This window comes from Arthrobacter sp. DNA4, assembly GCF_024362385.1.
In the GTDB taxonomy this organism is placed as follows: domain Bacteria; phylum Actinomycetota; class Actinomycetes; order Actinomycetales; family Micrococcaceae; genus Arthrobacter.
On record NZ_CP101466.1, the window covers coordinates 1,472,649 to 1,587,345 of the forward strand.

102 protein-coding genes, 3 tRNA genes, 5 pseudogenes and 2 riboswitches (1 of these 112 running past the window's edge) are annotated in these 114,697 nt (G+C 67.3%); of the genes and pseudogenes, 78 read left to right on the top strand and 32 right to left on the bottom strand.

Features of this window, described 5'->3' with window-relative positions; genetic code table 11:
• The 6 genes and pseudogenes from NMQ03_RS06800 to NMQ03_RS06825 all read left to right on the top strand — a co-directional run.
• Positions 1-3,101, top strand: the 3' portion of a protein-coding gene (locus NMQ03_RS06800; RefSeq protein ID WP_255174949.1) for an FtsK/SpoIIIE domain-containing protein. Its footprint begins 1,345 nt before the window's first position; only the last 3,101 of its 4,446 coding nucleotides appear in the window; its start codon lies beyond the left edge, outside the window; its stop codon occupies positions 3,099-3,101.
• Positions 3,102-3,222: 121 nt separating this feature from the next.
• Positions 3,223-3,843, top strand: a complete 621-nt coding sequence (locus NMQ03_RS06805; RefSeq protein ID WP_255174950.1) for a hypothetical protein — start codon at positions 3,223-3,225, stop codon at positions 3,841-3,843.
• A gap of 132 nt (positions 3,844-3,975) precedes the next feature.
• Positions 3,976-6,262 (top strand): annotated as a pseudogene (gene ligA / locus NMQ03_RS06810) (NAD-dependent DNA ligase LigA).
• Positions 6,259-7,068, top strand: a complete 810-nt coding sequence (locus NMQ03_RS06815; protein ID WP_255174951.1) for an inositol monophosphatase family protein — start codon at positions 6,259-6,261, stop codon at positions 7,066-7,068. The pseudogene ligA and the gene NMQ03_RS06815 overlap by 4 nt, the downstream one beginning before the upstream one ends.
• A gap of 106 nt (positions 7,069-7,174) precedes the next feature.
• Complete coding sequence (locus NMQ03_RS06820) at positions 7,175-7,678, top strand: GNAT family N-acetyltransferase (protein ID WP_255174952.1); 504 nt, start codon at positions 7,175-7,177, stop codon at positions 7,676-7,678.
• A 47-nt stretch (positions 7,679-7,725) separates the two neighbouring features.
• Positions 7,726-8,106 carry a RidA family protein gene (locus NMQ03_RS06825; RefSeq protein ID WP_255174953.1) on the top strand — a complete coding sequence of 127 codons (381 nt, stop codon included), beginning with the start codon at positions 7,726-7,728 and terminating at the stop codon, positions 8,104-8,106.
• A 10-nt stretch (positions 8,107-8,116) separates the two neighbouring features.
• On the opposite strand, the gene NMQ03_RS06830 is transcribed toward NMQ03_RS06825, so the two are convergent.
• Together NMQ03_RS06830 and NMQ03_RS06835 are read right to left on the bottom strand one after the other, a co-directional pair.
• On the bottom strand, positions 8,117-8,779 hold the full coding sequence (locus NMQ03_RS06830; protein ID WP_159632435.1) for a response regulator: 663 nt from the start codon (positions 8,777-8,779) through the stop codon (positions 8,117-8,119).
• Complete coding sequence (locus NMQ03_RS06835; RefSeq protein WP_255174954.1) at positions 8,772-10,526, bottom strand: sensor histidine kinase; 1,755 nt, start codon at positions 10,524-10,526, stop codon at positions 8,772-8,774. Before NMQ03_RS06835 ends, NMQ03_RS06830 begins: the two co-directional genes overlap by 8 nt.
• Before the next feature lie 190 nt (positions 10,527-10,716).
• Between NMQ03_RS06835 and NMQ03_RS06840 the strand changes: the two genes are divergently transcribed.
• The 5 genes from NMQ03_RS06840 (at position 10,717) to NMQ03_RS06860 (ending at position 16,647) form a co-directional block, all read left to right on the top strand.
• Entirely contained in the window at positions 10,717-12,186 is a 1,470-nt protein-coding gene (locus NMQ03_RS06840; RefSeq protein WP_255174955.1) for a CitMHS family transporter, read from the top strand.
• Positions 12,187-12,331: 145 nt separating this feature from the next.
• Positions 12,332-12,628, top strand: coding sequence for an Asp-tRNA(Asn)/Glu-tRNA(Gln) amidotransferase subunit GatC (gene gatC / locus NMQ03_RS06845; RefSeq protein ID WP_043455998.1), 297 nt, complete (start codon positions 12,332-12,334; stop codon positions 12,626-12,628).
• Between the two features lie 2 nt (positions 12,629-12,630).
• Positions 12,631-14,196: an Asp-tRNA(Asn)/Glu-tRNA(Gln) amidotransferase subunit GatA gene (gatA, locus tag NMQ03_RS06850; protein ID WP_255174956.1), complete on the top strand. Its 1,566-nt coding sequence runs from the start codon at positions 12,631-12,633 to the stop codon at positions 14,194-14,196.
• Positions 14,196-15,704 carry an Asp-tRNA(Asn)/Glu-tRNA(Gln) amidotransferase subunit GatB gene (gene gatB, locus NMQ03_RS06855; protein ID WP_255174957.1) on the top strand — a complete coding sequence of 503 codons (1,509 nt, stop codon included), beginning with the start codon at positions 14,196-14,198 and terminating at the stop codon, positions 15,702-15,704. Before gatA ends, gatB begins: the two co-directional genes overlap by 1 nt.
• Positions 15,705-15,939: 235 nt before the next feature.
• Entirely contained in the window at positions 15,940-16,647 is a 708-nt protein-coding gene (locus tag NMQ03_RS06860) for a hypothetical protein (RefSeq protein ID WP_255174958.1), read from the top strand.
• A gap of 22 nt (positions 16,648-16,669) precedes the next feature.
• Here the strand turns inward: NMQ03_RS06860 and NMQ03_RS06865 are convergent.
• Positions 16,670-17,581 (bottom strand): annotated as a pseudogene (locus NMQ03_RS06865) (LysR family transcriptional regulator).
• A 126-nt stretch (positions 17,582-17,707) separates the two neighbouring features.
• Between NMQ03_RS06865 and tdh the strand changes: the two are divergent.
• From tdh to NMQ03_RS06895, 6 genes and pseudogenes are all read left to right on the top strand, one after another.
• Positions 17,708-18,754, top strand: a complete 1,047-nt coding sequence (tdh, locus tag NMQ03_RS06870) for an L-threonine 3-dehydrogenase (protein ID WP_159632428.1) — start codon at positions 17,708-17,710, stop codon at positions 18,752-18,754.
• A gap of 8 nt (positions 18,755-18,762) precedes the next feature.
• Positions 18,763-19,959 (top strand): glycine C-acetyltransferase, encoded by a 1,197-nt coding sequence (locus NMQ03_RS06875; RefSeq protein WP_255174959.1) that lies wholly within the window; start codon positions 18,763-18,765, stop codon positions 19,957-19,959.
• A gap of 55 nt (positions 19,960-20,014) precedes the next feature.
• Positions 20,015-21,143: pseudogene (locus NMQ03_RS06880) on the top strand (NAD(P)/FAD-dependent oxidoreductase).
• 11 nt (positions 21,144-21,154) lie between these two features.
• A complete protein-coding gene (gene hutI, locus NMQ03_RS06885) occupies positions 21,155-22,366 on the top strand; it encodes an imidazolonepropionase (protein WP_255174960.1) in 1,212 nt (403 codons plus the stop codon).
• A 99-nt stretch (positions 22,367-22,465) separates the two neighbouring features.
• Positions 22,466-23,254 (top strand): DeoR/GlpR family DNA-binding transcription regulator, encoded by a 789-nt coding sequence (locus NMQ03_RS06890; RefSeq protein WP_159632424.1) that lies wholly within the window; start codon positions 22,466-22,468, stop codon positions 23,252-23,254.
• A gap of 92 nt (positions 23,255-23,346) precedes the next feature.
• A complete protein-coding gene (locus tag NMQ03_RS06895) occupies positions 23,347-24,126 on the top strand; it encodes a CPBP family intramembrane glutamic endopeptidase (protein WP_255174961.1) in 780 nt (259 codons plus the stop codon).
• Positions 24,127-24,201: 75 nt separating this feature from the next.
• Here the strand turns inward: NMQ03_RS06895 and NMQ03_RS06900 are convergent, their stop codons facing one another.
• The 3 genes from NMQ03_RS06900 to NMQ03_RS06905 form a co-directional block, all read right to left on the bottom strand.
• Complete coding sequence (locus NMQ03_RS06900; RefSeq protein ID WP_369693206.1) at positions 24,202-25,695, bottom strand: DUF222 domain-containing protein; 1,494 nt, start codon at positions 25,693-25,695, stop codon at positions 24,202-24,204.
• A gap of 22 nt (positions 25,696-25,717) precedes the next feature.
• A complete protein-coding gene (locus NMQ03_RS21120; RefSeq protein ID WP_369693207.1) occupies positions 25,718-25,909 on the bottom strand; it encodes a hypothetical protein in 192 nt (63 codons plus the stop codon).
• 237 nt (positions 25,910-26,146) lie between these two features.
• Positions 26,147-26,785 (bottom strand): VOC family protein, encoded by a 639-nt coding sequence (locus tag NMQ03_RS06905; protein WP_175318149.1) that lies wholly within the window; start codon positions 26,783-26,785, stop codon positions 26,147-26,149.
• 161 nt (positions 26,786-26,946) lie between these two features.
• Positions 26,947-27,061, top strand: a riboswitch (SAM riboswitch).
• Positions 27,062-27,105: 44 nt separating this feature from the next.
• On the opposite strand from NMQ03_RS06905, the gene NMQ03_RS06910 reads away from it, so the two are divergent.
• From NMQ03_RS06910 to NMQ03_RS06925, 4 genes are all read left to right on the top strand, one after another.
• Positions 27,106-28,428 (top strand): bifunctional o-acetylhomoserine/o-acetylserine sulfhydrylase, encoded by a 1,323-nt coding sequence (locus NMQ03_RS06910; RefSeq protein ID WP_255174962.1) that lies wholly within the window; start codon positions 27,106-27,108, stop codon positions 28,426-28,428.
• Positions 28,429-28,523: 95 nt separating this feature from the next.
• A riboswitch (SAM riboswitch) is annotated at positions 28,524-28,639 on the top strand.
• Between the two features lie 12 nt (positions 28,640-28,651).
• On the top strand, positions 28,652-29,767 hold the full coding sequence (locus NMQ03_RS06915) for a homoserine O-acetyltransferase (RefSeq protein ID WP_255174963.1): 1,116 nt from the start codon (positions 28,652-28,654) through the stop codon (positions 29,765-29,767).
• 179 nt (positions 29,768-29,946) lie between these two features.
• A complete protein-coding gene (locus NMQ03_RS06920) occupies positions 29,947-31,329 on the top strand; it encodes an MFS transporter (RefSeq protein WP_255174964.1) in 1,383 nt (460 codons plus the stop codon).
• Between the two features lie 3 nt (positions 31,330-31,332).
• Positions 31,333-32,469 (top strand): zinc-binding dehydrogenase, encoded by a 1,137-nt coding sequence (locus NMQ03_RS06925; RefSeq protein WP_255174965.1) that lies wholly within the window; start codon positions 31,333-31,335, stop codon positions 32,467-32,469.
• 61 nt (positions 32,470-32,530) lie between these two features.
• Here NMQ03_RS06925 and NMQ03_RS06930 read toward each other — a convergent pair whose 3' ends face one another.
• Positions 32,531-33,463 carry a LysR family transcriptional regulator gene (locus NMQ03_RS06930; protein ID WP_255174966.1) on the bottom strand — a complete coding sequence of 311 codons (933 nt, stop codon included), beginning with the start codon at positions 33,461-33,463 and terminating at the stop codon, positions 32,531-32,533.
• 111 nt (positions 33,464-33,574) lie between these two features.
• Between NMQ03_RS06930 and mmsB the strand changes: the two genes are divergently transcribed.
• Entirely contained in the window at positions 33,575-34,492 is a 918-nt protein-coding gene (gene mmsB / locus NMQ03_RS06935; RefSeq protein ID WP_255174967.1) for a 3-hydroxyisobutyrate dehydrogenase, read from the top strand.
• Between the two features lie 51 nt (positions 34,493-34,543).
• On the top strand, positions 34,544-36,028 hold the full coding sequence (locus NMQ03_RS06940; protein ID WP_255174968.1) for a CoA-acylating methylmalonate-semialdehyde dehydrogenase: 1,485 nt from the start codon (positions 34,544-34,546) through the stop codon (positions 36,026-36,028).
• Positions 36,029-36,124: 96 nt separating this feature from the next.
• Here NMQ03_RS06940 and NMQ03_RS06945 read toward each other — a convergent pair whose 3' ends face one another.
• Positions 36,125-36,706: a hypothetical protein gene (locus tag NMQ03_RS06945; protein ID WP_255174969.1), complete on the bottom strand. Its 582-nt coding sequence runs from the start codon at positions 36,704-36,706 to the stop codon at positions 36,125-36,127.
• A 49-nt stretch (positions 36,707-36,755) separates the two neighbouring features.
• Positions 36,756-37,625, bottom strand: coding sequence for an SGNH/GDSL hydrolase family protein (locus tag NMQ03_RS06950; RefSeq protein WP_255174970.1), 870 nt, complete (start codon positions 37,623-37,625; stop codon positions 36,756-36,758).
• Between the two features lie 79 nt (positions 37,626-37,704).
• Here NMQ03_RS06950 and NMQ03_RS06955 point away from each other — a divergent pair, with 79 nt between their 5' ends.
• Positions 37,705-38,355, top strand: a complete 651-nt coding sequence (locus NMQ03_RS06955) for an alpha/beta hydrolase (protein WP_255174971.1) — start codon at positions 37,705-37,707, stop codon at positions 38,353-38,355.
• Positions 38,356-38,412: 57 nt separating this feature from the next.
• Here NMQ03_RS06955 and NMQ03_RS06960 read toward each other — a convergent pair whose 3' ends face one another.
• Positions 38,413-38,643 carry an RNA-binding S4 domain-containing protein gene (locus NMQ03_RS06960; RefSeq protein WP_255174972.1) on the bottom strand — a complete coding sequence of 77 codons (231 nt, stop codon included), beginning with the start codon at positions 38,641-38,643 and terminating at the stop codon, positions 38,413-38,415.
• A gap of 32 nt (positions 38,644-38,675) precedes the next feature.
• Between NMQ03_RS06960 and NMQ03_RS06965 the strand changes: the two are divergent.
• From NMQ03_RS06965 to NMQ03_RS06975, 3 genes and pseudogenes are all read left to right on the top strand, one after another.
• A pseudogene (locus NMQ03_RS06965) lies at positions 38,676-39,660 on the top strand (DMT family transporter).
• Positions 39,661-39,789: 129 nt separating this feature from the next.
• The gene (locus NMQ03_RS06970) at positions 39,790-41,175 is read left to right on the top strand and encodes a glycine--tRNA ligase (RefSeq protein ID WP_255174973.1); all 1,386 of its coding nucleotides are present in this window, start codon (positions 39,790-39,792) and stop codon (positions 41,173-41,175) included.
• Between the two features lie 2 nt (positions 41,176-41,177).
• Complete coding sequence (locus NMQ03_RS06975) at positions 41,178-42,221, top strand: GNAT family N-acetyltransferase (RefSeq protein ID WP_255174974.1); 1,044 nt, start codon at positions 41,178-41,180, stop codon at positions 42,219-42,221.
• Positions 42,222-42,291: 70 nt separating this feature from the next.
• Here the strand turns inward: NMQ03_RS06975 and NMQ03_RS06980 are convergent, their stop codons facing one another.
• Together NMQ03_RS06980 and NMQ03_RS06985 are read right to left on the bottom strand one after the other, a co-directional pair.
• Positions 42,292-43,116, bottom strand: coding sequence for a 1-acyl-sn-glycerol-3-phosphate acyltransferase (locus tag NMQ03_RS06980; RefSeq protein ID WP_255174975.1), 825 nt, complete (start codon positions 43,114-43,116; stop codon positions 42,292-42,294).
• A gap of 9 nt (positions 43,117-43,125) precedes the next feature.
• Entirely contained in the window at positions 43,126-43,944 is an 819-nt protein-coding gene (locus NMQ03_RS06985; protein WP_255174976.1) for an alpha/beta hydrolase, read from the bottom strand.
• Between the two features lie 140 nt (positions 43,945-44,084).
• Between NMQ03_RS06985 and NMQ03_RS06990 the strand changes: the two genes are divergently transcribed.
• Positions 44,085-45,554: a YibE/F family protein gene (locus NMQ03_RS06990; RefSeq protein ID WP_255174977.1), complete on the top strand. Its 1,470-nt coding sequence runs from the start codon at positions 44,085-44,087 to the stop codon at positions 45,552-45,554.
• 48 nt (positions 45,555-45,602) lie between these two features.
• Here the strand turns inward: NMQ03_RS06990 and NMQ03_RS06995 are convergent, their stop codons facing one another.
• Positions 45,603-46,814, bottom strand: a complete 1,212-nt coding sequence (locus NMQ03_RS06995) for a globin domain-containing protein (protein WP_255174978.1) — start codon at positions 46,812-46,814, stop codon at positions 45,603-45,605.
• 132 nt (positions 46,815-46,946) lie between these two features.
• On the opposite strand from NMQ03_RS06995, the gene dusB reads away from it, so the two are divergent.
• From dusB to NMQ03_RS07045, 10 genes are all read left to right on the top strand, one after another.
• The gene (gene dusB, locus NMQ03_RS07000; protein ID WP_255174979.1) at positions 46,947-48,125 is read left to right on the top strand and encodes a tRNA dihydrouridine synthase DusB; all 1,179 of its coding nucleotides are present in this window, start codon (positions 46,947-46,949) and stop codon (positions 48,123-48,125) included.
• A gap of 46 nt (positions 48,126-48,171) precedes the next feature.
• On the top strand, positions 48,172-49,437 hold the full coding sequence (locus NMQ03_RS07005) for a deoxyguanosinetriphosphate triphosphohydrolase (protein WP_255175551.1): 1,266 nt from the start codon (positions 48,172-48,174) through the stop codon (positions 49,435-49,437).
• 116 nt (positions 49,438-49,553) lie between these two features.
• The gene (locus tag NMQ03_RS07010) at positions 49,554-49,877 is read left to right on the top strand and encodes a hypothetical protein (protein WP_255174980.1); all 324 of its coding nucleotides are present in this window, start codon (positions 49,554-49,556) and stop codon (positions 49,875-49,877) included.
• 184 nt (positions 49,878-50,061) lie between these two features.
• Entirely contained in the window at positions 50,062-51,051 is a 990-nt protein-coding gene (locus NMQ03_RS07015; protein ID WP_255174981.1) for an FAD:protein FMN transferase, read from the top strand.
• Positions 51,044-51,601 (top strand): ferric reductase-like transmembrane domain-containing protein, encoded by a 558-nt coding sequence (locus tag NMQ03_RS07020; RefSeq protein WP_255174982.1) that lies wholly within the window; start codon positions 51,044-51,046, stop codon positions 51,599-51,601. Before NMQ03_RS07015 ends, NMQ03_RS07020 begins: the two co-directional genes overlap by 8 nt.
• On the top strand, positions 51,598-52,866 hold the full coding sequence (locus NMQ03_RS07025) for an NADH-ubiquinone oxidoreductase-F iron-sulfur binding region domain-containing protein (protein ID WP_255174983.1): 1,269 nt from the start codon (positions 51,598-51,600) through the stop codon (positions 52,864-52,866). Before NMQ03_RS07020 ends, NMQ03_RS07025 begins: the two co-directional genes overlap by 4 nt.
• The gene (locus NMQ03_RS07030) at positions 52,863-53,123 is read left to right on the top strand and encodes a ferredoxin (protein ID WP_255174984.1); all 261 of its coding nucleotides are present in this window, start codon (positions 52,863-52,865) and stop codon (positions 53,121-53,123) included. The genes NMQ03_RS07025 and NMQ03_RS07030 overlap by 4 nt, the downstream gene beginning before the upstream one ends.
• Before the next feature lie 29 nt (positions 53,124-53,152).
• Positions 53,153-55,084, top strand: a complete 1,932-nt coding sequence (dnaG, locus tag NMQ03_RS07035) for a DNA primase (protein WP_255174985.1) — start codon at positions 53,153-53,155, stop codon at positions 55,082-55,084.
• Between the two features lie 95 nt (positions 55,085-55,179).
• A tRNA-Asn gene (locus tag NMQ03_RS07040) sits at positions 55,180-55,252 on the top strand.
• Positions 55,253-55,374: 122 nt separating this feature from the next.
• Positions 55,375-55,447 (top strand) — tRNA-Asn (locus NMQ03_RS07045).
• Between the two features lie 71 nt (positions 55,448-55,518).
• Here NMQ03_RS07045 and NMQ03_RS07050 read toward each other — a convergent pair.
• From NMQ03_RS07050 to NMQ03_RS07060, 3 genes are all read right to left on the bottom strand, one after another.
• Positions 55,519-55,926 carry a hypothetical protein gene (locus tag NMQ03_RS07050; RefSeq protein WP_255174986.1) on the bottom strand — a complete coding sequence of 136 codons (408 nt, stop codon included), beginning with the start codon at positions 55,924-55,926 and terminating at the stop codon, positions 55,519-55,521.
• An 80-nt stretch (positions 55,927-56,006) separates the two neighbouring features.
• Positions 56,007-56,186 (bottom strand): glycine zipper 2TM domain-containing protein, encoded by a 180-nt coding sequence (locus NMQ03_RS07055; protein ID WP_255174987.1) that lies wholly within the window; start codon positions 56,184-56,186, stop codon positions 56,007-56,009.
• Between the two features lie 70 nt (positions 56,187-56,256).
• Positions 56,257-57,480 (bottom strand): multidrug effflux MFS transporter, encoded by a 1,224-nt coding sequence (locus NMQ03_RS07060; protein ID WP_255174988.1) that lies wholly within the window; start codon positions 57,478-57,480, stop codon positions 56,257-56,259.
• A 179-nt stretch (positions 57,481-57,659) separates the two neighbouring features.
• Between NMQ03_RS07060 and NMQ03_RS07065 the strand changes: the two genes are divergently transcribed.
• From NMQ03_RS07065 to NMQ03_RS07090, 6 genes are all read left to right on the top strand, one after another.
• A complete protein-coding gene (locus NMQ03_RS07065; RefSeq protein WP_159632396.1) occupies positions 57,660-58,511 on the top strand; it encodes a phage holin family protein in 852 nt (283 codons plus the stop codon).
• A gap of 102 nt (positions 58,512-58,613) precedes the next feature.
• The gene (locus tag NMQ03_RS07070; protein ID WP_255174989.1) at positions 58,614-59,237 is read left to right on the top strand and encodes a CDP-alcohol phosphatidyltransferase family protein; all 624 of its coding nucleotides are present in this window, start codon (positions 58,614-58,616) and stop codon (positions 59,235-59,237) included.
• Positions 59,237-60,145, top strand: coding sequence for a DMT family transporter (locus NMQ03_RS07075; protein WP_255174990.1), 909 nt, complete (start codon positions 59,237-59,239; stop codon positions 60,143-60,145). Before NMQ03_RS07070 ends, NMQ03_RS07075 begins: the two co-directional genes overlap by 1 nt.
• A gap of 111 nt (positions 60,146-60,256) precedes the next feature.
• Positions 60,257-61,453 carry a glycosyltransferase gene (locus tag NMQ03_RS07080; protein WP_255174991.1) on the top strand — a complete coding sequence of 399 codons (1,197 nt, stop codon included), beginning with the start codon at positions 60,257-60,259 and terminating at the stop codon, positions 61,451-61,453.
• A 75-nt stretch (positions 61,454-61,528) separates the two neighbouring features.
• Positions 61,529-61,602: transfer RNA gene (locus tag NMQ03_RS07085), tRNA-Ile, on the top strand.
• A gap of 137 nt (positions 61,603-61,739) precedes the next feature.
• The gene (locus NMQ03_RS07090; protein ID WP_255174992.1) at positions 61,740-62,930 is read left to right on the top strand and encodes an acyl-CoA dehydrogenase family protein; all 1,191 of its coding nucleotides are present in this window, start codon (positions 61,740-61,742) and stop codon (positions 62,928-62,930) included.
• 68 nt (positions 62,931-62,998) lie between these two features.
• Here the strand turns inward: NMQ03_RS07090 and NMQ03_RS07095 are convergent, their stop codons facing one another.
• Complete coding sequence (locus NMQ03_RS07095; RefSeq protein ID WP_255174993.1) at positions 62,999-63,625, bottom strand: M23 family metallopeptidase; 627 nt, start codon at positions 63,623-63,625, stop codon at positions 62,999-63,001.
• A 447-nt stretch (positions 63,626-64,072) separates the two neighbouring features.
• On the opposite strand from NMQ03_RS07095, the gene rpsB reads away from it, so the two are divergent.
• From rpsB to NMQ03_RS07125, 6 genes are all read left to right on the top strand, one after another.
• A complete protein-coding gene (rpsB, locus tag NMQ03_RS07100) occupies positions 64,073-64,936 on the top strand; it encodes a 30S ribosomal protein S2 (RefSeq protein WP_110544706.1) in 864 nt (287 codons plus the stop codon).
• Between the two features lie 128 nt (positions 64,937-65,064).
• Positions 65,065-65,901: a translation elongation factor Ts gene (tsf, locus tag NMQ03_RS07105; protein ID WP_141161028.1), complete on the top strand. Its 837-nt coding sequence runs from the start codon at positions 65,065-65,067 to the stop codon at positions 65,899-65,901.
• A 150-nt stretch (positions 65,902-66,051) separates the two neighbouring features.
• A complete protein-coding gene (gene pyrH, locus NMQ03_RS07110; protein ID WP_159632390.1) occupies positions 66,052-66,789 on the top strand; it encodes a UMP kinase in 738 nt (245 codons plus the stop codon).
• A 129-nt stretch (positions 66,790-66,918) separates the two neighbouring features.
• On the top strand, positions 66,919-67,476 hold the full coding sequence (frr, locus tag NMQ03_RS07115; RefSeq protein ID WP_255174994.1) for a ribosome recycling factor: 558 nt from the start codon (positions 66,919-66,921) through the stop codon (positions 67,474-67,476).
• Positions 67,476-68,396: a phosphatidate cytidylyltransferase gene (locus tag NMQ03_RS07120; protein ID WP_255174995.1), complete on the top strand. Its 921-nt coding sequence runs from the start codon at positions 67,476-67,478 to the stop codon at positions 68,394-68,396. The genes frr and NMQ03_RS07120 overlap by 1 nt, the downstream gene beginning before the upstream one ends.
• A gap of 120 nt (positions 68,397-68,516) precedes the next feature.
• Complete coding sequence (locus NMQ03_RS07125; RefSeq protein ID WP_255174996.1) at positions 68,517-69,101, top strand: DivIVA domain-containing protein; 585 nt, start codon at positions 68,517-68,519, stop codon at positions 69,099-69,101.
• Positions 69,102-69,123: 22 nt separating this feature from the next.
• Here NMQ03_RS07125 and NMQ03_RS07130 read toward each other — a convergent pair whose 3' ends face one another.
• The 5 genes from NMQ03_RS07130 to NMQ03_RS07150 are packed head-to-tail and all read right to left on the bottom strand — an operon-like array spanning position 69,124 to position 73,606.
• Entirely contained in the window at positions 69,124-69,813 is a 690-nt protein-coding gene (locus tag NMQ03_RS07130; protein WP_255174997.1) for a hypothetical protein, read from the bottom strand.
• Positions 69,814-69,832: 19 nt separating this feature from the next.
• A complete protein-coding gene (locus NMQ03_RS07135) occupies positions 69,833-71,299 on the bottom strand; it encodes a cation acetate symporter (RefSeq protein WP_255175552.1) in 1,467 nt (488 codons plus the stop codon).
• 7 nt (positions 71,300-71,306) lie between these two features.
• Complete coding sequence (locus NMQ03_RS07140; protein WP_255174998.1) at positions 71,307-71,678, bottom strand: hypothetical protein; 372 nt, start codon at positions 71,676-71,678, stop codon at positions 71,307-71,309.
• Entirely contained in the window at positions 71,675-72,391 is a 717-nt protein-coding gene (locus NMQ03_RS07145; RefSeq protein WP_255174999.1) for a LytTR family DNA-binding domain-containing protein, read from the bottom strand. The genes NMQ03_RS07140 and NMQ03_RS07145 overlap by 4 nt, the downstream gene beginning before the upstream one ends.
• Before the next feature lie 33 nt (positions 72,392-72,424).
• A complete protein-coding gene (locus NMQ03_RS07150; protein ID WP_255175000.1) occupies positions 72,425-73,606 on the bottom strand; it encodes a sensor histidine kinase in 1,182 nt (393 codons plus the stop codon).
• 214 nt (positions 73,607-73,820) lie between these two features.
• On the opposite strand from NMQ03_RS07150, the gene NMQ03_RS07155 reads away from it, so the two are divergent.
• Positions 73,821-74,201 (top strand): DUF485 domain-containing protein, encoded by a 381-nt coding sequence (locus NMQ03_RS07155; protein ID WP_255175001.1) that lies wholly within the window; start codon positions 73,821-73,823, stop codon positions 74,199-74,201.
• The gene (locus tag NMQ03_RS07160) at positions 74,198-75,814 is read left to right on the top strand and encodes a cation acetate symporter (protein WP_255175002.1); all 1,617 of its coding nucleotides are present in this window, start codon (positions 74,198-74,200) and stop codon (positions 75,812-75,814) included. Before NMQ03_RS07155 ends, NMQ03_RS07160 begins: the two co-directional genes overlap by 4 nt.
• A gap of 186 nt (positions 75,815-76,000) precedes the next feature.
• On the opposite strand, the gene NMQ03_RS07165 is transcribed toward NMQ03_RS07160, so the two are convergent.
• From NMQ03_RS07165 to NMQ03_RS07180, 4 genes are all read right to left on the bottom strand, one after another.
• Positions 76,001-76,627, bottom strand: a complete 627-nt coding sequence (locus NMQ03_RS07165) for a hypothetical protein (protein ID WP_255175003.1) — start codon at positions 76,625-76,627, stop codon at positions 76,001-76,003.
• A 16-nt stretch (positions 76,628-76,643) separates the two neighbouring features.
• A complete protein-coding gene (locus NMQ03_RS07170) occupies positions 76,644-77,048 on the bottom strand; it encodes a DUF4383 domain-containing protein (protein ID WP_159632381.1) in 405 nt (134 codons plus the stop codon).
• Positions 77,049-77,196: 148 nt separating this feature from the next.
• Positions 77,197-77,742 (bottom strand): hypothetical protein, encoded by a 546-nt coding sequence (locus NMQ03_RS07175; protein WP_255175004.1) that lies wholly within the window; start codon positions 77,740-77,742, stop codon positions 77,197-77,199.
• 142 nt (positions 77,743-77,884) lie between these two features.
• Complete coding sequence (locus NMQ03_RS07180; RefSeq protein ID WP_255175005.1) at positions 77,885-78,358, bottom strand: Lrp/AsnC family transcriptional regulator; 474 nt, start codon at positions 78,356-78,358, stop codon at positions 77,885-77,887.
• Between the two features lie 194 nt (positions 78,359-78,552).
• On the opposite strand from NMQ03_RS07180, the gene pdhA reads away from it, so the two are divergent.
• Genes pdhA through NMQ03_RS07195 form a run of 3 tightly spaced genes read left to right on the top strand, consistent with a single transcriptional unit; the run spans position 78,553 to position 82,120 of the window.
• Positions 78,553-79,722: a pyruvate dehydrogenase (acetyl-transferring) E1 component subunit alpha gene (pdhA, locus tag NMQ03_RS07185; RefSeq protein WP_255175006.1), complete on the top strand. Its 1,170-nt coding sequence runs from the start codon at positions 78,553-78,555 to the stop codon at positions 79,720-79,722.
• Positions 79,722-80,732, top strand: a complete 1,011-nt coding sequence (locus NMQ03_RS07190; RefSeq protein WP_255175007.1) for an alpha-ketoacid dehydrogenase subunit beta — start codon at positions 79,722-79,724, stop codon at positions 80,730-80,732. The genes pdhA and NMQ03_RS07190 overlap by 1 nt, the downstream gene beginning before the upstream one ends.
• Complete coding sequence (locus NMQ03_RS07195; RefSeq protein WP_255175008.1) at positions 80,729-82,120, top strand: dihydrolipoamide acetyltransferase family protein; 1,392 nt, start codon at positions 80,729-80,731, stop codon at positions 82,118-82,120. The genes NMQ03_RS07190 and NMQ03_RS07195 overlap by 4 nt, the downstream gene beginning before the upstream one ends.
• 107 nt (positions 82,121-82,227) lie before the next feature.
• Here the strand turns inward: NMQ03_RS07195 and NMQ03_RS07200 are convergent, their stop codons facing one another.
• Complete coding sequence (locus NMQ03_RS07200; RefSeq protein WP_255175009.1) at positions 82,228-82,896, bottom strand: TetR/AcrR family transcriptional regulator; 669 nt, start codon at positions 82,894-82,896, stop codon at positions 82,228-82,230.
• Between the two features lie 146 nt (positions 82,897-83,042).
• Between NMQ03_RS07200 and NMQ03_RS07205 the strand changes: the two genes are divergently transcribed.
• From NMQ03_RS07205 to NMQ03_RS07235, 7 genes are read left to right on the top strand one after another with little or no spacing between them, the layout of a single operon-like run.
• Positions 83,043-84,650, top strand: coding sequence for a carboxyl transferase domain-containing protein (locus NMQ03_RS07205; protein ID WP_255175010.1), 1,608 nt, complete (start codon positions 83,043-83,045; stop codon positions 84,648-84,650).
• Positions 84,651-84,681: 31 nt separating this feature from the next.
• Positions 84,682-86,853 carry a biotin carboxylase N-terminal domain-containing protein gene (locus NMQ03_RS07210; RefSeq protein WP_255175553.1) on the top strand — a complete coding sequence of 724 codons (2,172 nt, stop codon included), beginning with the start codon at positions 84,682-84,684 and terminating at the stop codon, positions 86,851-86,853.
• Between the two features lie 2 nt (positions 86,854-86,855).
• Positions 86,856-88,019, top strand: coding sequence for an acyl-CoA dehydrogenase family protein (locus tag NMQ03_RS07215; protein ID WP_255175011.1), 1,164 nt, complete (start codon positions 86,856-86,858; stop codon positions 88,017-88,019).
• 20 nt (positions 88,020-88,039) lie between these two features.
• Positions 88,040-88,804: a CoA transferase subunit A gene (locus NMQ03_RS07220; protein WP_224027299.1), complete on the top strand. Its 765-nt coding sequence runs from the start codon at positions 88,040-88,042 to the stop codon at positions 88,802-88,804.
• Positions 88,805-88,806: 2 nt separating this feature from the next.
• The gene (locus NMQ03_RS07225; protein WP_255175012.1) at positions 88,807-89,583 is read left to right on the top strand and encodes a CoA transferase subunit B; all 777 of its coding nucleotides are present in this window, start codon (positions 88,807-88,809) and stop codon (positions 89,581-89,583) included.
• Entirely contained in the window at positions 89,580-90,146 is a 567-nt protein-coding gene (locus NMQ03_RS07230) for a MaoC family dehydratase (RefSeq protein ID WP_255175013.1), read from the top strand. The genes NMQ03_RS07225 and NMQ03_RS07230 overlap by 4 nt, the downstream gene beginning before the upstream one ends.
• Positions 90,147-90,150: 4 nt before the next feature.
• A complete protein-coding gene (locus tag NMQ03_RS07235) occupies positions 90,151-90,990 on the top strand; it encodes a CoA ester lyase (protein ID WP_255175014.1) in 840 nt (279 codons plus the stop codon).
• On the opposite strand, the gene NMQ03_RS07240 is transcribed toward NMQ03_RS07235, so the two are convergent.
• Positions 90,991-92,460 carry a lipase maturation factor family protein gene (locus tag NMQ03_RS07240; RefSeq protein WP_255175554.1) on the bottom strand — a complete coding sequence of 490 codons (1,470 nt, stop codon included), beginning with the start codon at positions 92,458-92,460 and terminating at the stop codon, positions 90,991-90,993.
• Positions 92,461-92,569: 109 nt separating this feature from the next.
• On the opposite strand from NMQ03_RS07240, the pseudogene dxr reads away from it, so the two are divergent.
• From dxr to NMQ03_RS07295, 11 genes and pseudogenes are all read left to right on the top strand, one after another.
• Positions 92,570-93,754 (top strand): annotated as a pseudogene (dxr, locus tag NMQ03_RS07245) (1-deoxy-D-xylulose-5-phosphate reductoisomerase).
• A 17-nt stretch (positions 93,755-93,771) separates the two neighbouring features.
• Positions 93,772-95,103, top strand: a complete 1,332-nt coding sequence (locus NMQ03_RS07250) for an RIP metalloprotease (protein ID WP_255175015.1) — start codon at positions 93,772-93,774, stop codon at positions 95,101-95,103.
• A gap of 86 nt (positions 95,104-95,189) precedes the next feature.
• Positions 95,190-95,975 carry a MarR family transcriptional regulator gene (locus NMQ03_RS07255; RefSeq protein WP_369693208.1) on the top strand — a complete coding sequence of 262 codons (786 nt, stop codon included), beginning with the start codon at positions 95,190-95,192 and terminating at the stop codon, positions 95,973-95,975.
• A complete protein-coding gene (locus tag NMQ03_RS07260) occupies positions 95,972-96,577 on the top strand; it encodes a hypothetical protein (protein WP_255175017.1) in 606 nt (201 codons plus the stop codon). Before NMQ03_RS07255 ends, NMQ03_RS07260 begins: the two co-directional genes overlap by 4 nt.
• A gap of 97 nt (positions 96,578-96,674) precedes the next feature.
• Entirely contained in the window at positions 96,675-96,968 is a 294-nt protein-coding gene (locus NMQ03_RS07265) for a YciI family protein (RefSeq protein ID WP_224025578.1), read from the top strand.
• Positions 96,969-97,002: 34 nt separating this feature from the next.
• Positions 97,003-98,169 (top strand): flavodoxin-dependent (E)-4-hydroxy-3-methylbut-2-enyl-diphosphate synthase, encoded by a 1,167-nt coding sequence (ispG, locus tag NMQ03_RS07270; RefSeq protein WP_018771945.1) that lies wholly within the window; start codon positions 97,003-97,005, stop codon positions 98,167-98,169.
• The gene (locus NMQ03_RS07275) at positions 98,132-99,022 is read left to right on the top strand and encodes a GNAT family N-acetyltransferase (protein WP_255175555.1); all 891 of its coding nucleotides are present in this window, start codon (positions 98,132-98,134) and stop codon (positions 99,020-99,022) included. The genes ispG and NMQ03_RS07275 overlap by 38 nt, the downstream gene beginning before the upstream one ends.
• A gap of 39 nt (positions 99,023-99,061) precedes the next feature.
• A complete protein-coding gene (locus NMQ03_RS07280; protein ID WP_255175018.1) occupies positions 99,062-99,817 on the top strand; it encodes a hypothetical protein in 756 nt (251 codons plus the stop codon).
• A 363-nt stretch (positions 99,818-100,180) separates the two neighbouring features.
• Entirely contained in the window at positions 100,181-101,992 is a 1,812-nt protein-coding gene (locus NMQ03_RS07285; protein WP_255175019.1) for a proline--tRNA ligase, read from the top strand.
• On the top strand, positions 101,989-102,783 hold the full coding sequence (locus NMQ03_RS07290) for a TSUP family transporter (protein ID WP_255175020.1): 795 nt from the start codon (positions 101,989-101,991) through the stop codon (positions 102,781-102,783). The genes NMQ03_RS07285 and NMQ03_RS07290 overlap by 4 nt, the downstream gene beginning before the upstream one ends.
• 56 nt (positions 102,784-102,839) lie before the next feature.
• Positions 102,840-104,231, top strand: coding sequence for a pyridoxal-dependent decarboxylase (locus NMQ03_RS07295; protein WP_255175021.1), 1,392 nt, complete (start codon positions 102,840-102,842; stop codon positions 104,229-104,231).
• A gap of 42 nt (positions 104,232-104,273) precedes the next feature.
• On the opposite strand, the gene NMQ03_RS07300 is transcribed toward NMQ03_RS07295, so the two are convergent.
• From NMQ03_RS07300 to NMQ03_RS07310, 3 genes are all read right to left on the bottom strand, one after another.
• Positions 104,274-105,329 (bottom strand): aminoglycoside phosphotransferase family protein, encoded by a 1,056-nt coding sequence (locus NMQ03_RS07300; protein WP_255175556.1) that lies wholly within the window; start codon positions 105,327-105,329, stop codon positions 104,274-104,276.
• Positions 105,322-106,089: a VIT family protein gene (locus NMQ03_RS07305; RefSeq protein WP_255175022.1), complete on the bottom strand. Its 768-nt coding sequence runs from the start codon at positions 106,087-106,089 to the stop codon at positions 105,322-105,324. The genes NMQ03_RS07300 and NMQ03_RS07305 overlap by 8 nt, the downstream gene beginning before the upstream one ends.
• 101 nt (positions 106,090-106,190) lie before the next feature.
• Positions 106,191-107,387, bottom strand: a complete 1,197-nt coding sequence (locus tag NMQ03_RS07310; RefSeq protein ID WP_255175557.1) for a DUF4439 domain-containing protein — start codon at positions 107,385-107,387, stop codon at positions 106,191-106,193.
• Between the two features lie 107 nt (positions 107,388-107,494).
• Between NMQ03_RS07310 and rimP the strand changes: the two genes are divergently transcribed.
• The 5 genes from rimP (at position 107,495) to rbfA (ending at position 113,481) form a co-directional block, all read left to right on the top strand.
• On the top strand, positions 107,495-108,106 hold the full coding sequence (gene rimP / locus NMQ03_RS07315; RefSeq protein WP_255175023.1) for a ribosome maturation factor RimP: 612 nt from the start codon (positions 107,495-107,497) through the stop codon (positions 108,104-108,106).
• Positions 108,106-109,086 carry a transcription termination factor NusA gene (gene nusA / locus NMQ03_RS07320; RefSeq protein ID WP_159632360.1) on the top strand — a complete coding sequence of 327 codons (981 nt, stop codon included), beginning with the start codon at positions 108,106-108,108 and terminating at the stop codon, positions 109,084-109,086. Before rimP ends, nusA begins: the two co-directional genes overlap by 1 nt.
• Positions 109,087-109,265: 179 nt before the next feature.
• Positions 109,266-109,613, top strand: coding sequence for a YlxR family protein (locus NMQ03_RS07325; protein WP_159635606.1), 348 nt, complete (start codon positions 109,266-109,268; stop codon positions 109,611-109,613).
• Between the two features lie 152 nt (positions 109,614-109,765).
• A complete protein-coding gene (gene infB, locus NMQ03_RS07330) occupies positions 109,766-112,684 on the top strand; it encodes a translation initiation factor IF-2 (protein ID WP_255175024.1) in 2,919 nt (972 codons plus the stop codon).
• A 287-nt stretch (positions 112,685-112,971) separates the two neighbouring features.
• A complete protein-coding gene (rbfA, locus tag NMQ03_RS07335) occupies positions 112,972-113,481 on the top strand; it encodes a 30S ribosome-binding factor RbfA (protein ID WP_255175025.1) in 510 nt (169 codons plus the stop codon).
• An 84-nt stretch (positions 113,482-113,565) separates the two neighbouring features.
• Here rbfA and NMQ03_RS07340 read toward each other — a convergent pair whose 3' ends face one another.
• Complete coding sequence (locus NMQ03_RS07340) at positions 113,566-114,663, bottom strand: ScyD/ScyE family protein (protein WP_255175026.1); 1,098 nt, start codon at positions 114,661-114,663, stop codon at positions 113,566-113,568.
• Between the last annotated feature and the right edge of the window lie 34 nt (positions 114,664-114,697).

A 114,697-nucleotide genomic window follows, 5' to 3' on the forward strand; every position in this document is an offset into this window, starting at 1 on the left:
GCGAACGCTGGAACTGGCTGCAGTGGCTGCCGCACGTGGGCTCGGGGCACAGCCCGCTGGGCGGGGACCACCTGGCCGCCGGCTCGGCCGGCGGCTCCTCACTGCTGGCCCGGCTTGAGGACCTGGTGGATGCCCGGGAAGCGGCGGCCAAACGGACCGCCCCGGACCTGCGACCCGGCATCGACCCCGTCAAGCATGAACTCGAAGAGCCTGTCCTTCCGTCGGTGCTGGTCATCGTGGAAGACGACGCTCCCGTGGACCGCGGCCGTCTCACCCGGCTGGCGGAACGCGGGCCCGACTCCGGCGTCCACGTCCTGTGGGTGGCCACCGACATCCAGGCCCTCCCGGCCGCTTGCCGCGACTTCATGGTGGTGGATGGCGACCACGGCACCACCACCGGGCAGGTGCGCGTGGGCCGCCACACGTATCCCGTCAGCTGCGAGAGCGTGGACGCGGAGCTCGCCGCCCAGCTCGCCCGGATGCTGGCCCCCGTGGTTGACGTGGGCAAGCCCGTCAACGACGACTCCGACCTGCCGCGCGCAGTGTCCTATGCGACCCTGATCGGCAAGGACTTCCTGGACAACCCCCAGGCCGTGGCCGAGCGCTGGACGGAAAACAACTCCGTGCACGCCACCGCGGTGGCGAACCGCAAGGACAACGGCACGCTCCGGGCCCTGGTGGGGTCCAAGGGCATCGAGCCGCTGTACCTGGACCTGAAGAACGAGGGGCCGCACGCCCTGGTGGGCGGCACCACCGGCGCCGGCAAGTCCGAGTTCCTGCAGTCCTGGGTCATGGGCATGGCCGCGGCGTACAGCCCGGACCGCGTCAGCTTCCTGTTCGTGGATTACAAGGGCGGCGCCGCATTCGCGGACTGCATCAACCTGCCGCACACCGTGGGCCTTGTTACCGACCTTTCCCCGCACCTGGTGCGCCGCGCCCTGACGTCCCTGCGTGCGGAGCTGCATTACCGTGAGCAGCTGCTGAACCGGAAGAAGGCCAAGGACCTGCTGGCCCTGCAGCGCGAGGCAGACCCGGAAGCCCCGCCCTACCTGATCATCATCGTGGACGAGTTCGCCGCCCTGGCCAACGATGTTCCCGAGTTCGTCGACGGGGTGGTGGACGTGGCCGCCCGTGGCCGCTCCCTGGGCCTGCACCTGATCCTGGCCACCCAGCGGCCCGCCGGCGTCATCAAGGACAACCTCCGCGCCAACACCAACCTCCGGGTTGCGTTGCGCATGGCCGATGAGGACGACGCCACGGACATCCTGGGCGTCCCGGACGCCGCCTACTTCGACCCCGCCATTCCGGGCCGCGGCGCCGCCAAGACCGGGCCCGGCCGCATCCAGGGATTCCAGACCGGGTACGCCGGCGGCTGGACCACCGACAAACCACAACGGCCCCAGATCGACATCGTGGAAATGGCCTTCGGCTCCGGTCCCAGCTGGGAAGCTCCCGCCCCTGACAAGCCCGTTGCCCAGGAACCGGCCGTCCCCAACGACATCGCCCGGATGACCTCCACCATCGTGCACGCCGCGGACACCCTGGCCATCCAGCCGCCGCGCAAGCCATGGCTGGATGAACTGGCCAAGACCTACGACTTCTCCAAGCTGCCCAACCCCCGCACCGACGAACAGCTGCTCCTGGGCGTGGCCGACGATCCCGTGCACCAGGACCAGCCCACCGTGTTCTACGAACCGGACCGGGACGGCAACATGGCCATCTACGGAACGGGCGGTTCCGGCAAGTCCGCAGCCCTGCGCGGCATTGCCATTGCCGCCGCGGTCACCCCGCGCGGTGGCCCGGTCCACGTGTACGGCATCGATTGCGGTTCCTCCGGGCTGCGGATGCTGGAGGAGCTTCCGCACGTGGGCGAGATCATCAACGGCGACGACGTGGAACGGGTTGGGCGGCTCCTGCGCCTCCTGCGGGACATCGCCGAGCTGCGCTCCGCACAGTTCGCAGAGGTGCGGGCGTCCACCATCGTGGAGTACCGGAAGCTGGCCAACCGGCCGGACGAGAAGCGGATCTTCGTGCTGGTGGACGGCATGTCCGCGTTCCGGGAGGCATATGAGCACAGCAAGCTTTCCGGACTCTGGGACATCTTCCTGCAACTGGCCACCGACGGCCGCACCCTGGGCATCCACCTGGTGGTGACAGGGGACCGGCCCAACGCCGTCCCCGCGTCGCTGCTCGCCTCCATTCAGCGCCGGCTGGTGCTGCGGCTCTCCAATGAAGACGACTACATCTCGATGGACGTCCCCAGGGATGTCCTTACTGCCACGTCGCCCCCGGGACGCGGGCTGCTGGACGGACTTGAAGTGCAGCTCGCCGTCCTGGGCGGCAACTCCAACCTGGCCCTGCAGGCCCGGGAAGTCCATAAGCTCAGCGAAGCCATGCTGCGCCAGGGCCTCGACACCGCGCCGGGCATCGAACGGCTGCCCGAACAGGTGGACCTGGATGTCCTCCCCGCCGGCAGCCCGGACCTGCCGGTGATCGGTGTAGACGACGAGTCCCTGCAGCCGGCGGAGGTCATGGCGCGCGGCCCGCTGCTGCTGGCAGGCCCGCCGGGTGCCGGACGGACCGTGGCACTGGTGACCCTGGCCTACGCACTGCGCCGGTCCAACCCCGCCGTGGAGCTGATCTACCTCGGGTCGCGCCGGTCCGCCGTCGCCTCCCTCCCCATCTGGAACCGCTCGGTCGTGGGACCGGACGACCTCGCCGAGGTGGTGGAGGACCTGGTGGAGCACTCCACCGGGAATCCGGGAGCGGTGGCCTTCTTCATCGAGGGCCTGACGGAATTCACCGACACCATCGCCGAATCCGGCATGGCGCAGCTGGTGACCGCGTCGCTGAAGGCGGACCAGTGGGTGGTGGGCGAGTCCGAGTCCTCCACCTGGTCCAGCGCCTGGCAGCTTGCCCAGCCGTTCAAATCCGGGCGCCGGGGCCTGCTCCTCAACCCGGGGGACATCGAAGGCGACAGCCTGCTCAACACCTCGCTGGGCCGGGTGAGCCCGGACTTCATCCCGGGCCGCGGGTACGTGGTGGGACGCGGCAAAGCGCGGAAAATCCAGGTGGCGCTTCCACCGGAAAACCGGGACTGAGCAGGCCCGAAAAAGGCGGGGCCGCTGCTGCGGCGGATTTGCGGCCCCGCCCGGCGCTGTAGAAGACTACCGGGGACACCAGAAAGCCGTGGTGGGGGGCTGCGCGCATCGAAAGGTAGCAATGACCCCGTCCACCCCGGTCCGCCACGCTGTTTCGACGACGGCTTCCGCGGCTGTCCTGGCCCTGGCCTTTGGCTTCTTCCCAACAGGCCCGGCACTTGCTGCCACAGCCGAGCCCACGCCCGCCCCGGTGTCGGACACCCAGGCGCCAGCCGACTGCGGACTGATCTGCATGCCCCTCCTTGCCAGCAGCCCCGACTCCGGCCAGACCGGGCGCCCCCGCAAATCCAAGGATCCGGTGCCGCCGCCAGCCCAGCCGGCACCCCCGGCGGAGCTACTGCACCGACTGTCCAGCCCCAGCGCGCAGGGTGACGTCCCGCCCCCTGACCCGGTCCAGTTGCCGGCAACGGTGGCGCCGGTCCCCGACGATTCCGCCCCCGAAACCCCATCAGCGACTGCCGGTTACCGGCCGCCCACCGGCCCCTCCAGTGGACAGGACTGGAACAGTCCCGTTACCCGGAGCGCCGCCCCCACCAAGTTGGCCGCCCTTGCTCCCGCCGGTGGCGGGGGCCCGGACGGTCCGGCACTCGGGCCTATCGCCATCGGAACACTGCTGGTGGGCGCCTCCGCCGGAGCTTTCGCCTGGTGGAACCGCAACCGCAACCGGCTCCGGTCGCACTGAGCCTGGGTGCCTGCCGCGCCGCCCTGCCCAGTGGCTGTCGGAGGCGTAAGGCAAGATAGGTCTGTGAGCACAGGACCAGGACCCGCAGAACAGACCGCCACCCGGACCACGGCACCGCACGAGCCCGAAGCGATCCCCACCGAAGCCATCCGCGAGGAATACGACAACCTCGCGGACCTGGTCCGGAAGTACCGGTTCGCGTACTACCAGGAGGACGCGCCACTGGTATCGGACGCCGAGTTCGATGCCCTCTTCCGCCGCCTCGAGGAGATCGAGGCGCTGCACCCGGAACTGGTGGCCAACGATTCACCCACCCAGGAAGTGGGCGGCGAGGTGTCCGCCGCGTTTGCGCCGGTGGAACACCTTCAGCGGATGTACAGCCTCGAGGACGTCTTCTCCCTGGAGGAGCTCGAGGCATGGCTTAACCGGGCCGAGGCCGGCATCGAAAAGATCGGGGACGGCAGCGCAAAAGCTGCGTGGCTGACCGAACTGAAAATCGATGGCCTGGCTGTCAACCTCCTGTACCGCGACGGCAAGCTGGTGCGGGCTGCCACCCGCGGCGACGGCACCACGGGCGAGGACATTACCCACAACCTGCTCACCATCAAGGAAATCCCGCAGGAACTGCGCGGCAGCGGTTTCCCCGCCGAAATGGAAGTGCGCGGCGAGGTCTTCATCCCATCCAAGGCCTTCGCCGAGTTCAATGAGGCCCTGATTGAAGCCGGCAAGGCGCCGCTGGCCAATCCCCGCAACGCCGCGGCCGGGTCGCTGCGGCAGAAGGATCCGGCGGAGACGGCCAAGCGGCCACTGAAAATGTTTGTCCACGGCATCGGCGCCCGGGAGGGCCTGGCCGCGGGCAGCCAGTCGGAGACCTACGGCCTGTTGAATGAGTGGGGCCTGCCGGTGAGCCCGTACTTCGAGGTGCTGGAAGCCCGGGACGACGTCCTCGGGTTCATCAAGCGGTACGGGGACCAGCGCCACAAGCTGCTTCACGAAATCGACGGCATCGTCATCAAAGTCGATGATTTCGCCACCCAGCGGGCCCTGGGCAACACCACCCGTGTTCCCCGCTGGGCCGTGGCCTACAAGTACCCGCCGGAGGAAGTGCACACCAAACTGCTGGATATCCAGGTCAACGTGGGCCGCACGGGCCGCGTCACGCCCTACGGCGTCATGGAGCCGGTCAAGGTTGCGGGATCCACCGTGGAAATGGCCACCCTGCACAACCAGGACGTGGTCAAGGCCAAGGGCGTCAAGATCGGCGACATCGTCATCCTGCGGAAGGCGGGGGACGTCATCCCCGAAATCGTGGGCCCGGTCCTGTCCCTCCGGGACCAGCAGGACCCGCCGGTGCGCGACTTCGTGATGCCCACCGAGTGCCCTTCCTGCGGTACCCCGCTGGCACCTGCGAAGGAGGGGGACGTGGATGTCCGCTGCCCCAACGCGAGGTCCTGCCCGTCCCAGCTCCGGGAGCGGGTGTTCCACGTGGCCGGTCGAGGTGCCTTCGATATCGAAGCCCTGGGCTGGGAGGCGGCCATTGCACTGACCCAGCCTGCCGAACCGGACACCCCTCCGCTGACCTCCGAAGCCCGCTTGTTCGACCTCACCCCCGAGGACCTGGCCGGTGTCCGCATCCGGCGCGAAAAGAAGAGCAAAGGCGTCCCCACCGGCGAATACGAGCTGGTGCCGTACTTCTTCAGCAAGGGCACCGCCAAGTCGCCGTCCAAGGCCACCGCCACCACCCAGAAACTGTTCAAGGAACTTGAGAAGGCCAAGACCCAGCCGCTGTGGCGCGTCCTGGTGGCCCTGTCCATCCGCCACGTCGGGCCCCGCGCATCCCGGGCCCTGGCGCAGGCGTTCGGCAGCATGGACCGCATCCGCGCCGCGTCCGAGGAGGAACTTGCCCACGTGGACGGCGTTGGGCCCACTATCGCCGCCGCGCTGAAGGAATGGTTCGCCGAGGACTGGCACGTCGAGATCATCGACCGCTGGGCCGCTGCGGGGGTACGCATGGAGGACGAACGTGACGAGTCCATGCCGCGCACCCTTGAGGGACTGACCGTGGTGGTCACGGGCTCACTGCCCAACTTCAGCCGTGACGAGGCCAAGGAAGCCATCCTGCTCCGCGGCGGCAAGGCGGCTACTCCGTTTCCAAGAACACCAGTTACGTGGTGGCGGCGAAAGCGCCGGCAGCAAGCTGGACAAGGCAGAGCAGCTGGGCATCCGCGTCCTGGACGAGGACGGGTTCCGGCAACTGCTCGACGGCGGCCCGGCAGCCGTGGGGGATGCCCCGGCCACCGAACCGGCCCGGGACGGCGCAGAGGAAGCGACCGTACCGGCCACCGCCGGGGAGAACACCGCCGGGGAGAGCGCCGCCGGGGAGAGCGCCGTGCAGGACACCGTGGAGGAGAACGCATGACGTCCGCAACGGAACTGCTGGAGGTAGCCAAACAGGCCGCGGCGGCAGGCGCAAAAGTCCTGTCCGGCCGTGACGGCAACGCCCTGGACGCGAGCAACAAGGGAGCGGCCGGGGACTGGGTCACAGCCTTTGACCTGGCCGCGGAAAACGCCGTACGCCGCGTCATCACCGCTGCCCGCCCGGGCGACAGCATCACCGGCGAGGAACAGGGCACCACCCGGCCCGCCGACCCCACCGGTTACCGCTGGTCCATCGACCCCCTGGACGGCACCACCAACTTCATCCGCAACATCGTCTACTACGCCACCTCCGTGGCTGTTGCCGATGCCGACGGCGCTTGGCTGGCCGGCGTCGTCAATGCCCCTGCCCTGGGACGGGTGTACTACGCTGCCCGCGGCCAGGGTGCGTGGCTGGAGGAACGCGGCACTGTCACCAGGCTGGACGGACCGGTTCCGGGCCGGGCCGGGCAGATCCTGGCCACCGGGTTCAGCTACGAGCCCGATATCCGCGCCCAGCAGGCCGCTGCCTTCGGTACTTTGATGGACGGCTTCGCCGATGTCCGCCGGCTTGGTTCCGCTGCCCTGGACCTGTGCATGGTGGCGGACGGAACCCACGATGCCTACGGCGAGCGGGGGCTGAACGAGCATGACTTTTCAGCCGGCGCCCTGATCGCGGAGGAGGCCGGCTGCTGGGTGCGCAGGCCGCGCCTCACGAGCCCCCTCGACGGCGGCCCCACCGACGGTGAGCGCCTGGACGCCTGGACCTGTGCCGCCAGCCTGGAGCTGTCCGGAAAGTTTCCGCTCTGAGCGGGCAGGGGAGGCCATCATCGACAGAGCGGGGCCACCCGTTCTGATAGTTCTGTCACGGAAAGTGCCTTCCTGCCGCACGCCGGGTCGCCACTAGCATTGACGGGTGCAGCCGCAGATAACCATCCGTCCCGCCGTCGAGGCCGACTTCGCCGCCATTGCCCGCATCACCGGAGATTCGTATCTTTCGGCAGGCTACTTCGACGATGCAGCGCACCCCTACATGGCCAAGATCATGGATGTGGCATCCCGCGCGGAGCAGGCCACCATTTGGGTGGCGGAGCGGGACGGCGCTGTGGTCGGTTCGGTCACCCTGGCGCTGGCTGGGGAGCCGTACGCGGATATCGCCCTGCAGGATGAGCTGGAATTCCGGATGCTGGTGGTGGACCCTGCCGTCCAGCGCAGCGGCGCCGGCAAAGCCATGGTCGAGGCCATCATCGGCCATGCCAGGACGCTTCCCGGCATCCGTGCGGTGGCCCTCACCACCGGCCAAACCTGGGAAAGCGCCCACGGGCTGTACCGCAAGACCGGCTTCCAGCGGGTGCCTGAACGGGACTGGCTGGTCCCCGGAACCGACATAAAACTGCTGGTTTACCGGCGCGACCTGTAGCAGCCCTACAGTGGTGGCGACCCATTCCAGCTTTGAAAGGCCCACCCATGCGCAAAACCTTCGGCAGCGGATCCGTCTGGGAACAGACCCTCGGCTATTCCCGCGCCGTCCAGGTGGACAACACCCTCTACATCTCTGCCACCGCGGCCAGCGGTGACGACGGAATCGTGGGGGATGACTTCTACACGCAGACCCAGTACATCCTGCAGAAACTCGGCAAGGTCCTGGCCGACGCCGGCTTCGGCTACGGGGACGTGGTGCAGTCCAAGCTGTACCTGACGGACATCAGCAAATGGGAAGAGGCCGGCCGGGCCCACGGCGAAGTGTTCGGCGGGATCCGCCCCACCCTCTCCCTGGTCCACGTGCTCCCGTTCCTGGACCCGAAGATGCTCGTCGAGATCGAACTGGTCGCGCAGAAGAGCGAGTGATTTTCCGGCCCTACCGTGCCGGCAGGCCGTAGCGGTGCTCGGGCCTGCCGGTGGTGCCGTAGCGGAGCTGGATGTCCACCGCCCCGTCGTCCGCCAGCGAGGACAGGTACCGCTGGGCGGTGGCGCGGGAAACGCCAACCCGGGCGGCCACCTCGGCGGCAGAATACTGCTCGCCGGGGGCCAGTGATTCCAGCACCGCGGCCTCCGTCGCGGAGCGGGGTTTCGACGACGGCGTGACGTCCCCCGGAATCAGCGCACGTTTGGCGCGCTCCACGGCGTCCTGGTCCAGTGCCCCGGGCTGGCCCAGGAGGCGCCGGTACCGGGCATAGGAACGCAGCTGCTGGGACAATGACTCCGCCGTGAAGGGCTTGAGCAGGTATCCCAGCGCGCCGCGGCGGAACGCCACCCGGACCGACGCGGGATCGGATGCGGCGCTGAGGATGATCGTGTCCACATCCAGCTGCTGCAGCAGGTCCAGGCCGGAGGCGTCCGGAAGGTACACGTCCAGCAGCACCAGGTCCGGCCGCAGGCTGTGGATGGCCTGCAGTGCCAGCGACGCCGTACCGACAGGCGCCAGCGCCAGGAACCCCGCCACCGAATCCACGTAGGCGGCATGCAGCTTGGCCACGTGGAAGTCGTCGTCCACGATCAGGACCCGAAAATCGTCAGCCATTCTTATCCTTTCCGGCTTCCCCCGTGGTCTTTGCGGCAGCGCTTCCTGCCGTCGTGTGCGGAAGGGTGGCCATGAACACGGCACCCGGCCCGCCCCTGGCCCCGCGGTCGAGCACCTTCACGTCGCCGCCCCGGCGCCGGGCCAGCTGGCGGGCCAGCGCCAGTCCGAAGCCCTGACCGCCGCCGGCGCGGACCGGGCCGGAAGCGGTGGTGAAACCTTCGGCAAACACGGCCTCCGTGTCTGTGCCTTCTGCCAGCCCGTCACCGGAGTCCGCCACCACGACGTGCAGTGTGCCGCCGTCGTCGCCTGGCTCATCCAGCACCTCCAGCTCAACCCAGCGGTCCGCGGACGAGCCGGCCACGGCGGCGTTGATGGCGTTGTCGAGCAGGTTTCCCAGCACCGTGGTCACATCCTGGGCATCGGTCACCTGCCCGCGGACCAGGGTCTCCGGCCCGATGCGCAGCGAGACGCCCCGTTCGTCGGCCTCCACGCCCTTGGCGCCGACGAAGGCCTGCAGGTACGGGTCCTGCAGCAGCTCGGCCTGGTCCACCGGGAACTTCAGCGGGCCGGTGGCGGCGAGGCCGGCAAGGTAGTCGCGCGCTTCCTGGTGCTGGCCGATGCCCAGGAAACCGGCAAGGGTGTGCAGTTGGTTGGCGAACTCGTGCCGCTGGGCGCGCAGCGCGGTGGACATGGTGCCCACGGCGTCGAGTTGCCGCGTCAGCTCCTGCAGTTCCGTGCGGTCGCGCAGCATGACCACCCAGCCCAGGTCCTCCCGGCGGTGCAGCGCCTTGCGCGCATTCACCACCAGCACCCGGCCCCCGGCCACCAGTTCGAGGGCGTCCTGGTTTGATCCGCCGCTGGCTACCCCCGGGCCGGCAACCCTTGGGTCGGGGCGCGTGAGGGACTTCAGCTGTTCCGGGACGGGCGCGTCCTCCCAGCTCGACCCGGAAAGGTCCGGCAGGCCAAGCAGCCGCTGCGCGGCGGCGTTGAAGACGCTGACCCGGCCGTCGGCACTGACGCCGATCACGCCGTCGTCCACGCCCTGGAGCACCGCCACCTGGTCGTGCACCAGCGTGCTGATTTCCTCCGGCTCCAGGCCCAGGGTGAGGCGCTGCAGGCGGCGGCGCAGCAGGAAGGAGCCCAGGACCCCGGCCAGGAGGGCGCCCGCGGCGGTCAGTGCCACGGGGCCGATGTCGCGCGCCACGCTCTGGGCCACGGTTTCCATGGAGTAGCCCACGCTCACCTCGCCCACCACCGTGCTGGTGCCGGGTGCGTACACCGGAACCTTTGCGCCGGCCGACGGGCCAAGCGTTCCGGTGTTCCGGGTGGTGATCTCCTGCCCGGACAATGCTTCCGACGGGTCGGTGCTCACCTTTTCTCCCAGCCGCTGCGGATCCGGGTGGGCGAGCCTGATGCCCGTTTCGTCGGTAATCACCACGAACAGCGCCCCGGTCCGGGTCCGCGCTGCCTCCGCCGACGCCTGCAGCGGCCCGCCCAGGAGCTCGGCCGGCGGGGGAGTGCCGGGCTGGTCACTGATGGCCAGCACTTCGGCGCGGACCTCAGGGTCGGACGCAACAGTCCGGGCCAGCGTCAGTGCCTGGTTCTCAGCATCGCTGCCCACCCGGTCGTAGGTCAGCCAGGCGTGGACGGCGGTGCTCAGCAGCACCACCAGCAGCACCACGGCCAGTTGGAGCAGCAGCGTCTGGGTGGAAAACCGCAGCGGCCGCCGGGGCATGGAACGCTGCATTCATCCTCCTTGACGGGTGGTGGCGGCCCATGGTTTCAGCGCAAAAGCACAGTGAGCACAATGAGCAAAATGCTCCCAATAAGCAGTATGCCAATCAATTGAGCCAAAGGCACTGCCGTGACGTCCGCCACCCTACAGTCTGTAGCACGCGTCACACCGCTGTGCCGCTGTTCACAAGAAGGAGCCGGCTGTGCTGGTAATACTTGGATTCGCCATGATCGCGGTATTCATGGTGCTGATCATGACGAAGAAGTTGACGCCAGTGCTGGCGTTGATCATTGTCCCTACTGTTTTTGGCCTGTTCGCCGGCGCCGGCCTGGGCATCGGCGACATGGTGATGGACTCCATGAAGTCCATGACCTCCACCGCGGCCCTGCTGATGTTCGCCATCATCTACTTCGGCCTGATGATCGACGTCGGGCTCTTTGACCCGCTGGTGAAGTTCATCCTCCGCAAGCTGGGCAACGACCCCGCCAAGGTGGTCCTGGGCACCGCGATCCTGGCCGCCGCCGTGTCCCTGGACGGCGACGGGTCCACCACCTTCATCCTTACCACCGCAGCCATGCTGCCGGTCTACCTGCGCCTGAAGATGAGCCCCGTGGTCCTTACCTGCGTCGCTGGCCTGGCCAACGGCACCATGAACATCCTGCCGTGGGGCGGCCCCACGGCCCGCGCCGCCACCGCCCTGAAGATTGACGTCAACGACGTCTTCGTCCCCATGATCCCGTCCCTCGTGGCCGTCCTGGTGGTCGTCTTCGCCTTCTCCTGGCTGCTGGGCCTGCAGGAACGCAACCGCCTCCGCGCCACCGCCCCCGAGATCTGGGGCGTGCCGGACACTGCGGAAGAGTTCGACGGCGGCACCTCCGCAGGTGCCTCCGGAACCCCCGCTTCCGGAACCGGCCGCGGCCGCAAGGGCGGCAACCCCGGCGGAGCAGCCCCCGCCGGTGGTTCGGTTGCAGTCCTGGATCGCACCGAAACCCTGGTGGACGAGCACGACTCCGCCATGGCGGACACCGCGCTCGATCCCAACCGCAGCACCCTGCGCCCCAAGCTGTTCTGGTTCAACCTGGTCCTGACCGTCGCCGTCATGGTGGTGCTCGTCGCCAACGTCATCCCGCTGCCGTTCGTGTTCATGGTGGGCGCCGCGATCGCCCTGCTGGTCAACTTCCCCAAGGTCAAGGACCAGGGCGCCCAGCTGATTGCGCACGCACCGTCAATCGTGGCCGTGGTCAGCATGGTCATGGCGGCCGCCGTCCTCACCGGCGTCCTCAAGGGCACCGGCATGGTGGAAGCAATGTCCGCGTGGCTGGTCCAGATCATCCCCACCTCCATGGGCCCGTTCATGGCCGTCATCACCGGTGTGCTCAGCATCCCCATGACGTTCTTCATGAGCAATGACGCGTTCTACTTCGGCGTCCTGCCCGTCCTCAGCGAAACCGCGGCCCACTACGGTGTCGGCGCCGCTGACATGGCCCGGGCCTCCATCACCGGCCAGCCCTTCCACCTGCAGAGCCCGCTGGTTCCGGCCATCCTGCTGCTGGTCTCGCTGGCCAAGGTGGACCTGGGTGACCACCACAAAAAGGTCCTGTGGCGCACCGCCGTCATCTCCCTGGTAATGCTCGGAGTCGGCATGCTGACCGGAGCCATCGGAATCGGCTAGTCTGTAGCTGCCCGTGATCCTGTCCCCGAGGCAGGCCGGGTGTCGAAGGTGCCCGTCTGACGCCCGCTGGGGGATGTCAGACGGGCATCTGCGTTTCCGCACTAGACTGGATCGGAAAACAATCCGAACTTTGCAGGGGAGATCCATGGCTGCGATCAACCGTGACGACGTCGCGCATCTCGCGCGGCTCGCTCACATCGAGATGAGTGCCGAAGAGCTGGACAGGATGGCCGGCGAGCTCGCCGTCATCGTGGATTCGGTCAAGTCCGTCAGCGAGGCCGCGGGGGACGACGTCCCGGCCACCTCGCACCCCATTCCGCTCACCAACGTGTTCCGTGAGGACGTTGTGGGACACACCTTCACCGCGGAACAGGCACTCTCCGGCGCACCGGACTCCGATGACAACCGTTTCAAGGTCCCGGCCATCCTGGATGAGGCATAACCATGACTGAAAAGAACACCACCGCCGGCACCCTGATCCGGCTGTCCGCCGCGCAGCTCGCGGAGAAACTCCGTGCCGGCGAGGTCACCGCCGTCGAAGTTACCCAGGCCTACCTGGACCGCATCGCTGCCGTGGACGGCCTGGTCAACGCGTTCCTGCACGTCAACGCGGAGGAAGCGCTCGCCGTCGCCGCCGAGGTGGACGTCATCCGCGCCGCCGGCGGCGCTGAGGCCGAGGCCCTGCACGTGCTCGCCGGCGTCCCCATCGCCGTCAAGGACCTCATCGTCACCGTCGGACAGCCCACCACTGCAGGCTCGAAGATCCTCGAAGGCTGGCACAGCCCGTACGACGCCACCGTGGTGGAGCGCCTGCGTGCCGCAAAGATGCCCATCCTGGGCAAGACAAACCTGGACGAGTTCGCCATGGGCTCCTCCACCGAGCACTCCGCCTACGGCCCCACCCGCAACCCCTGGGACCTGGACCGGATCCCCGGCGGCTCGGGTGGTGGCTCCGCTGCCGCCGTCGCCGCTTTCGAGGCGCCCCTGGCCCTGGGTACGGACACCGGCGGCTCCATCCGCCAGCCCGGCGCCGTCACCGGAACCGTTGGTGTGAAGCCCACCTACGGCAGCGTCTCCCGCTACGGCGCCATCGCCATGGCATCCTCCCTGGACCAGATCGGCCCAGTCACCCGCACCGTCCTGGACTCCGCCCTCCTGCACCAGGTCATCGGCGGCCACGATCCCCGCGACTCCACCTCCCTGCCCGAACCCCTGGCGGACCTCGTTGCCGCTGCGAAGACCGGCAACGTCGAGGGCCTGCGGATCGGCATCATCAAGGAACTGCACGGCGAGGGCTACCAGGCCGGCGTCGAAAACCGCTTCAACGACGCCCTGGAGCTGCTCAAGGAAGCCGGCGCGGAGATCGTGGAGGTCTCCTGCCCCAACTTCCAGTACGCCCTGGGCGCCTACTACCTGATCATGCCGTCCGAGGCCTCTTCCAACCTGGCCAAGTTCGACGGCGTCCGGTACGGCCTGCGCGTCCTCCCCGAAGAGGGCCCCATGACCATCGAACGCGTGATGGGTGCCACCCGCGCCGCCGGCTTCGGTGACGAAGTCAAGCGCCGCATCATCCTGGGCACCTACGCCCTGTCCGCCGGGTACTACGACGCCTACTACGGCTCCGCCCAGAAGGTCCGCACCCTGGTGCAGCGGGACTTCGAGGCCGCTTTCGCGCAGGCTGACGTCCTGATCTCGCCCACCGCCCCCACGACGGCGTTCCCGCTTGGCGAAAAACTGGACGATCCGCTGGCCATGTACCTCAACGACGTCGCCACCATCCCCGCCAACCTTGCCGGCGTCCCCGGCCTGTCCCTGCCCGGCGGCCTGGCCGACGAGGACGGGCTGCCTGTCGGTATCCAGCTGCTGGCCCCGGCCCGCGAGGACGCCCGCCTGTACCGGGTGGGTGCAGTCCTTGAATCGCTGCTCGAAGCCAAGTGGGGCGGCCCGCTGCTGGCCCAGGCGCCTGACCTTGCCGTTGCCGGAACCCTCGAAACCCAGGAGGCAAAATAATGAGCACTGACGACATCCTGAGCTTCGACGAGGCCATGGAGAAGTACGATCCCGTCCTGGGGTTCGAGGTCCACGTGGAGCTGAACACCAAGACCAAGATGTTCTCCTCCGCCCCCAACGTCTTCGGCGACGAGCCCAACACCAACGTCAACGAGGTGGACCTGGGCATGCCCGGCGTCCTGCCCGTGGTGAACAAGACGGCCATCGAGTCCTCCATCAAGATCGGCCTGGCGCTGAACTGCAAGATCGCCGAATCCTGCCGCTTCGCCCGGAAGCAGTACTTCTACCCGGATACCCCCAAGAACTTCCAGACGTCCCAGTACGACGAGCCGATTGCGTACGACGGCTACCTGGACGTTGAGCTCGAGGACGGCACCGTGTTCCGCGTGGAGATCGAGCGCGCGCACATGGAGGAGGACGCCGGGAAGCTGACCCACATGGGTGGCGCCACCGGGCGGATCCAGGGCGCCGATTTCTCGCTGGTGGACTACAACCGTGCCGGTGTTCCGCTGGTGGAAATCGTCACCAAGCCCATCGAGGGAGCCGGGTCCCGCGCACCGGAACTGGCCAAGGCCTACGTCGCGGCCGTCCGGGAGATCGTGAAGAACCTGGGTGTGTCCGACGCGAAGATGGAACGTGGCAACGTCCGCTGCGATGCGAACGTGTCGCTCCGCCCGCACGGCCGTGAGCGGTTCGGCATCCGTTCCGAGACCAAGAACGTGAACTCGCTGCGCGCCGTGGAGCACGCCGTCCGCTACGAAATCCAGCGCCACGCTGCCGTCCTGGACTCGGGTGAACCGGTGATCCAGGAGACCCGCCACTGGCACGAGGACACCCGCACCACCACGTCCGGCCGCGCCAAGTCCGACGCAGACGACTACCGCTACTTCCCGGAACCGGACCTGGTTCCCGTGGTGGCCTCCCGCGAATGGGTGGAGGAACTGCGCGCCACCCTGCCTGAGCCGCCGGCCGAGCGCCGCAAGCGCCTCAAGGCTGACTGGGGCTACTCCGACCTCGAATTCCGCGACGTGGTCAACGCCGGCGTCCTGGACGAAATCGAGGAAACCATCGCCGCCGGCGCCACGGCTTCCGTGGCCCGCAAATGGTGGATGGGTGAGATCGTGGGCCGCGCCAAGGCCGCCGACGTGGACCCCGGCCAGCTGGGCGTTGAAGCTGCCACGGTGGTGGAGCTGAGCCGCATGGTTGAGGCGGGCAAGATCAACAACAAGATGGCCTCCCAGGTACTGGACGCCGTGCTCGCCGGTGAGGGCACCCCGGAGGAGATCGTGGAGAAGCGCGGCCTCGCCGTCGTATCCGACGACGGGCCCCTCCTGGAAGCCATCGACGCCGCACTCGCCGCGCAGCCCGACGTCGCGGACAAGATCCGTGGCGGCAAGGTGCAGGCCATCGGTGCGATCGTGGGCGGGGTCATGAAGGCCACCCGTGGACAGGCCGACGCCGGCCGCGTGAAGGAACTGATCCTGGAGAAGCTGGGCGTCACCGTCTAAGGCTCCTCCCGCTGTTTTCTCCCGGCCGGGCCGGGGTTGGCATCCTTGTGAAACCTCACATTGATGCCAACCCCGGCCCGGTTTCGCCTTAACTACCTGTTGGGTACTCAGGCGAAGGCCTGCGTAAGTACCCGTGGTTGGGCGGCCGTGGCGGACTTACACTTGAGCCCACAGGGCGCCGGTGCCCTGGCAGCGTGCGGGAGGAACAACCATGGTGGTCCGGGAACCTATGAGGATGCGCAAGACAATGCTCGCCGGGGCGGTGGCTCTGGCACTCAGCGGGACTGGGGCCGCCCTCGCCTGGTCGGCCACCGGAACGCCGGCACCTTCCCCCTCAACCCCCGGCCAGCAGGGAGCGCCCCAGCAGGGAGTGCCGGGCAAGGACGCTGCGCCTGGACAACAGAACAAGCAGGACAGGAAAGCCCAGCGCGGGCAACTCCTGCACGGCGAAGCCGTAGCCAGGAAGCCCGACGGAACCTACCAGACGGTCCTGGAACAGAACGGGACCGTGGAGTCGGTCAGCGATTCAGCCATCACCGTCAAAAGTGATGACGGCTTCTCCCACACCTACACCGTCAATGGCGACACGAAGATCATCAGGATTCCGGCAGCGCCGGTCAGTTCAGGATCCACAGACGGTCCGGAAGCAACCCCCAGCCCGGAAGCAACACCCACCCGGGGGGCAACGGGCGACGACGGCAAGCGGCTCAAACCGACGGACGGAACCATCGCGGACATCGCCGCCGGGGACACCGTGCGCATTACCGGCGTCAAGGACGGGGACAAAGCCACTGCCGCGCGGATCGTGAAGGGCGCCGGTAACGGGCCCGGCCTGGGGCTGGGGCGTGGGTTGGGACGCGGGCTGGGACATACGCCGGGACACAGCCCGGGCCTTGGACACAAGACGGGCAAGGGCAACCACCAGGACGGCGAGGACTCCTGAGTTCCGGGCCGCCGGCTCCGGCTCAGCCCTGTTTCACCAGCCCCGCCATGATGTCCTCCAGCGCCTCGCAGACCATCACTACGGAGCGGCGCTTAAGGTTCTCCGGCCGGGCCAGCAGGTCGATCCTGCGGCGGGTGCTGATTCCCTCCAGCGGACGCAGCACGATGTCCGGGTTCAGGACCGGGCCCGCGGTGTATCTGGGGAGCAGCCCCACCACGCCGCCGGCAGCCACGAGGGCCGCCACCGTGGAATAGTCGTTGATGCGGTGGACGATATTAGGCTCGCGGCTGGAGAGGGCAGCGACGGCGGACAGGACATCGGCGGGGGAGTAGCCGGGGTGGCTGGTCACCCAGGCCTCTGTGCCGACGTCGTCCGCCGTGACGGTCTCCTTTTGGGCCAGGGGATGGCCGGCGGGCAGCGCCACGTCCAGCGGCTCATGTGCCAGCGGGATCACGGCAACCCGCTCCGCTTACCAGCGGGGACTGTGGTCCATGCGGTGCGCCAGCACCAGGTCGTACCGGGCGGTGAGGGCCGGGAAGTCCTGTTGCGCGACGTCCTCGTCGGACAGCTCGATCCGCGGGTGCTCCGGCCGGTCCAGCATGCGGGCCAGCGGCGCGAACAGGGCCTGCCCCGCGCTGTGGAAGCCGCTGACGGTCACCCTTCCGGCGGGCGAGCCGTGGTAAGTACCGAGCGCGCCGCGGGCATCGGCCATGGCGCTGACGACGGCGGCGCCCGCGTCGGCGAGAACCTGGCCGGCCTCCGTCAGCACCAGGTTCCGGCCCTCCTTTCGCGTCAGCGGCACCTCCACGGTGCGCTGCAGGTGCGCCAGTTGCTGCGACACTGCCGACGGGGTGACCATGAGCGTATCGGCCACTGCCTTCACACTGCCCAGGGCGCCCAGTTCCCGCAGGATTTCAAGCTGATGAACCTCCATACATCCACTCTAATCATTAGCTACAGCTACATCGTCGATTGAGAAAATCCCTGTTGTGCTAAAGCATCGGCAGGGCTTCAATGGGGACGTACCCCGCAGATTGAATGCCAAGCAGTAAGGATGCCAATGAAGGCCCTGTATAAAGCCGGCCCCCACGCCGGATTCGAGCTCGTCGAACGGCCCGAACCCGCAGCAGGCCCGGCTGACGTGAAGATCCGGGTCATGACCACCGGAATCTGCGGCACGGATCTGCACATCCAGTCCTGGGACGCCTGGGCGCAGGGGATCATCGAAGCCCCCCTGATTGCCGGCCACGAGTTCTACGGCGAAGTGGTGGAAGTGGGCGAGGACGTCCGGGAGGTCAAGGTCGGGGACAGGGTCTCCGGCGAAGGCCACGTCGTGTGCGGCATCTGCCGGAACTGCCGCGCCGGACGCCGCCAGATGTGCATCCACACGGTCAGCGTGGGAGTCCAGCGCGATGGTGCCTTTGCCGAATACGTCGTGATCCCCGAAACCAACGTCTGGGTCCACCACGATCCCTCCGTCACGCCCGAACTCGGTGCCATCTTCGACCCCTTCGGAAATGCCGTCCACACAGCACTCAGCTTCCCGCTGGTGGGCGAGGACGTGCTCATCACCGGCGCAGGCCCCATCGGCCTCATGGCCATCGCCGTGGCCCGCCACGCCGGAGCGCGGAAGATCGTCATCACGGACGTTTCCCGGCCGCGGCTGGACCTGGCACGGCAGCTCGGAGCCGATCTTGCCATCGACGTCTCCACCACCCGGGTGCGCGACGCCCAACGTGAGCTGGGCATGCGCGAAGGGTTCGACGTCGGAATGGAAATGTCCGGCCACCCCTCGGCCCTGCCTGAGATGATCGACAACATGAACCACGGCGGCCGGATCGCCATGCTGGGCCTGCCCAGCCAGGAGATCACCATCGACTGGGGCAAGGTGGTTACCCACATGCTCACGCTCAAGGGCATCTACGGCCGTGAAATGTACGAAACCTGGTACGCCATGAGCGCCATGCTCTCCTCCAACCCGGTGCTGCACGCCGGCATCTCCGCCGTGGTGACGGACACGCTGCCCGCCACGGAATGGGAAAAAGGCTTCGAGATCGCCCGCAGCGGCGTGGGCGGCAAAGTTGTCCTCGACTGGACCCGACTGTAAGGAACCCCATGTACACCTCCATCAAGGACCAACTGCGCGAAGAACTGGACGGAATCCGCACTGCGGGACTGTACAAGACCGAACGCAGCATCAGCTCGCCGCAGTCCAGCCACATCACCGCCGGGCAGATCGGCGGCCCGGGAGCTGACGTGCTCAATTTCTGCGCCAACAACTACCTGGGCCTGGCCGACCACCCGGACATCATCAGCACGGCCAAGGCCGCCATGGATGAGCGCGGCTTCGGCATGGCCAGCGTCCGGTTCATCTGCGGCACCCAGGACCTGCACCTCGAGCTGGAAGCCAAGGTGTCCGCGTTCCTGGGCACCGAGGACACCATCCTGTTCTCCAGCTGCTTCGACGCCAACGGCGGCGTGTTCGAGTCCCTGCTGGGCCCGGACGACGCCGTGATTTCCGACGCGCTCAACCACGCCTCCATCATCGACGGCATCCGCCTCTGCAAGGCCCGCCGCTACCGCTACGCCAACCAGGACATGGCCGAACTCGAGGCCCGCCTGCAGGAGGCACAGGACGCCCGCCGGACACTGATTGTCACCGACGGCGTGTTCTCCATGGACGGCTACCTGGCCCCGCTTGAGGCCATCTGCGACCTTGCCGACAAGTACGGCGCCATGGTCATGGTGGACGACTCCCACGCGGTGGGCTTTATGGGCGCCACCGGTGCGGGCACTCCCGAGCACGCCGGCGTCTCTGACCGGGTGGACATCTACACCGGCACCTTCGGCAAGGCCTTGGGTGGAGCTTCCGGTGGCTACGTCTCCGGGCGCGGCGAGATTGTCGCGATGCTGCGCCAGAAGGCGCGGCCCTACCTGTTCTCCAATTCCCTGGCTCCCGCCATCGTTGCCGCCACCCTCAAGGCGCTGGACCTGGTGCAGAACTCGGCCGACCTTCGACGCCGCCTGTTCGAAAACGCCGGGCTGTTCCGCCGCCGCATGACCGAAGAGGGGTTCGACCTGCTTCCCGGCGAGCACGCGATCGTGCCGGTCATGTTCGGCGACGCCGTCATGGCGGCCAAAGTGGCGGACCGGATGCTGCAGCACGGCGTCTTCGTCACTGCCTTCAGTTTCCCCGTAGTTCCGCGCGGTGCCGCAAGGATCCGGGTGCAGCTCTCCGCCGCGCACTCAGCGGACGACGTCGAAGCGTGCGTAGGTGCCTTCGTCGCCAGCCGGGCCGAGGCGGCAGCCTGACGGGACTCCCCGACAGCGGGGTTTCAGTCCGCAGGAACTCTGTCAGGATGGACGAATGGCAGCACACTACGATGTCCTGATTGTGGGCGGCGGCATCGCCGCCTGTCCCTGGCGTCCGCCCTGGTAGCCGCTGCAGCGTTGCCCTGGTGGAGGCGGAGCAGGAACTGGCGTACCACACGTCCTCCCGCTCCGCCCGCCAGCTGATCCCCAGCTACGGGCCTCCCGTGGTGCAGGAGCTTACCGTCCGGACCCTTGAGCTGCTCGCAGCCCGCGACGCAGAATCGCCCGAACCCGTCCTGACGCCGCGAAGTTTTATGCTGGTGGGCTCTGCGGAGGATGTCGCCGCGGAGGCCAGCGGGCACATGCAGACCATTTCGGTGGACCGTGCCCTTGAGCTGTGCCCGGTGCTGAAGTCGGGAACCTTTGAAGCCGCCGGACTGGATAGCGGCTCCTTTGGCTGCAATGCGCCCCTGCTGGTGGAGGACCACCGCAAACGGGCGCTCGCCGCCGGCGCCGACATCATCACCGGCGCGCGCGTGCATTCCGCACAACGGCTGGGTTCCGGCTGGCAGGTGGGTGCCGGCGCAGAGGGTTTTGAGGCCACGGTAATGGTCAATGCCGCAGGTGCTTGGGCGGACGAGCTGGCGGTGCTCAGCGGAGTCGAGAAGCTGGGACTCCAGCCGTTCCGGCGCACCGCGGCGATTGCCGCCGTCGACCGTCCCTTGCGTGCCGCTACCCCCATGGTGGCGGCGGCGGACAACACGTTCTATTTCCGGCCGGACGGGCAGGACGTGCTGATTTCTCCCTCGGAGACTGTGCCCAGTGGGCCCGAAGATGCGCGCCCGCGCCCCGGCGATGTGGAACGCCTGGTGGAAAAGCTCAACGCGTTCACCAGCCTGGGGATCAGCGGCATCCGCCGGGCATGGACGGGCCTGCGAACGGAAGCTGCGGACGGGGTGCCGGTGGCCGGGTTCGACGCCGAGGCTGCCGGGTTCTACTGGCTGGCAGGGCAGGGCGGCTATGGCTTCCAGACTTCGGCCGCCATGGCCGAGCTGGCAGCGGGCCAGATTCTGTCCGCGCTGCACTCTTCCGGCGGTGCCGCCCTTGCCGAAGGGGCTATGGATGGTCCGGAATCCCGGACAGCGCAGGCCCTGGCAGCCACACGCTGGTCCATCCGACGCTGAAGAATGATTCCATGAGCACCTTGATCACCAACATCGCCGAGCTGATGACCCAGGACCTGGAACACCGGGTGTTGAAGGACGCGGCGGTGGTGGTCGAGGGCGAACGGATCTCCTGGATCGGGGCGGCGGCGGATGCTCCCGCAGCGGATGACGCCGTCGATGCCGGCGGCCGGGCCATGCTGCCGGGGTGGGTGGACTCGCACAGCCACCTGCTGTTCGCCGGGGACCGCACCGCAGAATTCGAGGCCCGGATGGCGGGGGAGGCCTACGCCGCCGGCGGCATCGCCGTCACCATGAACGCCACGCGTGCCACGTCCGATTTCGACCTCACCCGCCTGGCCATGGGGCGGGTGGCCGAGGCCGCATCCCAGGGCACCACCTACCTGGAAACCAAGACCGGCTATGGCTTGGACGTTGAGCATGAGGCCCGGAGCGCGCGCATTGCCTCCACTATCGCGGACCAGGTGACCTACCTCGGCGCGCACCTGGTGCCCGCCGGGCAGGATCCGGAGGCTTATACGGACCTGGTCTGCGGGCCGATGCTCGCCGCGGTCCGCCCGTACGTCCAGTGGGCTGACGTCTTCTGCGAGGAGGGCGCGTTCAACGCCGAGCAGTCACGCCGGGTGCTGGTGGCCTGCCGTGACGCCGGGCTGGGGCTGCGCGTGCACGGCAACCAGCTCGGAGAAGGCCCCGGCGTGCAGCTCGCTCTGGAGCTGGGCGCGGCCAGCGTTGACCACGTCAACTACCTTGCCGCGCAGGACGTCAAGGCCCTGGCTGCCTCCTGGTCCGGCTGGGATCCCGCCGCAGGAACAGGCGAGCGTGGCACTGTGGCCACCTGCCTCCCTGCCTGCGACCTTTCCACCCGCCAGCCGTTGGCCCCCGCCCGTGAGCTCCTGGATGCGGGTGTGCAGGTGGCACTGGCTTCCAACTGCAACCCCGGCACGTCGTACACCAGTTCCATGGCCTTTTGCGTGACAACGGCCGTCCTCCAGATGCGGCTGAGCGTGCACGAGGCTGTCCGTGCCGCCACCTACGGCGGCGCCCTGGCGTTGCACAAGGAAGCCGGTCGGGATGCCGACGGTGAACGCGCCGTGGGGTCGATCGCCGTCGGGCACCGGGCCGACCTGCACCTGCTGAACGCGCCGTCCGCCACGCATCTCGCTTACCGGCCGGGGATGCCGCTGACGTACGCTGTGTGGCGGGCCGGAACCCGGGAACGGTAATCAACGGAGGCGCTTTGATTGTTCCTGATTGTTTCCCTAAGGTTATAATCAGGAAACGTCATCAGGAGTGGTGGCTGATGCATCGAAAGGCCCGCTTGTATGACGCGTACCGACCGGCTGACGGCGATTCTCGACCTGCTGGCCAAGACCGGGCAGGTGGAGGTTGACGAGATCGTCAGCACCCTCAATGTTTCCCCTGCCACGGCCCGGCGTGACCTGGACAGCCTTGCCAAGCGACGCCTGCTGACGCGGACCCGTGGCGGCGCCACCACGGGCGCCCTCGCATACGACCTGCCCGGACGTTACAACCGCGACGACCACGCGGAAGCCAAGGAACAGATCGCGCAGTGCGCCTCGGCCTTGATCCGGCCGGGTGCGGTGATCGGTCTCTGCGGGGGCACCACCAGCACCGCCCTTGCGCAGATCCTGGCCACCCGCGAGGACCTGAACGCACCCTCCAACCAGCCGACGCTCACGGTGGTGACGAATGCCATTAACATCGCCGGTCAGCTTGCGGTCCGGCCCAATATCAAGGTGATGGTGACCGGCGGCATCCTGAACCCGCGTTCGTATGAACTCGTGGGGCCCTATACGGACATCATCATGCAGAAGGTGGTACTGGACATCGCCTTCATCGGTGTCAACGGCATCGATCCGGAGGTGGGACCCACCAACACAGGGGAAGGCGAAGCCTCTGTCAATGCCTTGCTGGCTTCCCGCGCCAGGGTGTCCTACGTCCTGGCTGATTCCTCCAAAGTTGGCGTGCGGGCATTTGCCACCATGGACGGCTATGACTTCACCCGGCTGATTACCGATTCCGGCATCTCTGCGCGCGACAAGGCAGCCTTCGAAGCCAACGGCACGGAAGTGATTGTCGCACCCGCCTAAATCCCTTGGGCTGTGCGCGGTCCGGGTACAGTGCTGCCCAACACCTGCCGCTCCATCAGGCCGGATCCAGAAACTGAAGGCAAGATGGGAACATGCTGGTTCCCTCCCGCCGTCGACTGCGGCTCGAAGTCTGGATCGTCCTGGGCCTGTCCCTGGGCCAGTCGGCCGTCTACTCCGTGGTGCAGCTGCTCGACAAGATGACCCGCGCCCCGCTGGCCGAGGGCACCTCCACCCTGAACCGGTCGCAGAGCACCCGCGAGTACTTCGACCTCACCTATCAGCTGCTGGATATCATCTTTGCGCTGGTTCCGGTGCTGCTGGTCTTCTACTTCCTCACCGACCAGCGGCAGGCGACACCGGGCGATGCCGGTAATCCCGGTTCAGCATTCCGGAAGCTTGGGTTCAACTTTGCCCGGCCCGGCAGGGACCTGCTGCAGGGCCTGGGGCTCGCGGCGCTGATTGGCATACCGTCCCTGGGGCTTTATGCCGCCGGCCGGGCCCTCGGCATCACCACCGCCATCATTCCCAGTGCACTGGATGCGTATTGGTGGACTGTTCCGGTCCTGATCCTGTCGGCGATGCGCCACGCGGTGCTCGAGGAAGTCATTGTGGTGGGCTACCTCCTGGACCGCTTCGGCAAGTTCGGGTGGAGCACGCCGCTCGCCATCGCCGTCAGCTCGCTGCTGCGCGGCAGCTACCACCTCTACCAGGGCTTTGGTCCCTTCATTGGAAACGCGGTGATGGGGGTGGTCTTCGCCTGGTTGTACACCCGCACCAAGCGCGTCATGCCCCTGGTCATCGCCCATGCGCTGCTGGATATCGTGGCTTTTGTTGGCTTCAGCCTCTTCGGCAAGGCCGTGGGGCTGGGGTAGCTGCGCAGGCGGCCCGGCGGCCCGGTGATGTTCCCAGGGCGGTATGGGTGCTGTGGCCCTAAACATCACGCAGGGTCAAATTTCCAACAACAGCAACTGCCAGTCCGACTGGGAGTCAGCGGGCAGGTCGTAGAACCTTGCATGGAACTCATCCCACAGGGGATCAGCAGGGCAAAGCTCGTTCCAATCCAGCACGTTGTCACCTGGCGGGTCCTCGACAGGCGGATCTGGCCACACCGGCATCCCCGCGAGGAACTCTTGCCACAACGGATCTTCGGATAGGTCCGGCCCGCGCCATGGTGGCGCCGTGACCAGCTGAGCGGTACCGGTAAGCCGAGCAGTGTCCTTAAGCCGAGCAGCGTCATCAAGTCCAGCCCTGGATCCGCGCGGAGTTGGCGCCTCAGTTTGTCCCACGACAGCATCCACCGGCAGAAATCCTGGTGGCCAGTGCGTTGGGTCGGCATCCTGGTGGTCGGGTTTGTAGTGCCTGCCTGTTGGTGAGGTCCAGCCGGGCGGATTGTTTTCGGTTGCTGTGCTGGGTGTCCATTGGCTGTGGTGCTTGAGCCGGTGGTGCTTGGGGCAGAGCTGTGCCAGGTTGCTGGCGTTGGTGGTGCCGTCGTGTTCCCAGGCGGTGAGGTGGTCGGTTTCGTTGTCGGGGGTGCGGTTGGTGCAGCCGGGGAAGGTGCATTTGGTGTCGCGCATCCTGATCCAGCGTTTGATGGTTTCGGTGAGCCGGTAGTTTTTGCGGCCGATTTCCAGTGGTGCCCCGTCGCGGGGGTCGACGAGGACCCGGTAGAAGGAGTCCGCCCCGTCGGCGACGAGTTTCCGTGCCATGGACGTCGGGATCGGCCCGAAACCATCCAGTACGGCGGGTTCATCGGTCTGGCCGAGGAGGGAGAGCACGGGCACGGTGACCAGGACATCGGCCCGCGGGGTGGGGACCTGTCCGACCTCCATGGGTTTCCCGGTCTGTGTGGTCTGGCCGTCGCCGAGGAGCAGGGAGGCGGCGATGTCGGGGCGGAGTTGGGTGAGGGTGCGCTCTTCGGTGGGGCCTTGGAGGCCGCGTGCGGTGGCGGTGGTGCGGTTCCAGATCGCGCACGCGGTGTCCCCGGGGAGGTAGAGCGAGACCCAGGCCATGCCATCCCGGTCGGGGGTGTATTCCATCCGCCGATCAGCCACACCCTTTGCATGGCGCTTCTCGATCGAGTCAGGGTGGTGGCGTTCCCGCCAGCTACGGACCTTGGCCCGGAACCGGGACGGGACGAGCTCACCGGGGGCCGCGCCGCGGGCGGGGTTGGGTGCATCGGGGTCGAAGAAGTGCGCCACCAGAGAGGCCGCGCCCTCGGAGGTGAGGCCTTCGGTTTCGTCGGCGATGATCTTCGCGTGCTGCCAGGACAACACGCCGGCGGCCAGTGCGTCCATGACGGGTGGCAGGGAACAGATCCGCCGCGACTGCTCCACCAAAGCGCCCGCGGCCGCGGAACTGATGGTCAGGACTCCCGCGATCTCCTCCACCACGGACATGTCCGCGTAAGCGCGGTCCTGGATTGAGGCGTCCGGCGGCGTCATCGCCTCCTGGAACTCCACTGCCTCAGCGGCGTCCCATGCCTTTCACCGCTGCAAGTTGTGCTTCCAGGCGGGACGCGGCTTCCAGGCGTTCCAGCCGGATCTCATACCGCCGCTGCAACACATCACCGGCACCGACATGAGCGCCGGAAGCCAGGAAAGCGTCCTCTTTCTCCAGGGCGCCCAGGGCAGCAACAGAGGCATGGATACCCTCCAAGCCACCGCAACACCACCGCTGATTCCCATAGCAACATCATCCGACGAGGCACTGACATTCAAAGTGTTGGCCGTTTTAGTTGACACCGCCCGGGACTCCCGACCCGGCAGCCACTTAAACGAATTCGGCCGCCATTGGGTGGTGACGCCGTTGTCACCACCCAATGGCGGCCGAAGCTTGCCTGGGCGCAACCCAGGAACCTCCCGGACAGGGCCGGAAAGGAGGGAGGGAGGAGCGTCAGATAGTGACGGCCCCGTTGGCGGTCTCAAAGGTGACCGAGAGGATGCCCGGCGTCCCGTGCGGGGCGACCCATTCGACCGCAACGTCCTCGAGCGGCTTCTCCACCGGCTCACCCAGCCACTCGGTGACGCGCGAGGCGGAACCGGCGATGGTCAGGCAGCTCATCTTGAGGTTGCTCTCGTACGCATTGGACGGGTGGAGCGAGGGATCGCCCTCCCACTTGAGCATGTACGGGACCTGGGGATCGGCGATGAGGCCCAGGATGCCAATCTGCTTCCAGACCAGCTCGCGGCCGTCCGGGAATTTGCGGTTGCCGTTCACGGCGGCGCGGCCCAGGCGTTCCTCGAAGGGGGCGAGGTCGTCCACTTCGACGCACCAGCCCATCCACCCGCCACCGGCAGCGGAACGGGCACGCACTGCCTGCCCGAAGGGTGCCTTGTCCGATGCCGGATGGTCCAGTACCTCGACAACTTCGAGGTACTTGTGCCCGGCGAGCGGAATGATCATATTTCGGGTTCCGAAGCGGGGGTGTACGCCACCCTTCACTGCCTCAACGCCGAGGGCAGTTGCAATACGTTCGGTAGTGGCCGCGAGGCCATCGTGTTCACAGGCGTAAGAGACGTGATCCATGCGCATGCGAACATCTTGGCACTTTGTGATCCGGCTCTCAGCTAAGGGTGCCCTTACTAGCATTTGTCGTGCGCGGCGCCCCGGTACCGGAGCCAACAGGGGCGCCGGAAGACCATGTTCGTCACAATGCTGTCCACAGCGGCTGTCCGGTTCCTAGACTGGGCCCAGGTCATGAGTGCCAGCGACAAGCCCCGGCTCGCTGGTAAGCAACCCTCCATCCGCGGTGGGGTGCCCCGGGTGAGGACCTGGCTCTCCGGCAACAGCCGGGAGCAAGCGCGGCCCGTACTGCCGGTGAGCATGCCGGGCCCATGTCAAAGGAGATTTGGATGTCCAACGGATGGTCCTTCGAAACCCGCCAGATCCATGCAGGCCAGACGGCGGACAGCGCCACGGGTGCCCGCGCCCTGCCCATCTACCAGACCACGTCATTCGTGTTCCCCAGCGCTGAAAGCGCTGCCAACCGTTTTGCCCTGGCTGAACTTGCGCCCATTTACACCCGCATTGGCAACCCAACCCAGGACGCCGTCGAGCAACGGATTGCCAGCCTCGAAGGAGGCCTGGCCGCGCTGCTGCTGAGCTCCGGGCAGGCCGCGGAAACCTTCGCTGTCCTGAACATCGCCGAGGCAGGAGACCACATCGTGGCCAGCCCCAGCCTTTACGGCGGAACCTACAACCTGTTCGCCCACACGCTGAAGAAGTTCGGCATCTCGGTGACCTTCGTGGCCGATCCGGACAACCTGGACCAGTGGCGCGATGCCGTCCAGCCCAACACCAAGCTCTTCTTCGGTGAAGTGGTCTCCAACCCGCGCCAGGACGTCCTGGACATCGAGGGCATCTCCCAGGTGGCCCACCAGGCGGGCGTGCCCCTGATCGTGGACAACACCCTTTCAACCCCCTACCTGATCCGCCCGCTGGAGTGGGGAGCAGACATTGTGATCCACTCGGCCACCAAATACCTTGGCGGCCACGGCTCCGCCATCGCCGGTGTCATCGTCGATTCCGGCAAGTTCGATTTCGGCAAGGATCCGGAACGGTTCCCCGGCTTCAACACCCCGGACCCCACGTACAACGGCCTGGTCTACGCACGCGACCTCGGCGAAGGCGGCGCGCTCGGCGCCAACCTCTCCTACATCCTCAAAGCCCGGGTGCAGTTGCTGCGCGACCTGGGCTCGGCCGTCTCGCCCTTCAACGCGTTCCTGATTTCCCAGGGCCTGGAGACGTTAAGCCTGCGGGTGGAGCGCCACGTTGCGAACGCCACGGAAGTGGCGCGCTGGCTGGAGGCAAGGGACGACGTCGAATCCGTCGCCTACGCGGGGCTTCCCTCCAGCCCCTGGTACGAGCGTGGCCGCAAGTACGGACCCAAGGGGACGGGCGCCGTCGTGGCCTTCAACCTGGCCGGCGGGGCAGAGGCGGGCAAGCGCTTCGTCGACGCCCTGGAGCTGCATTCCCACGTGGCCAACATCGGCGACGTCCGCTCCCTGGTCATCCACCCGGCGTCGACCACGCACAGCCAGCTTTCGCCGGAGCAGCAGGTTGTAGCCGGCGTTCACCCGGGCCTGGTCCGGCTTTCCGTCGGCCTGGAGCACATCGACGACATCCTCGCCGACCTGGAGGCAGGCTTCCGGGCCGCCAAGGGCGCCAACCAGTAGCCCCAAACACGAGGACGCAGCATGTGGCAAGCCGGGAAGTCACAACCAGTCATACTCTTGGCCTGGAGTGGGGGGTGTTTCGTACACTCGAACCAGGTCATGAGTGCCAGTGACAGCCCCGGCTTGCTGGTAAGCAACCCTCCATCCGCGGTGGGGTGCCCCGGGTGAGGACCTGGCCTGCCGGTCAGACGACGGCAGGCAAGCGCGTAGAAGAGGTCTTGCCATGACGGTTACCGTCGCCCGAACCACCATTCCCGAACATGGAATTGTCCGTTACGCCTCCATCGGGGGACTGGAACTCGAGGCCGGGGGATACCTCCCGGATGTCACCCTGGCCTATGAAACCTGGGGGACGCTCAACGCGGACGCCAGCAACGCCATCCTGATCGAGCACGCGCTGACCGGCAGCACCCACGTGACCCGCGGCGACACCGACGAAGAAGGCTGGTGGGAACAGCTGGTAAGCCCCGGCGCTCCCGTGGACACGGACCGCTTCTTCGTGGTGTCCATCAACATTGTCGGTGGCTGCTACGGATCCACTGGCCCGTCATCGCCCGCGCCTGACGGAAAGCCCTGGGGCTCCAGGTTTCCCCTCGTCACGCTGCGTGACAGCACTGTTGCTGAAGCCAGGCTGGCGGACCAGCTGGGCATCAAGAGCTGGTTCGCCGTCCTTGGCGGGTCGATGGGCGGCGCCCGCGCCCTGGAATGGGCGGTGACGTACCCGGAGAGGGTGCAGCGCTGCGCCGTGATCTCCGTGGGAGCCGCCAGCACTGCCGAACAGATTGCTTTCGCGCAGGCCCAGACTCTGGCCATCCGGCAGGACCCCAACTTCAACGGCGGGGACTACTACGGCGGTCCGTGTCCGGAAGACGGGCTGGCACTTGCCCGGCGCATCGCCCACATCACCTACCGGTCGGCCGCGGAACTGGAAGGCCGCTTTGGCCGGGCACCCCAGGCGCCCGAATCACCCCTGCAGGGGGAAATTCTCGCCTCCCGCGGCCGCTACCAGGTGGAAAGCTACCTGGACCACCAAGGGAACAAGCTGGTGAAGCGCTTCGACGCCAACAGCTATATCGCCCTGACCGAGGCGCTGATGAGCCACGATGTATGCCGGGGGCGGGGAACCTTGGCCGAAGCCCTGGCCACCTCCACGGCACGGTTCTTCGTGGCCGCGGTGGACTCGGACAGGCTCTATTTTCCGTCGCAGTCCCACGAACTGGCCCAGGCCCTGCCCGGCGACGTGGACGTCCATGTCATCCAGGCGCCGATCGGGCACGACGGGTTCCTCACCGAGATCGGGCAGTTGGGCGGCCGGCTGCGGAGCAGCTTCCTGGTCTAGGCGCCGCCTGGCGGACAACCGGCATTGTGCATTCCTGCAGATGCCTTCTGCACTAATCGGCGTTGAGGTTGCACCGCAGGCAGACCATACTCATCGAATCCGGCTTTCGTGGTGTGCATCACACCCGTCTGCCATTGACTGGTCCCCGTGGTGTCGACGACGACGCCGAAGGAGTTCGCATGAGTACGGAAAGCTCCGCCGCAAGGCGCACAGAGGAAACCGACGTCAAGGCCTCAGGCCTTAAGAAGGTGGTGACGGCTTCCATGGCCGGCACCGTCGTTGAATGGTATGAATTCTTCCTCTACGCATCGGCCGCCACCCTGGTGTTCGGGAAGGCCTTCTTCCCCAACGCCGGGACGGAACTGGACGGCATCATCGCCGCCTTCCTCACCTACGCCGTCGGTTTTGTCGCGCGCCCCATCGGCGGCATCGTCTTTGGCCACTTCGGCGATAAGTTCGGCCGCAAGCAGCTGCTGCAGCTGAGCATCATCCTGGTGGGCGTCTCCACCTTCCTGATGGGCTGCCTGCCCACCTTCGGACAGATCGGCTACTGGGCCCCCACGCTGCTGGTCTTCCTGCGGTTCGCCCAGGGCTTTGCCGTGGGCGGGGAGTGGGGCGGCGCCGTCCTCCTCGTCGCAGAGCACAGCCCCAGCAAGTCACGCGGTTTCTGGGCCAGTTGGCCGCAATCGGCAGTGCCCCTCGGCAACCTGCTGGCCACGGCCGTGCTGTTCGTCCTCTCCTCCACGCTGACGCAGGACGCGTTCCTGGGCTGGGGCTGGCGCGTGGCGTTCTGGCTCTCCGCCGTGATCGTCCTGATCGGCTACTACATCCGCACCAAGGTCAACGACGCCCCCATCTTCCTGGAGGCCCGCAAAGAGGTGGAGGCGGGCCACAAGGGTTACGGCGTGGCCGAGGTGTTCCGGCGCTACCCGCGCGGGGTCTTCACCGCCATGGGCCTGCGCTTCGCGGAAAACATCCTGTACTACCTGGTGGTCACGTTCTCCATCACCTACCTGAAGACCGTGGTGCAGGCTGACACCACGCGGATCCTGCTGCTGCTGCTCCTTGCGCACGCCGTCCACTTCGCGGTGGTTCCCATGGTGGGCAAGCTGTCGGACCGCTTCGGCCGCAAGCCCGTCTACATGGTAAGCGCCATCATGGGTGCCACCTGGGGTTTCTTTGCCTTCCCCATGATGGACACCAAGAACGATGTCATCATCCTGGCGGCCATCATGATCGGCCTGGTGTTCCACGCCTTCATGTATGCCGGGCAGCCCGCCATCATGGCGGAAATGTTCCCCACCCGGATGCGGTACTCCGGTGTCTCCCTGGGGTACCAGGTGACGTCCATCGTGGCGGGCTCGCTGGCGCCGATCATCGCAGCCTCCCTGCTGGGAACGTACAAGTCCTCCGTCCCGGTGGCGGTGTACCTGCTCATCGCATGTGCCATCACCGCCGTCGCGGTCTTCTTCCTGAAGGAAACCCGGGGCATCTCGCTGCACGACGTTGACGCGGCCGACGCCAAGGGCACGGCAGACCTGCTCGCTGCCAGCAAGAAGTAGGCCATGAAAGCCGCCGTCCTCTATTCCACCGTTCCCGCCCCGGCCGGCGCCGAGGGCAAACAGAGCTACGCCGAGTCCCGGCCCCTGCTGGTGCAGGAGCTGGATCAGCCGGAGCCGCGCGCCGGTGAGCTCGGAGTTTCCATCACCTACTCGAGCCTGTGCCATTCGGACCTTTCCGTGGTGGACGGGTCGCGCGTCCGGCCCCTTCCCATGGCCCTGGGACACGAGGCCGTGGGGCGGGTGGTGTCCGTTGGCGACGGCGTCTCCGACGTGTCCGTGGGCGACCATGTGGTTCTGGTCTTCGTGCCCAGCTGCGGCCAGTGCCGGGCCTGCCTTTCCGGCAGGCCCGCGCTCTGCCACCGGGCAGCTGAGGTGAATGGATCCGGAGACCTGCTCCATGGTCCGGCGCTCTTGCGGACGCCCGCGGGGGAGCGGATCAACCACCACCTGGGCGTTTCCGCCTTCGCTGATTACGCTGTGGTAGCGCGGGAATCAGTGGTGGTGATTGACGACGACGTCCCGGACACCGTCGCGGCGATGTTCGGTTGCGCCGTGCTCACCGGCATGGGATCGGTGTTCAACACCGCCGGAGTCGGCCCCGGCCAGTCCGTAGCAGTCTTCGGCCTGGGAGCGGTGGGCCTTTCCGCCGTGATGGCAGCCCGCCTCGCCGGGGCCGCCAGTGTGATCGCCATCGATCCCAACCGGGGGAAGCACCAGCTGGCCCGCGACGCCGGGGCCACCGCGGTGGGGACGCCGGAGGACGCAGGGCGGTTGATTGAGGAAGCAGCCGGCGACGGCGTTGACGTCGCCATCGAGGCGGTGGGCTCGGCCGGTGTGATCGCGTCCTGCCTGGAGCGGGTCACCAGGGGTGGCGCCGTGGTCTCCGTGGGCCTGCCCCACCCGTCCGCGGAGTTGACGGTACCGGCCCTGCAGTTCGCCGGGGCCGGCAAGCGGCTGCTGGGCTCCTACATGGGTGACGCCGTTCCAGCGCGGGACATCCCCAGGTACCTCGGGTACTGGCGGGAGGGCAAACTGCCGGTTGAGCTGCTGCACACCGACACCCGGCCACTCAGCGAGATCAATGAGGGCCTTGATGCGCTCGCAGCGGGGGAGGTAGTGCGGCGGCTCTTCCAGGCCTGAACTGTCGCGCCTGAATTTTCGGGCCTGAACCGTCAGGCCCGATTCTCCCCGTCCCGACTCCTCACCCGGCGAGCAGCAACGAGCGCTCCTTCACCTCGTCCTTCAGGGCCGCGATCACGGCCTGCACCCGAGCTGACCGAAGCGACTCCGGCCTTGCAACAGCCCAGATGGGCAGCTGGCGCTCAAAATCACCTGGCAGCACGGGGACGAAATCTTCACGGTCTCCCACCATGAAGTTCGGAAGCAGCCCAATTCCGGCGCCCTGGCGCACTGCCTCGACCTGGGCGAACACGCTCGTGGCCTGGAAGCTTGTCCTGGGCGTCGGAAGCTGCGATGACCAGCGGGGCCCAAGCTCCGCCACCTGGAGCGCAGACTCCACGTAAGAGACAAACGCGTGCTGCCCCACGTCGTCGAGCGTTTCCGGCAGCCCGTGCTGCGCCGCATAGGCGGGGCTGGCGTAGAGGCGCAGGTAGTAGTTGCTCAGGAAGATGGTCTGGGCTGTGCTGACGTCGGCCCGGCCCACTACGATCTCCAGGTCCACCCCTGACCGGTTCTGGCTGACTTTCCGGGTGGCACTCAGCATTTCAATATTCAGCTGCGGGTTCTGCTGCTGGAGCCGCACCAGCGACGGGGTGACGAACACGGCTCCCACTCCGTCGGTGGTGGCGACCCGGACCAGGCCGGCAAGGGCACTCTGGTCCTGGCTGATCAGGCCCGACAACGAGCCAAGCGTGCTTTCGATCGCCTCCGCCGCCTCCACCGCGGCCGCCCCAAGCTTCGTCAACTCCCAGCCGTGCGGGCTGCGCTCCAGGGTGCGCCCGCCCAACTGTTTGTCCAGGGCGAGGATCCGGCGGGAAATGGTGGTGTGGGTGGTTCCCAGGGTCTCGGCCACCGCATTGAACCGGCCCAGGCGCGCCACGGTCAGCAGGATGAGCAGGTCGTCGGGGCTGGGCAACCGTCTCGAATCCACGGGCGGCCTTCCTCTTGTGTGCATCAATGCACAGAGCGTCTGTAATTTTTCCCCTTGATTGCACTCTAGCAGGGTGTGATCGTAGACACAGACATGCCTGCAGTAACGCCGGACTGGAAGCAAAGGAGCTTACGCATGGCAGTTATCGGATGGATTGGCCTGGGCAACATGGGCGGCCACATGTCGGTGAACCTGGTGAAGGCCGGGCACGATGTGCGCGGCTTCGACCTCAACCCCGCGGCACTGGCAGCCGCCGAAGCAGGTGGCGTCAAGCGCGCAGCCAGCATCGCCGAAGCGGTGGACGGCGCTGACGCCGTGTTCACCATGCTGCCCAAGGGCGAACACGCCCGCGCCGTATACCTCGGGGAGGACGGCGTGCTGAAGCACGCGGATACCCGCACGCTGCTCATCGACTCCTCCACCATCGACATCGCCTCCGCGCAGGAACTGCACGACGCCGCTGCTGCCGCCGGCTTCCGCTTCGTGGACGCCCCGGTGTCCGGCGGAATGAGCGGCGCCGAGGCCGGAACCCTGACCTTCATGGTGGGCGGCGAAGAGGGTGCCGTCAAAGACGCCTCGGGCTACATCGGGCCCATGTCCGGAAACATCATTCCCACGGGTGGCCCCACCACGGGCCAGGCGGCCAAGATCTGCAACAACCTGATGCTTTTCATCAACCTCGCCTCCACCGCGGAGGGTGCGGTCCTGGCTGACCGGCTGGGCCTGGACAAGCAGGTTTTCTGGAACATCGCCTCGGTCTCGTCGGGGGATTCCTGGGCCCTGCGGACCTGGTATCCGGTGCCCGGGGTGGTTCCCACCGCGGCCTCCAACAACGACTTCGCACCCACGTTCACCACCGAACTCGCGAACAAGGACATCGGCCTGGCCATCAGCGCCGCCGAGGACACCGGCACGCCGCTGGAGATTGGCAAACACGTCCAGCAGCTCTTCCAGCGGCTCATCGACGCCGGTGACGCGGGCAAGGACTGCTCCATGATCATCAAGCTCGTGGACGGTTCCCTCCAGCCCGCCGACCGGATGCCGTCCAACTAACCACGCCGTCCAACCAACCACGCCGCACGCACCGCAGGAAAAGAGACACCCTTGGAAACCATTCCGCACTACATCAACGGCGCCCGCGTCACCGATGCCGACCGCTTCGGTCCGGTCTTCAACCCCGCCACCGGCCAGCAGGAAAAGCAGGTGGCGCTCGCCTCAACGGCACGGACAGAAGAAGCCATTGCCGCAGCCCGCGCCGCGCTGCCGGCGTGGCGGGCCACCAGCCTGGCCAAGCGCACCACCATCTTCTTCAAGGTCCGCGAGATCCTCACCGAACGAAAGTCCGAGCTCGCCGCCATCCTCACCAGCGAGCACGGCAAGGTCCTCTCCGACGCCGAAGGTGAAATTGCCCGCGGCCTGGAGAACATCGACTTCGCCACGGGCCTGTCCCACATGCTCAAGGGTGAGCGCTCGGAGCAGGTCTCCAGCGGCATCGACGTGCACTCCGTCCGCCAGCCGGTGGGCGTGGTGGCGTGCATTACCCCGTTCAACTTCCCGGCCATGGTGCCGTTGTGGATGATCGGCAGCGCCCTGGCGTGCGGCAACACGGTGCTCCTGAAGCCCAGCGAGAAGGATCCATCGGCGGCCGTCTTCATCGCAGAGGCCTTCGCCGAGGCGGGCTTGCCCGCCGGGGTCCTGAACGTGGTCCAGGGGGACAAGGAAGCCGTCGACGTCCTGCTGGAGCACCCTGACGTGAAGGCAGTCAGCTTCGTCGGCTCCACCCCCGTGGCCCAGTCCATCTACAAGCGGGCAGCTGAGCACGGCAAGCGGGTGCAGGCCCTGGGCGGCGCGAAGAACCACATGGTGGTGCTTCCCGACGCCGACCTGGACATGGCTGCCGACGCGGCGGTTTCCGCCGCCTACGGTTCCGCCGGTGAACGCTGCATGGCAGTGAGCGTCCTGGTGGCCGTGGGCAACATTGCCGACGACCTGGTGAAGGCGATATCCAGCCGCATGGCGGACCTGAAGATCGGTGCGGGAACCGACCCCGCCTCACAGATGGGCCCCTTGATCACCGCGGAGCACCGGGACCGGGTGGCATCCTACGTTTCAGGTGCCGAAGGCGAAGGGGCCACCGTGGTGGTGGACGGCCGCTCCCAGCAGTTCGATTCCAACGGGTTCTTTATCGGCGTCAGCCTGGTGGACCACGTCAAGCCGGGCATGAAGGTGTACGACGACGAGATCTTCGGCCCGGTCCTGTCCGTGGTCCGCGTCGACACCTACAGCGACGCGGTGCAGTTGGTCAATGACAACCAGTTCGGCAACGGAACGGCCATCTTCACCCGCGACGGCGGGGTGGCGAGGCAGTTCGAGTTCGACGTCGAGGCAGGCATGGTGGGCGTCAACGTCCCCATCCCGGTCCCGGTAGGAACGTTCTCGTTCGGCGGCTGGAAGAACTCGCTGTTCGGCGACACCCACATGTACGGTCCCGACAGCATCCGGTTCTACACCCGCGGCAAAGTAGTGACCACCCGCTGGCCGGACCCCTCAACCTCGGTGATCGACCTGGGCTTCCCGCAAGTGGACTAGGCACGACGACCAGGCACGTGGATAAAGCAACAACAGGCCGGGGACCGTCATTCGGTCCCCGGCCTGTTGTGTTGGGGCTGTTAAGTCCCAGGGTGGCTAGCCGTTCATGATGTCGCCGCGGCGCTTCATGTACTCCTCCATGGACAGCTCACCGTTGCTGTACTGCTGGTCCAGCTCCGCGAGTTTCCGCGCCCGGTATCCTTGCGGGCCTGACGGCGGCGGGGGAGTGGCGGGTCCGGAAGACTGCTCCGGTAGCTGCTGCTGGTACGGCGGTTGGTACGGCTGCTGGAAGGGCGGCTGCTGGGGCTGCTGCTGGAACGGCGGTTCCTGCGGAGCGCCGTAACGGGGGTCCGTCATGGGCGGCTGACCGTACTGGTTCGGGATGGGCGGCTCGCCCTGCTGGCCGTCCCGGCGGAAGCCGCCGGATAAGTAGTCCTGCTGGGTGTACCCGTCGCGCGGCTGGTTGCTCTGCGGCCCGGCGGAACCGGGGAATTGGCCATAGCCAGGAAACTGGTTGGAACCCGGGAACTGGTTCGAGCCGGGAAATTGGTTCGGACCCGGAAACTGGCCGGGCAGGCCCTGGTTCCGGTCCCGCCGCGCCATGGAACGCCGGTATGCCCGCATGGCCATGGGGACAACGAAGGACAGGATGATGATCCAGAAAAACAAGCTGCTCACGGTGGCGCGCCTCTCGTGTATTGTCCTTCCAGCCTAACCCCGGGAGGCCTTAGCGGCGGCTGGGCTCAGAAGTTCCGAGCGGACCCTCGCCGGAACCCAGCGGGACGCCCGGGCCAAAGATGGGACCCGGCGTCGGACGCTTGGCCATGACGCCGTCACCCGAGGACTGGCGCCGCAGCCGGCGCAGCACCCACGGGACAAAGTATTCGCGCGCCCACACGAAGTCCCCGCTCCGGGCCTCCCGCCACGTGCGCGGCGGCAGCGGCTTGGGCTGAAGCGGTTCCAGCGAATGCTGCACGTTCAGCGCGTCCAGCACCATGGCGGCAATGGTGTGGTGCCCCAAGGGGGAGAAGTGCAGGCGGTCCTGGTCCCACATTTGCGGGTCGCTCAGCTGCCGCAGCGACCACATGTCCGCGATGACTGCGTCATGGCGGGCTGCCACCGTCCGCAGGTTCTCGTTGTAAATGGCCACCTTGCTGCGGATCCTGCCCAGCACCGAGGAGCCTGTGTCCGGCCCGTTGAACAGCACCACCGTGGCGCCGCCCATGGACAGGATCTGGACCACGGAATCGAGTTTCTCGGCCAGCGCGTCAGGGTCGCCGCCGGGGCGGATGAGGTCGTTCCCGCCGGCGGACAGGGTGACCAGGTCCGGTTTCAGCTCCAGGGCCGGGGCCAGCTGCTGGTCCACGATCTGCTGCAGCAGCCTGCCGCGGACGGCAAGGTTGGCGTACGCGAAATCCGGCTGGGTGCGGCCCAGCTCTTCTGCAACGCGGTCGGCCCAGCCGCGGTGTCCGCCGGGGCTCGAGGGTTCGGGGTCGCCGATGCCCTCGGTGAAGGAATCGCCCATCGCCACATACCGGGTCCAGGGGTGGGATCCGGAGTGGGCGGGCGGGGTCTGGATGGCACTTGCGTCAGTCACGGTCCCTATCCTGCCTTTCACCTCTCTGGCTACGCCAACGTAGGTTGTTACCTACAAGTAACTGGTAAGAATGGAAACCATGACTGACGCCGAAGTATTTCCTGCCCCCGTTGTCCTGTGGTCCCATCCGGAAGACCAGCGCGCCGGCAAGCCGCTGCTGGTGCTGCTCCACGGCTACGGCGCCAACGAGCAGGACCTGCTCAGCCTGGCCGACCTGCTGCCCGGGGACTTCGCCGTCGCCTCGCTGCGGGCGCCCATTGCCATGGGCCCCGGCTTTACCTGGTTCCCGCTGACGGCCTCGATCGAATACTCCCTGGAACGGGTCAAGAAGGCTTCGGCCTACGCGCTGGAGTGGATCGACACCATCCGCGTGGGCCACCCGTCGGTGACCCTGCTCGGCTTCTCCATGGGCATGGCGATGGCCACCACGCTCCTCCGCCAGCGGCCCACGGACTTCGCCGCCGTCGTCGGACTGTCAGGTTTCGTGGTGGACGCCGCCGGCGACCCCACCTTCAAGGACGCGGAGCTGGACGGAACCGTGCCCATGTTCTGGGGCCGGGACCAGCAGGACCCCGTGATCACCCAGGACAAGGTCGAGTTCACCATGGGCTGGGTGCGCAAGCACGTCAAGCTCACCAAGGTGCTGTACACCGGCATGTGGCACGGCATCAACCAGCAGGAGATCGGGCACGTGGGCGAGTTCCTCACCCACGAAGTGCTGAACAAATAGAACGGACGACGGCGGCGCGCCAGTCCCAGCGGCTGGTTCAGTCTGCCCGGCTGCCGGTCAGGCCTCCGGCGCGACTACCCGGACGCTCTGGCCGTTGACCGTGACGGTGTCTCCGTTGTGCAGCTGGCGGCCGCGGCGGTCATCGATCCCGCCGTTGACCTTGACCAGCCCGTTCTTGATGAGTTCCGCCGCCTCCACCCCGTCCTCAACGAGGTTGGCGAGCTTCAGCAGCTGGCCGAGCCGGATCATGCTGTCGCGGATGGGGACGTCCTCAATGGGGTTGCTCATAGAGCAATAATGCCTGAACTAAGGTGGATTCAATGACCTCCCCTTCCCGCCTGCCGGCACTCGCAGGCCTGCCCCTGGCCGTGGGTTCCGGCCTGGCCATTCCCGTCCAGGGCCGCATCAACGGGGCGCTGGGCGCCCGCCTCAATGACGGAATCGCCGCGGCGGCCGTGAGCTTCAGCACAGGCCTGCTGGTCATGATCGTCATTTCCCTGGTCCTGCCGCGGGGACGGGCCGGCCTGGCCGCCATCATCCCGGCGGTCCGCAACCGCGCCTTTCCCCGCATCTATGTGGTGGCCGGTGCCATCGGTGCGTTGTTCGTCTTTGCCCAGTCCTTCACTGTGGGCATCCTCGGTGTGGCACTTTTCACCGTGGCCACCGTCACCGGACAGACTGTCAGCGGCCTGCTGGTGGACCGGCTGGGGATCGGGCGCTGGAAAGAAATCCGTCACCGGCATCCGCATCATTGGCTGCATCCTGACCATCGCCGCCGTCGCGTGGGCCGTGTCGCCCCGGTTCAGCAGCGGTGGCTCAGGGGACGGGGCCGGCTTGCTGGTTCCCATCCTGCTGCCGGTGGCGGCGGGGTTCCTCATGAGCTTCCAGCAGGCCATGAACGGCACCGCCACCCTCCACTACGGCACTCCCATTGCCGCCACGCTGGTCAACTTCGTGGCCGGCTGCACGGTGCTTTGGGCCGCCTTGGCCGTGAAGCTCGCGGTTGCCGGCCCCGCCAACCCGCTGCCGGGGGAGTGGTGGTACTACCTGGGCGGCCCCATGGGCTGCGTGTTTATTGGGCTGGGCGCCCTCCTGGTCCGCAGCCTGGGCGTACTGGTCACCGGGCTGGGCATGATCGCGGGCCAACTGCTCGGCTCGCTGGCCCTGGACCTGGCGCTGCCCGCCCCGGGCACCGTCGTGGCCCCGGCCACTGTGCTGGGGACCCTGCTCACGCTCGGCGCCATCGTCCTGGCAACCCTGCCGTGGCCACGGGGCGCGCTGCGCAGGCAGCGGCCGGTACGCTAGGACACAAGCTTTTCCACGATCTTCCTTCATCCGCCCGAACCGCTGCCCTGCGCCCCACGTGCAAAGCAGTGCCGGGCCTGACAACCCGCGGACCGCACCCAGCGGCCCTGTAGAAATTGGAGTTACCCCATGGCAGCAAAATCCGTCCTCGACCAGGTCATTTCCCTCTCCAAGCGGAGGGGCTTCGTGTTCCAGGCCGGTGAGATCTACGGCGGTTCACGCTCTGCCTGGGATTACGGCCCCCTCGGTGCCGAGCTGAAGGAAAACATCAAGCGCCAGTGGTGGCAGTCCGTGGTCCGCGGCCGCGAGGACGTGGTGGGCCTGGACTCCTCCGTGATCCTGCCCCGCCAGGTATGGGAAGCCTCCGGCCACGTGGAAGTGTTCTCCGACCCCCTGGTGGAATGCCTCTCCTGCCACAAGCGCTACCGGGCCGACCACCTCGAGGAAGAATACGAGGAAAAGAAGGGCCGGCCTGCCGAGAATGGCCTGAAGGACATTGCCTGCGCCAACTGCGGCACCCGCGGCCAGTGGACCGAACCGCAGGAGTTCTCCGGCCTGCTCAAGACCTACCTGGGGCCGGTGGCCAGCGAGGAGGGCCTGCACTACCTGCGCCCCGAAACCGCGCAGGGCATCTTCGTGAACTTCAACAACGTGCTCACCACCTCGCGGAAGAAGCCGCCGTTCGGCATCGGCCAGATCGGCAAGTCCTTCCGCAACGAGATCACGCCCGGAAACTTCATTTTCCGCACCCGCGAGTTCGAGCAGATGGAGATGGAGTTCTTCGTCGAGCCCGGCACCGATGAGGAATGGCACCAGTACTGGATGAAGGAGCGCATGGCCTGGTACACCGGCCTGGGCATCCGCGAGGAGAACCTGCGGTTCTACGAGCACCCCAAGGAAAAGCTGAGCCACTACTCCAAGGGCACCACGGACATCGAGTACCGCTTCGGTTTCCAGGGCTCGGAGTGGGGCGAGCTGGAAGGCATCGCCAACCGCACCGACTTCGACCTCTCCACCCACGCCAAGGCCTCCGGCACGGACCTGAGCTACTTCAACCAGGCCACCAACGAGCGCTACACCCCGTACGTCATCGAGCCCGCGGCCGGCCTGACCCGTTCCTTCATGGCGTTCCTGGTGGATGCCTACACCGAGGACGAGGCCCCCAACGCCAAGGGCGGCGTGGACGTGCGCACGGTGCTGAAGCTTGACCCGCGCCTGGCGCCGGTCAAGGCCGCCGTGCTGCCGCTAAGCCGCAACGAGGACCTGTCCCCGAAGGCCAAGGCCCTGGGCGCGCAGCTGCGGAAGAACTGGAACATCGACTTCGACGACGCCGGCGCAATCGGCCGCCGCTACCGCCGCCAGGACGAGATCGGAACCCCGTTCTGCATCACCGTTGACTTCGATACCCTCGAGGACCAGGCCGTCACCATCCGCGAGCGGGACACCATGAGCCAGGAACGCGTCTCCCTGGACAAGGTGGAAGGCTACCTGGCCGCACGGCTGGTCGGCGCCTGAGCATGGCCATCGAATACCGCGAATGGCGGGACGGCGACGACCTTGCCCTGCTGGAAATCTGGGGCGGTCCGGAGACCGCCCAGGCCCGCCAGTTCCGCGGCGCCCTCGCCGTGTCTTCCAACGGCGGGAACGGCACCCCGTGGCGCCGCTGCATTGTGGCCGAGGACGTTGTTGACGGCGTCGGCATCCCCGTCGCAGCCGGCGTCGTCTATGAAGCCTCCCTGCACCCGGAACGCCTGTGGACGTACGTTGAAGTGGCGCGGGACCACCGCCGCAACGGCATCGGTGCCACCCTCCTCGCCATGCTGCGGCGCGAGGCCGGCCACGCGCCGTCGGGCGTTTCCAAGCTCCGCGCCAAGGTGGAACCGGGAAGCCCCGGTGCTGCGTTCGCCGAAGCCGCCGGGCTGGCACCCATCCAGCGTTCCCGGCTGGTCATCGTGGAGCCGGGAGCCCTGCGGCTGCCCGTTTTCCCGGACAAGGACCACGGCGGCCGCCCCATCGACGGTGAGAACGCCGGTTCCGACATCGTCATGGACCTGGCCACCGGCTCGGTGGAACTGACTGACGTGGTGGGCCGCTACTACACCTCCATCCACGGCTGGGACTCCCCGGGGGTCCTCTCCGTGGGCCAGGTGCAGAAGCTGTTCCTGGACGAGCTCACCGGTGCGCACGGTGCCATCGTGCTCCGCGCCCAGCCGGAATCCGCGTTCGGCCAGGGGGTGTCGCCGAGCAAGAAGGGGCGCATCCGGGCGTTCGCGGTCAGCTACGCCGCTCCCGCCGGGCCTGACGACGCACCCCATACAGACGGCGCCGGGAGCGCAGGCCAGGAGACGCCCACGGACGTCTTCGTCGGCCACGAGCCCTCGCTTGCCGCGGACGACGCTGCCGAGGCGGTACGGGACATGCTCGCCCTGATTGCCTACCAGCACCCGGTCATGCTGGAACTGGACGATTCCATGACGGCCCTGCGCGCCGCCGTCGAGCCTCTCCTGGAGAGCGGCAAAGCCCGGCTGGCGGCCGCCGAGATCCTGGTGGTCTCCGACTAGGTCACTTCCGGCCCCAACGATGGCGCCACGTGCCGTTCCCGGACGGTACGTGGCGCCGTCGTTCGCCCGGCTACTTGGTGCGGGGAGCACGACGGCGGCCCGCGGCTGCGTCGGCAGCGTCCAGCAGTTGCCGCTCGGCGTCTGTTGGTGCACCGCCGCCCAGCCGTGCCGGCATCCACCATGCCCCAGGTTCCGGCCGAAGCGGAAAGTCGGCGATGCAGCGGTCGATTCCCGCCTGCAGCGTGCCGCGCAAAGCTTCCGTTGCCGCCTCAACGTCAACGCCGGCCGGAAATACCACCGGCGCGTCCACATGGACCCGGACCGGCGCCCGCCAGCTGCGGCGGAAGGAAAAGCCGTGCCCCCGGGTCAAGATGCGGTGGGCGCCCCAGATGGATACCGGAATGACCGGAACGCCCGCCTCCGCCGCCATCCGGACAGCCCCCGTGCGGCATTCGCGGACCGTGAAGCTCCTGCTGACCCCCGCCTCGGGGAACACAGCCAGGTATTCGCCTTCCCGCAGCCTGGCCACCGCAGCGGCGTAAGCGTCTGCGCGGCCCGTATATCCCACCACCACGTGGCCGCTGGCGCTGATGGCAGGGCCTGCCAGCCAATGGTCCGCCGCTCCCTGATGGACCAGGAACCGCAGCTGGGCCCGTGCGCGGCGCCACAGGAGGAGTTCGACCACCGCAAAATCCACGTAGCCGAAGTGCGTCACGGCGAAAACCGCCCCGTCCCCGCGGACGGCCATCCGGGAGGGACCGCGGTCCGGTCCCTGTGCTGGCAGGTGCTCCAGCCCGGTGGCTTGAATGTCCAGTTGCAGGGCCCAGCGCAGGAACTGGCCCGTGCGGACGATCAGGCGGTAGAAGCGGTCGTTGGCCGGGGGACGCCAGGGCACAGGAACGGCCTACAGGGTGACGTGGACGGAGGACTCGGGAAGCAGTTCCGTGAAGGCGCGGGACGGCTGGACGCCGGCGCCCGTGCTCTCGGCGAAGGACTTAATGACGAACCCGGTGGCCAACGTCTGCCACACGCGGACCTTCCGCAGCATGAAGTGCCCCACGCCCTTGAGTGACACGTACTGCATACTCGCGGCGTCCGCGGAAGCCCGGCGGGCGAAGGCGAGCGACTGCGAGGGGCTGGTCATGTGGTCGGTGGTGCCGTGGATGATGAGGACTTTCCTGTCGGTGACCCTGTCCGCCGGGGTTTCCGGGCCCAGCCAGGGCGCCAGCGCCACCACGGCCTCCACCTGCGGGTGGTCTGCCGCGCACACGGCGGTCAGCCCGCCCATGGAGTGGCCCAGCAGGAAAACGGGAACGTCGGGGTGGCGTTCCGCGATCTGCTGCAGGGCCCACCGGGCGTCCTGCAGCGGGGACATGTCCGGGCCGTTCCAGCCGCGGACGCTGTTGCGGAGAGACCAGACAGCCAGTCCGTGTTTCCGGCCTGCACGGTGCAGGTGCCTGGCAAAAGGGATCATCCTGGCCGGGCTCAGGTGCCGTGCCTCCACCGGTTCCCGGCTGTGGGCCTTGCCGCCGTGCAGGACCAGGACCACGCCTTTGGTGCTGCCGGATGCTTCCAGGACGCTCAGCACCGGCCGGTGGGCGGGAAGAAGGGGCGCCTGCCCGGCACGCACCGCGCCGCTGTCCGGTGTCCCGTTAGTACCGGTCCCGGCCCCATTAGTACCGGTTCCCCTGCTGCCGGCCCCCTGTGCACCACGGTTGTCCATGCCTGGTTCCTCCCCATCCCGATGGTCCATTTATAAACCCTAAGGCGCCGCACGTAGAGTTCAACCATGAGGTTGTACTGCTGATGGGCGCCGGTCATTCCCACTCTTCCTTGGATCATTCGGAGCCGACGCCCCAGGCGATGGCTGCCCGCAGCAAAGCGAACCGGATCCTGGCTGCGGTGCTCATTCCGTTGGCGCTGCTGACCCTGGCCGGGATGGCCGCGCTGTGGCCGTCCGGCAGCAAGGAGGGGGTCTCGCTCGCCAACCCGTACTCCACCGCCCCCGGGGTCACCTTCGATACCGGCACCATCCAGAACGTGGTCACCGGGAGCTGCATGGACACCAGCCAGCAGGGAACCGGGCAACAGGGGATAAACCAGCAGGGAACAGGCCAACAGGGCCCGCAGCAGGCGCCCGGCAAGGGCTCGGACTGCACCTTCGCCTTCACCGAGCCGGACAAGGGCGGCAGCCCGGTGAAGGTGGTCATCAACCCTGACGTGGCCTCATCCCATGGGGTGAAGTCCGGCGACCAGATCCGGTACCTGAACCTGTCAAACGCCCAGGGTGCCACGGGGTCGCAGGGGTCGCCGGCCTACATCTTCGTGGACTTCGTCCGGACCATGCCCATTGTCCTGCTCGCCGTCCTCTACGCCGTGGTGGTCATCGCCGTCGCCAGGTGGCGGGGGCTCCGGGCCCTGATCGGGCTGGTCGGCGCATATTTCGTGCTGGCAAACTTCCTGCTCCCGGGCCTGGTGGAAGGAAAACCGCCGCTGCTGCTGGCCTTGGTGGGATCCACCGTGATCATGATCGGGGTGCTGTACTTCGCCCACGGATTCTCCGCGCGCACCTCCACGGCACTCCTGGGCACCATCTTCGGGCTGGCCATCACGGCGCTGCTGGCCGCCTGGGCCACGGACGCCGCCAACCTGGCCGGCGTGGGCAGCCACGACGCCGCCACCCTGGTGAATACGTCCTCCAACATCTCCATCTCCGGCGTGATTCTCTGCGGACTCATCATCTCCGGCCTGGGCGTCCTCAACGACGTCACCATCACCCAGTCCTCGGCCGTGTGGGAGCTCTACGAACTGGCACCCGCCAGCAGCGCCCGGAAGCTGTTCACCTCCGCCATGCGGATCGGCCGCGACCACATCGCCTCCACGGTGTATACCATCGCCTTCGCCTACGCGGGCGCCGCACTGCCCATCCTGATCATCGTCATGCTTTACGACCGGCCCCTGATGGACACCCTCACCAGCGCCGAACTGTCCGAGGAAGTCATCCGGACGCTCGTGGGTTCCATCGGGCTGGTCCTGGCCATCCCGGTCACCACCCTCATCGCCGTGCTCGTGGTCAAGGCGACCGGCATCAACGCAGCAGGACCCAGTGCAGCTGGACCCAAAGCAGCAGGGGCCGGCGCGTCGGGTCCCAGTGCAGCAGGGGCCGGCGTGGCCGACGACGGCGGGCACAGCCACGCGGACGACGTCGCGGACACCGGGGCGCTCGCCGCAGCCGCCCTTGAGGAACGCAGCCGGCGCACCGCCGTCGAACCCGGTGTCCTGCCCACGGAAGAGGCCGCCACCCGCCGGGGCCGGCGGGCGGACCGCGGCTGACCTGCATATAAACCGGCGGCGGGGCCTGCCTTCACGGCCTTCGCCGGGTTACTGGTAGTCGGCCAGCCAGAGGTCCGGGCCGAAGACTTCGTACTGGATGTCCTTCGCCCGCACTCCTGCGCCCACCAGGGCGGTCCGCACCGCCTGCATGAAGGGCATGGGGCCGCAGAGGTAATACTCGGCGTCGGACGGCAACTGGACGTCCTTGATGTTCATGAACCCGGAATGCACGCTGCCGTCGGCGGAAGAGCCCCCGCCGTCCGGGTTGAGGAACCAGGCATGGAGGGAAGCATCGGAAAGTGCGGTGAGGTCGGCCGTGACCTGGTTCCGCAGTGCAAACGAGGCAGGGGAGTCGGCCGCGTGCAGGAACAGGACCTTCCGCTGGGAGCCGGACTTGACCAGATGGGACAGCATGCCGGCCATGGGCGTGATTCCGATGCCCGCGCTCGCCAGCACCACGGGCCGGTCAGTGTATTCCAGCACCACATCGCCGAAGGGCGCTGAGAGGGTGACTTCGTCACCCACGTTGACGTGGTCGTGCAGGAGGCTGGACATCTCACCGTCCGGCGCGCCTTCAGTGCGCACGCGCTTGACCGCGAACCGCCGGTGCTGCCCGTCGTCGGCCTGGGTGAGGCTGTACTGGCGCGGCTGCAGGACACCGTCGGGCATCTGCATGCGGATGGTGACGTACTGTCCCGGCAGCGACGGCTTAACCTCCCTCTCGTCGGTCCGCTCCACCACGAAACTGACAACGTCGTCGGTTTCCTGGATCTTTTCGGCCACACGCCAGGTGCGCCAGACAGTTTCCGGGCTCAGCCGGACCGCGTCATAGAGCCCGCGTTCCTTATTGATGAGCATGTTGGCCATGAGCCAGTAGACCTCATCCCAGGCCGCGGCCACCTCAGGTGTCACCGCGTCGCCCAGGACGTCCACAATGGCCCACATCAGGTTGTCGTGCACCACCTGGTACTGCTCAGGACTCAGGCCCAGGGAGACGTGCTTGTGCGAGATCCGGGACAGCAGATGGTCCGGCAGGTGGGTGGGGTCGTTGACCAGGAAGCCGGCGAACGCGGCAACCGAACCGGCCAGCGCCTGCTGCTGCCGGCCATCGGCCTGGTTGCCGCGGTTGAACAGGCCGTTGAGTAGTTCGGGGTGTTCGCCGAACATGTGCTTGTAGAAACGGGAGGCGATCTCCTGGATATGTTCGCCGACGACGGGAAGGGTCGCCTGGATCACGGGGTAAGCGGTGTCGGAAAGCATGGGCAAGTCTCCTTCAAACGTCCTGGCTGGTTGTCCGTCCCCGCGCCACGCTAACAGCCGTCCGAAACCGGGGACAGGTACTTTGGCACTGGACTGGATCCCCGATTTGCCCGGCTTTGCAACAATGGACAGGTGACTGTTGCTGCAACTCCTCCCGCCCCCAAGCTGGAACTCCCGCCCCTGAAGCTGGGACCCCTCACGGTGGACACCCCCGTGATCCTGGCTCCCATGGCGGGCATCACCAACTCCGCCTTCCGCAGGCTCTGCCGTGAGTATGGCGGCGGCATGTACGTGGCGGAGATGGTCACTTCCCGCGCGCTGGTGGAGCGGACACCCGAATCCCTCCGCATCATTTCGCACGACGACGACGAAAAGGTCCGCTCCGTCCAGCTGTACGGCGTGGACCCCGGCACGGTCGGCGCTGCCGTCCGGATGCTCGTGGAGGAAGACCGGGCTGACCACATTGACCTCAACTTTGGCTGCCCCGTCCCCAAGGTGACCCGGCGGGGCGGCGGCTCGGCCCTGCCCTGGAAGATCGATCTCTTCACCTCGATCGTGCAGACCGCCGTCAAGGAAGCCTCCAAGGGCAACATCCCGCTGACCATCAAGATGCGCAAGGGGATCGACGACGACCACCTCACGTACCTCGACGCCGGCCGGATCGCCCGCGACGCCGGTGTCGCCGCCGTCGCGCTCCACGGCCGGACAGCCGCGCAGTTTTATTCGGGCAAGGCCGACTGGTCCGCCATCGCCCGCCTCCGCGAAGCCCTGCCGGACATTCCGGTGCTGGGCAACGGCGACATCTGGTCGGCTGAGGACGCCGTCCGGATGGTCCGCGAAACCGGCGTGGACGGCGTGGTGGTGGGCCGCGGCTGCCAGGGGCGGCCCTGGCTGTTCGGTGACCTGCAGGCCGCGTTCGAAGGCAGCGACGTCCGGCACCGCCCCAACCTCCGCCAGGTGGCCGAAGGCGTGTACCGCCACGCTGAACTGATGGTGGAAACCTTCGGTGACGAGGGCAAGGCCCTGCGGGAGATCCGCAAGCACATCGCCTGGTACTTCAAGGGCTACGTGGTGGGCGGGGAACTGCGCACCCGGCTGGCCCTGGTGACGAGCCTTGAGGTGCTCCGGGACACGCTGGCCGAGCTGGACCTGGACTCGCCCTACCCCGGCGTGGACGCCGAGGGCCCCCGCGGCCGCGCCGGCTCGCCGAAAAGGCCCGCCCTGCCCAAGGACTGGCTGGACTCCCGGGCGCTCAACGAGGACCAGTCCAAGGACATTGCGGCCGCAGAGCTGGACGTTTCCGGTGGCTGACGCATCCCTGGCCGGACACCCGCCCGCGGGCACCCCCACCGCAGCCCTGGCACTGCCGGGCTACGACACGCACGATTCCGCCCGCTGGGTGGAGGAGCCGCCCAAGAGCACGTACCGCTCCGACTTTGAGCGGGACCGCGCCCGGGTGCTGCACTCGTCGGCCCTCCGCCGGCTGGGCGCCAAGACCCAGGTGGTGGCACCGGACACCGACGACTTCGTCCGCACCCGCCTCACCCACAGCCTGGAAGTAGCACAGGTGGGCCGCGAACTGGGCCGCGCCCTGGGCTGCGATCCGGATGTAGTGGACACCGCCTGCCTCAGCCACGACCTCGGCCACCCGCCTTTCGGCCACAACGGCGAATCGGCCCTGAACGAGGTGGCCCACGCCATCGGCGGCTTCGAAGGCAACGCCCAGACCCTCCGGCTGCTCACCCGGCTCGAACCCAAGGTCCTCGCGGCCGACGGCAGGCCCGCCGGACTGAACCTCACCCGCGCCAGCCTTGACGCGGCGTCGAAATACCCCTGGTCAGCGCTGGAAGCACCGGTGATCCACGGGCAGCGGACCAGCAAGTTCGGCGCCTACGAGGACGATCTCCCCATCTTCAACTGGATCCGCGAAGGTGCCCCGGAACGCCGGACCTGCCTCGAAGCCCAGGTCATGGACCTGGCGGACGACATCTCCTATTCCGTGCACGACGTGGAAGACGCGATCGTCGCCGGCCACTTCCAGCTGCGCTGGATGGACAACCCGGACCACCGCGCACGCGTGGTGGGCTACGCCAAGCAGTGGTACCTGCCGCATAACGACCCCGCCGCCATTGACGCAGCCCTCGCCCGGCTGGAAGCCACCGACGTCTGGGTGCGCGAGGCCGACGGCAGCCGCAAATCCATGGCGGCGCTGAAGAACATGACCAGCCAGCTGATCGGCCGGTTCTGCCAGAGCGCCCTGGAAACCACCCGCGCCGTGTACGGGCCGGAAAACCTGACCCGCTACAGCGCCGAACTGATGGTTCCCGACGAAACCGTCATGGAGATCGCGGTGATGAAGGGCCTGGCCACCACCTTCGTGATGACCACAGAGCACCGGCAACCCATCTACGAGCGGCAGCGGGAAGTGCTCCATGCCCTGGTGACCGCCCTCAGCGCCACGGGTGACCGGCACCTGGAGCCGATGTTCGCAGCGGACTGGCGGGCGGCGGACGACGACGGCGCGCGCCTTCGCGTGGTCATCGACCAGGTGGCGTCACTCACCGATGGATCGGCCCTGGCCATGTACGAGCGCCTGGTGGGGAGCCTGCCCTCGCTCTGGTGACCCGCCGTTGGCTCCCGCCCGGACGTCCGCCCGATCAACAGCTTCCTTAAAGCATCTACACAGGAACGAAGCGCACCATGGGAGGAAAGACAGGCCGCTAGGAACGGGAGCTGGTCATGAGTACTCGCAGCAGGGGCAAGCGCCTCGCCACCGGGATCACCGCGGCCGTCGGTGTTGGCAGCTTCGCCGCTGCCGGGGTCGCGGCAGCTGCCGTGTACGCCGCAACGCCGTCTGTCATCGCCAGGACCACTCCAGCCACGGACACCAGCACGCAGGGAAGCACCCCCAAATCCGGTCCTGCCCGCTCCGATGACGACGACTACGGGACCCGCCAGAACAGCAGCCCCCGCCGCTCCAAGAGCTACGGCAATTACGGCAGCACCACGCCGGTCCAGCCAGGCAGCGGGGGTACCGTCCACGGCCGGTCCTCGGGGTCCTGACGTGGCACGTTCCGCTATGGCAGGTCCCGGTGCCCCGGCTACCAGGACCGCAGGGCGCACAGCACCGGCTGGGTGCACACCCCCGGAAGACACAGCACCCCCGCAAGGGCCAGCGTCCTCGGAAGGCACACCGTCCCCGAAAGGCACAGCATCCCCGCAAGACACAGCGCAAACCCGCTGGACTGTGTGGGGGCTTGAGGCCTCGGTCACGGTCACGGAACCGGCACTGCTTGGCGCGGCGGGGGACATTGTCCGGAATGCCGTGGCGGAGGTTGACCTCGCCTGCAGCCGCTTCCGGGAAGATTCGGAACTGATGAGGCTCCAGCCCCAGATGGCGCGGGGTGTCAGCATCAGCCCCATGTTCCGGCTGCTCCTTGAACGTGCCCTGGACGCTGCCCGGATGACCGGCGGCGACGTTGACCCCACTCTCGGCGCCGATCTGGCCGCGTTGGGCCACGGCCCGGGAACGCAGGGCAGTCCGGGGCTCACCAGCGTGCCGGTACCGCCGCAGCCTGTGTCATCCCAGCCGGTACCGCAGCACCCTCTACCGGCACCCCGGGCACCCGGCTGGTCCCGCCTCAAGCTTGGTGCCGGGACCCTCACTGTGCCAGCCGACCTCCGCCTGGACCTGGGGGCGTCGGCAAAGGCTGTCGCGGCCGATCTTGCCGCCGCAGGTGCCTACCGGGAGCTGGGCTGCGGGGTGCTCGTGGGCCTGGGCGGTGACCTGGCCAGCGCCGGGCCCGGACCGCACGAGGACGGCAGGCCCGGCCACTGGCAGATCATGGTGCAGGACCTTCCTGCCGATCCTGCCCAGTACATCTCTCTGGCCCCGGGGTTCGCCGTGGCCACGTCCAGTACGCAGAAACGCCGCTGGAAGCACCAGGGGACGCAGGTCCACCACATCCTTGATCCCCGCTTTGGCCTCCCCGCCGAGCCGGTCTGGCGTTCGGTGAGTGTCGCAGCGCCCACCTGCCTGGAAGCGAACGCTTTCAGTACCGCGGCCATTGTCCGCGGCTTCGCTGCCCTGGACTGGTTCCGGACCGAAGGCATTACTGCCCGGCTGGTGGACAGCCGGGGCAGGGTCGCCACCACTGGCGGCTGGCCGGCGGAAACCTGCAACCCCGGTGGGAGCACCGGGGAAAGCATTACTCCCGGGGGTGGCGGCCATGGATGAGGCGATGTGGGCGTTCGGCCGGGTCAGCGGGTTTGTGTCCCTGGCACTCTTCACCGCGTCGGTGCTGCTGGGCATCCTCAACCGGTCCGGCCGGCCCCTGTTGGTGCTGCCCCGGTTCTCCATCAGCCTCCTGCACCGGAACATCGCACTGCTCGCCGCGGTGTTCCTCGGACTGCATGTGGGCTCCCTGCTCCTTGACTCCTTTGCCAAGCTGAACCCGGTGGACATCGTGGTGCCCTTCCTGGGCTCCTTCCAGCCGTTCTGGCAGGGGCTGGGCACCGTGGCGCTGGACCTTGTCCTGGCCGTGGTGGTGACGGGCCTGCTGCGGCACCGGATCGGGCAGCGCAGTTTCAAGGCCGTGCACTGGCTCAGCTATGGCGTCTGGCCGGTGGCGATGGCGCATGCGTTGGGCAACGGCACTGACGTCTCCAGCGGCTGGTTCCTCCTGCTGGCCGCGGCGTCCGCGGTGGCCGTTGCCGCGGCCCTGCTGTGGCGGCTGAGCCCCTCCTTCCTCGAAACCTCCCACGCCCGGCAAGGAAACCTCCCGTGAGCCACGCCAAGGACACCTACCCGACGACGCCCCTTCACGCCGTACAGGACAACAAGCGGCAGGAACCGCGGCTCCTGGCAGCAGGCCCTGACGCAGGCTGGGAACAGCACCTCGACACCTTCGGGCCCTGGGACCCGCACGCTGCGGGAGCCGGACTGCTGGAGGCGCTCGCCGAGGCTGGACTGACCGGCCGGGGCGGAGCCGCTTTCGAAACCTGGCGCAAAGCCACTGCCGCTGCCGGGTCCGGCCGGAAGGGTTTGTTTACGGCCCGGCCGGTGGTGATCGCCAACGGCGCCGAGGGCGAACCGCTCAGCTTCAAGGACCGCACCCTCCTTACCCACGCGCCCCACCTGGTCATCGACGGGCTGGCCGCCATGGCCGCGGCCCTGGGCGGCGCAAGCATGTATGTCTACGCGCCGGCGGCCGGCCTGCCCCGCGTGCAGCAGGCCGTCGGCGAACGCCCCCGGGGCAACCGGATCCGGGTAGTGCAGGCACCCGAAACCTTCATCTCCGGCGAGTCGAGCGCCGTCGTCAATATGATCGGCAACGGCAGCGCTGTCCCCACCGACCAACGCCGGCGCCTCAGCGAATCCGGCCTTAACGGCCGGTCAACACTGGTGGTCAACGTCGAAACCCTCGCCCAGGTTGCCCTGATCGCCCGTTACGGGGCGCAGTGGTTCCGCCAGGCGGGCACCGCGACGGATCCGGGCACTCGGCTGGTGTCCGTTTCCGGGCCTGCCCCGGTACGGGATGTGGTGCTGGAGGTGCCCGGCGGTGCGCAGCTTTCGGCGGTCCTGCAGGAAGCGGGCATGGACCCTGCCGCCTTGTCCGCCGTCCTGGTGGGCGGCTACCACGGCCGGTGGGTGCGGCCCGCGGCACATGCGCTTTCACCCGTGGGGCCGCCGGACCGGACCGCCCGGCCGGGCGCAGGAGTGATCCATGCCCTGGATCTGCGGACCTGCGGGATCCAGGCGACGGCCCGGATCGTCAGCTACCTTGCGGACCAGTCCGCCAGGCAGTGCGGGCCCTGCATGTTCGGACTTCCGGCCATGGCGTCCGTCCTCAACAGGATCGCCGGAGGGGAAACGAATCCACGCCTTGCCTCCGAACTGGACCGGCTGGGGAGGCTGGTCTCCGGGCGGGGCGCGTGCAGGCACCCGGAGGGGACCACCGGGCTGGTCAGCAGTGCCCTGGAGGTCTTCGCCGCAGACTTCCGCGCCCACCTCTCCGGATACTGCACAGGCCCGGGAGGCGCAGCAGCATGAAGACGCACCTGCATATCGACTGGACCAGCTGCGACGGCCGCGGCCTGTGCGCCGAACTGCTTCCCGGCGTGCTGGACCGGGACGATTGGGGGTACCCCGTGGCGCGCGGGAAGGCAGGCCGCGACAGGACCGACGTTACGCTGCGCGACGCAGACCGGGAAGCCGCACAGGAGGCAGTCTTCCTCTGCCCCAAGCTGGCCCTCAGCCTGCTCGACGGGAGGACACCGGAACCGGGGACGCGGGTGCCCGGGCAGTGACGCCTGGCCGGTGACACTAAGATTGCTGTGTGGCTGGGCTGATTAAACGTGAAGATATTGACGAAGTACGCCAGCGCACGGACATCAAGGAAGTGGTTGACGGCTACGTCACGCTCAAGGGCGCCGGGCTGGGAACCTTCAAGGGCCTGTGCCCCTTCCATGACGAGCGCTCGCCGTCCTTCACTGTCCGTCCCCAGGTAGGCCGTTACCACTGCTTCGGTTGCGGCGAGGACGGCGATGTCATCGCCTTCGTCCAAAAGCAGGACCACAGCTCCTTCCAGGAAGCCGTGGAGAAGCTCGCGTCCAGGATCGGCTACGAGCTCCGCTACGAAGACGGTGGAACCGGCCCCAACCGCGAGGAAGTGGGCCGCCGGCAGCGGCTGCTGGACGCCCATAAGATTGCGGACGAATTCTTCCGTGCCCAGATGCTCACGCCCGGTGCCGCAACGGCCCGCAACTTCCTCTTTGGCCGTGGCTTCGACCGGGCCGCCGCGGAACATTTTGGCTGCGGCTACGCTCCCCAGGGGTGGGACGCCCTCCTGAAGCACTTGCGCGGCCGCGGCTTCACCGACGCCGAGCTCAAGCTCACCGGAATGTTCAGCGAAGGAAACCGGGGCATCTACGACCGTTTCCGCGGCCGCCTCATCTGGCCCATCAAGGACATGGCCGGTGACACCATCGGCTTCGGCGCACGCAAGCTGTATGAGGACGACCAGGGCCCCAAGTACCTCAACACCCCGGAGACCACCCTCTACAAGAAGTCCCAGGTCCTCTACGGCATCGACCTCGCCAAGAAGAGCATCGCCAAAGACAGGCAGCTGGTGGTGGTGGAGGGCTACACCGATGTCATGGCCTGCCACCTTGCAGGGATTACGACGGCGGTAGCCACCTGCGGCACCGCCTTCGGTACCGAGCACATCAAGATCGCCCGCCGGCTTTTGTCCGACGACGGCACCGGGGGAGAAGTGGTGTTCACCTTCGACGGCGACGCCGCCGGGCAGAAGGCAGCCCTGCGCGCCTTTGAAGAGGACCAGCGCTTCACCGCCCAGACGTACGTGGCCGTGGAACCCACAGGCGCGGACCCGTGCGATCTCCGCCTCAGCCGCGGGGACGAGGCGGTGCACGCCCTGATCCAGTCCCGGCGGCCGCTGTTCGAGTTCGCCATCCGCAGCACTCTCAAGCAGTTCAACCTGGACACCGTTGAAGGCCGCGTCCAGGGCCTCAAGGCATCCGTGCCCGTGGTGGCCGCCATCCGCGACGCCTCCACCCGGACGGGCTACTGCCAGGCCCTGACCGGCTGGCTGGGCATGCCGGACCCCAACGAAGTCCTGCGCCTGGTCACCGCAGCCGTCAAGCGCGGCGAGACCGGACGGCCCCCGGCTCCGGGCCAGCCGCAGCCAGGCGGCCCCTCCAGCCCGGCCCCTGCCCAGCCGGGCGGACCCGGCGTAGCTGCCGCGCCGTCGTCGGGCGTTGTCCCCTCCTTCCACCGCCCGGACCCGCGCGATCCTGTGGCTTCCATGGAGCGGCAGGCGCTGGAAGTGGCGCTGCAGCAACCCTCCCTGCTGGCCGGCGGGGTTTGGGACCGTTTTGCCGCTGCCCGGTTCGCTATCCCTGCCTTCCAGGCCGTCCACGATGCCATGCGCGCCACTGGTCCCGGCCTGACCGTCGATCCGGTGCGCTGGGTGGAGCACGTCATGCACGAGGTTCCGGAACCCCTCCGGCCGCTGGTATCCGAGCTCGCCGTCGTGCCGCTGCCGGCCCACACCGAGGAAGCGGTGCTGAAGTACTGCCGCGACATTCTGTCCCGCCTTTTCGAACTCCAGATCACCCGGGTCAAGGCGGACAAGATGGGCCAGCTGCAGCGCCTTGACGCGGCGGCGGACCCGGAGACCTACCAGCGGCTCAACCGCGAGCTGATGATGCTGGAAATGGAACGCCGGGCCCTGCGCGCGGAGTCGTAGGGGTGGCCTGCTCAGCGGATCTGGAGGTGGGCCAGCTCACGGCCGCCCGATTTCGTTTCCGCGCCAACTGTTTGCTAGGCTAATACCCGCTTCATTCCTCCTTAGCTCAATTGGCAGAGCATTCGACTGTTAATCGAAGGGTTGCTGGTTCAAGTCCAGCAGGAGGAGCTTCCATCCCCGTTCCGGCCTCCGGAACGGGGATTTTTGTTTCCTTGCAGGCCCGTCCGGGCCCGGAAAACCGCCGATTTCCCTTCGGCCGGAATCCTTTGCTAATGTCATACCTGCTTCATTCCTCCTTAGCTCAATTGGCAGAGCATTCGACTGTTAATCGAAGGGTTGCTGGTTCAAGTCCAGCAGGAGGAGCGCAACGAAAAATCCCCGTTCCTCCACATGGAGGAACGGGGATTTTTTCTTTCCGCGGGGTGGGAGTCTGTTCAGACGAAATCCATTTCCACCTGCAGGAACCTTTCCGCCTCGACGATGGCCGCCTGGAAGGCTTCCTGCTCCGTGGGGGACTTCCGGGGTTCGCGCGGGCTCCACTCGTGCGGCGCGGAGTGGATCCTCACAAAGCCTGAGTCGGGGGGAGCGTAGAAAATCCCGAAGCGCTGCACCGGCCATTCCGGCGAGGTTTCCGGCGCCACCAGCAGGGCCGCGTTGAAGGCCGGATTGAACCATTGGGCGATGGGCCGGCGGCGGTCTTCCGTGAACAACCCCGCCGCGTACAGCGCCGCGGACTGCTGCCCGGCCTGCGCACACAGCCGCTCCCACCACAGTGGCAGGATCCGGGCGTCGCACCGTTGCCATGTGGCCGGAAGTGGCGGTTGGTTCTGCCAGTTGGGCACGGCATCATTTTATCGCGGGAGGGACCCTGGCGGCAGGGAATGCCGCACCGGCCTGCCACAACAAAATCGCTGCAGGCCGTTCAGCGGCGGCCGCGGGACCCCGGATTCACCCGGTACAGGATCGCCGCGCCTGCCAGCGTCCCCAGGATGATGCCCCAGGCAGGGTTTCCCAGGGCGCGGCCGGTGAAATAACCCACGACGGCGCCCAGCACCGCCCCGAGGAAAAGTCCCCGTCCATTCCGGTGCGGTGTGCGGCTCACAGGCTGCCTTTCGAGGGGGCGGGGACAGGGCCCAGCGGGCCGCAAGAACGGCTCGCATTGGAGGTAGGTCTCAGTGGATCGAGGGTACCGTGCGGGGCCGCACCACCAGCCACAGTGCTGTGATCGCCAGCAGGATGCAGGCCGCCTGCACTGCTCCCATGGGAGCGGCGCTGGTGATGCCGAGCCAGCCCACCACGGGGGAGATGAGCCCGGCCATGAGGAATGTGGCCGCGCCCAGCAGGGAGGCTGCCGTTCCCGCCTGGGCCGCGTGCCCGGCCAGGGCCAGCACCTGGACGCAGGGGAACATGAAGCCGGCGCCCATGATGTAGAACCACAGCGGGACCATCACGCCCCACAGCCCCAGGCCCGCCCGGTCGAAGACCACGATCAGCACCGCCATCAGGAACATCCAGGCCGTGGCGCCCGCCAGGATCCACTGCGGAGGCACAATCCTGATAAGCCGGGAACTGGTCTGCACGCTTACCACGATGCCCAGGGAGTTGATGCCAAAGAGCAGCCCGTACTGCTGGGCGGAGAACCCGAACACATCCTGGAAGAGGAACGGCGAGGCCGACAGGTAGGTAAAGAGGCCGCCGAAATTGAAGCCCGCCACCATCAGCAGCCCCACGAAGATCCGGTCGGTAAACAGCGCCCGGTAGCGTTGCCGGGCGGTCATGCCGCTCCGGCCCCGCTTTTCCGGCGGAAGCGTCTCGCGGACCAGGAGCAGGGCGGCCACGATGACCAAAGTCCCGTAGGCAGCCAGGAACACGAAGATGCCGGGCCACGGCATGACCAGGAGCAGCTGTGAACCGATCACGGGGGCAAGGATGGGCGCAAGCCCGTTGACCAGTGACATCCGGGAGAACATCCGCACCATGGCGTAGCCGGAAAACAGGTCCCGCACCATGGCCATGGCCACTACGCCGCCGCCGGCGGCGCCCACGCCCATCAGGACGCGGAAGATCCCCAGCGTGGTGATGTCCGTGGACAAGGCCGCGCCCAGGGATGCTGCGATGTGCAGGGCAGTTGCCAGGATCAGCGGAGTCCGGCGGCCGAACTTGTCGCTGAACGGACCCACCACCAGTTGACCGAACGCGAAACCGACCGTGGTGCCGTCCAGGGTGAGCTGGACCTGCGCCTCGGTCACCCCCAGGCTTGCCTCCAGCGCCGGAAAGGCGGGCAGGTAAAGGTCGATGGTGAACGGACCGAGGGCCGTCAAGGCACCCAGAAGGAGGATGTACAGAAGCTTCCGGCGGCGGGTCAGCAGGTCGCCCGGATTGGGGGGATTGGTCACGGAGAACAATCCTAGGCCCGGCCACGGCGGTTTTTGCAGCGTTGTAGGCCGCGCCGTCCGGCAAGCCCCCAAGTTCGCCCTGAACCTGAATGGTAGTTTTGGTGGCGTGGACTGTGCGGCTGCACATTTCCGCACTAAATGGATGCAGTATCGACTCATGAACCAGTAAGGCGGAACCGATGAGCGGACGTCACAGCGGGCGTACCAGCCCGGGATTGCGTATCACTGCGCTGCCCGGGACGGCAAGACTCCTTTTCCGGTTGGCCCCCCGCCAGCTCAACGACGAGATCGCCTTCGCCAAGATTGAACTCAAGCGCAAGGGCGTCCAGGTGGGGGTGGCGGCGGCCTTCTTCGCCGTGGCGCTTCTGTTCCTGGCGCTGCTGGTGGTCGGCCTGATCGTCGCTGCCATCATGGGGCTGGCCACCATCATGCCCGCGTGGCTGGCAGCCCTCCTGGTTTCCGCCGCTTTCCTGCTGATAGCCCTCGTCGGGGGCCTGGTGGGCCTCGCCCGGTTCAAGAAGGCCATGCCGCTGATGCCGGAGGAAACCATCCGTGGCATCAGGCACGATATCGGGGTCGCCCGCGAAGGTTCCGCCTTCAACCCGGCCGTCCTGGATCCTGAGAGCCCGGAAGCCAAGGCTGCGAAGGCCGCCAAGGCCGAGGCAGCCGCCAAGGCAAAAGCCGAGAAGGAAGCCAAGGCCGCCCGGCACGACCAGGAGTTCCCGCACGCATCCGAACCCGAGCTGGTGCGCCGCCTGAGCCAGCGCCGCCACCACCTCACCGAGGTCCGCGACGAGCTCGGCACGGAACTGGACGTCAAGACCCAGGCACGCTATGTGCTGGCCGCCGCCCAGGTCAAGGCGCGCGAAGGCCAGGTACTGGCCCAGCGCGGCCTGGACGAGGCGGGGCAGCGGTTTGCGGCCCTGTCCGCCTCCGCTGACCTGCCCAGGCGCTGGAAGCCGCTGACGGCCCTTGTCGCCGCCGGTACGGTCCTGGTGGTCCTCCTGCGCAGGCTCCTGCGCGCCAACTAGGCCCCTGTTCCGCCACGCAACATTCCGGCGGACGCTGTTTCCGCCTGTGAAGGCACAACCGAATGACAGCGCCGCGGCGCAGCAGGAAGGAGAGGGGGACGGGTGAAGTTCATAGGTGCAGGCGCCCGCCCCGGCCGTCCCCAGGTGGACCATGACCGCGTGGTCACTATTCCCAATCTGCTCACCGTGGTGCGGTTCATGGGTGTTCCGCTCTTCATCTGGCTGGTCCTGGCCCAAAAGGAGTACGGGGCAGGCGTGATCGTCTTGGCTGTCATGGCAGGGACGGACTGGATTGACGGCTACATCGCCCGCCGCTTCGACCAAGCCTCCAAGCTGGGCAGGGTCCTTGACCCCATCGCCGACCGCCTTGCCCTACTGGCGGTGGCCTTCACCCTGGTGATTGCCGGCGTCGTGCATTGGCTGTACCTGGCCGCGCTGGTGGTGCCCGATGCCGTCCTGCTGGTACTGACTCTCTCCCTCTTCCGCGGCCACCCGGACCTCCCGGTCAGCGTGGTGGGGAAGGTGCGGACCGGGCTGCTGCTTTTGGGCACGCCGCTGCTGGTCCTGTCGCGGATGGACACCGGGTTTTCCGGCCAGCTCTTCGCCGCCGCCTGGGTGGTGCTGGGCCTGGGCCTGGTGGGTCACTGGATTGCCGCGTACAACTATTTCCGGGCCATGCTGCGCAAGGGCCGGGCATTGAAACAGCACGACGGCGGGAACGGCTGATGGTGTGGTTTGCCGTCGGCCTGGCGGTGCTTGGCGCCTTCTGCCTTGCGTTGGGCGCGCAGCGCCAGGGCAGCGCCGTCAAAGCCGATACCGGTGGCCTGGCCCTGAGCTCCAATGGCTTCCTGCGCCTCCTGCGCAATCCCCGGTGGATGCTTGGACTCCTGCTGCTGTGCACCGGCATGGCGATGAATGCCGTCGCCCTGGTCTCCGCACCGCTCACGGTCATCCAGCCCATCGGCGCCATTGCCCTGGTGATCACCACAGTGGTCAATGCCCGGGACCAGGACCTGACCATCAACCGCGCCACGGCGGTGTCGATTGCCGCGTGTGTCACCGGATCCGCGCTCTTCGTCCTCCTGGCGGTCAACGTCACCCAGGAGAACCACCATGTCAGCCCGGAGGATGAGCTCACCATCGTCCTGCTGCTGGCCCTGGCGGTGGGACTGTTCGGCACGCTGGCGGTGACGTTCAAGCACCGGATGAACGCGTTCATCTACATCCTCGGCGCCGGCATTCTGTTCGGCTTTGTGGCAGTCCTCACCCGGATCATCGGCAAGCACCTCCTGGATCCGAATGGCCTGTTCCTGCTGAATGTCCAGTGGTATTCGGTGGTGGCCATTGTCGCGGCCGGCGGCCTGGGGTCCTGGTTCGTGCAGAGTGCCTACTCCACCGGTCCGCCTGACCTGGTGATCGCCGGACTCACGGTGGTCGACCCCATGGTGGGCATCGCCATCGGCATCATCATCCTGGGCGAACTGCGCCCCGACGTCCATGCCGTCATGGCCATTGCGATGGGAACGGCTGCCGCCCTTGCTATCGTTGGGGTTATCGCCCTTTCCCGGCACCACCCGGAGGTCACCAAGCGCAAGAAGGACGCGCGGAAGGCCGCCGGCAGGCCGTCCCACTAGTCCCTTCCCGTCCGTAACCAGCAATCCCACGAAGCCCGGCGCCTTGCGCCAGCGGCCAACCGTGCTGTCAGTTCCAGGCTGTCCGCACCGTGACCATCAGGAGTACTCCCCATGACCACGCCCGCCGACCAGCGCCCCCTGACCATCCTCATCGCCGCAGACACCTACCCCCCGGACGTCAACGGTGCGGCCCAGTTTGGCTACCGGCTGGCCAAGGGAATGACTGCCCGGGGCCACAACGTCCATGTCCTGGCGTCCCGTGACAGCAAGGGAAAGAGCTTCACCGAGTTCCGCGAGGAAGCAACCGTGCACCGGCTCCGCTCGCACAAGGCATTCACGCATGAGACCTTCCGCCTCTGCTTCCCCTGGGAAATCAAGAAGGAAATCAGCCTCCTCTTCGACCGGGTCAAGCCCGACGTCGTGCACATCCAGAGCCACTACATGATCGGCGAGCACGTGCTCTATGAGGCCGTGAAACGCGGCGTCCGCATCATTGCCACCAACCACTTCATGCCCGAGAACCTCAACCCCTTCCTGCCGTTCCCGCAGTGGTTCAAGGACATTATTGGGCGGGTCTCCTGGAAGGACATGGGCAAGGTCATGAGCCAGGCGGACGTGGTGACAACGCCCACGCCGCTTGCCGCCCGGGCCATGCACGAGCACGCGTTCCTCCGCAAAGTCCTGCCCCTGTCCAACGGCATCGACTCCGCCGCCTACGAACTGCAGCCCGGTGAACACATCGAGCCGCACGCCCACCCCACCGTCCTGTTCGCCGGCCGCCTCGCCGAGGAAAAGCACGTGGACGTGCTGATCGAGGCCATCGGCAAAACGCCGCCGGAGCTGAACGTACACCTGGAGATCGTGGGCGGCGGCGAAGTGCGCTCCGCCCTGGAGGACCTGGTGAGGCGGCTCGGCCTCACCAGCCGGGTCAAGTTCCTGGGCCTTGCCAGCGACGAGGAACTGCGGACCGCCTACATCCGTGCCGACCTTTTCTGCATGCCCGGAACGGCGGAACTGCAGTCCCTGGTGACACTGGAAGCGATGTCCGCCTCCACCCCCGTGGTCCTGGCGGACGCCATGGCGCTGCCGCACCTGGTTCGCGACGGCGGGAACGGGTACCTCTTCACCCCCAACGACAGTGACGACCTCGCCAAGAAGATCACGCAGGTGCTGGAACTGCCCAAGGACGAACAGCAGGCCATGGGCCGCGCCAGCCGGCAGATGGTGGAGCCCCACAGCATCCAGGGGACGCTGCAGACCTTCGAGGACCTGTACCGCGGCGCCTCCTACGATGACAAAGTGGTCTGAACCCTTTCCCGGGTTTGCTAGAGTGTTTTTGCCCTGCCGGAGCACGGCGCCCGAACACCTGCTCCCGGGGCTTGGGGGGCTATAGCTCAGCTGGTTAGAGCGCGGGACTCATAATCCTAAGGTCCTCGGTTCAAGTCCGAGTAGCCCTACCTCGACCGCGGCCGACGAGTTTTCGTTGGCCGCGGTTTTCTTGGTTAACCCCGCACCCTGCGGTATGTTACTGACCAGTAACATACCGTGCTCCGCTCCGCGGCATGGTCAGCGCTGATCATCAAAGAAGGTAACCATGGCCACCTCCGCAGCCGATTTCCCAGAGCTTCCCTACGCCGACGGCGACTTCTTCGCCTTCGAGCAGCTTCTCTCCGGCAAGGAGCAAGACCGGCTGGCCGAAGTCCGCGACTTCCTGGCGCGTGAGGTCAAGCCAATTGCCGTGGACTGCTGGAACCGCGGAGAGTTCCCCATGGACCTGGTGCCCAAGCTTGCCGGGCTGGACCTGGTCAGCCCGGTGCGGCGGCAGGGGTATTCCAACCTCTTCGCCGGCATGCTACACGCCGAAGCCACCCGAGCGGACGCCTCCATCGCCACCTTCCTAGGCGTGCACGACGGGCTGTTCACCGGCTCCATTGAGTTGCTGGCATCCCAAGAGCAGCAGGATGAATGGCTTCCCGATATCTACGCGCTGAAGAAGATCGGGGCCTTCGGCCTGACCGAGCCGCTGGGCGGCAGCGACGTGGCCGGCGGAACTCGCACCACGGCGCGCAGGGACGGGGACAACTGGATCCTCAACGGCGCGAAGCGCTGGATCGGCAATGCCACATTCTCCGACTGGGTGGTGGTGTATGCACGCGACGTGGCGGACAACCAGGTCAAGGGCTTCATGGTGGACACCACGCTGGCCGGATACAGCGCAACAAAGATCGAGAACAAGATCTCCCTGCGGACAGTCCAGAACGCCGACATCGTCCTGACGGACGTCGTGGTACCGGACCACTTCAAGCTCGCCAACGCCAACAGCTTCCGCGACGTCAACAAGGTGCTCAAAGTCACCCGCCTGTCAGTTGCCTGGCAGGCCGTGGGCCTCCAGATGGCCGCCTTCGATGTTGCCCGCCGCTATGCCGTGGAGCGCCAGCAGTTCGGCCGCCCTCTGGCCTCCTTCCAGCTCATCCAGGACCAGCTGGTCCGGATCCTGGGCAACACGGTCAGCTCCATGGGCATGATGGTCCGGCTCTCCCAGCTGGAGGACGCCGGGGAGGCGAAGGACGAACAATCTGCACTCGCCAAGGCCTTCGCCACCGACCGCATGAGGGAGAGTGTGGCGCTGGGCCGCAGCATCCTGGGCGGCAACGGCATCGTGACCGACTACGGGATGGCCAAAATCTTCGCCGACGCGGAGGCCATCTACTCCTACGAGGGCACGGCGGAAATCAACACCCTGGTGACAGGGCGGGCCATCACCGGTATCTCGGCCATCGTCTAGGCGGGACGCCCACACGGGCAGTTGTCTGACTAATTGATGTTCCGGGGCCATGCCTGCCTTCTCCGTGGCTATGGGCCACCGGACAGCGGCAGCAGGATGGACGGGCGGAGGTCCAGGACGAACTGCAGGGGATTGACGTAGTCCTCTCCTTCCCGCACGCCCCAGTGCAGGCACTGCGCCGCCGGGCAGTGCCCCGGCAGCACGGTGCCGATGACCTCACCCCGGGCTACGGTGGCGCCCACGGCCAACGTGCTTTCCACTGGCTCGAAACTGCTGCGCAGGCCGCCGCCATGGTCGATGGTGATGACGGGACGGTCCACCACCACGCCCGCGAAACTCACCGTTCCGGCCGCGGGTGACAGGACCTGCGTGCCTGCAGTGAATTCAAGGTCGACGCCCCGGTGTCCGCTCAGCCATGGCTTGGGCGGTGGATCGAAAGGGCGCAGCACCCGCGGCCGCGGTGCCAGGGGCCACTGCCAGGAAGGGGCGGCACCCGCCCGGGCGGCCGTCGTCGTACTTCCCTGCTGGCTGGCGGCCGCCGGAGGGCCGAAGCCGGCGGCGCTGTAGGAGAGGGCTGCGCTGTTCGGAATGGCTGCGCTGTAGGAGAGGGCTGCGCTGTTCGGAAGGCCGGCGCCCGGGGTGGCAATCGACGCCGGCAGCAGCAGGAAGGCGGCCAGCAGGACTGATGTCTTCATGCGACCAGCCTGCCCGCCTGCATTGCGCGCCGGCAGGGCCGGTTCCGGCTATGTGGACAACGGCCCGGGCAGGCACGACCTGTCCGGCGGGTGGGGGTGCCTGTAGTACACTTGATGGAGCAGTTTGCTGCGCCCTCAACGCGTTACGTCCCAGTGGTCCACCCCCGCGGTGCATCCCCCTGTCCGGATCGCGTCGGCACATCTCATTCAGGAGTGTGGGGGAGCGGCGGCTGACTACGCGCATCCAGCCCTCCGGCAGCGAACGCCCCGGCGTCGTCCATGGAGGATCGCTCTTCCTGCGGTCAGGCTTTCGTCCTGATGGGAAGGGCGGGGGATGCCAGGAGCACGGCCCGTCCGGGCCACGCTGATCAACCGTCAACTATTGGCAGGGTAAGAAGCCTCCGGGTTTTCTCATGAATGACCTGCCGGAAAATAAGGAGCGCCGGAATGCCCGTCGTAACCATGCGCCAGCTGCTTGACAGCGGCGTCCACTTTGGACACCAGACCCGCCGTTGGAACCCGAAGATGAAGCGCTTCATCTTCACCGAGCGCAACGGCATCTACATCATCGACCTGCAGCAGTCGCTGTCCTACATCGACCGCGCCTACGAGTTCGTCAAGGCCACTGTTGCCCACGGCGGCACCGTGCTCTTCGTCGGCACCAAGAAGCAGGCCCAGGAAGCAATTGCCGAGCAGGCAACCCGCGTGGGCCAGCCCTACGTCAACCAGCGTTGGCTCGGCGGTATGCTGACCAACTTCCAGACGGTTGCCAAGCGTATCCAGCGCATGAAGGAACTCGAAGAGATCGACTTCGACGACGTCGCCGGTTCCGCTTACACCAAGAAGGAACTCCTGCTCCTCAAGCGTGAGCTCACCAAGCTGGAGTCCAACCTGGGCGGTATCCGCAACCTGACCAAGGCTCCGTCCCTGCTGTGGGTTGTTGACACCAAGAAGGAACACCTCGCCGTTGACGAGGCCAAGAAGCTGAACATCCCGGTTGTGGCCATCCTGGACACCAACTGCGACCCGGACGAAGTCGACTTCCCGATCCCGGGCAACGACGACGCCATCCGCTCCGTGAACCTCCTGACCCGCGTTGTTGCCGACGCTGTTGCCGAGGGCCTGATCGCCCGCAACAACCGCGGCACGGGCGCCACCGAAGCTCCGGAAGAGCCGCTGGCCGAGTGGGAGCGCGAGCTCCTCGAAGGCAGCAAGGCAGAAGCTGCTGCCGCTCCGGCTGAGAACGCTGAAGCTCCGGCCGCCGAGGAAGCTCCGGCAGCTGCCGAGGCTCCCGCCGAAGACGCCAAGTAACACACGCAAAATCCGGATTCTCCGCGCTGTCCGCAGCCGGAGCTGCTGACAGGATGGCGGCCCACCCCCGTGGGCTGCCGTCCTGTCGGTCCGTACACCACCACACATTTCTAGACAGAGGGGTTCACATGGCGAACTACACTGCCGCGGACATCAAGGCCCTGCGTGAGCGCACCGGCGCCGGCATGATGGACGTCAAGAAGGCTCTTGACGAAGCCAACGGTGACGCCGAGAAGGCCATCGAGATCATCCGCATCAAGGGCCTCAAGGGCGCTACCAAGCGCGAAGGCCGCTCCACCGCTGAAGGCCTCGTGGCCGCCAAGGTCAGCAACGGGGTCGGCGTCATGATCGAGGTCAACTGCGAGACCGACTTCGTCGCCAAGGCTGACAAGTTCATCCAGCTGGCCGACAAGGTCCTGGCCGTGGCCGTCGAGTCCGGCGCTGCCGACCTCGAGACCCTGCTGGCCACCGACGTTGACGGCAAGCCGCTCTCCGAGGTTGTCGTCGAAGAAGGCGCCATCCTGGGCGAGAAGGTTGTTGTCCGCCGCATCTCCCGCGTTGAGGGTGCAACGGTTGACGCTTACCTGCACAAGACCTCCAAGGACCTCCCGGCCCAGGTCGGCGTTCTGTTCGCTGTCGACGGTGAAGGCGAAGCCGCCACCGCCGCTGCCCACGACGTTGCCGTGCACATCGCCGCCATGGCCCCGAACTACCTCACCCGTGAGGACGTTCCGGCCGAGCTCGTCGAGTCCGAGCGCCGCATCGCCGAAGAGACCGCCAAGGCCGAGGGCAAGCCGGAAGCTGCCCTCACCAAGATTGTGGAAGGCCGCGTGACGGGCTTCTACAAGGGCGAGGTCCTGGTTGACCAGGCATTCGCCAAGGACGCCAAGAAGTCCGTGGCACAGGTCCTCGAAGAGGCCGGTGTCAAGGGAACCGCTTTCACGCGTTTCCGCGTCGGCTCCTAGCCGAAACTGCAAGGGGGTGGCCACTTCGGTGGCCGCCCCTTTTGCATGCGCCCAAACGGCTGGCAGTCCAGTCCGTTTGGACCGCTGCCGGTTCCGGGCACCGGATCCGGCAGGATACCCTTTTTTCAGAGTCACCAACGGGAAGGCATCATGGAAGCCGTCAACACTGTCACGCATTCGGAGAAGAGCCGGCGGCGGGTCCTCCTGAAGCTCTCCGGCGAGGTCTTCGGCGGTGGGAAGCTCGGTGTCGATCCCGAGACCGTCCGCAACGTCGCCAAGCAGATCGCAGCAGCCGTCCCCGAAGTGGAGGTGGCCATTGTGGTGGGCGGCGGAAACTTCTTCCGCGGCGCCGAACTGTCCCAGAGCGGCATGGACCGCTCCCGCGCCGACTACATGGGCATGCTGGGAACCGTCATGAACTGCCTGGCGCTGCAGGATTTCCTGGAGCAGGCGGGCGTGGAAACCCGCGTCCAGAGCGCCATCACCATGGGCCAGGTGGCCGAGGCCTACATTCCGCGCCGCGCCATCCGTCACATGGAAAAGGGCCGCGTGGTCATTTTTGGCGCCGGCGCAGGCCTGCCCTACTTCTCCACCGACACCGTAGCCGCCCAGCGCGCCCTGGAAGTCCACGCGGACGTGGTCCTCATGGCCAAGAGCGGGGTGGATGCTGTGTACACCGCGGACCCCAAGAAGGACCCCACCGCGGAGCGGCTGGAGACCCTCAGCTACGACGATGCCCTGCGCCGCGACATCCGCGTCATGGACCAGACGGCCATGACCATGTGCAAGGACAACGACCTCTCCATGGTGGTTTTCGGCATGGAGGGTGAAGGCAACGTCACCCGCGCCATCCTTGGCGAAAAGCTGGGCACGCTGGTCACCGCCTAGCTGCGGCTAGGATGATTTCAGGACAGTTCCGTCCCCGCCCGTTCGGGCGGGGACGGAACCAGCAACAAAGAACCACGTGAGTGCATGGATCGGGCGCCCCGGACTGCACCAGAACCGTCAGGAGAGACCGTGATCGAAGAAACCTTGCTCGAAGCCGAAGAAAAGATGGACAAGGCGGTAGAGGTAGCCAAGGAAGACTTCGCCGCCGTCCGCACAGGCCGCGCCAACCCGGGCCTCTACAACAAGGTCCTGGTGGACTACTACGGCTCGCCCACGCCGCTGCAGCAGCTGGCCTCCTTCGCCATCCCGGACGCCCGCACCATCCTGATCACCCCGTTCGACAAGACCGCCATGCGGGACATCGAACGCGCCCTGAGCGATTCCGAGGTCGGAGCCAACCCGTCCAACGACGGCAACGTCATCAGGATCACTATTCCTGAACTGACCAAGGAACGCCGCAAGGAATACGTGAAGATCGTCAAGACCAAGGGCGAGGACGCCAAGGTCTCCATCCGCAACATCCGCCGCAAGGCCAAGGAAACCCTGGACCGCCTGGTGAAGGACGGCGAGGCGGGCGAAGACGAAGGCAACCGCGCCGAAAAGGAACTGGACAGCCTTACCAAGGCCCACGTGGACGGCATCGACGAACTGCTCAAGCGCAAGGAAGCAGAGCTGCTCGAAGTCTGATGGGCCAGGCAGATCAGGCCCCCGCACCACGGGCGCGCACACGGGGGAAGCAGCCCAGGAGCAACCCGACGCCAAAGGCCGGGCGGAACCTGCCCGCCGCCGTCGTGGTGGGCCTGGCCATGCTTATCGCGGTACTCGGCGGGCTGCTGTTCCTCCCGCTGGCGTTCGTAGCCATCGTCACGGCCTTCGCCGTCTTTGGCGTGTGGGAGATCTACCGGGCGCTGGAAGCCAACGGCACCAGGATGCCGATCGTGCCTGTCATGACCGGCACGCTGGCCATGCCTTTCGCCGCCTACTTTGGCGGCATCGAGAGCCAGCTGTTTGCGCTGCTGCTCAGTGCCGTGGCCGTACTGCTGTGGCGCTCGATCGAAAGTGCCGCCGGCTCGGCCAACAGCATCTTCGCCGGTGTCTTCACCCTGGGGTGGGTTCCCTTCTTCATCAGCTTCGCCGCGCTGCCGCTGCACGCCGCAGGCACCACCCCGCTGGGGCTTTGGCCGGACGGGATGGCCCCCATCGGGGCGTGGGAGATTGCCGTCATGCTCCTGCTGGTGGTCTCCAACGACACCTTCGGCTACCTGGTGGGTGCGTCGTTGGGAAAGCACCCCATGGCACCGAAGATCAGCCCCAAGAAGTCCTGGGAGGGCTTCGCGGGGTCGGTAGCAGGCGCCATGCTGATCGGCATCCTGGCGGCCCTCTTCGTGCTGGACAAACCGTGGTGGGTGGGCGCCGTGCTCGCCGTCGGTACAGTGGCAGCGTCCACCGCCGGCGACCTCGCCGAGTCCATGGTCAAGCGTGAGCTGGGCGTCAAGGACATGAGCAGCATCCTGCCCGGGCACGGGGGAGTGATGGACCGGCTGGACTCCATCGTCTTCGCCTCCCCGGTGGCGTTCATCCTGTACGGCCTGGTGGCCGTCGCCTGACCCCTCCAGCCCGGTGCGCCCGGGCATCCGACACAAACATGGTCCCGGGCGGCCGCACCAATCGCGGCCCCCTAAACTGGTGCGGAAGCACTACCGCTGAAGAGCATTGAAGGAAACGAAGTGGCATTGGACATTCATCGGCAGATCCCTGCGTCCTTTGAGCGCGTGCAGCGCAGCGAGTACGGGTACAACGCCAGGCAGGTTGACCAGTTCCTGCAGCGGGCACGGATCTCCCTGGAAACACCCCAGGCCGCCACCGACCCCGTCAACAGCGCCGACGTCAGGGCCGTGTCCTTCGACCCCGTCAAAGGCGGCTACTCTGCCACGGTCGTGGACGCCGCCCTCGACCGGCTTGAGGACGCCTTCGCCCGCCGGGAGCGGGACGAACTGATCGCGGCCCACGGGGAGGAAGCCTGGCTGCGCGAGATCGGGAGCCTCTCCGGCATCCTCCGGGGCCGCCTGCACCGGCCTGACGGAGACCGCTTCCGGCGTCCCACCAAGAAGAAGTCCCGCAGCTACAACACGGACGACGTCGACCGGCTGTGCCGCGAGCTCGTCGCCTACCTCGAACAGGACAAACCGTTGAGCGTGGACAGCGTGCGCCGCGCCGTTTTCCGTCCCGCAGTGGGCCGCGACGGCTACGAGGAATCACAGGTGGACGCCTTCCTGGACCGCGTTGTCGAGCTGATGGCGGCCATCGACTGACGCGTCTTGGTCCCCGGGACTTTCAGTCCCCGGCCGGCGGGGTGGGGGAAAGCGGCTTAAAGCGGCGCCACACATCCCGGTAGCCCCGGTACCCGCGGACGGCGGACACCGCCAGGAACGCCACGCCACAGAGGGCCCCCACGATCAGCCCGCCCGCTGTCCCTGCCCCGGCGAGGGTTACCAGCAGCCCGGCAACAATGGCAATCAAGGCCCCGTTCGCCGTCGTCATGAAGATCATGCTGCTGCCCGCCACATGGCTGAACGAACCGCGGTTGCCGAAGAAATAGTAGGTCTGCACCGAACCGGCCTCATCGTCGTGGTGCGCGGCCATCAGGTACGGCTCCAGACCCGGGTCAAGGTCCACATACGCGGCCCGCAGCCTGTTCATGGCCGTGACGTACATCAGGTCCTCGTGGGCCACGTTCATCACCCGGAGCTGGGTCAGCAGCCCGATCGCGGCATCGATGAACAGGACAACCACTGCCAGCAGGACGAAGGCATCCGAAAAGCCCGTTGCCTGGCCCACCAGCGCCACGCTCACAATGCTGGCCGAGGTGAACGTCAGGAACATGCTGATGCGGGTCAGCACCTCGCCCTGGGCCGTGCTGCGTGATGCCAGCAGGCCCCAGTGCTCCGTGGCGAGCAGCTGGGCCCGCACGGAGGCAGGGACCCCGCCGTGCTGGTGGGAGGTGCCGCCGTCCTCGATGGACATGGCGTTATTGTCCTCCCGATCACCGTTCGGTTGCCAGCGGCCGTTCCGGGGTGTGCAGGCGGGTCATGATCCGCGGCATGGTGCCCGGGATCCGGTGGGAAGTGGCCCGTGACACGATGACCATCACGGCGAACGCGGCAGGCACGCTCCAGGCCGCCGGCTGCGCGAGCCAGGGCGGCGTCAGGCCCGAACCCGATACTGCGCCCGCAATCATCGCCCCACCGCACAGCACCCCGCCGGTCACCATGCCCGCGATGGCCCCGGCGTCGGTCAGGCCGCGCCACCAGATGCCCAGCAGCAGGACGGGGCAGACCGTGGACGCGGTGAACGCGAAAACCAGGCCCACGCTGCCGGCAAGTGCCAGGGAACCGGTCATGAACGCAAAGCCGAGAGGAACCAGGGCAGAGACGACGGCGGCGAGCCGGAACCCGCGGACGCTTCCGCCCAGGACATCCTGGCTGATCACGCCCGCCAGGGAGACCACCAGGCCGGAGGTGGTGGACAGGAACGCCGCGAACGCCCCGGCCACCACCAGCGCGGAGAGCAGATCGCCGGGCACCCCGCCCACGAGTTCGCCGGGCAGCCGCAGGACCATGGCGTCCGGCTGCCCGGAGCGGGCCAGATCGGGGGCAAACATCCGGGCCACCAGCCCGTACGCCGTGGGGAAGAGGTAGAACACGGAGAGCAGGCCCAGGACGATCAGCGTGGTCCGCCGGGCCGAGTGCCCGTCCGGGTTGGTGTAGAAACGCACCAGCACGTGCGGCAGTCCCAAGGTGCCGAACAGCAGCGCCACCAACAGCGACACGTTCTGGTACAGCCCGGCCGGTGCCACGCCCGTGGGGTTGACCGCTGGCAGGGACTGGGGCTCCGCCCCCTTGCTTACCAGTACGAAGACGATGAACAGGATGGGCACGGCCAGGGCCGTCAGCTTTAGCCAGTACTGGAAGGCCTGGACAAACGTGATGGACCGCATCCCGCCTGCCACCACCGTGAGGCACACCACCACCACGACTGCAACGGAACCCACCCAGGATGGCAGTCCCGTGGCGATGTGGATGGTCAGCGCTGCCCCGTGCAGCTGCGGCACGATGTACAGCCACCCCACCATCACCACCACCAGGCTGGTGACGCGCCGGACCGTCCGGGAAGCGAGCCTCGACTCGGTGAAGTCCGGAATCGTGTAGGCGCCGGACCGGCGCAGCGGGGCGGCAACGAAGAGCAGCAGCATCAGGTAGCCGTCGGTGTAGCCCACCGGGAACCAGAGTGCATCCGTCCCGGACAGCAGGATGAGGCCTGCCACACCCAGGAAACTGGCCGCGGACAGGTACTCCCCGCCGATCGCCGATGCGTTCCACCAGGGCCGCACGGTCCGGGATGCAACGTAGAAGTCGCCGGTGGTGCGTGAGATCCGCAGCCCATAGAACCCGATGATGGCCGTGGCGAGGGACACCACCGCGACCGCTGTGATGGCGACGCCGGCATTCACCTGCGCATCACTGTTCACCTGCCAGGTCCCGGTACCGTGCCTCATTGCGTGCCGCCGTCCTGACGTACAACCATGCGCTCAAGCCGATCACCGGATAGATTCCCGCGCCCAGCAGCAGCCAGCCGAACGGGATGCCGGCGACCCGGGTATCGGCCAGGCCGGGGACCACCACCAGGGTCAGCGGGAACGCGGCCAGGATCAGCAGGAAGCCGCCCGCCACCACCAGGGCCAGCCGCAGCTGGGACCTGATCAGCGACCGGACAAACACCTGTCCCACCTCGGAGTCCTGCGCCGCTTCCCGCGACTCAAGCGCGCGGGGCGTGCCGCGCACCGCCGTGCGCGCAGACGCGCGCGGGGCCGTAACCCGCACCCGGGTCATGCGTGCGGCCTGATCCTGGTTGCCTCCAGCTTCTCCCGCACGATGGGCAGGTGCCGGCGGCTGATGGGCAGGCCGGCCCCGGCCACCGTGACACGCGGCCCGTCAGCCGCCAGCTTCATCGAGGACACATGCTTCAGCGCCACCAGATAGGAGCGGTGGGTACGGATGAAGCCGGCGTCCGCCCACTGCTGTTCAAGATCTGCCAGCGGCACCCGGATGAGGTAGCTGGCGTCGGCGGTGTGCAGCCGCGCGTAGTCCCCCTGCGCCTGGACGTAGGTGACGTCGTCCCGGCGGATCATCCTGGTGGTCCCGCCCTGGTCCACCGTGATCATCTCCGGTGCCGCCCCGCCGTCGCGCAGTTCGCTGATCCGCCCAACGGAACGTGCCAGGCGCTCGGCGCGCACCGGCTTGAGCAGGTAATCCACGGCGGCGAGTTCGAACGCAGCCAGGGCGTGGTCCTCATCGGCGGTGACAAAAACAACGGCCGGCGGATTGCTGCTGCGGGCGATGGCACCGGCGATGTCCAGGCCTGACACCGCAGGCATATGGATGTCCAGGAATACGGCGTCGATGCCGCCGGCGGACAGGGCCGTAAGGGCTTCAGCGCCGGACGTGGCACGCAGCACCTTCCCGATGCGCTCGTCCCTGCCCAGCAGGAAGGCCAGCTCCTCAACGGCGGGCAGCTCATCATCAACGACGAGGACGTTAATCATTCTCCTAGGGTACTTCCAGCGGCACGGCGCTCCTCACGCATCGTGCCCCGGCTGGGACTTCGGCACCCGCATGGTGATCAGCGTTCCCTCGCCGGGCGCCGTTTCCACCACCAGGCCGTGATCGTTGCCGTACACCTGGCGGAGGCGTGCATCCACATTCCGCAGCCCCACATGGTCCCCGTCGGTATGGCCCGCCAGCACGGACCTGAGATGCTCCGGATCCATCCCCACGCCGTCGTCCTCGATGGTGACCTCAGCGAAGGCCCCGGCGTCCTCCGCCGTGATGCTGATGTGCCCGGGACCCGCCTTGGCCTCGAGCCCGTGCCGGACGGCATTCTCCACCAGCGGCTGCAGGCTGAGGAAGGGGATGACGGTGCCCAGCACCTCCGGGGCGATCCGCAGGCTGACCTGGACGCGCTCGCCGAACCGGGCGCGCTCCAGGAGCAGGTAGCGGTCAATGCAGCGGAGTTCCTCGGCAAGGGTGGTGAAGTCTCCGTGCCGGCGGAACGAGTAGCGGGTGAAGTCCGCGAACTCCACCACCAGCTCCCTGGCCCGCTCCGGATCTGTGTTGATGAAGGATGCGATGGCGTTGAGCGAGTTGTAGATGAAATGCGGGCTGATCTGGGCGCGCAGCGCCCGGACTTCCGCTTCCATCAGCAGCGTGCGGGAGGCGTCCAGTTCGGCAAGTTCCACCTGGACCGCGACCCAGTCGGCCACTTCCCCCGTTGCCCTGACGAGGCCGGCCCCCGCGGAAGGGGCGAAGGCTGCCACCGCGCCCACCACCCGGGTGCCCGCCCGCACCGGGGCGATGACTCCGGCAAGGTGGCTGCCGGTTCCGTCCGCACCGGCGGAGAGAACTGCTGTCCGGCCGGATGCCAGGACATCCGCTGCGAGTTCCATCAGGCGTGGCCTGATGTCCTCGGCACCGCCGTCCCAGGCCAGGACACCGTTGGCATCCGTGATGGCCAGGGCATCGCAGGCCAGCAGGGCCCGCAGCTGGCGGCTGGCTTTCGCGGCGCCGGCCGGGTTCAGTCCGCGGCGCAGGTGCTGCCCGGCCTGGGAGGCCGCGTGGAGCGTGTGGTACGTGGCGCGTTCTGCGTCAGTGCCCAGCTCACGGAAGGAGCGGAGCACCTTCAGGCCCACGCCGACGACGACGGCAATGGCCATGGCGATCACCGCGACGGCAGCGGCGGTGAGGAGGGGGGAGTCCGGCATGGTGCCCAGCGTAGCGGCGGGTGCCGCTTGCCGCAGCATCGCAACCGTTGAGCGACAGTGGGCGGTGAAGTGCTGGAACACGGCGGCGCGCGGGCGGCAAAGTGATTGGTGTCACATCTGCGGTGCCCCTGCGTGGTGCTGCTTACCAGGCTCCCTGTCCAGCAGTTCGGGGCCCTCCGCCCGGTGTGTTCCGGCAACTCAATGAGGAGGAACGATGGGTAATGATGCCCATACTCCGGACGCAGCGGCGTCCGTGGACTTTGAACAAGTCCAGTCGACCGGGCAGTTCCAGGAATTGCGCAAGCGTCACCGCAGCTTTGTCTTCCCCATGGCAGTGGTCTTCCTGCTGTGGTATTTCGCCTATGTCCTGCTCGCCGACTACGCGGTGGAATTCATGTCCACCAAGGTCTGGGGCAACATCAACGTCGGCCTGATCCTGGGCCTGCTCCAGTTCGTCTCGACCTTCGCCATCACCGGCTGGTACGTGCACTACTCCAACAAGCGGCTGGACCCCATCGCCACGGAGATCAGGCACGAGATTGAGGGGCACGAATTCGATAAGCACGGAAACCGAGTGGGCGGAGCCAACAAATGATCGCAATTCCCGCCGCGGTGGATGTCGCCGCCCTCAAGGACACCACCCTTCTGAACATGGGCATCTTCGGCCTGTTCGTGGCCGTGACCATGGTGATCGTGTTCCGCGCCAGCCGCAACAACAAGACCGCCGCCGACTACTACGCCGCCGGACGGTCGTTCACGGGCTCGCAGAACGGCACCGCCATCGCCGGTGACTACCTGTCCGCCGCGTCCTTCCTGGGAATTACCGGCGCCATCGCCATCAACGGCTACGACGGATTCATGTACTCCATCGGCTTCCTGGTGGCCTGGCTCGTGGCACTGCTGCTGGTGGCTGAACTGCTGCGCAACACCGGCAAGTTCACCATGGCGGACGTGCTGTCCTTCCGGCTGAAGCAGCGCCCGGTCCGGATCGCCGCCGCCATCTCCACCCTCGCGGTCTGCTTCTTCTACCTGCTGGCCCAAATGGCCGGCGCGGGAAGCCTGATCTCCCTCCTGCTGGGCATCAGTGACTGGACCGGACAGGCCCTGGTGATCATCGTCGTCGGCGCCCTCATGATCATGTACGTCCTGATCGGCGGCATGAAGGGCACCACCTGGGTCCAGATCATCAAGGCCATGCTGCTGATCGCAGGCGCCGCCGTGATGACCCTCTGGGTCCTGGCCATCTACGGCTTCAACCTCTCGGCCCTGCTGGGCGGCGCCGTGGAGACTGCCAACAACCCGGCCGTCCTCAACCCGGGCCTGCAGTACGGCAAGACGGAAACCTCCAAGCTGGACTTCATGTCGTTGGGCCTGGCCCTGGTCCTGGGCACGGCCGCCCTGCCGCACGTGCTGATGCGCTTCTACACCGTGCCCACGGCCAAGGAAGCACGCAAGTCCGTGGTCTGGTCCATCTGGCTGATCGGCCTGTTCTACCTGTTCACCCTGGTGCTGGGCTACGGTGCAGCTGCCCTGGTGGGAGCGGACACCATCAAGTCCGCGCCGGGCGGCGTCAATGCTGCCGCCCCGCTGCTGGCCTTCCACCTGGGGGGGCCACTGCTGCTGGGCTTCATCTCCGCGGTGGCGTTCGCCACCATCCTGGCGGTGGTGGTAAGCCTGACCATCACGGCCGCAGCATCGTTCGCGCATGACATCTACGCCAACGTCATCGCCAAGGGCCAGGCCGACGCCGCCACTGAAGTCCGGGTGGCCCGGCGCACCGTGGTGGTCATCGGCATCCTGGCCATCCTGGGCGGGATCTTCGCCAACGGCCAGAACGTGGCCTTCCTGGTGGCGCTGGCCTTCGCCGTCGCCGCTTCGGCGAACCTGCCCACCATCATCTACTCCCTGTTCTGGCGGAAGTTCACCACCCAGGGCGCGGTGTGGAGCATGTACGGGGGCCTGGCTTCGGCCATCCTGCTCATCGTGTTCTCCCCGGTGGTTTCGGGATTGAAGACCTCGATGATCCCGGGTGCCAACTTCGCCCTCTTCCCGCTTAGCAACCCAGGCATCGTGTCCATCCCGCTGGCCTTCTTCCTTGGCTGGCTGGGCACCACCCTGGACAAGCGGCGGGAGGATCCTGCCAAGCAGGCCGAGATGGAGGTCCGCTCCCTGACCGGCATCGGTGCCGAAAAGGCTGTGGACCACTAAACCGGACACCCTCGAACCGGGACACGCCGGAACAGGAGGCGCCGGAACAGGGAGGCCCCTTAAACAGGGACCACAACCAACCAGCGCCGAACCTGCTCCGGCACAACGTGAAGAGCCTCCTGCCGCGGACTGCGGCACGGAGGCTCTTTCGTTGGGGACGGACCCGGTGTGTTTTCCTGCGGGCGGTCAGCGCTGGTGGTGACCGCCCGGTGCCAGGTTCCCGTGTTCACCATGCGGCACGGCGTACTGGCCGGTCGTCGAGGCGGCGAGGCCCGGCGTCGTAATTCCTGCCACCAGCACGGCGCCGGCGAACGCTGCCAGCAACAGCCTCCCCGGGCGCATGCCCGCCCCTGCCGCCTCCTGCGCACTGTCCTGCTGTGCACTGTCCTGCTGTCCGCTGTGCCGCTGGAGCCACCCGAGCGAGGCGATGATCATCAGCGTCAGCAGGAGCGCCGAAAGCTGCGTCAGGCTGAGCCCGAAGGTGGGGAAAGCGATGGCGGCCAGGTGGGCCGCGGCCGCGCCTGCCAGGGCGTACCGCGCCCACCGGTTGCCGGCCAGCCGGTCCCTGGCCAGGAAGGCCACGGCTCCGGCCAGCAGCGCGGCGCCCCATAGGCCGGCCACCACGCCCGCGAGGAGGCCTGCCGGTCCAGGGGAGCCTGCCGCGAGGAGGCTGGAGGAGATGGCCAGGTTGACTGAGCCCGCACCGAAGCCGGCGAACCCGGTGACCAGGCGGACCGAAGAGTCCGCCTGGGGCGCAGTGGAGTGCACCATGACCTGATGGGCCGGTGGTGCCGTGGGTCGGAGCGAAACCATGCCGGACCTTGGCATGCTAGGCGCGGGCAGCGGCCGGGGACTTGTCCAGGGACAGGCCCACGCCGAGGAGGAGTACGGCGCTGGCGAGGTGGAGGACGTTGTCGGCACCGTTCAGGGCGATGATGTTCAGCGGCGAATTCAGCAGGAACAGCCCCACGATGCCCACCAGGAGGTAGACGGCGCCGACGGAGGAGTTCACGGTGCGTGCGCTGTCAGTCCCGCGGAGGCCGGCGAAGAGCAGCGCGGCGCCGATGGCCAGGTGGATGACGTTGTGCAGCGGGTTGACCTCGAAGATGATGAGGTTCGCGCCCTCTGTGGCGACGAAACCGACGCCTGACGTTACGGCGAAGCCCAGGAGGCCCACCAGCAGGTAGACGGCTCCGAAAATGGTGGCGACGAGGCGGTTGGGTGAGTTGCGCATGGTCCGAATCCTTCCTTCAGGGCGGGTGGATTGTCCCGCCGGATATGGGCCCCCGGGTGGGGCCCTCGGAAGCGATTCGGATCATTGCCGGGGCCGGATGGGTGAAAAGATCAGTACCCTTTCCATTTTTCCGTCCGGCTGGTCCTTCCTAGGCCGCGGGGCGCAGCTTGATGTTGGTCATCAGCAGCTTGTTGGTGCCTTGGAAGCGGTAGGCGAGGTCAACCTTCTTTCCGGTGCAGCTGATCTGGCCCACCACCTCGGCGGACTTCACGCCGTTATCGGTGGCAACTTTGAGGTTGTTGTAGGCCTGCTGGCAGGAACTGTCCATTTCCAGGCTCTTCACGCCGGAGATGAAGGCCTCCTTGGAAAGCTGCTTCTTGAGGTCCGGGTCAAGGTACTCGTCGTAGGCGCCGGAAGAATCGCCGGCAATTACCTTTTTGGTGAAATCATCCGCAAGGCCCCGTGCCTGGTTGGTGGCGCTTCCCACCACGTTCACCAGGATCACGATGCCGAGGATCACCAGGAGCAGCACCCCGCCAATGCTGCCAAGGATGATCCACAGCTTCCGCCGGCTCCGCTGGCGTGGTGGCTCGCCGGGAAGGCCGAACGGCGCGGGCTGCTCCGGCAGCCGGCCAAACTGCTGTGGCGTGAAGCCCGCCTGGCCCTGCCGGTACGGATCCTGGGGACTGCTCAAGGGTGGGCCTTTCGTGGAACAGGCGCTCTGGCGCCCGGCGGACTGCGCCGGACCTTCCCGGCCCGGCACATGACTGGAACCAGCCTATAACCCGGCCCGCCGCCGTCGTGCCTGGAGTGCGGCACCGGACGTTCCGCTGCTGCTAGCTGCCTTCGGAGCCACGGTCCAGCAGGGGCTGCACCCGGAAGGGGATCAACTCGCCCATGGCCAGTGCTGTGTCTGCCCGCTCCACGCCGTCGCACGCCAGGATCTTGCCGTTGATGCGGAAGAGATCCTCGGCGTCCCTGGCTACCACGCGCAGCAGCAGGTCTGCCGACCCCGTCAGCCCGTAGCCCTCCAGGACCTCCGGGATGGCGGCGATTTCCTCAGCGAGCCGCCCGAGTTTCTGCTGCTGGACGTGGACGGAGATGAACGCCATCAGCGGATACCCCAGTGCCACCGGGTTGAGGCGCCGCTCGAAGGAGAGGAAGACGTGCTTCTTTTCCAGTTGGGCCATGCGCGCCTGGACGGTATTGCGGGACAGGCCAAGTTTCTGGGCGAGGGCCACCACGGTACGGCGCGGATCCTGCGCCAACGCCGACAGCAGGCGGGTGTCAGTGCCATCCAAAGCTCGCATAATGCGCAACGCTAGCACGGTGCCGGGGCGCGGGACAGGGCACTTTGCTCAGAAACAGCGACGGTGGTTGTACCCCCTGGCTATTGTGAGTAGGGTCACAGTATCTGGGGCAATGACGCCCGGAAGGCCGGTGGCGGCAGGGGGCCAAAAGCCCGCAAACCACGGGTCAACGACGTTCGAAGGTTGCGGCAATCGTGTCTACAGACCAAACGGGCCATGACGGCGCTAACACCCCCCAAAGCGCAGGGAGTCCGGGAGAATCCGGGCCGGAATTCCTCCAGCTGATCACCCCGGCCGGTGAACGGATCAGCCACCCCGAGTTCGATTTCTGGGTCAGGGACATCACCGATGACCAGTTGTGCTCCCTCTTCGAGGACATGACCGTCATCCGGCGGATTGATGTTGAGGCCACCGCCCTGCAGAGGCAGGGTGAGCTGGCCCTCTGGCCCCCGCTCCTCGGCCAGGAGGCGGCCCAGATCGGATCCGGACGGTCACTGCGGGCGGACGACTTTGTGTTCTCCAGCTACCGCGAGAACGGCGTGGCGTACTGCCGCGGCGTGGACCTGACGGACCTCCTGCGGGTCTGGCGGGGAAACGCCTCCGGTGGCTGGGACCCGTACAGCATCAACATGGCCACCCCGCAGATCATCATTGGCGCCCAGACCCTGCACGCCACGGGCTACGCCATGGGCATCCAGAATGACGGTGCCGATGCCGTGGCCGTCACCTACTTTGGCGACGGTGCCACCAGTGAGGGCGACGTGAACGAGGCCATGGTGTTCGCCGCCAGCTTCCAGGTCCCGGTGGTGTTCTTCTGCACCAACAACCACTGGGCCATCTCCGAGCCCGTGCGCCTGCAGTCCCACATCCAGCTCGCGGACCGCGCCACCGGTTTCGGAATCCCCAGCATGCGGGTGGACGGCAACGATGTCCTGGCGGTCATGGCCGCCACCAGGCTGGCCCTTGACCGCGCAAGGCGAGGTGGCGGCCCCACCTTCATCGAAGCTGTCAGCTACCGCATGGGGCCGCACACCACCGCCGATGACCCCACCCGGTACCGGGACGCCAATGAGCTGGAGGACTGGGCCGCCAAGGACCCCATCAGCCGGCTGGCCGGCCTCCTGGAGCGCAAGGGGCTGCTGACCGCGGAGCTGCAGCAGCAGGTCAAGGACAAAGCCGACACCGTGGCCGCGCAGATGCGCCGCGGCTGCACCACCATGCCGGACCCCAGCCCCATGGACATTTTCAAGAACGTCTACAGCACCCCCAACTCCTGGCTGGAACGCCAGCAGGACCATTACGCACGGTATTTGGCCTCCTTCGTCGATCCCGCAGGTGCCGTTTCAGAGGAAGGTGCACGCTGATGACCCAGTTGACCTTTGCCCGCGCCATCAACGCCGGTCTCCGGAAGTCGCTGGAAAACGACTCCAAAGTGATTCTCCTCGGCGAGGACATCGGCGCCCTGGGCGGTGTATTCCGCGTGACGGACGGCCTGCAAAAGGACTTCGGCACCCACCGCGTGGTGGACACCCCGCTGGCGGAGTCCGCCATCGTGGGAACCGCCGTCGGCCTGGCCTACCGCGGCTACCGGCCCGTCGTGGAAATCCAGTTCGACGGGTTCATTTATCCGGCCTTCGACCAGATCGTCAGCCAGGTGGCCAAGCTGCACTACCGCACCCGCGGGGCCGTCAAGATGCCCATCACCATCAGGGTCCCGTTCGGCGGCGGCATCGGCTCACCGGAGCACCATTCCGAATCCCCGGAAGCCTACTTCACCCATACCTCGGGGCTGCGGGTGGTCACCGTTGCCAACCCGCAGGACGCCTATACGGTCATTCAGCAGGCCATCGCCTGTAACGATCCCGTCCTGTACTTCGAGCCCAAGCGCCGCTACCACGACAAAGGCGAGGTGGACGAAAACGCAGATCCTGCCTCGGCCCTGCCCATGGACAAGGCCCGGGTGCTGACCGACGGCAGTGACGTGACCCTGGTGGCCTACGGGCCACTGGTCAAGACCGCCCTGGACGCAGCCTCCGCCGCCGCGGACGAGGGCATCTCCATCGAAGTCATCGACCTGCGCTCGCTGGCCCCCGTGGACTACGAACCGGTGGTGGCCTCGGTGCGTAAAACGGGGCGCCTGGTGGTCACGCACGAGGCTGCCCAGTCCGGCGGGCTGGGAGCGGAAGTGGCGGCCAGCATCACCGAGCGGTGCTTCTACCACCTCGAGGCCGCTCCGGTCCGGGTGACGGGGTTCGACATTCCCTACCCCTATTCCAAGTTGGAGATGCACCACCTCCCGGGCCTGGACCGCATCCTGGACGGCGTGGACCGTGCCCTGGGGCGCCCCAATTCCCTGAGTGGACTGGAAGGATGAGCGCCACCATGATCAAGGAATTCCGGCTCCCGGACCTGGGGGAGGGACTCACGGAGTCTGAAATCCTCAGCTGGAAAGTGGACGTCGGCGACACCGTCAGCCTGAACCAGGTCATCGCCGAGGTGGAGACCGCAAAGGCCGTGGTGGAGCTCCCGTCGCCCTTCGCCGGGGTCATCAAAGAACTCCATGAACAGCCCGGTTCCGTGGTGGAGGTGGGCAGACCGATCGTCTCCTTCGAAGTGGCGGACGACGCCGGGCCCTCACCTTCGGCGCCGTCCGGCGCCGCGGGCGCGGGGTCCGGGGAGGCTGCGGTGGACGCCCCGAAAAGGGAACCGAACCTCGTGGGGTACGGCGCCGTCGTCGAAGGTTCCGGGCGCCCCACGCGCCGGGCGCGGAACTTTGTCCCGGTGGTTGAGGCGGGGGGAGCCATGGCCCCGGAGGCCGGCCTGGTCGAGCCTGCAGCTGTCCAACCAGCACCTGTGGAGGGCAAGGCCGTCGAACGTCCCCGGTCCACGCCCCCGGTCCGCAAGCTGGCCAAGGACCTTGGCCTAGACCTCGCCCTGGTTCCCGGGACCGGTCCCGGTGGCCTGATCACGCGGGAGGACGTGCAGGAGTTTTCCGGGCACGCCGCGGAGCCTGCCATGCAGGCGCAGGGGGCCGCGTCCCCAGGTGGAGCCAGGCCGGGGGAGCGGGAGACCCGGACCCCCATCAAGGGGGTACGCAAGCACACCGCTGCCGCGATGGTGCAGAGCGCCTTCACCGCGCCGCATGCCACCGAATTCCTGACCGTGGATGTCACGCCGAGCCTGGAGCTGCTGGCCAAACTCAAGACCAGCAGGGAATTCGCGGGTATCAAGCTCACCCCGTTGACGCTCGCCGCCAAAGCCCTCCTGGTCGCCCTGCGCCGCAACCCGGCGCTGAACTCCCGCTGGGACGAAGAAAACCAGGAGATCGTCACCTTCAATTACGTGAACCTGGGCATCGCGGCCGCGACGCCGCGCGGACTCACGGTTCCGAACATCAAGGACGCCGAGGCCCTTCCGCTCCCGCAGCTGGCCCAGGCGCTCACGGCGCTCGCCGAAACCGCGCGGGCGGGCAGGACCACGCCGGCGGACCTTTCCGGTGGCACCATCTCCATCACCAACATCGGCGTCTTCGGCATCGACGCAGGCACCCCCATCCTCAATCCGGGGGAGGCCGCGATCCTTGGCCTTGGGGCGGTCCGCACCATGCCATGGGAATACCGGGGCGAGGTGGCGCTGCGCCAGGTGCTCACGCTGAGCCTGTCCTTCGACCACCGCCTGGTGGACGGGGAGCAAGGCTCCCGGTTCCTGGCGGACGTGGGGGCCATCCTGGCCGAGCCCGGGATGGTGCTCACCATGGTGTAGCGGCTCCTGGCCTGCACATCACCGGGCCCCAAGCCGCATAAGGCGGTGCTGCCAGGGGCCGGTTGTGCGGGCCGGGGCCGTTCGTGTGGTGCCCGGTGCCGGGCGGGTCAGGCCGGGGGCACGGTCAGGGCCGCGAGCGCCATCCGTTCCAGCAAGGGACGGGCGACGCCGGCCGCCATGCGCCTGCCATGGCTGCGGACGGAGTGCGGTGTGGAGTTGATGAGGCCGAATGTGGCGTGGGCGCGCATCCGCAGCTCAGCGTGGTCGGTACCGGGATGCACCTTGGCCAGGACGTCCACCCATACCTCTACGTAGCTGCGCTGGAGGGTCCGTACGGCCAACTGGTCCTGCTCGGACAGGTTGGTGAAGTCCCGGTCCTGCACCCGGATCACGTCAGGCTTGCCGAGGGCGAAGTCCACCTGGAACTCCACCAGCTGGCGGAGCGCGGCCTGGGGGTCGGGAGTGCGCTCCACAACCTGGCGCCCGCCGTCGAGCAGTTCCTGGCTCACCGTGACAAGCAGGTCCGCCAGGACTGCCTGCTTGCCGGAAAAGTGGCGGTACACCGCAGGTCCGCTGACGCCTGCCGCCGCGCCGAGGTCCTCCAGCGAAACCCGGTTGAAGCCGTTGGCCGCGAACAGCGTGGCAGCGGCGGTCAATAAGGCCTGCCGCCGGTTCTCCTTCGCCCTGCCGCGCTGGGTGGTTGGCGTGAGGGGTGTGGGTGCCTGGGCTGTGGGTGCTTGGGCGGCAGGGGCCGGCTGCGCTGTATTGCTGGACACTTTTCCTCCTTGGGCCAGCCCAGAGTCTAGCAACGCGGCGATGTGTTGGACATCACAGTTAATCGAGACTAACCTGAATTTCAGTTATAAGTCACTAACCGAGTTGGCCTGGCGGCCGCCCGGACCCACACAAGGACGGAACGTCGATGGAGACCCTGGCCACCCGGCTCGACCCAGCAAGCGAGTCCTTCCGCGCCAACCGGGACGAGCAGCTCTCGCTTGCCGGGGAGCTGCGGAAGAAGCTGGCGGATGCCGCACTGGGCGGGCCCCAAAAGTCGCGGGACCGCCATGTGGCCCGGGGCAAGCTGCTGCCGCGGGACCGGATCGACCAACTGCTGGATGACGGCAGCCCCTTCCTGGAAATTGCGCCCCTTGCGGCCAACGGGATGTACGGTGACGACGCACCCGGCGCAGGAGTCATCGCCGGAATCGGCCTGGTGCACGGCCGCCAGGTCCTGGTTATCTCCAACGACGCAACGGTCAAGGGCGGAACCTATTACCCCATGACGGTGAAGAAGCACCTCCGCGCCCAGGAGGTCGCGCTGGAAAACCGGCTGCCCTGCATCTACCTGGTCGACTCGGGCGGCGCCTTCCTGCCCAAGCAGGACGAGGTGTTCCCGGACAAGGAGCACTTTGGCCGGATCTTCTATAACCAGGCACGGCTCTCGGCAGCCAAGATTCCGCAGCTCGCCGCCGTCATGGGCTCCTGCACGGCCGGCGGAGCCTACGTCCCCGCCATGAGTGACGAGACCGTCATTGTCCGGAACCAGGGCACCATCTTCCTGGGCGGCCCGCCGCTGGTCAAGGCAGCCATCGGGGAAATCGTCACCGCGGAGGAACTGGGCGGCGGCGAGGTGCACTCGCGGGTTTCCGGAGTGACGGACCACCTGGCCGAAAACGACGAACATGCCCTCCAGATCATCAGGGACATCGTGGCCACCCTGCCGCCTCCTGCCGCGCCGGCCTGGCAGGTGGAACCCGTCGTCGAACCGGCCGTGGACCCGGAAGGCCTCTACGGCGCCGTGCCCACGGACGTCAACGCACCCTACGACGTCCATGAGGTCATTGCGCGCCTGGTGGATGGCAGTAAATTCCACGAGTTCAAAAAGGACTACGGCACCACCTTGGTCACGGGATTCGCCCGGATCGATGGACACCCCGTAGGCATCGTGGCCAATAACGGCGTGCTGTTCAGCGAGTCATCGCTCAAGGGCGCGCATTTCATTGAGCTGTGCGACCAGCGCGGCATCCCGCTGCTGTTCCTGCAGAACATTTCCGGCTTCATGGTGGGCAGGGACGCCGAGCAGGGCGGCATTGCCAAAAACGGGGCCAAGATGGTGACCGCCGTTGCCACGGCCCGCGTCCCCAAGCTGACGGTGGTCATCGGCGGCTCCTTCGGCGCCGGCAACTACTCCATGTGCGGCCGTGCCTACTCGCCGCGGTTCCTGTGGATGTGGCCCGCTGCCCGGATCTCGGTGATGGGCGGCAACCAGGCGGCCGGCGTGCTGGCCACCGTGAAGCGGGACCAGTACGAAGCGGCGGGGGAGGAATGGGCGGCCGACGACGAGGAAGCCTTTAAAGCGCCCATCCGCCGGCAGTACGAGGACCAGGGCAGCCCCTACTACTCAACCGCGCGGCTGTGGGATGACGGTGTCATCGACCCCGCCGATACGCGCACCGTCCTGGGACTGGCGCTTGACGTCGTCTCCCGCACCCCCTTGCCGGAGACCTCCTTCGGCCTCTTCCGGATGTGAGCCAGCAATGACCATGCAGACCAACACCGCCATGCAGCACGGCTCTTCCGGCGCCGAGGCCAGGGAAGCCGGCGCAGGCCCCCTCTTCAGCGCCGTCCTGGTGGCCAACCGCGGTGAAATCGCGTGCCGCGTCATCCGCACGCTGCGTCTCCTGGGAATCCGTTCCGTCGCGGTCTACAGCGATGCCGACGCCGGCGCCCGCCATGTGCGCGAGGCTGACACTGCCGTGCGTATTGGCCCCGCCGCGGCAGCCGCAAGCTACCTCAGCATCGACGCCATCGTGGAGGCGTGCCGGCAGTCCGGCGCGGACGCTGTCCACCCCGGCTACGGCTTCCTGAGCGAAAATGCGGACTTCGCCCGTGCCCTCGAAAAGGCCGGCATTGCCTTCATTGGTCCCGGCGTGGAAGCACTGAATGTCATGGGCGACAAGATCCGCGCCAAGAACCATGTGGCAGGGTATGGCGTGCCGGTGGTCCCCGGCATTGCCAGGCCCGGCATGACGGACAGCGAACTGGTGGAAGCCGCTGCCGCCGTCGGCTATCCCCTCCTGATCAAGCCCTCAGCCGGCGGCGGCGGCAAAGGCATGCACGTCGTCGAAAAGCGGGCGGACCTGCCCGCCGCCCTGGCCACCGCACGGCGGGTGGCCGCAGCCGCTTTCGGCGACGACACCCTGTTCCTGGAGCGCCTGGTGACCACACCGCGGCATATCGAGGTGCAGGTGCTGGCGGACGGGCACGGCAATGTCATCCACCTCGGCGAACGCGAATGCTCCCTGCAGCGGCGGCACCAGAAAGTCATTGAGGAAGCCCCCTCGCCCCTGCTGGAAAGCCTCCCCAACGGTCCGGAAGTCCGTGCACGGATAGGCGAGGCCGCCTGCAACGCCGCCCGCAGCGTGAACTACACAGGGGCCGGAACCGTGGAGTTCCTGGTCTCGGACAATGCACCGGATGAGTTTTTCTTCATGGAGATGAACACCCGGCTGCAGGTGGAGCACCCTGTCACGGAGATGGTCACCGGGATCGACCTGGTGGAATGGCAGGTACGGATCGCCGCCGGTGAACCGTTGACCGTCCGTCAGGCTGACGTCAGCCTTTCCGGCCATGCGGTGGAGGCGCGGGTCTACGCCGAGGTGCCGGAGAAGAATTTCCTCCCGTCAACCGGGACGGTGCTCCAGCTGGACGAACTGCCGCACGCAACGGACAACCGCGTCCGGGTGGATTCATCCCTGGTGGAGGGCTTGGAGCTCTCCGCGAATTACGACCCCATGATCTCGAAGGTGATCGCCTGGGGCAGGGACCGCGGTGAGGCCTTGGAATCCCTCGACGCGGCGCTGGGCGGCTACACCGCGCTGGGCATTGAGACCAACGTCGAGTACCTGCGGCTCCTGGTCAACGATTCCGATGTCCGCGCCGGGCGCCTGGACACCGGGCTGATCGAACGGAAGCAGCCGGCGCTGGAATTCCGGCGCGTCGGCGCCCCCGAACTGGTGGCCGCCGCCCTGTACGCCCTCTCCCGGGAGGCGCAGGACCACCCCGCTCCGGCCGGCGGACCGTGGCAGGCCCGCAGCGGGTGGCGCCTGGGTGCGCCCGCGCCGCGCCGCATCAGCCTGGGAACGCCCGACGGCGGTGTGGCAACAGTGCAGGTCAGCGGAAGTCCCAACGGAACCGACACTGCCGTGGTTGCTGTTGATGGCGGCGCCCGGCAGGCCGCGGCGCTGCGCCTGGCGGAGGGCGGCGGCGCAGTACTTACCCTTGGCGGGGCGGCACGGGAGTACCAGGTGGCCGTATCGCCCGGGCAGCCGCTCCAGCTCTTCCTCGGCAACGGCGGCTGGTCCTGCCGGCTGGAACTCCTGACCCGTGAAGCGCGGCTGGAACGGGTACTGGCAGCCGTACAGCGCCAGGAAGGTGCAGCCGACCCCGAGGTGCGCTCGCCGATGCCGGGAACGGTTGTGGCCGTCCCGGTCAGCGACGGAGACCCGGTCCAGGCCGGGGAGGTCCTGGTATCGGTGGAGGCCATGAAGATGGAGCACCACCTGGTGGCCCCCCTGGCAGGAACGGTCCACCTGACCGCCCGCACCGGTGACCTTGTGAAGGCGGATCAGATCCTGGCCACCATCCACCCGCATCCCACCGGTGCGGAAGGTGCTTCCACGGACACCGACACAGATACAGACACAGACACACAGCAAGGCGAAGGAGCCTGACCATGACCGGTTTTGAACTTACCGAGGAATACCAGGACCTCAGCGACACCGTTCGCGACTTCGCGGACAACGTGGTGGCCCCGGTCTCCGCCAAGCACGACGAAGAGCACAGCTTCCCCTATGAAGTGGTGAAGCAGATGGCGGAGATGGGCCTGTTCGGGCTGCCGTTCCCTGAGGAGTACGGCGGCATGGGTGGGGACTACTTTGCCCTGGCGCTCGCGCTGGAGCAGCTGGGCCGGGTGGACCAGTCCGTCGCCATCACGCTCGAAGCGGGCGTCTCCCTGGGGGCCATGCCGGTGTACCGGTTCGGCACGGACGCGCAGAGGCAGGAATGGCTGCCCATGCTGGCTTCGGGCCAGGCGCTCGCCGGATTCGGACTCACCGAACCCGAGGCCGGCTCCGACGCCGGGGGCACCAAGACCCATGCCCGGCGCGAGGACGGCCAGTGGGTCATCAACGGCAACAAGGAGTTCATCACCAACTCCGGAACCGACATCACCCGGCTTGTCACCGTCACGGCTGTTACCGGGCAGCAGGAACGCTCCGACGGCAGCATCAAGAAGGACATCTCCACCATCCTGGTACCCACCGACACGCCCGGCTTCAAGGCGGAAAAGCCCTACAACAAGGTCGGCTGGAACGCCTCGGACACCCACCCCCTCACCCTGAAGGACGTCCGGGTGCCGGAGGAAAACCTGCTGGGGACCGAGGGGCGCGGCTACGCCAACTTCCTGTCCATCCTGGACGAGGGCCGGATCGCCATCGCCGCACTGGCTACCGGTGCCGCGCAGGGCTGCGTTGACCTGTCCGTCAAATACGCCCGCGAGCGCCGGGCGTTCGGCCACGAAATCGGCAAGTACCAGGCCATTTCCTTCAAGATCGCCCGGATGGAAGCGCGGGCGCACACGGCGCGCCTGGCCTACTACGACGCGGCCGCCCGGATGCTTGCCGGCAAGCCGTTCAAGACCCAGGCGGCCATCGCTAAGATGGTCGCAGGCGAGGCGGCCATGGACAATGCGCGGGATGCCACCCAGGTATTCGGCGGCTATGGCTTCATCAACGAGTTCACCGTGGCACGCCACTACCGCGACTCCAAGATCCTTGAAGTGGGGGAGGGCACCACGGAGGTCCAGCTGATGCTGATCGCCCGCGAACTGGGACTCTAGCCGTCCCGAAAGGATCAATGATGATTGACAAGGTTGTTGCCAGTGCAGACCAAGCCGTTGCGGACATTCCCGACGGCGCGTCGCTGGCAGTGGGCGGATTCGGGCTCTGCGGAATTCCGGTGGCCCTGATCGACGCCCTCCACCGGGCCGGCACCTCGGGGCTGGAAACCGTCAGCAACAACTGCGGCGTGGACGACTGGGGGCTCGGCATCCTGCTCCGTGACGGCCGCATCCGCCGCACCATCAGCTCCTACGTTGGCGAGAACAAGGAGTTCGCCCGCCAGTACCTGGCCGGCGAGCTCGAGGTGGTGCTCACCCCGCAGGGCACGCTGGCTGAAAAACTGCGGGCCGGCGGGGCCGGGATCCCGGCGTTCTACACCAAGGCGGGGGTTGGCACGCAGGTGTCCGACGGCGGCCTGCCGCAGAAGTACGACGCCAACGGCGGGATCGCGGTTGCCTCCGCGCCGAAGGAAGTGCGCTCCTTCGGGGGAGTGGACTACGTCCTGGAAGAGTCACTTACCCCTGACTTCGGGCTGGTGCACGCGTGGAAGGGCGACCGGCACGGCAACCTGGTCTTCCACGCCACCGCCATGAACTTCAACCCGCTGTGCGCCATGGCAGGGCGCATCACCATCGCGGAGGTGGAGGAACTCGTGGAGCCCGGCGAACTGGACCCGGAGCACATCCACACCCCCGGGATTTTCGTCCAGCGCGTGGTCCTGGCGCAGGACGGGGAGAAGCGGATCGAAAAGCGGACGGTGGCACTCAACCAGGCAGGAGCATGACCATGGATCCCAACAGCCCCGAAGCGCCCCGGCCCGAAGCCGTACGCCCGGAATACCGGCGGGCCGGTTCCCAGCAGCATGCCGGGCCCGGTGATTCCACATCGGCGGCGGAGACCAAAGGCTGGACGCGCAACGAACTTGCCGCACGCGTGGCCAAGGAACTCCGCAACGGCCAGTACGTGAACCTGGGCATCGGCATGCCCACCCTGATCCCCAACTACATCCCGGCGGGCGTGGAAGTGGTGCTGCACTCCGAGAACGGGATCCTCGGCGTCGGACCCTACCCAACAGAGGACGCCATCGATCCCGACCTGATCAACGCCGGCAAGGAGACCGTGACCGTGAACAGGGGAGCGGCGTTCTTCGACTCGGCCACGTCCTTTGGCATGATCCGCGGCGGCCACGTTGACGTGGCCGTGCTCGGCGCCATGGAGGTTGCCGCCAACGGGGACCTGGCCAACTGGATGGTCCCGGGAAAGATGGTCAAGGGCATGGGCGGGGCCATGGACCTGGTGTTCGGGGCCAAGCGCGTGATCGTGATGATGGAGCACGTCGACCGCAACGGCAACCCCAAGATCGTCCAGGAATGCTCGCTCCCGCTGACCGGAAAGGGCTGCGTGGACCGGATCATCACGGACCTGGCCGTCATCGATGTGGTCCGGGACGGCAGCGGATCACGGCTGGTCCTGAGCGAACTGGCCCCCAACGTCTCCGTCGAAGATGTGGTGGCCGCCACCGGCGCGGACCTGTTCGAGGAAGACAGGGAACTCACCGTATGACCGGCAGCAACCCAACAGACGGTAACCCCACAGACGGCAACCACGCGGTGGACGGCGGCCGGCGGGTCATCGAGCAGCGCGGGCTGTACTTCGACGAACTTGAGGACGGCCTGGTGTATGCGCACCGTCCGGGCAGGACGGTGACGGAGACGGACAACGTCCTCTTCAGCACCCTGACCATGAACACCCAGGCGCTGCACCTGGACGCCGCCTGGAGCGCCGGCCAGCCCTTTGGGCAACGGCTGATGAACTCCATGTTCACCCTGGCCACCATGGTGGGCCAGTCCGTCACCCAGCTGACCCAGGGGACCATCATCGCCCAGCTGGGCCTGACCGACGTTTCCTTCCCGCACCCGCTGTACCACGGGGACACGCTGTACACGGAGACGGTCATCACCGGCAGGAGGCTTTCGGCCTCACGCCCGGGCCAGGGCATCGTTACCATGGAGCACACCGGCCGCAACCAGGACGGCGCCGTGGTGGCACGCGCCACCCGCAGCTGCCTGATGTGGACCCGGGAAGCGCATCAGAACGCGCAGAGCAGCCAAAACGTCGGAGAATAGCCTTATGACCTTTGTGATGGGCCCCGCCCTGCTCTTCTGCCCCGCCGATCGTCCCGAGCGCTACCAAAAGGCCGCCGCCCGCGCGGACGCCGTCATCCTGGACCTCGAAGACGCGGTGGCGCCGGCGGACAAGCAGCGGGCCCGCGGCGCGATCCTGGCCCAACTGGGCACCACCGGCGTGGAGCCCGAGCTTGAGCCCAGCTGCACCATTGTCAGGGTCAACCCCGTCGGTACGGAGGACTTCGAAAAGGACCTGCACTGCCTGGCCCACACGCCCTACCGCACCGTGATGTTGGCCAAGGCGGAGTCTGCCGAACAGCTCAAGGCGCTGGAGGGATACCAGGTGATCGCCCTGTGCGAAACAGCGGTGGGCGTCCTCAACGCCCCGGCCATCGCCGCGGCGCCGAACGTGGTGGGCCTGATGTGGGGTGCCGAGGACCTGCTGGCCAGTCTGGGCGGTACGTCCAGCCGGAAGGACGACGGCGGCTACCGGGCAGTGGCCCTGCACGCCCGCTCGTCAGTGCTCCTGGCAGCGCGGGCCCACGGCAAGGAAGCAGTGGACGCCGTGTACACCAACATCCCGGACCTCGACGGGCTCGCCGCCGAGGCGGCCGACGCCGTGGCCTCCGGCTTCAGCTCCAAGGCCTGCATCCATCCCAGCCAGGCCGCCGTGGTCCGCAAGGCCTATGCGCCCTCGGACGATGAGGTGGCCGCAGCCACTGCCCTGCTGGACGCTGCCGCGTCGGCGGGATCCGGAGTCTTCAAGTACCAGGGCAAAATGATCGACGGCCCCATCCTCAAGCACGCCCAGGAGATCGTCCGCCGCGCCGCCGTGGAGGCATAGCTACCGTTGCCGTCCCTCCGGCCGCCGCAGGGACGTGGCCGGGATCGGCTCATACAGCAGTGTCCGCACCCAGCGGTTCCCTGTTTCCCGGAACTCCTTCCGGCTGGCGAAGCGGTAATGGAAGCTGCGCACGCGCACCCAGCGTGGCGCGGCGCCGTCGAACGGGTCCTTTCGCAGCAGCCGCAGCATCTGCCGGTCCGCCGCCAGCAGCTTGCCCAGGAACGCGTAGAACCATTCCTCGTGCACCGTCCGCAGCGGCAGGAACCACATCAGCCAGTCCAGCCGCAGGTGGTACGGGGCCCACTGCCGCGGAATCCGGCGCACCTCACCGGGCTTGCCCTTGAAACCGTACTCGCGCCAGTCCGAGCTGTCATCGGGGTCCTCATCCAGCGTGCCCTCCACCACGATCTCGATGCGCTGTTTGGTCACCGTGCCGAATGCACCGTAGGCATTGACCAGCTGCCACCGGTTGAAGCTGGCATTCATCAGCTGCCGGCGGGAGAAAAGGTTCCGCAGCGGCCAGTAGCTCAGGGCCAGCAGCAGGAGGGAGGCCGCCAGGGTGATGGCCAGCCACCACAGCGGGGTTTCCGGTCGGGCGCCCGTGGCGGCATTCCAGTCCGCGGGGATGGCGGGGATCACGGCGTGCGCCACGGGGTCGCTGACCGCCGCGAACGCCAGCACAATCGCCATCCAGTTCAGCCAGGCGAAGTTGCCGCTGGCCACCAGCCACAGCTGGGTCACCACCACCACTCCCGCCGCAACGCTTGCCACCGGCTGGGGTGCGAACAGCAGGAACGGCACCACCAGCTGGGCGATGTGGTTGCCCACCACCTCGATCCGGTGCAGCGGCTTGGGCAGCAGGTGGGCCTGCCGGCTTAACGGCCCTGGCATGGGCTGTGTTTCGTGGTGGTAGTACAGGGCGGTCAGGTCGCGCCACTCCCTGCCGCCGCGGATCTTGATCATCCCCGCGCCGAATTCCAGCCGGAACACCAGCCACACAATCAGGATCAGGATGGTCCGGGGCGGCTCCGTCTGGTTGGAGCCCAGGAAGCCAACGGTGAAGCCCGCCTCCAGGAGCAGCATTTCCCAGCCGAATCCGTAGAAGGTCTGGCCCACGTTCACGATGGACATGTACAGCAGCCACAGGGCCAGGAACGCAACCAGCGGCACCCAAGGCGGTCCCAGCTGCGGGATTCCGGCCACCAGCAGCGCCGACACCACCAGCCCTGCGGCGCAGACTCCGCGCAGCAGCCCGTCCGAGTACCGCCAGCGGAACAGTGTGGGCCGGCGAAAACGGGAGAACGCGGAAAGGAACGCAGGCACCGGGAGGAGGCCGCGCTCGCCGAGCAGGGCGGGGAACTGGTTCATCGTGGACAGGAACGCAACAAAATACAGCGCCGCCACACCCCGTTGCAGCGCCTGCCGGGCGAACCCGTATTCCGGCGCGTCAAACCACCACAGCCAGTCCACGGATTCCACGTTACGCCCGGTCACGTGGGGGTCAAGGTGCACCATCAGGCGGGGCGCAGCAGGGCCGGGGGCGTCAAAGGGGCCCGGACGGGTGCGGGATACTTAACCCATGCAGCCACGCAGAATCGTCCTCCTCGGATCCACCGGTTCCATCGGCACCCAGGCGATTGACGTCGTCGACAGCGCCCCGCACCTGTTCGAGGTGGTGGCGCTCAGTGCCGGGGGCGGCAACCTGGAGCTCCTGGCCCGGCAGGCGGTCCACACCGGCGCCGCTGCGGTGGGGATTGCCGGCGGGGATCCTGCCCGGCTGGCGTCGCTGATCAGCGACGCCGCCGCTGCAGCCGGCCGCCCGGGGTACCGGCCGGAGATCGTGGCCGGCCCGGACGCGTCCGCCCGCATTGCCGCGATTGAGGCGGACGTGGTGCTCAACGGCATCACCGGATCCATCGGCCTGGCACCCACGATCTCGGCCCTCAAGTCCGGGGCCACCCTTGCCCTTGCCAACAAAGAGTCCCTGATCGTGGGCGGCAGCCTGGTCAAGGCCGCAGCCCGCGAAGGCCAGATCGTCCCCGTCGATTCGGAGCACTCCGCCATCGCCCAGTGCCTGCGCTCCGGCAATGCCGATGAGGTGGACAAGCTCATCCTCACAGCTTCAGGGGGACCGTTCCGGGGCAGGAGCCGCGAGGAGCTCCACTCCGTCACCCCCCGGGAGGCCCTGGCCCATCCCACCTGGGACATGGGCGTCATGGTCACCACCAACTCGGCCACCCTGGTGAACAAGGGCCTGGAAGTCATCGAGGCGCACCTGCTGTTCGACATTCCCCTGGACCGGATCGACGTCGTCGTGCACCCCCAGTCCGTGGTCCATTCCATGGTCCAGTTCGTGGACGGCTCCACCATCGCCCAGGCTTCCCCGCCGGACATGCGCCTGCCCATTGCCCTGGGGCTCGGCTGGTAAGCCCGCGTGCCCAACGCCGCCGTCCCGTGCGACTGGACCCAGGCCGCCACCTGGACCTTCGAACCGCTGGACACGGACGCCTTCCCTGCCGTCGGACTGGCCAAGGATGCCGCGAAGCAGGGGAGCACCTACCCTGCTGTCTTCAATGCGGCCAACGAGGAAGCGGTCACGGCGTTCCATGCCGGCCGGATCCGGTTCACCGACATCGTCGACACCGTGGACAGTGTGCTCAGCGAACACTCAGGTTCCTCCGGGCTGACGGTGGAATCCGTGCTGGATGCTGAAAGCTGGGCACGCGCCCGGGCCCACGAACGTTTAGCAGTCAGCAGTCTCTAGGAAGCAGCAGCATCTCCATGACCCCTGTCCTACTTTTCATCCTCGGCGTCGTCTTCGTCGCCCTTGGCATCGCCGTGTCCATTGCGCTCCACGAAGTGGGCCACCTGGTCCCCGCCAAGCTCTTCAAGGTCCGCGTCACCAAGTACATGATCGGGTTCGGCCCCACACTGTGGTCGCGCCGGAAGGGCGAAACCGAGTACGGCGTGAAGGCCGTGCCGCTGGGCGGCTACGTCTCCATGATCGGTATGTATCCGCCGAACAAGGAGGACGGCTCGGTCCGGCCTTCGAGCACCGGCATGTTCCAGACGCTGGCCACCGAGGCCCGTTCCATGGCCCACGAGGAAGTGGGGCCCGGCGACGAAAACCGGGTCTTCTACCGCCTGCCGGTCTGGAAGAAGGTCATCGTGATGCTGGGCGGCCCGGCCATGAACATGATCCTTGGCGTGCTGCTCACCGCCGTGCTGCTGATGGGCTTCGGTGTTGCGACGGCCACCACCACCATTTCCGACGTGTCCAAGTGCCAGGTGGCCGCAGGGCAGACCGTCGACCCCGATTCTGCCGACTGCCGGCTGACGCCCGCCGCCGCGGCCGGCCTGAAGCCCAATGACACCATCACCTCCTTCGACGGCAAGCCCGTCACCAGGTGGGACCAGTTGACGGAGTGGATCCGCGCTTCCGCCGGCAAGGAAGTTGCCATTACGGTGCAGCGGGACGGCAACCCGGTATCCACCACCGTGACCCCCGTCCTGTCGGCCCGGCCGGTCATGGGAACCGACGGTCGCCAGGCCACCGACGCCGCCGGCAACCTCCAGTACCAGGACGTCGGATTCCTTGGCATCGGCGCGCAGACGGCGCTGGTGCCCCAGCCGGCGTCGTCCGTCCTGCCCATGGCGGGGGAGAACATCCGCCAGGTGGCCGGTGTTGTCTTCAACCTGCCGGCCCGCGTGGTGGGCGTGGCCAAGGCTGCGTTCAGCGAAGAGCCGCGCGACCCCAACGGGCCCATCAGCGTGGTTGGCGTGGGCAGGGTTGCGGGCGAGGTGGCAGCCATGGAGGCCGTGCCGATGCAGTCCCGGGTGGCAACCCTGGTTGGCTTGCTGGTAAGCCTGAACTTCGCACTTGCGGTGTTCAACCTGGTCCCGCTCCTCCCGCTGGACGGCGGCCACGTTGCGGGCGCCCTGTACGAGGGCGTCCGGCGCCGGGTGGCAAAGCTCCGCGGCCGTCCGGACCCCGGGGCCTTCGACATCGCCAAACTGCTTCCCGTCACGTACGTGGTCGCAGCGCTGTTGATGGGCATGAGCGCGTTGTTGATCTACGCGGACATCGTCAAGCCTGTCAATCTGTTCGGATAGTCGCCCCACATCGGTTGACTTTCAAAAATCAGCCAAATCTGATTGATTGATAAGCCTCAACCGCCTATGGTTGAGAGATGTTCGTCATGACCATCGATCAGCGCGGAAGCACCGGTGACCAGGACCGTGTACCGGCCCTGCTCGACCAGATTGCCGGCCTTGAGCTGCCCGAGGCGGAACAGCCGGTCTTCGAGCGTTCCGTAGGGGATGAAGTCCAGGGGGTGGTAGGGGACGCCTCCGCCGTGGTGGAGATAGCCCTGCACGCGCTCCGCGGCGGCCACTGGTACGTCGGGATTGGTGTTGGGACCGTAGTCCTGCCACCCCATGCCAGCCCCCGGGAAGGAACTGGAACGGCCTTTGTTGCCGCGCGGAAGGCTGTTGAGCTTGCCAAGGGCGGCTCCCAGGTGCCGTTGTCGGTGGTGCCCGGAATTATGGCAGGGGAAGCGGCCAAGGGGTTCGCTGCAGGGGAGGGGGTGCAGGCCTGTGCCAATGCGGAGGCGGTGCTCAGGCTGCTGGGCCGGCTTGTCCAGGACCGCACGGAAGCCCAGTGGCGGGTGGTGGACGCCCTGCGCCGCCTGGGTGGACGGGGCCAGGGCCAGGGCCGGCACGGAAGCCAGAAGCACGTGGCGCTTGAACTCGGAATTTCGGAGCAGTCGGTGAGCCGTACCGTGCTTCGCTCCGGGTGGCAGGAAGAATGGGCAGCCAGGCCCGCCGCGTCCATGCTTCTTGGTTTTGCCGACTCCCGGGTGGGCCAGGCCGAAGAGGATGTCCCTGCGCAGCAGCCTATGACCGTGCAACAGCAAGTGCCTGCCCAGCAAAAGCCGGCGGCCCGGCTTGACGTTGAAGCGGACCGGATTGAAGGAGACACGTGACCGCACTGTGGGTGGCAGTGGCCTTGGTGGTGGCGGGCTTTGCCGGTTGGCCGGTCACTGCGCTGGTGTTCAAGCTCGCCCGGACCATCGACGACAAGGCAGATGCCGCCAAGGCCGCGGAGGAAGCCCGGGCGGCGGAAGAGGACCCGTCGGCCGACGTCACCGTCGATGACCCTTCCCCCGCATCCCCGGGGCCGCGCGGAGGCACCGTGCCGGTGGCGGGCGCAGACCCGGTTCCTGGCGCAGGCCCGGCTCATGACGCGGCCGGCGGCGCAGGCAACCAGGCAGTGGACAGCGAGCTGACCGCCCCTCCCGGCCGGCCGGCGTCGAACGCCGCCGCAGCGGGACCGGCCGCACCCAGCCAGCGCATCCTGCGCGGCGGGGCCATCATCGGCGTGCTGGAGCGGCTGGGGGTGTGCCTGGCAATCCTCACAGGCCAGCCCGTGGCCATCGCCTACATCGTTGCCATCAAGGGCCTGGGCAGGTTTGCCGAGCTGAAGGAGACGCCGGTTGCCGCTGAGCGTTTCATCATCGGGACCCTTACTTCCATGCTCTGGGCCGCCGGTACCGCTGCCGCGGTCAAAGTCCTCTTCCTGCACTGACCGCAGCCCCCTGTGCGACGTCCGCTCGGCCCCGGCACATCCTCCGGTACTGGGGATTGGGACAGTACCAGGGCGGCCATGGCGATAGGGTAGCGGTATGACAGTTTTTGCCGTTGAGTACGTTTATGCCGCCAACTCCACCGAAACCCGCAATGAGGTCCGCCCCGCGCACCGGGAATGGACAGGCGGCCTGGCACAGGACAGCGTCATCGTGGCCAGCGGCCCCTACGGCGACGGCGCGGGTGCCCTGCTGATCTTCAAGGCGTCGGATGAAGGCGCCCTCAACTCGATCCTCAAGCAGGACCCTTTCGCTGAAGCCGGTGTGATCGCCGGAACCCGCATCACGGAATGGTCTCCGGTAACCGGCATGCTGGCCGGGATTGCCGCGTAGCCGCTTTTTTACCCTTTCAACTCAAGGAGTCCACGTGACCTCGGTCAGCCTGGGAATGCCGTCAGCACCACCGCCCGTCCTTGCCCCCCGCCGCAAGACGCGCCAGATCAAAGTCGGCTCGGTAGGCGTAGGATCTGATTTCCCCATCAGCGTGCAGTCCATGACCACCACGCCCACCACGGATATCAACGCCACCCTGCAGCAAATCGCCGAGCTCACCGCGTCCGGCTGCGACATCGTCCGCGTGGCCTGCCCGTCCGCCGACGATGCCGAGGCGCTGCCCATCATCGCCCGGAAATCGCAGATCCCGGTCATCGCGGACATCCACTTCCAGCCCAAGTACGTCTTCGCAGCCATCGAGGCAGGCTGCGCGGCAGTGCGCGTGAACCCCGGAAACATCCGCAAGTTCGATGACCAGGTCAAGGAGATCGCCGCCGCCGCCAAGGACCACGGCACCTCCATCCGCATCGGGGTCAACGCGGGCTCCCTGGAGCCGGGCATCCTCAAGAAGTACGGCAAGGCCACCCCGGAAGCGCTGGTTGAATCAGCGGTCTGGGAAGCCTCGCTCTTCGAAGAACACGGCTTCCACGACTTCAAGATCTCCGTGAAGCACAACGACCCCGTGATCATGGTGGCCGCCTACGAGATGCTCGCGGAAAAAGGCGACTGGCCCCTGCACCTGGGCGTCACCGAAGCCGGCCCCGCCTTCCAGGGCACCATCAAGTCCGCCACGGCCTTCGGGGCGCTCCTCTCCCGCGGCATCGGCGACACCATCCGCGTGTCCCTCTCCGCGCCGCCGGTGGAGGAGATCAAGGTGGGCAACCAGATCCTCCAGTCGCTGAACCTGCGTCCGCGCAAGCTTGAAATCGTGTCCTGCCCTTCCTGCGGCCGTGCCCAGGTTGACGTGTACACTCTGGCAGAACAGGTCACGGCCGGGCTGGAAGGGATGGAGATCCCGCTGCGCGTGGCAGTCATGGGATGCGTCGTCAACGGCCCCGGTGAGGCCCGCGAAGCTGATCTTGGTGTTGCCTCCGGCAACGGCAAGGGCCAGATCTTCGTGAAGGGCGAGGTCATCAAGACTGTTCCCGAGAGCGCAATTGTTGAGACACTGATCGAAGAGGCTATGCGTATCGCGGAAGAGATGGGGGAGGCCGATGGCGAAGATGCTGTCAAAGGTAGCCCCGTGGTTAGCGTCTCGTAAGGACGCGGCAGACCCCGCGGGGCTTTCCGTCCGTACCCTCGACGGCCAGGACACCCCCGCGCTGAAATCGCTCGCCGGGCAGGACCCGGTGACCAACGTGTTCATCCTGGCGCACCTTCGTGCCACGGGGACGGCGGCCCCCACCAGCGGCGGTGCCGGGGTCATCGGCGTTTTCGACGACGGCATCCTTGCAGGTGCGTGCTGGGCCGGAGCCAACCTGGTTCCGGTCCAGCTCGATCCCGCCCTGGCCCCCCTGGTGGCCGAGGCCGCCAACAGCTCAGGGCGCCGGTATGCGTCTGCCTTCGGTCCGGCAGACGCGGTGCTGGCGCTCCATGCCGAACTGGCGGAGCTCGGCCACCGTGCCCACGAGGTCCGGGCCGACCAGCCACTGATGGTCATCGAGGGGCCGCCCCTGGTGCAGCCCGATCCCGGTCTGGCCCTGGGGAACCTGGCCGACTTCGACCGCATCCTTCCGGCCTGCGCCGCCATGTTCGAGGAGGAGGTGGGCTACTCGCCCTACCTTGGCGGCAGGGAGTTTTACAGCCGCCGCGTCGAGGGCCTCATCAGGCAGGGTCATTCCATGGTCCACCTCAATGACGCGGGGGAGGTGGTGTTCAAAGCCGAGCTGGGGGCGGTGACGGACGATGTCACCCAGGTCCAGGGGGTCTGGATGAACCCGGTCTTCCGCGGCCAAGGGTTAAGTGCCGGCTACATGTCGGCAGTCGTGGAAAAGGCCCAGCAGATAGCACCGGTGACCAGCCTCTACGTCAATGGATTCAACACCAGGGCAAGATCCACGTATGAACGCGTCGGCTTCCGCCAGGTGGGCACCTTCGCTACAGTCCTCTTCTAGCCGGCGGTCGCCGGTTCCAAGCAGAATATTGGGGGAAAAGTGAAGACATCGGTGCTGGGAACTTTCGGGGCTTCAGTCCTCTTGGCCGCAGCAGTTTCTGCGTGTGGGGGACCCGGGCCGCAGGCCGCAGAGTCCTCTCCGGCACCGTCCGCGGGCTCCGGCACCACGGCCGCCGCCCCCACGGCAACTCCAACGCCAAGCCCGACGGCGAAGGCATACACGGCTGAAGAACTGGCCGCCATTGTGAGCCAGGTGCGGGACGCGGCCGACCGGAGGCTCTCCGTCCTGCCCAGTGCCGATATCAACACCACGCTGGAGCAGACGAAGGCGGTGCTCGCTTCCATCGACGTCAAGCCGGAGGAGTGCAAGGCGCTGGCTGCGGCAAGCGCCGTGCCTTCAGTCGACGGAGCGGCCATGGCCGTGGGCATGAGCAATGATGCGTCCACAGGCGCTGTCACCGCCCTGTCACTGGTTGCCGGCCTGGACCAAAGTTTCCTCAACAAGGTTGCCGACCCATCGGAGCAGCTGGCGAAGTGCTCCTCAATGACCATGACTGCCTCCGGCATGGACATCTCGGTCACCATCACGCCGGTGGACGCCGGCACGCAGCCCGGTGCGGTCGCCTACCGCACCGACAGTGCCCTGCCGGACGGCCGCACCCAGTCCACCATCACGGCGCAACTGGTCCACCAGGGCGTGGTGCTCACCTCGGTAGCGTCCGGCGGCGCAAGCGAGGCCGACGCCGTCCAGCGGGCGGGTGCGCTCCTTGACTCCGCGGCCGCCCTGGTGAAGTAACAACCGGCAACGGAATCAGCAACCGGCGGCAAACGGATTCCCAAAATAAAAACACTTGTCAAACGTGTGCACGATCACATAAGTTCGATCTAGCTGCGCTGGAAGTGGGGTGGGCGGTCTCACCAGTCCTCACCAGTACTCAGGCGATAACGGCGTTGAGCCACGCCCGGATGCGATGACCAGCCCTATTGGGGGGCCAGGGGCTTTGTATTCCCGGGCGTGGCTCTACTGTGTCCCGGGGGTGGTCCCAGGCGCTGCCGCCACCGCCAGTCAGTCCCGCCGGTTGAGTGCCGGTAGATTAGTACCCAGACGAATTTGTCCGGCCCTGCTGACCCAGCACTTCCCCAGAAACGGATACCACCCGTGGTCCTACGACTGTCCCAGCTATTCCTGCGCACGCTGCGCGAAGACCCCGTCGACGCCGAAGTCGCCAGCCACAAGCTCCTGGTCCGCGCCGGCTACATCCGCCGCGCCGCCCCCGGCATCTACACCTGGCTGCCGCTGGGGCTGAGCGTCCTGCGCAAGGTCGAGGAAATCATCCGCGAGGAAATGACGGCCATCGGCGCCCAGGAAGTCCACTTCCCGGCCCTGCTGCCCCGGGAACCGTATGAGGCCACCAACCGCTGGACCGAATACGGCGAGGGCCTGTTCCGGCTGCAGGACCGCAAGGGCGCCGACTACCTGCTGGCCCCAACGCACGAGGAAATGTTCACCCTCCTGGTCAAGGACCTGTACTCGTCCTACAAGGACCTGCCGCTGAGCCTGTACCAGATCCAGAACAAGTACCGCGACGAGGCCCGTCCCCGGGCAGGGCTCCTCCGCGGCCGTGAGTTCATCATGAAGGATTCCTACTCCTTCGACGTCGACGACGCCGGACTGGATGCCAGCTACGCAGCGCACCGCGCCGCCTACCTGAAGATCTTCGACCGCCTCGGACTCGAGGTTGTGCCGGTAGCGGCGACTGCCGGCGCCATGGGCGGATCCAAGAGCGAGGAATTCCTGTTCCCCACCGAGATCGGCGAGGACACCTTCGTCCGCTCCGCAGGCGGCTACGCGGCCAACGTGGAGGCTGTCACCACGGTGGTCCCCGAGCCGATCGACTTCACCAATGCCCCGGCCGCGCAAGTCCTGGACACCCCGGACACGCCCACCATCGAGACCCTGGTTGCCGCGTCCAACCAGATTGCCCCGCGGGCAGAGGCCGACGGCGGCGCCTGGACTGCCGCTGACACGCTCAAGAACGTGGTCCTCGCCGTCACGCTGCCCACCGGTGAGCGTCAGCTGGTGGTCATCGGTGTTCCCGGCGACCGCGCGGTGGACCTCAAGCGCGTCGAAGCAAACATCGGCGCCTTCCTGCCCATGGCGGGTGAGATCGGACTCGAGCAGGCCGGCGAGGAGGACCTGAAGAAGCAGCCGCTGATCGTCAAGGGCTACCTGGGCCCGGGCCTTTCCCTGGAGCAGGCCCTCCTTGGCGCCGAGAGCGCCACAAAGCTCCTCTACCTGGTGGACCCGCGCGTGGTCAGCGGCACCGCCTGGATCACCGGTGCCAACGAGGCCGGCAAGCACGTCTTCGGTTTGGTCGCGGGCCGCGACTTTACCTGGGACGGCGTGATCGAGTGCACCGAAGTCCGCGCCGGCGATCCTTCGCCGGACGGCTCCGGCCCCCTGGAGACCGCCCGCGGCATCGAAATGGGCCACATCTTCCAGCTGGGCCGCAAGTACGCCGAAGCCCTGGACCTCAAGGTGCTGGACCAGAACGGCAAGCAGGTAGTGGTCACCATGGGTTCCTACGGCGTCGGCGTCACCCGTGCCGTGGCCGCGCTGGCTGAGGCCAACCATGACGACCGTGGGCTGGTCTGGCCCCGCACCGTGGCACCCGCCGACGTGCATGTGGTGGCCGTGGGCCGCGGCGAGGAGATCTTCCAGGCAGCGGAGAAACTCTCGGCAGATCTCGAAGCAGCAGGCCTGTCGGTCATCTACGACGACCGTCCCAAAGTCTCGCCCGGAGTGAAGTTCGGCGACGCGGAGCTGGTGGGCGTTCCCACCATCCTCGCCGTGGGCCGCGGGCTGGTGGACGGCGTGGTGGAGATCAAGGACCGCCGCAGCGGTGAAGCCGAGAACATCGAGGTGGACAAGGCCGTCGACTACGTGGTCAACGCCGTCCGCAACCAGTGATCTCCGGCTTCGAGTCGATCCAGCTCACCACCATCATCCTGATCGTGGTGGCTGGATTCGCAGCCGGCTGGGTTGACGCGGTGGTGGGCGGCGGAGGCCTTATCCAGCTTCCCGCACTGCTGCTGGTTCCCGGCATTGCGCCCGTCCAGGCGCTGGCCACCAACAAGATGGGCTCCATCTTCGGGACCGCCACCAGCGCCGCCACCTACTACCGGAGAGTGGGGCCGGACCTTCGGACGGCGGTCCCCATGGCCGTCATAGCCCTCGCGGGCAGCTTCGGCGGAGCGAGCCTGGCGGCCACCCTGCTGGCCGGGGTCTTCAAGCCCATCATCGTGGTGGCGCTGGTCGCCGTCGCGCTTTTCACCGCCCTCAAGCCCAGCGTCGGCGAGCTGACGGCACTGCGGCACGAAGGCCACCGGCACTATGTGGTCGCCTGCCTCATCGGTGCGGTGATTGGGTTCTATGACGGGCTCATCGGCCCCGGGACGGGGTCTTTCCTGGTCATCGCCCTGGTGTCCGCCATGGGGTATGCATTCCTGGAAGCGAGCGCCAAGGCCAAGATCGTGAACATGGCCACCAACGCCGGGGCGCTGCTGTTCTTCCTGCCGCACGGCTCCATCCTGTGGGGCATCGGCCTGCTGCTCGGAGCAGCCAACATGGCCGGAGGCTACCTGGGCGCCCGGACCGCGGTGCAGCAGGGCAGCAAGTTTGTCCGGGTGGTCTTCCTGGTGGTTGTCGGGGCCTTGATCGTCAAGCTCGGTTACGACGTCTGGCAGGAAAACTTCGCCTGATCCCGTCCCGGAAACTGGTCCTCGTGACGCGGGCCTGCCCGGCGTAGCATGCAGGTATGGCACACGGCGACGACGGGTATGCCGCGGCGTTGGCGGCCGCAGCAGGGCATTCGCAGGCCTGGCTGGCCAGCCTCCGGAACCGCCCTGTAGGACCCCGCCTGCATGCCTCTGATCTTGCCTGCGTGTTTGGCGGGCCGCTGCCCGCAGCGGGCATGCCCGCTGCTGAGGTGATCGATTTCCTGGCCACGCAGGCCGAGCCCGGGCTGATGGCCATGCCCTCCGGCCGGTTCTTCGGCTGGGTCATCGGCGGCACGCTGCCCGCTGCCCTGGCCTCCGACTGGCTGGTCAGTGCCTGGGACCAGAACGCCGGTCTCCGCTACGCGACTCCGGCGACGGCAGCCATCGAGGAAGCCGCCGGTCAGTGGGTGCTGGAGCTACTGGGGCTGCCGCAGGGGGCCGACGTCGGCTTCGTCACCGGCGCCACCATGGCGAACTTCACCGGAATGGCCGCTGCCCGGTGGCGGTTGCTCGCGGACGCCGGCTGGGACCTGGACCGGGACGGCCTCTCCGGTGCACCCCGGATCCGCTGCTTCGTGGGACGGGAACGGCACGACACCGTGGACCTTGGCCTGCGCTACCTGGGCCTTGGTAAGCCAAGGGAGGTCGACGCCGACGGCCAGGGCCGCCTTGTCCCTGCAGCGCTCGATGTGGCCCTTGCTGATGGCGCCGGACCCGCTTTGGTGTGCCTCCAGGCCGGCAACCTGCACTCGGGTGCCTTTGACCCCTTTGCCGAGGCCATCGCCGTCGCACGCAAACACGGCGCGTGGGTCCACGTCGATGGTGCCTTCGGCCTGTGGGCTGCCGCTGTGCCGGAACTGCGGCATCTCACCCGGGGGTTTGAAGAGGCGGATTCGTGGGGCACGGACGCCCACAAGACCCTGAACGTGCCCTACGACTGCGGAATCGCCATCGTCCGGGACCCGTCGGCACTGCGGGCTGCGATGGGCCTGCATGCGAGCTACCTGGTGCATGACGCCGAAGGCCCGGGCGACCCTTTCGAAAAGGTCCCCGAGCTGTCCCGGCGCGCACGGGGAGTTCCGGTCTGGGCGGCCCTGAAAAGCCTCGGCCGCGACGGGGTGGCCGCGCAGGTGGGCGGCCTGGCCGCGGCAGCAACGGCCATCGCGGAGGGGGTGGCGGCCCTGGACGGGGTGGAGGTACTCAATGACGTCGGCTACACCCAGGTGTGCCTGGCATTCGGGGATGACGAGACCACCCGCGCAGTCACCGCCCGCATCATCGAGGAGGGAAAGGTGTGGATGTCCGGTTCGCACTGGCGGGACCGTGACATCCTCCGGGTTTCGGTGAGCAACTGGCACACGGCGGGGGAGGATGTGGCCACGGCAGTGGACGCTGTAAGGTCAGCCCTGGCCGCGGTGCGGAACTCCTGACCATCCAGCGCCGGTGCGCGCCTTCCGGCAGCAGGGCGGACCCTATCCGCCCTGTCCAGGTTCCGGCAGCGAATGGGGATGCGGCAGGTCCTCCAAAGTGTTTCCGGCGAGGGTGCTGGCTACCCAAAGCGACCGCGCCAGGTCGCCCCGGTGCCCCTTCCCGGCGTACCACAGCGCGTTTTCCACCTCCCTGGCGATGCCCCATTCCCGCGCCGCGGCAGGGTCCAGGCCGGCGGCGGTGCTGAAGTCGTGGCAGCGGCTGAGGAGCGCTGGACCGGGCCGGGCGGCGGGCAGGTCTCCCAGGCGGTTCCAGAGCAGCGGCGCAACCGCGAACTCCGGCTCGCCGATCATGGGCTGGGGGTCGATCGCCGCATAGCCGGCCGGGGTTGCCCCCGCTGTTCCCGGCCGGGCCAGGATGTTCAGGAAATGCAGGTCCGTGTGGACCAGGAGATCCCGGGCGGACCGGCGTCCCACCGCGCCGCGGGTCTGGCACACCTCCAGCGCCGCTTCCAACAGCCACCGCGGAAACGGCCGTCCCAGCTGTTCCCAGTCCGCGGGCAGGTCATCGCTCCATTGTTCGGCCCGGGCAGCTATGTGGGTGAACTCCTGCCATTCCGGGCGGTGGTCCGGGACGAGTCCCAGCTGGCGCACCAATCCGCCCCACACCTGCGCTGCCTCCTCCAGCGGCAGGTCCGCCAGCGACCGGCCGGCGTCGAGGCGTTCCAGGAGCATGGCACAGGATCCACTGTCCGAGGCCATCAGCAGAACGGCGCCGCGGCCGCCCCAGAGGGCCAGCGCATGCCGCTCCACCGTCGCCTCATCATGGGGAAAAGCGATTTTGAGGGCTGCCGGCGAGCCGTCATCCTGCCGTACCGGGACGACCAGGCCACCGTGGCCGCTCCAGGGAAAGCAGCCCGGGGCCAGGTCAACCTCCAGGTGCCACTGCTCCAGGCGGTCCGCCAGCAGGCCCGGAAGACTGTCCAGCCAGGCCCGTCCCGCACTGCTGCGGGCATAGCGGGAAGCGAGGTCCGGGGGAACGGGAACGGGAGATGGCAAGCGGTCCGGTGACAAGGCGCCGGGCACCACGGGATCAGACAACACCGGAGGCCCCGAGCAGGTTGCCGATCACGAACGTTGCCGCGAGTGCCAGGGCCCCGCCCACCACCACGCGGACAGCGGCCCTGGTTTTCGAGCTGCCGCCAATCCAGGCACCGAGTGCACCTGTCAGCGCCAGGGCCACCAGCACCGATACGAACGTCAGCGGGACCCGGATCCCCGGCGGTGGCAGCAGGATGGCCAGCATGGGCAGGATGGCGCCAATGGTGAAGGCAATGGCTGAGGCGAAAGCCGCGTGCCAGGGGCTGACGATGTCCGCTTCGTCGATGTTGAGCTCGGCGGACAGGTGCGCTGCCAGGACATCGTGGGCCGTAAGCTCGCCGGCGACCTTGGCCGCAGTTTCCGGGGTGAGGCCCTTGGCCTGGTAGATGGCGGTCAGCTCGGCCAGTTCCGCTTCCGGATCTTCCGCCAGCTCGCGGCGCTCCTTCTCGATCAGGGCCCGCTGGCTGTCGCTTTGGCTGCTGACGGAAACATATTCGCCCAGCGCCATGGACACCGCACCGCCCACCACCCCGGCTACGCCCGCCGTGAGGATGGGGCCCAGCTCGGCGGTGGCCCCGGCCACGCCCACGACGATGGCGGCAACGGAGACGATGCCGTCGTTGGCGCCCAGGACACCGGCGCGCAGCCAGTTCAGCCGGTGCGCCGTGTCGTCGCCGTGCGGTTCCGTCTCCAGGTGGCGGTTCAGATCCGGGCCGTCTGCATTGGTCCCCGGGGCATCGGCCGGTTCGTCCGCGTTCATCCCTTCAGCAAACCACCCCCGCCAGCCCAATGCCACCCTCCACAAGGCCTTCCTTCGAGAGCGGATCCAGGGTGGGAAAGGCGGCCCCTTCGCCACGGGGTTCAGGATGCAGCGGGCGACGGCGCCAGTCCGGTCCCGGTGGGACGGCCGGCCCCGGCGGGAAGGGCAGGCAGTTGCCCGATGTCCAGGGTCAGGCCCGGCACAGGCCCGGGGTCTGCTCCCCAGCGCAAGGCACGGCTTGCGGCGGAGCGAAGGGCTGCCAGGGCCCATATCCGGTCCTGGCCCTGCGAGACGGCCACAGCGTCGCCATACGAGGACAGCGTTGCCGCTTCAAGTTTGCCCAACCCGGCCGCCGGGGCAGCCAGGAAGCCCGGATCGAGGACGTATCCGGGCTGTTGCGGCACGGGGCCGCCGCAGGCCGCCCGGAGACGTTCCGCCGCGGCCGAAGCCAGCTCCTTGTGCGCGCCCAGGAATTCCGACGCCGGACCGGCCTCCGCGGGAGCGAGGCGGGGGAGCGCCGCCTGGTAGCCGTAGACGGCCTGCTGCTCGGCGGAAACGGCAGCGGCCAGGGCCTGGCGCGTGCCTGGGGGAGTGGCGGGCGCCGCGCTGTCCTTCGCGGACGGGGCTGAGGCGGACGGGCCTGAAGCGGCCGGGGACGATGTGGCCGGGACCGAAGGCGAGGGGCACGGAGAAGCGGCTGCTGGTGTCCCCGGCGCCTCGGCGTCCGGTCCTGGGGTTCCCTGCGGCGCGGGGACCCCGGTGGCAGCGGCAAGACGCCCGGCCGCGATGAGCTGCGCGGTGCCGACGCCCGCGAGGAGCCGTGCCATCCCGCCGTCGGCCGTTTCAGCGTCCCTGAGCCGGGTGGCCCCGCTGGTGGCCAGGGCCTGGACCAGCTCCGCGGCGTTTCGAGGACCGGCGGTGGAAGCTGCTGACGGGCCTGCCTGCGGCGAAGCCTGGGGGGACCCGGCCGCGGGCCCGGTGGCGGAACCGGTCATGGAGGCCGCGCCCGGGGACATCAACGCCCTGGCCTGGATGGTCAGCAAGGTCACAACAGGGTCCACAGCGGTGGAATCCGCGGCGCCGGCGGAAGCGAGCTCCATTCCGGCGGCCCGCAGATCGAGGGCCGCACTGAGCGCTGCCGCCCGGGCCCGCTCGGAAAACGGAGGCTCGGCAGGGGCGGGTTTTTCCGCGGGAATCAGGGCGAAACCGAGGCTCAGGACAACCAGGGCAGCAAGGGCAAAGACGGCAAATCGGAACGGGCGCATGCGGGGGCCGGTGTCCTGGCGGCGGGCTTTCACAACAGACAATGGTGTCACGCTGAGGGGGCACCCCGGTGCACCACTGGACCGGTAAAATAGCTACGCTAGTAAACACCACATCATCTATAGGGAGGGCGGTAAGCATCGTGAGCAATGCAGAAGCCACGGCTTCACCAGACCATACCGGTACGGGAAGCGGATCCGCGCCGGCCCACAATCCTGAAGCTGCCAGGCTCAGGGCCCTCCTGGAACCCGCAGTCCAGGCCAACCGACTGTACCTTGAGGATGTTGCCATCATCCCCGGCTCCCACCGGGTGGTCCACGTTGTGGTGGACCTGCCGCAGGAGGAGACCGGCGGGGTCAGCCTTGACGTCATCGCCGACATCTCCCGGGTGCTCTCTGACGTGCTGGACAACGACCCAAACGACGACGGTAAGCCCTACGACCTCGAGGTGTCCTCACCCGGCGTCGGGCGTCCCCTGACCGAACCCCGGCACTGGCACCGCGCCCGCGGCCGGATGGTCAAGGTCAACGTCGTCCAGGGCGAAAACGTCACCGGCCGCATCCACGCCGTGGACGGCGGGGGAGTGACGCTTATCCCCGAGGTGCCCGTCAAGAAGGGCATGAAGCCACGGCAGGGTGACCCAGTAAAACTTCCTTTCGACAGGATCCGTAACGGAAAAGTCGAGATCGAATTCAGCCACCTCCCGGAGGACGGTCTGGAACCTGAACACAATGGACCTTCTGAGGAGGCCTGATGGATATTGACATGAGCGCACTGAGACTTTTGGAGCGTGAGCGTGAAATCCCGCTGGACCTCCTGATCCCCACCATCGAGCAGGCGCTCCTGGTGGCCTACCACAAGTCACCCGGCGCCTTCGAAAAAGCACGCGCCGAACTGGACCGCAAGAGCGGCCACGTGACCATTTGGGCTGTCGAGATTGACGACGACGGCGCTCCCATCGGCGAATTCGAGCACACCCCGGAGGGGTTCGGCCGCATCGCCGCCAGCACCGCCCGGCAGATCATCCTGCAGCGCCTCCGCGACGTTGAGGACGACAATGTCCTGGGCGAATTCAAGGGCCGCGAAGGCGAGCTGGTGTCCGGCACCATCCAGCAGGGCAACAACCCGCACATGATCCAGGTCAACCTCGGTTCGATCGAGGCTCTCCTGCCGCCGCCCGAGCAGGTTCCCGGTGAAAAGTACATCCACGGCAACCGGCTGCGCGCCCTGGTCATCGATGTGCACCGCGGCACCAAGGGCCCGTCCGTCACGCTGTCCCGGTCGCACCCGGGCCTGGTCCGGAAGCTCTTCGAACTCGAAGTACCCGAGATCGCCGACCACTCCGTGGAAATCGTGGCGCTGGCCCGCGAGGCCGGGCACCGCACCAAGATCGCCGTCAAGGCGAACACCCCGGGAATCAACGCCAAGGGTGCCTGCATCGGTGAAATGGGCTCCCGCGTCCGCGCCGTCATGACCGAGTTGAACGACGAAAAGATCGACATCGTCGACTTCAGCGAGAACCCGGCCACGTTCATTGCCAGCGCCCTTTCGCCGTCGCGCGTGAATTCGGTCACCATCACGGACGAAGCCACGCGCTCCGCCCGGGTGGTAGTCCCCGACTACCAGCTGTCCCTGGCCATCGGCAAGGAAGGCCAGAACGCCCGCCTGGCGGCCAAGCTGACCGGGTGGCGCATCGACATCGTCTCCGACGCCGCGGGCAACCGCGATAAGTGAGGTCCGGGCAGGGTGGCTGATGCACCGCACCAGCCACCCGGTTTCGGGCAGAACGGCCCTGAGGGGCTAGAATAGATAAGACCGCGCCTAACGGCCGGTAGCCGTGTGCCTTGGGCGTGCTCGTTTCCGTGACTGCGGAAACGGTAAAACCTGCGGCCAGCAGAAGGAACGTCAGGACGATGACCGTGGCAGAAATGCTTTCCACCGGGAATCAGCCCCAACGTACCTGCATCGGCTGCCGGAAGAAGGGGCCGCGGTCGCAGTTGCTCCGGCTCGTCGCCGAAGGCAGCGGGTCAACCGCTGTCCTGGTGGATGAACGACGCCGGATGGCTGGCCGGGGTGCATGGCTGCACCCCAGCGCATCGTGCCTGGCTCTGGCGATCAAGCGGCGAGCATTCGGACGTGCCCTCCAGGGCGCAACCGGGACCGCCGCCGTCGAACACCGGATCACGTCAGGCCCGAACGTTGACGCCGCCCCGGTGGCTGCAACACCAACCGTCCAACCTGAAAGCGGGTCAGAAATCTGATGGAAACCCGATGAGTTCCCAGCGATGAGTGCGTAACGATGACAACTTTGTTGCGCTCTGCAATGGGCCCCTTCGCATCAACAGCGGCTGGGGTCCGCAGTAAGAAGTAGACGGTTCGTGCCTGGCTCGGTGCGGACCGAGACAGGAGAAATGTGGCCAAGGTCCGCGTACATGAGCTCGCCAAAGAGCTCGGTATAACTTCCAAAGATGCAGTGACAAAACTGCAGGAACTGGGCGAATTCGTTCGCTCCGCCTCGTCAACCATCGAGGCCCCCGTTGTGCGTAAACTGCGCAACGCCTTCCCCGACGCTGCCGCAAAGTCGGCAGCACCGGCCGCAGCGCCCGCCGCTGCCCCCAAGGCACCCGCTCCCGCAGCAGGTACCCGTCCTTCAGCCCCGGCTCCCGGCCCGGCTGCGCCCAAGGCTCCGGCCCCCAAGGCTGAGGCCCCGGCTCCGGCCGCCCCCGCCGAGCCCGCTGCCAAGGAAGCTGCACCGGCAGCGCCGGCTCCCGCCGCGCCTGCCGCTCCCGCAGCACCGTCTGCGGGTGCTCCTTCCACGGGTGCCAAGCCCGGTGCACGCCCGGCCCCCAAGGCCGAGACCCCGGCTCCCTCCGCCCGTCCGGGTGGAACAACACCGGGCGCCTCCGGTCCCCGTCCCGGCGGACCCCGTCCGGGCAACAACCCCTTCGCCACTTCCCAGGGCATGCCCCGGGGCCGCGGCGGAGACAGTGAGCGCGCCCCCCGCCCCGGCAACAACCCGTTCGCCACCTCGCAGGGCATGCCCCGTCCCGGCGGCAGCCGCACCGACGGCGACCGTCCCGGTGGGCCGCGCCCCGCAGCAGGTGCAGGCGGACCGCGTCCCGGTGGGCCGCGTCCCGCAGCCGGTGCCGGTGGGCCCCGCCCCGCCGCAGGTGCAGGCGGACCCCGTCCGGGTGCACCGCGTCCCGGTGGTCCCCGTCCCACGCCCGGCATGATGCCCAACCGCACTGAGCGTCCCGCACCCGCGGGTGCAGGCCGTCCCGGCGGCGGCCGCGGTCCCGGACGCCCCGGTGGCGCTCCCGGCACCGGTGGTCCCGGTGGTGGCGGCGGTGCTCCCGCCGGCGGCGGTTTCGGCAAGGGCGGCCGCGGTCGCGGCGGCACCCAGGGTGCATTCGGCAAGGGCGGCGCAGGCCGTGGCAAGCAGCGCAAGTCCAAGCGCGCAAAGCGCCAGGAACTTGAGCAGATGAGTGCCCCGTCGCTGGGTGGCGTGAGCGTACCCCGCGGCGACGGCAACACCGTCATCCGGCTTCGCCGTGGCTCGTCCATCACGGACTTCGCCGACAAGATCGAGGCAAACCCCGCCGCACTGGTCACCGTGCTGTTCCACCTCGGTGAAATGGCCACGGCCACCCAGTCGCTGGACGAAGAGACCTTCGCCCTGCTTGGCGAGGAACTGGGCTACAAGCTCCAGGTTGTCTCGCCGGAGGACGAGGAGCGCGAGCTGCTCTCCGGCTTCGACATCGACTTCGACGCTGAGCTCGAAGCCGAAGGCGACGACGACCTTGAGGCACGTCCTCCAGTAGTCACCGTCATGGGCCACGTCGACCACGGTAAGACCCGGCTGCTCGATGCCATCCGCAAGTCCGACGTCATGGCCGTCGAACACGGCGGCATTACCCAGCACATCGGTGCCTACCAGGTCACTCACAACCATGAGGGTAATGACCGCAAGATCACCTTCATCGATACACCGGGCCACGAGGCGTTCACCGCCATGCGTGCCCGTGGTGCCAAGGTCACCGACATCGCCATCCTGGTGGTCGCAGCCGATGACGGCGTCATGCCCCAGACCGTTGAGGCCCTCAACCACGCCCAGGCGGCCAACGTGCCGATCGTCGTGGCCGTGAACAAGATCGACAAGGAAGGCGCCAACCCGGACAAGGTCCGCGGCCAGCTGACCGAGTACGGCCTGGTTCCCGAGGAATACGGTGGCGACACCATGTTCGTGGAGGTCTCTGCCCGCCAGAACCTCAACATCGACGAGCTGCTCGAGGCTGTCCTGCTCACCGCGGACGCTGCCCTGGACATGCGCGCCAACCCGAACAAGGACGCCCGCGGCATCGCGATCGAAGCCAACCTGGACAAGGGCCGCGGTGCTGTTGCCACCGTCCTGGTCCAGTCCGGCACCCTGCGCGTCGGCGACACCATCGTGGCAGGCACGGCCCACGGCCGCGTCCGTGCGATGTTCGACGACGACGGCAGCGCCCTGACCGAGGCCGGCCCGTCCCGCCCCGTCCAGGTGCTGGGTCTGTCCAACGTGCCGCGCGCCGGCGACACCTTCTTCGTGACCGCTGACGAGCGCACCGCCCGCCAGATCGCCGAGAAGCGTGAAGCAGCCGACCGCAACGCCGCCCTGGCCAAGCGCCGCAAGCGCATCAGCCTGGAAGACTTCGACCAGGCCGTCGCCGAAGGCAAGATCGACACCCTCAACCTCATCCTCAAGGGTGACGTGTCCGGTGCCGTGGAAGCCCTCGAAGACGCGCTGCTCAAGATCGACGTCGGCGAAGGCGTGCAGCTGCGCGTCATCCACCGCGGTGTGGGTGCCATCACCCAGAACGACGTCAACCTGGCAACGGTCGACTCCGCCGTCATCATCGGCTTCAACGTCAAGCCCGCCGAGCGGGTTGCCGAACTGGCAGACCGCGAAGGCGTGGACATGCGCTTCTACTCCGTCATCTACGCAGCAATCGATGACATCGAGATGGCGCTCAAGGGCATGCTCAAGCCGGAATACGAAGAAGTCCAGCTCGGCACCGCCGAGGTCCGCGAAGTCTTCCGCTCCTCCAAGTTCGGAAACATCGCCGGCTCGATCGTCCGCTCGGGCATCATCCGCCGCAACGCCAAGGCACGCGTCAGCCGCGACGGCAAGATCATCGGTGACAACCTCACCGTTGAGTCGCTCAAGCGCTTCAAGGACGACGCCACCGAGGTCCGCACGGACTTCGAATGTGGTATCGGTCTGGGGTCGTACAACGACGTCACCGAAGGCGACATCATCGAGACCTTCGAGATGCGCGAGAAGCCGCGCGTCTAAGCTGGTCCGCCTTCGGGCAGTCAGCAGTGCCAGGTGCGGGGCCGTTGGATTTTTCCGGCGGCCCCGCCCCTTCGCTGGGCGGCAAAGGATCTTGCGATCCTTTGCCGCCCAGCTCCGGCAGGCCCGATGCCACTCCCAGGCCGCCGGAAAAATCCAACGGAGGTCCGTCGTCCACTCGCCTCAGCGCGTGGCAACCGCCTCAAGTGCGTGGCAGATAACTGAAACGTGCCCTGGCAGCCTTCGCCGCCGTCGTACGTCCCAAATTTTTCTTCTTATAGGAGTTGTTCATGGCTGATCCGGCACGTGCTGCCAAGTTGGCGCAGCGGATTAAGGTTGTTGTTGCTGAGGCTCTGGGCCGGAAGGTCAAGGATCCTCGGCTGGAGGGCATTACTGTTACTGATGCCCGCGTGACCAATGATCTGCAGCACGCCACTGTTTACTACACCGTCTTTGGTGACCAGGCCGTCCAGGCTGATGCCGCCAAGGGGCTTGAGAAGGCCAAGGGTGTGCTCCGCCAGGAGGTGGGCCGGAACATCACCGTACGCCTGACCCCCACCCTTGAGTTCGTGGCCGACCAGATTCCGGTCAACGCCTCCAACCTGGAGGAACTGCTGCGGGAGGCCCGCAAGCGTGACGCCGAGGTTGCCGCCCTTGCCGCCAACGCCCGGCACGCAGGCGACGCCGACCCGTACAAGACCGATGCGTCCGGTGACGTGGAAATCGACGAGGACGACTTCGACGAAGAGGACCTGGACCTCACCGACGACGAGGACCTTGACGAGGACGGCCACAAGTAAAGACGCACACCAGGGCCCGGGAACGCATCCCGGGCCCTGATGCATTTAATCCCCGCCGTGCCCTGCCGGCGCGGGAGGCTGCCGCTACCGGAGGTCGGCCTTGATGACCTTGCCCGCAGGCGGCTGCGACGGGTCACCCAGGGCGTCGATGGTGGCGTAGAGCGTATGGCCGCTGATGTCGACATCTGCCGGCATGTTCACCGCCAGGAATTGGGAGCGGTCCCCGTCACAGGTGAACTTCAGGATCTCGCCGCCGAACAGCGATGCCACATAGACATCACCGTTGCCTGCAACGGCCAGGCCTGTGGGGCTGAGGATGTCCTCTGCCCAGAGGTCGGTGTCGCCGTTCCACGGATTGATCCTGAAGATGGCACCGCGGGCCCCGAGTTCAGGTCCTTCCGGGCCGCCCGGCAGGGACGTCACATACAGCATCCCGTCAGGTCCGATCCCCACATCCGTGGGAACCGGTTCGAAGGCATACTCATGGCCCACCACGCACGCGGGCACCTCCACCGTGTTTCCCATCATGTCCGTGGGAATCCGCAGACCCGCCGGAACCACGGCCGGGCGCGGCGGCAGCACGGCGACGGTGTCGATATCACCGGTTTTCAGGTTCACCTTGAGCACGGCGTTCATGCCTGCATCCGCAACGTAGGCAGTGTTGTCGCGGACCGCGAGCGCATACGGATGGGAATCCACGATGCCCTTGTAGCTGGGAGGCGGGAACTCCGGCCACGCCGCGAGGCACTGGGCGCTGACGTCGTCGCCGAATCCGTAGTGCTGGTCACCGTCGGGGTTATGGCTCCGCTCGTAATCGGCAAAATCGGCGATGGTCTCAACATCACCCCGGGCATCGATGGACTTCAGGTACCCGTGCAGCCCTGCGGGGTCACCCTGGCCGTCGCCCACGCTTTCAAGGAAGTACGTCGTGCTGCCGCGGGTGTCGGCCCCGGCCACCTCCCAACCTTGGGGTGTGTCCGTGGAAAGGTCTTCCGTGGACCCGTCACGGTCGATCCGGGTGAGCTTCCCGGCGAAATCCTGGGACACCAGGACCGATTTCCCGGGTCCGGCAGTGACATGCAGCGGCGAGACGAAGCCTCCTGCAAGCACATCGTAATCCGGCGTTTTGGCGGAAGCGGCGGCGGGGCCTGCGGACGCGATGGCAGCGGCCGAGGCCGCCATACAGGCTAAGAGTGCGAGTCTTTTGTTCATTGGG

Bases quoted from the DNA above. Each gene is read 5' to 3' on its own strand.
- NMQ03_RS06805 (WP_255174950.1), top strand. From the start codon at position 3,223: ATGACCCCGTCCACCCCGGTCCGCCACGCTGTTTCGACGACGGCTTCC.
- NMQ03_RS06815 (WP_255174951.1), top strand. From the start codon at position 6,259: ATGACGTCCGCAACGGAACTGCTGGAGGTAGCCAAACAGGCCGCGGCG.
- NMQ03_RS06825 (WP_255174953.1), top strand. From the start codon at position 7,726: ATGCGCAAAACCTTCGGCAGCGGATCCGTCTGGGAACAGACCCTCGGC.
- NMQ03_RS06830 (WP_159632435.1), bottom strand. From the start codon at position 8,779: ATGGCTGACGATTTTCGGGTCCTGATCGTGGACGACGACTTCCACGTG.
- NMQ03_RS06835 (WP_255174954.1), bottom strand. From the start codon at position 10,526: ATGCAGCGTTCCATGCCCCGGCGGCCGCTGCGGTTTTCCACCCAGACG.
- gatC (WP_043455998.1), top strand. From the start codon at position 12,332: ATGGCTGCGATCAACCGTGACGACGTCGCGCATCTCGCGCGGCTCGCT.
- gatA (WP_255174956.1), top strand. From the start codon at position 12,631: ATGACTGAAAAGAACACCACCGCCGGCACCCTGATCCGGCTGTCCGCC.
- gatB (WP_255174957.1), top strand. From the start codon at position 14,196: ATGAGCACTGACGACATCCTGAGCTTCGACGAGGCCATGGAGAAGTAC.
- NMQ03_RS06860 (WP_255174958.1), top strand. From the start codon at position 15,940: ATGCGCAAGACAATGCTCGCCGGGGCGGTGGCTCTGGCACTCAGCGGG.
- tdh (WP_159632428.1), top strand. From the start codon at position 17,708: ATGAAGGCCCTGTATAAAGCCGGCCCCCACGCCGGATTCGAGCTCGTC.
- NMQ03_RS06875 (WP_255174959.1), top strand. From the start codon at position 18,763: ATGTACACCTCCATCAAGGACCAACTGCGCGAAGAACTGGACGGAATC.
- hutI (WP_255174960.1), top strand. From the start codon at position 21,155: ATGAGCACCTTGATCACCAACATCGCCGAGCTGATGACCCAGGACCTG.
- NMQ03_RS06890 (WP_159632424.1), top strand. From the start codon at position 22,466: ATGACGCGTACCGACCGGCTGACGGCGATTCTCGACCTGCTGGCCAAG.
- NMQ03_RS06895 (WP_255174961.1), top strand. From the start codon at position 23,347: ATGCTGGTTCCCTCCCGCCGTCGACTGCGGCTCGAAGTCTGGATCGTC.
- NMQ03_RS06900 (WP_369693206.1), bottom strand. From the start codon at position 25,695: ATGACGCCGCCGGACGCCTCAATCCAGGACCGCGCTTACGCGGACATG.
- NMQ03_RS06905 (WP_175318149.1), bottom strand. From the start codon at position 26,785: ATGCGCATGGATCACGTCTCTTACGCCTGTGAACACGATGGCCTCGCG.
- NMQ03_RS06910 (WP_255174962.1), top strand. From the start codon at position 27,106: ATGTCCAACGGATGGTCCTTCGAAACCCGCCAGATCCATGCAGGCCAG.
- NMQ03_RS06915 (WP_255174963.1), top strand. From the start codon at position 28,652: ATGACGGTTACCGTCGCCCGAACCACCATTCCCGAACATGGAATTGTC.
- NMQ03_RS06920 (WP_255174964.1), top strand. From the start codon at position 29,947: ATGAGTACGGAAAGCTCCGCCGCAAGGCGCACAGAGGAAACCGACGTC.
- NMQ03_RS06925 (WP_255174965.1), top strand. From the start codon at position 31,333: ATGAAAGCCGCCGTCCTCTATTCCACCGTTCCCGCCCCGGCCGGCGCC.
- NMQ03_RS06930 (WP_255174966.1), bottom strand. From the start codon at position 33,463: ATGCACACAAGAGGAAGGCCGCCCGTGGATTCGAGACGGTTGCCCAGC.
- mmsB (WP_255174967.1), top strand. From the start codon at position 33,575: ATGGCAGTTATCGGATGGATTGGCCTGGGCAACATGGGCGGCCACATG.
- NMQ03_RS06955 (WP_255174971.1), top strand. From the start codon at position 37,705: ATGACTGACGCCGAAGTATTTCCTGCCCCCGTTGTCCTGTGGTCCCAT.
- NMQ03_RS06960 (WP_255174972.1), bottom strand. From the start codon at position 38,643: ATGAGCAACCCCATTGAGGACGTCCCCATCCGCGACAGCATGATCCGG.
- NMQ03_RS06970 (WP_255174973.1), top strand. From the start codon at position 39,790: ATGGCAGCAAAATCCGTCCTCGACCAGGTCATTTCCCTCTCCAAGCGG.
- NMQ03_RS06975 (WP_255174974.1), top strand. From the start codon at position 41,178: ATGGCCATCGAATACCGCGAATGGCGGGACGGCGACGACCTTGCCCTG.
- NMQ03_RS06985 (WP_255174976.1), bottom strand. From the start codon at position 43,944: ATGGACAACCGTGGTGCACAGGGGGCCGGCAGCAGGGGAACCGGTACT.
- NMQ03_RS06990 (WP_255174977.1), top strand. From the start codon at position 44,085: ATGGCTGCCCGCAGCAAAGCGAACCGGATCCTGGCTGCGGTGCTCATT.
- NMQ03_RS06995 (WP_255174978.1), bottom strand. From the start codon at position 46,814: ATGCTTTCCGACACCGCTTACCCCGTGATCCAGGCGACCCTTCCCGTC.
- NMQ03_RS07010 (WP_255174980.1), top strand. From the start codon at position 49,554: ATGAGTACTCGCAGCAGGGGCAAGCGCCTCGCCACCGGGATCACCGCG.
- NMQ03_RS07020 (WP_255174982.1), top strand. From the start codon at position 51,044: ATGGATGAGGCGATGTGGGCGTTCGGCCGGGTCAGCGGGTTTGTGTCC.
- NMQ03_RS07030 (WP_255174984.1), top strand. From the start codon at position 52,863: ATGAAGACGCACCTGCATATCGACTGGACCAGCTGCGACGGCCGCGGC.
- NMQ03_RS07065 (WP_159632396.1), top strand. From the start codon at position 57,660: ATGAGCGGACGTCACAGCGGGCGTACCAGCCCGGGATTGCGTATCACT.
- NMQ03_RS07075 (WP_255174990.1), top strand. From the start codon at position 59,237: ATGGTGTGGTTTGCCGTCGGCCTGGCGGTGCTTGGCGCCTTCTGCCTT.
- NMQ03_RS07080 (WP_255174991.1), top strand. From the start codon at position 60,257: ATGACCACGCCCGCCGACCAGCGCCCCCTGACCATCCTCATCGCCGCA.
- NMQ03_RS07090 (WP_255174992.1), top strand. From the start codon at position 61,740: ATGGCCACCTCCGCAGCCGATTTCCCAGAGCTTCCCTACGCCGACGGC.
- NMQ03_RS07095 (WP_255174993.1), bottom strand. From the start codon at position 63,625: ATGAAGACATCAGTCCTGCTGGCCGCCTTCCTGCTGCTGCCGGCGTCG.
- rpsB (WP_110544706.1), top strand. From the start codon at position 64,073: ATGCCCGTCGTAACCATGCGCCAGCTGCTTGACAGCGGCGTCCACTTT.
- tsf (WP_141161028.1), top strand. From the start codon at position 65,065: ATGGCGAACTACACTGCCGCGGACATCAAGGCCCTGCGTGAGCGCACC.
- pyrH (WP_159632390.1), top strand. From the start codon at position 66,052: ATGGAAGCCGTCAACACTGTCACGCATTCGGAGAAGAGCCGGCGGCGG.
- NMQ03_RS07120 (WP_255174995.1), top strand. From the start codon at position 67,476: ATGGGCCAGGCAGATCAGGCCCCCGCACCACGGGCGCGCACACGGGGG.
- NMQ03_RS07130 (WP_255174997.1), bottom strand. From the start codon at position 69,813: ATGTCCATCGAGGACGGCGGCACCTCCCACCAGCACGGCGGGGTCCCT.
- NMQ03_RS07140 (WP_255174998.1), bottom strand. From the start codon at position 71,678: ATGACCCGGGTGCGGGTTACGGCCCCGCGCGCGTCTGCGCGCACGGCG.
- NMQ03_RS07145 (WP_255174999.1), bottom strand. From the start codon at position 72,391: ATGATTAACGTCCTCGTCGTTGATGATGAGCTGCCCGCCGTTGAGGAG.
- NMQ03_RS07150 (WP_255175000.1), bottom strand. From the start codon at position 73,606: ATGCCGGACTCCCCCCTCCTCACCGCCGCTGCCGTCGCGGTGATCGCC.
- NMQ03_RS07155 (WP_255175001.1), top strand. From the start codon at position 73,821: ATGGGTAATGATGCCCATACTCCGGACGCAGCGGCGTCCGTGGACTTT.
- NMQ03_RS07160 (WP_255175002.1), top strand. From the start codon at position 74,198: ATGATCGCAATTCCCGCCGCGGTGGATGTCGCCGCCCTCAAGGACACC.
- NMQ03_RS07165 (WP_255175003.1), bottom strand. From the start codon at position 76,627: ATGGTTTCGCTCCGACCCACGGCACCACCGGCCCATCAGGTCATGGTG.
- NMQ03_RS07170 (WP_159632381.1), bottom strand. From the start codon at position 77,048: ATGCGCAACTCACCCAACCGCCTCGTCGCCACCATTTTCGGAGCCGTC.
- NMQ03_RS07180 (WP_255175005.1), bottom strand. From the start codon at position 78,358: ATGCGAGCTTTGGATGGCACTGACACCCGCCTGCTGTCGGCGTTGGCG.
- NMQ03_RS07190 (WP_255175007.1), top strand. From the start codon at position 79,722: ATGACCCAGTTGACCTTTGCCCGCGCCATCAACGCCGGTCTCCGGAAG.
- NMQ03_RS07195 (WP_255175008.1), top strand. From the start codon at position 80,729: ATGAGCGCCACCATGATCAAGGAATTCCGGCTCCCGGACCTGGGGGAG.
- NMQ03_RS07205 (WP_255175010.1), top strand. From the start codon at position 83,043: ATGGAGACCCTGGCCACCCGGCTCGACCCAGCAAGCGAGTCCTTCCGC.
- NMQ03_RS07210 (WP_255175553.1), top strand. From the start codon at position 84,682: ATGCAGCACGGCTCTTCCGGCGCCGAGGCCAGGGAAGCCGGCGCAGGC.
- NMQ03_RS07215 (WP_255175011.1), top strand. From the start codon at position 86,856: ATGACCGGTTTTGAACTTACCGAGGAATACCAGGACCTCAGCGACACC.
- NMQ03_RS07220 (WP_224027299.1), top strand. From the start codon at position 88,040: ATGATTGACAAGGTTGTTGCCAGTGCAGACCAAGCCGTTGCGGACATT.
- NMQ03_RS07225 (WP_255175012.1), top strand. From the start codon at position 88,807: ATGGATCCCAACAGCCCCGAAGCGCCCCGGCCCGAAGCCGTACGCCCG.
- NMQ03_RS07230 (WP_255175013.1), top strand. From the start codon at position 89,580: ATGACCGGCAGCAACCCAACAGACGGTAACCCCACAGACGGCAACCAC.
- NMQ03_RS07235 (WP_255175014.1), top strand. From the start codon at position 90,151: ATGACCTTTGTGATGGGCCCCGCCCTGCTCTTCTGCCCCGCCGATCGT.
- NMQ03_RS07250 (WP_255175015.1), top strand. From the start codon at position 93,772: ATGACCCCTGTCCTACTTTTCATCCTCGGCGTCGTCTTCGTCGCCCTT.
- NMQ03_RS07255 (WP_369693208.1), top strand. From the start codon at position 95,190: ATGACCATCGATCAGCGCGGAAGCACCGGTGACCAGGACCGTGTACCG.
- NMQ03_RS07265 (WP_224025578.1), top strand. From the start codon at position 96,675: ATGACAGTTTTTGCCGTTGAGTACGTTTATGCCGCCAACTCCACCGAA.
- NMQ03_RS07275 (WP_255175555.1), top strand. From the start codon at position 98,132: ATGCTGTCAAAGGTAGCCCCGTGGTTAGCGTCTCGTAAGGACGCGGCA.
- NMQ03_RS07295 (WP_255175021.1), top strand. From the start codon at position 102,840: ATGGCACACGGCGACGACGGGTATGCCGCGGCGTTGGCGGCCGCAGCA.
- NMQ03_RS07305 (WP_255175022.1), bottom strand. From the start codon at position 106,089: ATGAACGCGGACGAACCGGCCGATGCCCCGGGGACCAATGCAGACGGC.
- nusA (WP_159632360.1), top strand. From the start codon at position 108,106: ATGGATATTGACATGAGCGCACTGAGACTTTTGGAGCGTGAGCGTGAA.
- NMQ03_RS07325 (WP_159635606.1), top strand. From the start codon at position 109,266: ATGACCGTGGCAGAAATGCTTTCCACCGGGAATCAGCCCCAACGTACC.
- rbfA (WP_255175025.1), top strand. From the start codon at position 112,972: ATGGCTGATCCGGCACGTGCTGCCAAGTTGGCGCAGCGGATTAAGGTT.
- NMQ03_RS07340 (WP_255175026.1), bottom strand. From the start codon at position 114,663: ATGGCGGCCTCGGCCGCTGCCATCGCGTCCGCAGGCCCCGCCGCCGCT.